Consider the following 115343-nt stretch of genomic DNA (forward strand, 5'->3'; position numbering starts at 1 on the left):
ACAGCATCCCAGTTGGGTGCGTGGCGAAAGTTACCAATACTAATGAAGTGTTCACGTTCTTCAAATGCATTCAGTGAGTTTAAATTGGTTGGTGCATCCAGCATAAATGGTAAATGTAAAATATGTGTTTCTGGTACGTGAAACTCATTTTGTAGTAGTTGCGCTTCTGTCTCTGAAATCATCAAGGTGAGGTCGCAGCGATGAATCGATGCAATTTCTCGAATGCCTTGGTCGCTGTATAAGTCTTCAGTTTTGAACTCGATATTTTTTTTGATTGCTGTGTGTCTTGCTTGTCTTAAAGAGTGAAGGTCTTCTGTGTTTAATACTCGTAGAGAATCTGGACTGAATTTTTCTACTCGCCAACCAAACTGTTCTTCCATCATGAAGCGATCAAATATGACAATGTCGGCTTTTTTTTCGGCAATGTAGTGATCGAAGGAAGCATCGTTCAGTTCTATGCTTTCTGGTGTTATGCCTAATATAGATAAATCTGCCATGTGTTCGGTTTGTTGAGCAGGACTGGCAAATGAAATAGTCCATTGGTTTTTATGGAAGCAGTGTAGTAATTGCATCATACGGCTGCCAGCAGCAGAAGAGTTTGGTTCTGGCCAGACGTAGCCAATAATAAGTATGTGCACAATGCTCTCTATTTAAAGGAAAACGATTAAAGGGAAAGTTTTTTGGGTTAAAAAAACTCATTATACCACTAGGGATAGATCGATTGGCATGAAATGCCGTCTCTCTGTTCATAAAACTATACGACGGCATGGAAATTTTTGGAAATTCTCAATGAGAATATTGAAACGAATAGGGTAACCGCCAAACCAAAATCAGTCACTCGACGTTACTTTTTAGATGGCCGTTTGACCTCGCTCATCGACTTTGCCTTATCTCAGATGACGGACTTTGTCTCTATGATTTATATTTTTTTAATAAAAAGGGCAGGTTTTAACGGCAATCAAAATGTTTTTAACATGGTCAAAAAAATATTAGCTGGAATGTTATTTTTTAATTTATCTATATTGTGCCCGTTTACACATTTTAAATAACTCGATTTTGCGCGTTTGTACTGGAAGAAAATAAAAAAGCCTACTAATATCAATGATTAATAATTCTACGCATTCAGATAATGCGCAAAGAAGGAACGTGATAACGCGCACGCTCGTTTAGCCAGTTTTGGGTTTCATAAATAACTTTATAAAACACTTAAAATTCGGTGGTTTATAGAAAAATTAAAAGGTTTTTAAACATGTGTAAACGCGCATGCGCATTATTAAGTTGTTAGGCATACAAAGGAGTTTGTACCAATTATGAATCTTTATGGTGCGCTGATTACTCAATTAGCAAGATCTTTAACCGGTGCTTTATACACTGATGAAGATATAAAAAGAATTACTAGCGGTGCAACTGGAAAATATCTAAAAGAGTTTTTTCCTGCTACTCAAGATGAGCAAGATGCTCACAATAGAATTTCTTCGGCAAGGAACCATATAGAAGCTGCAGGAACTATAATTCGAGATATGCAAGACGACCTAGAGGCACAAGATCGTCAGCTTAATGAACTACTCAATACGATTGATGAGAAAAAGAAACTTGCAGATCGATATCAAGCATTAGCAGAAACCAATAAAGAAGCCTTTGAGGCATTTAGACAGGAAATGGAAGAAGCTTTGCGTAGAGAACTAACAGAGCAAGCAAATCAGGGGAAAACGCTTAGACAAATAGCTTCGGGGATAATTTGGTTGGTCACTTTAATAGCTGGTGCTGCACTAGGAACTTACTTCAAGGATCTTACTGCTTGGTTTGGAACATTAATAGGCTAATGTACGATGTATGCCTAACAAGGGTTTTCAAGTCGGACAAATTACAGTTGGCTTTTTGTTCGTACCTCACTTATTTTAGCCAACTGCAATTTGCCGCTTAAAACGGCGTTGAGGTCGTAGAATTACTCTTTTTTAAGAAAAACAGTCTGTTTTATGGGGTTTAAATGCATTACCTAATGCCTTAAAACCTCTTAGGATGGATCTCAGAGACTCGTTTTTTAGCGGGATTTAGTAGTTTGAGTAATTCTACAGCCTCGTTAGCTGTAAAAGAGGTATGCAATGAGTTGCTATATTATTTACCATTACAATATTATCGATAAAGAAAGAATCGAGTTATTAGGTCCATTATCAGTCCCAATAGTTGAAAAATTTGGCGGTGAATTAGTCATTGCCAATCATGCTGACTGCTTGGAAGGCTCTTCTCCATATTCACATATGGTTGTTTACAAATTTAAAAGTATAGAGTTAGCAAAAAGTTTTTATGAATCGCATGAAAGTCGAGAGCTATCTAAGCTAAGAAACGAAGTTACGGAAGGTTTTGTTGTTCTAATGCCACAATTCGAGATGCCTAAATAAAGCACCTTGTGATCATCAGAATATAGAGCTTACAAGTCAAAAAACTACTTGCCCTTCGGGCGCCGGACGCAACAAGTTGCACCGGATATTGAGGCGTTAATCTGTAGAACCTTACCAAAAAGAACATTTCTATGTTCTTTTTAATGGTCTGTTATCTAAGCTATTTTCCATGTTTTAATCCCTTCTCTTGTTGCTGTGTACAAAGGTCTCTGTAATAAGTAAGCGCATGGCATTCTCTATTGAAGCTCTCTATTAAGGCTTTCTATTAAGGCTTTCTATTAAGGAAAAGGCATTTAAGATTCAGGATTTAAGGGAGAATTAGGACATATTCTTTCAGCTATTGTATTATGGCGAACAGATTTGTGTTGCCTGCCTCATTTGTAGAAGTTGTCAGGCAAGGCGTAAGCAAAACATGACGTTGAGACCATATTATGATCATAAAACCAAAGATTCGCGGATTTATTTGTACAACAACACATCCAGCAGGCTGTGAACAAAATGTAAGAGATCAGATTGCTTTCACTAAAAGTAAGGGACAAATTGAAAATGGCCCGAAAAAAGTATTGGTGATCGGTGCGTCAAGTGGCTATGGCTTGTCTTCTCGAATCGCTGCGGCATTCGGTTCTGGTGCAGCAACAATCGGTGTTTTCTTTGAGAAAGCGGCAACAGAGAAAAAAACCGGTACAGCAGGTTGGTATAATTCTGCGGCGTTTGAAAAAGTTGCAAAAGAAGAAGGTTTGTATGCAAAAAGCATTAATGGAGACGCTTTTTCAAATGAGGCTCGTACACAGGTTATTGATCTTATCAAAGAAGATCTTGGTCAAGTTGATATGGTGGTTTACTCATTGGCTTCTCCTGTTCGTAAGATGCCAGAAACTGGTGAAGTAATCCGTTCTGTGCTTAAGCCTATTGGCGAAACATACAAATCAACGGCGATTGATACAAATAAAGATGTCATCATCGAAGCTGAGATTGAACCTGCGACAGAGGCTGAAGTAGCGGCAACCACAACCGTTATGGGTGGTGAAGATTGGGAGCTTTGGATGACGGCTTTACAAGACGCTGGCGTATTGGCTGATGGTGTACGTACTGTTGCTTATTCTTATATCGGTTCTGATATTACTTGGCCAATTTATTGGCATGGCGCGTTAGGTAAAGCGAAAGAAGATTTAGATCGCGCTGCGGCAGAAATCAATGGTCAATTGACTAAACTAAATGGCGGCGCAAATGTGGCTGTGTTGAAGTCGGTTGTGACGCAAGCTTCTTCTGCGATTCCAGTAATGCCGCTGTATTTGGCTATGGTTTTCAGAGTGATGCGTGAGAAAGGGCTTCACGAAGGTTGTATGGATCAAATTTATCGTTTGTTCTCAGAGCGCCTTTATAACAACCATAACCCTGCTGAACTTACTGATGATAAAAATCGTTTACGTTTGGATGACTGGGAGCTACGTGACGATGTGCAGCAGGCGTGTCGTGACCTTTGGCCGAAAATTACAGACGATAATTTGTTTGCGGAAACAGATTACCAGCTTTACAAAGATGAATTCTTAAAATTGTTTGGCTTTGGTTTGGATGGTGTTGATTACGATGCTGAATCGGACCCATTGGCAGACTTTGAAGTTATTACTCTTTAGGTTTTGTTCTTTGGTTATTTGTTAACCGCGAGTAAAAAGGAGTTCAAGTTTTCTTGAACTCCTTTTTTAATGGCTTTTTATCTCTTATAGTATATAGATTCATACTTGGGGTGATTATGAGACAATTTTGGTTTCTTTGTGCTATGCCTTTAACGGTGGGAGCTCAAACAATTGAGCGCCAACCTATCGATATTATTTATGGCAATCAAATAATACGTACCGAACATCAAGTGGTAGTAAGCTCTCCTGAAGTAGTTTCTGTTATTCCTGTTGAGCGAGTGAAAACGACTCTAGGACCTAATGTTGTTATCGCAGCAGATGGTAGTTCTCTTTCTTCTTTTGAAGAAAATTCGATAGCCTCACGTGAGCAAGCTATTTTTGATGAAGTGAATAAAAGGACAGAAGAGGCTCCTTTTACTGTTTTGTTTACTGGGAATATACCAGAAGAAATTCAAGAGAGGCGTCTTCGTATGATGCCTGAAATTGGTGTTTTTAGAGATCAGGTTGGTGGCGATTCAGCTGATGTTGTGCAGCCAGATGTTGGTGACTTTTCTTCTGTCGGTAAGAGTGGAGCGCCTATTGGGACTTCTTCTAAGGTTGAAGATGAAGCTAAGTTAGAGGCATTAATAGGAGGTTAGTGTTAAAGCTTGTTTGGTTACGCCTGATCCCTTTCTGAGGTAATCAATTGCCCTAGGCGGCTTTCTGTTTTTTGATTCTCTTCTTGTGTGTATTCTTCTGTAGGTAGTGGGTTATGGGGAGATGTCTCTAGCCAATTATCTTGTTCTATCAATTCTATAGGGAAAGGTTTGTTATGAATGATAATTCTAGTACTTTCTATTGATTGTAGTTTTTTTCCTACAAGTGTAATGAAATCCTTTCTTTGTATTTTTTCTACTGTCTTAATCCAATTGTCACGTGATTTAAAATTGGGCTCTTTTTGGGCAATTTGATGCCATTCGTTTAGCGCATTATCGCTTAAATTCTTCGCCTTTTCTTTTAGCTCATTAACTAATGCTGTTTTTGCTTCTTGAAACTCTTGCTCAGAAAGTGTTTCCAAGCGGATTTTTTGAGCTTCTAAAAATTCTTCCATAGCCTCAATTAGTGTTTTTGTGTCTTTGTTGGGGGATTGAACAAGTAGGCCTAAAATAGGTGTGTTTCGAGTGCTCAGGTTTTGCGTGCCTACAATATAGCCGAGTTGTTTATCGGTGCGTAGTTCTTGATAAAATGGAATGTTTACAAGTTTTTTCAAGATCGAGAAACATCCTTTTTCTGTAATAGCGTCATCGGCTAATAGATCTTGTGTGCTGGTGTCTATGAGTGTGTATAGAACAACATTATCATTGCTGGTGGATGTAAATTGGTAATGTGACTTTTGCTGTGCGATTAATTCTTTTGTTTCTATTCGGATTGGCTTTCGTGGAGTTAGCCTCCGCTCAAAGCGCTGATAAAGTGTTTGCGCGAGCTCTGTGGTTTGTTCTTTTGTCAGGTTGCCTGTGCTGTAACCTACCACGTCAAAGCTGTCTCGTGCTTTTTTTGTGAAATCTTGAAGGTCTTGAATAGTTAAAGCTTCAAGTGCACTTTCAAGCTCCTTTGTGGTGAAACTGTTTTTTGTTATTAGAGTATTTAGTGCAGTATTAGCATTGTGATATGCCTGTCTGCTTTTTTGGTTAGATAGGTCTTTTTTTAGTTGCTGTTTTGCTAGATTGAAGTGTTCTAAGCTAGGGCGGAACAAGAATATTTGATCTATCAGCCAAACGATATAGTTGGCTTGTTTATCTGAATAGCCGTTGGTTCGTAATGTGACGCCATTTATATGTGGATAAAAACTAAAGCCTAACCCTGCGATATAAGGTGCGTATGTATGTTCACTTACACTTTCATTAAACAGCCTACTCCATAAGCGATTTAATAATGTGTGTTCTGCCGTGTCTGCTGCGTTATCAAAGCGCATAGCTAAAAAGTTCATAGAGATTGGCTTGTTGAAACTTGAGTCTGACTTATTCCAATAGGTGAAACCTTCCTTTTTAAAGGCGATAAAAGGAGTGTCATCTTGTTGATCAATAAGGCCTAAGGACTCTGGGATGAAATTGTTTTTTTCAGGTAGTTTAACTTGGGTGCTGGTAACCGCGAAGTTAACAAGATTCAAGAATGATTGGCTAAAGTTGTTGTTGCTATATTCGCTTTGATACCAAGGTTCTGTTTTCCATTTCGGCGGTTGGTCGGCCCAGTGGTTTGGTGTCTCTTTATTGCTGGCTATTTGTATTAGTAGATTTTCTGTATTTAGTTGTTGTAATAATTGGCTGATTTTTTTTGTATTTGCTGCTTCATCGATACGGAAGCTGCTAAGTAAATCTTTACTAGGGATTTTGAGTGCTCTTGCTGATAGGCTTCGTGCTAGATTTTGTGGGTCAACATAATTTTGATGGTTAAACATCATTTGGCTAAGTTGCAGGCCTTCTTGTAAATAAAGAGGCTTGATTGGAGTAGATCGTAATAAACTTATGGTTGCAAAAAAACGTTGGGCAATGGCGTCTATTTTTTCCATTCCTTTACTGGTTAGATTTATTTTCACAATGAAAAATGCATTATCACCATAGTCTTCGCTTGTTCTGGCAGAAAGGTTGTTTATAAGTCCCTCGGCTTTTAGTGAAGCGTATAGAGAGTTTTTATTTTCATTGCCGAGAATATAAGACAGGTATCGCGCTGGTTGGGTTTTATAGTTTTTTGTCTGGGCGTCTATTTGATAATAAAAAGAGATTGAGTCGTTATCAATCAATGGGCGCACAAACTGTAAGTGTGGTTGGTTAACAGGAATGAGTGTTGGGTAGTATTTTTTTTCTAAAGGGCTTATTTCGATAGCGTTTTTAGGCTTGCTGTTAATACTGGAAAAATAATCATGAGCCAGTGTCGCCATTTCTTCATAAGGAAGATTTGCGACCATTACTAATGCCATGTTTTCAGCAAAGTAATTGTCTTGGTATAAAGACAGTAATTGTTCTCTTAATGGATTGTCTGGTAAGTCTTTTAACGTATCTAAATTGCCTACAGTGAAACGGTTATAGGGGTGTTCTATGTTGATTAGTGTTTTAAAAGCTTGAGTGTTTCGTCGACTTTCGTCTTTGAATTTAGCTTTATACTCAGAATCAACGGCATTTTTTTCTCTTTGAGTAAGCGATTCATTGAATAGTGGTGTGATAAAAAATTGAGAGAATCTATCGAGTGCATCTTTGTAAGCTGATGGTTTGATATCAAAATAAAAATTAGTAGTATCTGTACTTGTATAAGCGTTATGTGACCCTCCATTTGTGTGAATGAAAGATTGATAATCTCCTGATTCTGGATATTTTTCAGTACCTAAAAAAAGCATGTGTTCTAAAAAATGTGCAAGGCCCTGTTGTTTTTTAGGGTCTTGGGCGTTGCCAACATTGACCGATATAGACGCAGAGAAGCGTTCTGCTTTTGAGTCGCTAACGAGAATAACTTTAAGATTATTTGGGAGTCTAGTGGAGTAGTATTCGTTTGTGTCTGTTTGGCTTTTATGGGGTATTTTGGTGATGGGTTCTTCTTTAGTGCTATCGATGATAGTTTGCATGTTGGCTTTTGTTTTTGCGTTGCTCTGAATAAATGAATCGTTGTCTGCCATTGCCGAAAAAGATGACAGCGACGATAAAAAGACAAAGTAAGGAGTGAGCTTTTTGAAAGAGTTAATCATCTATTGAGACTAACTGAAAGGCGTAGCAAGACGCAATGGCTATTGCTTCTAGTCTTGAGTCACGCCGTGGTATTTTATTGCGCATCAATAGATTGACCGTTAATTGTCAGGCTGTCTTTACCCATTAAATAAAGGTAAACAGGCATTATGTCTTCTGATGTTGGTAGTGTTTGAGGGTCTTCATCTGGGAAGGCTGCCGCTCGCATGTTTGTTCTGGTTGCACCAGGGTTGATCGCGTTTGCTCTAACGTTAGGGGATTCTTTTTCAAGCTCGCTAGAAAATAGCTGCATCATTCCTTCTGTAGCAAACTTGGATATGGCATAAGCCCCCCAGTTGGCTTTAGCCTGTCGGCCAGCTCCAGAGGACGTAAAGATAATGGAAGATTGTTCTGCTTTTTGTAGTAAGGGGAGTAATGCTTGATTTATTAGGAGCTGGCTGGTGACATTGACGCGCATTACTTGTTCAAACAAAACGGGGTCGTATGTGGCTAATGATGTTCTTTGACCTAGTAAACTGGCGTTATGGAGTATTCCATCTAGGCGGCCAAATTCATTTTGAATGGTATTTGCAAGCTCTGAATAGTCATGCTCTGCTGCACCATCTAAGTTGAGTGGGACAATTGCGGCCTGAGGGAATTTAAGTTCTTCTATTAGGTCGTATACTGCTTCGAGCTTTTTCGTGGTGCGGCCTAATAAAATAACCGTTGCGCCATGCTTTGCGTAGGTGATAGCGGCTGTTTTACCAATGCCGTCACCTGCGCCAGTCACTAGGATTATTTTATTTTTCAATAATTGGCTTGGGGCTTGATAATCGAACATATCTCCTCCTTGTACCTTATTTAGGCTTAAGTTTGAATGTACTTACAGTTTTTGAGTGTACATCATATAGTTTACTGACACGTCTTTGTTGTTAAGTTTGTAGACTTTCGTGATTGGATTGTAAGTCATGCCTGTCATGTGACTTACTTCTAGGCCAGCTTGTCGTGCGTAATGACTTAACTCAGCAGGTTGGATGAATTTAGCATAATCATGGGTGCCTTTTGGAAGCATATTAAGTATGTATTCTGCGCCAATAATTGCAAAGAGATATGCTTTAGGGTTTCTGTTTATTGTAGAGAAAAAAACATGGCCACTTGGTTTTACAAGTTGCATGCAGGCCTTTATAACAGATGAAGGATCTGGAACGTGTTCTAGCATTTCAAGGCAAGTAACAACATCGTATTGGCCTGCTTCACGTTGAGCTATTTCCTCTGCAGTGATTTTTTCATAATCTATTTCTAGTTTAGATTCTTCTAAATGCAATTTGGCAACAGCAAGAGGGGCTTCGCCCATATCTATGCCCTTTACATTGGCGCCGAGTTTTGCCATGGCTTCAGATAAAATTCCTCCGCCACAACCAATGTCGATAACGCGTTTGCCTTCTAGACCTTTAGCGTGTTCGTTAATGTAGCCTGTACGTAGCGGATTAATATCATGTAGTGGTTTGAATTCATTTTCCATGTCCCACCAGCGGCTTGCGAGTGCTTCAAACTTCGCAACTTCATTTAAATCTACATTGTTGTGTTGTGGGTTTGTCATCTGTCTCGTTTCCATCTCTGTGTGTTTCTAAAAATATGTATGCAGCTTAGGTATTGGCTCGATGTACTGAGCTATTGATTATGCTTTTAGTATAGCGTCAACTTTTAAAGTGACCAATAGCTAACTTGCTCTATGAATGGGTCTATTTGCCTATTGTACTTGCTCGAAATAATAAAAGCAGAAATAGGGTGTGCACAAATGTAATAATGGGTGACAAAACATGTACCTTGAAGGAGTGTTATTTATTTCCTTATGGTACAATGTAGCGCTTATAAAAAGACATTATGAAGTCCTTTGGACTTCCGTGGTATAAGGATCGATTGTATCTATGGGTGATTTAGCCAAAGAAATTATTCCCGTCAGTATCGAAAACGAACTTAAGGGATCTTACTTGGATTACGCAATGAGCGTAATTGTGGGTCGAGCATTACCTGATGTACGGGACGGATTAAAGCCTGTTCACCGTCGTGTTCTATTTGCGATGAATGAACTTAAAAATGATTGGAATAAACCGTACAAAAAATCGGCGCGTATCGTCGGTGATGTAATCGGTAAATATCACCCACATGGTGATTCTGCTGTATACGATACTATTGTTCGTATGGCGCAGCCTTTCTCTCTGCGTTATACCCTAGTCGATGGACAGGGTAACTTCGGTTCTGTTGATGGAGACAGTGCTGCTGCAATGCGTTATACCGAAATACGTATGGCGAAAATTGCTCATCATTTATTGATAGATCTTGAGAAAGAAACAGTTGATTTCGTGCCTAACTATGATGGCACCGAATATATGCCGGAAGTATTGCCAGCACGAGTGCCTGGTTTGCTAGTAAATGGCTCGGCTGGTATCGCTGTAGGTATGGCGACAAATATTCCTCCTCATAATCTTGGTGAGGTTCTTGATGGCTGTCTTGCAGTTATTGATAATCCTGATATTACCATTGAGGGGTTGATTGAGCATATTCCTGGGCCTGATTTTCCTACTGCCGCCTTTATAAATGGGCGTGCCGGTATTATCGATGCTTACAAAACGGGGCGTGGTCGTATTTATATGCGTGCTCGCCATCATTTTGAAGATATGGAAAAAGGCAATCGCCAAGCTATTGTTTTTACTGAGATTCCTTATCAGCTTAATAAAGCTAGAGTCATTGAGAAAATTGCAGAGCTTGTAAAAGATAAAAAACTTGAAGGTATCAGTGAACTTCGTGACGAGTCTGATAAAGATGGTATGCGTATTGTTATTGAATTACGTCGTGGTGAAAATGCCGATGTAGTCGTTAATAATATATTCACGCAAACACAACTGCAGTCTGTATTCGGTATGAATATGGTTGCCTTGGTGGATGGTCGTCCTCAGCTGCTTAACCTTAAACAAATTCTAGAATGTTTCGTTAAACATCGTCGTGAGGTAGTTACTCGTCGTACTATTTTTGAACTTCGTAAGGCGCGTGAGCGCGGACATATACTGGAAGGTCTAGCGGTTGCGCTCGTTAATATTGATGAAATTATTGAATTGATTCGTCAATCACCAACGTCCGCTGAAGCTAAAGAAAAACTGGTTGCTGCTTCTTGGCAGCCGGGTGATGTGATGGCTATGCTTGAGCGAGCTGGAGCAGACGCTTGTCGCCCTGATGACCTTGATGCAGCCTTTGGTTTTGTTGATGGTGCTTATCATTTATCACCAGATCAAGCTCAAGCGATATTGGATTTACGTTTGCATCGTTTGACAGGTTTAGAGCACGATAAGTTATTAACAGAATACAAAAATCTAATTGAGCTTATTGCTGAATTACTAGAAATTCTATCTAACCCAAATCGTTTGATGGAAGTCATCCGTGAAGAGCTAGAAGAAGTTCGCGATATGTTTGGTGATACACGCCGAACTGAAATTTTGACATCACGTCAAGATTTGACCATGGCTGACTTAATTGATGAAGCGCCAATGGTAGTGACTATTTCTAATACAGGTTACGCCAAATCTCAGCCTTTAGAAGAGTATCAGGCTCAACGTCGAGGTGGTCGTGGTAAGTCTTCTGCGAGCATGAAAGACGAAGACCATATTGAGCATCTATTGGTTACTAGTAGTCATGACACCATTATGCTGTTTAGTAATTTTGGTAAAGTTTACTGGATGAGAGTATTTGATATTCCAGTAGCGAGTCGTGGTGCTAAAGGTCGTCCTATTGTTAACTTGTTGCCTTTAAGAGAGGGTGAATCTATTTCGGCCTTGTTGCCTTTGCCGGTCGTTGAGACGGAAGACAAAGTTGAAGGGGATGAGTCGGCTTCAGAAGACGTTATTGAAAGCATGGCTGAAGACGCTATCGTAGAAGCGAGTAGCTATATCTTTATGGCAACGGCTAACGGTACCGTTAAGAAAACCGCGCTGCAGCATTTTGCGCGACCTCGTTCGACTGGATTGATTGCATTAAGCTTAGATGAAACTGATGAGTTGGTTGGTGTGTCTGTTACTAATGGTGAAAACGACATTATGTTGGTTTCTTCTTCAGGCAAAACAATTCGCTTTAAAGAATCAGATGTTCGACCTATGGGTCGTACAGCGGCGGGTGTTCGTGGTATTCGATTGGGAGAAGGTGCGAAAGTAGTGTCTCTTATCGTTCCTCAGAATGACCTTGCTGTCTTGATGGCTTGTGAAAACGGTTTTGGTAAGCGTACTCTGGTTGAAGATTTCCCGACTTACGGTCGTGGTGGTCAAGGTGTTATTGGTATTCAAGTTTCTGATCGTAATGGTCCCGTAGTTGGGGCTGTTCAGGTTGAAGAAACAGATGAAATTATTTTGATTACTGATCAAGGAACCTTAGTTCGTACTCGTGTGACAGAAGTGTCATGCCAAGGGCGAAATACACAAGGTGTAACCTTGATTCGTTTGACCAATGATGAACACCTTGTCGGTATTGAACGTGTTGTTGAGCATGATGAAGGAGATATTGATCCTGAGGTGGATGATTCAGTTAATGATCAGGCTCCAAGTGATGGTGATGAGTCTCCTGATATCGCAGATGCTGATGTAGAGTAAAAAAATAAGCGACGCACCTAGGTGCGTCGCTTCTGTTGTGGGTTGCTTTTATATAATAATGTCTGAAAATATTTAGAGGAAATAGGCGGGATGAGCCGAGTATATAATTTTTGTTCTGGTCCAGCAGCGCTTCCGGAAGCGGTTTTAGAAAAAGCACAGTCTGAAATGTTAGATTGGCATGGTGCTGGTGTTTCTGTCATGGAAATGAGTCATCGTAGTTCTGAATTTATGTCAATTTTAGCATCTGCTAAAGCTCGTTTGATTCGTTTGCTAGATATTAATGATGATTATGAAATATTGTTTGTTCAAGGTGGTGCGTCTACTTTATTCTCGCAAATACCAGCGAATTTAATCGCTGACTTTGAATCTGCGTGTTATCTAGATACGGGGGTTTGGTCTACTAAAGCGATCAAGGAAGCGAAAAAGTATACCAATGTCAAAATAGCGGGCTCTTCTAAAGCTCAAAATTACACAACGGTACCTGATCTTTCATCTTTAGCATTGGATGAAAAGGCGGCTTATCTTCATATATGTCCTAATGAAACCATCGGTGGTTTGGAGTTTTCTGATTTGCCAGAAACCGATTTACCTATCATTGCTGATTTGTCTTCTACTATTTTGTCTCGGAAAATAGACGTGAGTAAATACGGCATGATTTACGCTGGCGCGCAAAAGAATGTAGGTCCTGCTGGTGTAGTTATTTGTATCATACGCAAAGATTTGTTGGCGCGTTGTGATGATAGTTTGCCAACTGTTTGGAATTTTTCTACAGTGGCTGCAAACGACTCGATGATAAACACACCACCTACGTACGCAATTTACTTAGCGGATCTGGTTTTTGAGTGGTTGGAAGCGCAAGGTGGTGTTGATGCTATTGAGGCTATTAATATCCGTAAAGCTTCTGCTTTGTATGATTTCATCGATTCAAGTTCGTTTTATTCCAATCCAATTGATCCTGCTTATAGATCTCGTATGAATGTGCCTTTCACTTTGGCGAATGATTCATTGGATGCGTTGTTTATTGAAGAGTCAGAAGCAGCTGGGCTGCGTACATTAGCTGGACATCGTTCAGTTGGTGGAATGCGGGCGAGTATTTATAATGCGATGCCAATGGAAGGTATTGTTGCTTTGATTGATTTTATGCGTGCTTTCGAACAGCGTCACGGATAATAGATCTTTACGAATAATAAAAATCACACGGATACTAAAAAGCATGTCAAATTCTAAACGAGCAGTGCCAGATACTTTACCGCTACTTCGTGATCGTATTGATTCAATTGACTCGCAAATTCAACTTCTGATAAATGAACGTGCAAGTTGTGCGCAGAAAGTGGCTGAAGTTAAATTGGCTGAGCAAGGTGATGACTCTGTTGTGTTTTATCGCCCTGAGCGTGAAGCGCAAGTGTTGCGTCGAGTGATGGAGCGCAACGAAGGCCCGCTAGGGAATGAAGAGATGGCGAAAATATTTCGTCAGGTTATGTCTTCTTGTCTTGCACTTGAAAAGCCGATGCGAATTGCGTTTTTAGGGCCTGAAGGTACTTTTACACAGCAAGCGGCCTTAAAGCATTTTGGTAAATCTATTGTGAGTGCGCCTATGGCGGCAATTGATGAGGTGTTTCGTGAAGTTGAATCTGGTGCGGCCAATTATGGTGTTGTGCCTGTTGAAAATTCAACCGAAGGTGTTGTTAATCATACCTTAGACAGCTTTCGTGATTCCCAATTGAAAATATGTGGTGAAGTGGAAGAGCGAATCCATCATCATTTATTGATGAGTCCTAATATTAATTCTGATGATGTAACGCATATTTACTCTCACCAACAGTCTTTGGCTCAATGTCGTGCCTGGTTGGATCGTTATTGGCCTCATGCAGAGCGTGTTGCAGTTAGTTCTAATGCAGAGGCTGCTCGTCTTGCTGCTGACGCAGGACGAAATGGTCGCGCTGTGGCAGCAATAGCTGGCGAAATTGCTTGTGAGCTTTATGGCCTTCTTAAAGTGTCTGCAAATATTGAAGATCGTCCTGATAATACAACACGTTTTCTGATTGTTGGTAACCAAGAGGTACCAGCGAGTGGAAAAGATAAAACTTCTCTACTGATTAGTGCGAAAAACGAACCAGGTGCTTTGTACCATTTATTAGCCGCATTTGAGCGTCACGGGGTTGATATGACTCGATTGGAAACTCGTCCTTCGTTGATGAGTCGTTGGGGTTATATTTTCTATATCGATTTCGTAGGGCACCATTCTGATGATGCTTGCTCTACAGTGATTGAAGAGTTGCGTGAGCGAGCATCAGAAGTGAAAGTGCTGGGTTCTTATCCTGTGGCTGTACTTTAAGTAATTTGATAAGAGTGTAGTGCTTTGACTAGTGAGAGTGATTTTCAAATGTCTCTTGATGTTGTGTCTCAAGAGATAGAGTTTCAAGATAAAAAACAATTCGGCAATGTCATGATTATTGGTCTTGGCATGATTGGTGGTTCTTTTGCTAAGGCCTTAAAAGACAAAGGCTTGGCGACGCTTTATGGTGCTGATCGTAGAGAAGGCGAACTGGCGTTAGGGGTTTCTACCGGTGTTATCGATTTTCCAGCTCAATTGACTGAAGAATATGTTTCTAAGATGGATGTGATTATCTTAGCGACACCGGTTAGGGCAATGGAATCGGTCTTGCTTCAAATAAAACCTTTTTTGTTAGGTACGACTTTAATCACTGATGTAGGTTCAACGAAAGGTAGTGTTGTTGAGTCGGCTCGTCGTGCTTTTGGTAATGTGCCAGAGAATTTCATTCCTAGTCATCCAATTGCTGGTGCAGAGAAAAGTGGTGTATTAGCATCGAATTCTTTGTTGTTTGAAAAACACATGGCGATAGTAACGCCTTTACCTGACAGTAACCCTATATTACTTGATCGCTTACACCGTATTTGGCGATCGGTTGGTGCGGATGTGGTGAGTATGGATGTTGAACATCATGATCATGTTTTAGCATCTTCTAGCCATTTGCCGCATTTACTTGCTTATACCTTAGTAGATGCTCTTGCTAATGGTGAACGTAGTCAGGATGTTTTTAAGTTTGCTGCTGGTGGCTTTCGCGATTTTACGCGTATTGCGTCTAGTGACCCTGTTATGTGGCGAGATGTTTTTATGGCCAATAAAGACGCTACTTTAGCAACATTGGATCATTTTACAGATCGCCTTGCTGATATGCGTGTGGCAATAGAGCAAGGTGATGGTGCGAGTATGTTTGGCGTGTTTACCCGGGCAAAGTCTGCGCGAGATCATTTTCTTCGAGTTTTGGAGCAGCGTACAATTGGATCAACAAAAGAAGTGCGTCCAGTCTCGTTATCTGTTTTACCTGCTTCTGCATTGAAAGGAAGTATTTCTTTGCTGGGTGACAAGTCTTTGTCACATAAAGCAATTACTATAGCCTCGCTATCTGCAGGCGTTAGTGAGTTAAAGAACATTGATTTAAGTGGTGACGTCCGTATCACTATGCAAGCGTTTAGAGATATGGGGGTTGTCATTGAGGAAATGGCGGTCGATCATCTTCGAATTCATGGTGTTGGCCTTAAAGGTTTAAAAGCACCTATTGCCCCTATTAATGTTCATGCGTCCAGGGAAAGTCTGTATTTATTATTGCCGGTTTTGGCAGGGCAGTCTTTTGTTACCTCTGTTGTTGCGGAAGGTGTGTTGTTGAATCAGTCATTGAGTGACTTGTTCTCTTTAGTGCGGCAGATGGGGTGTACGGTTACTTCAGAAGTGAAGGATTGCTTACCTACTGTTTTGTCACCGGGTGTATGCGCTAAAATTTCTATATCTTTAAAAAGTGGCTCAGAGCGTCTTAGGGCTGCTGCGTTTTTGGCGACATTATATTCACCTGATAATAGTGATGTGACACCTTTAGTACTTGGCTTGTCCCATTGTGAGGTTTTATTACGTCGTTTTGGTATGGCAATAATCGAGAAAGGTGCAGGTTTTGAAATTACGCCTTCTGTTCCAGTTGGAGCAGATATTGTTTTGTCTGGTGACGAGCATGAGACGGCTTGGTTAGTTCTATTGGCAAGTTTGCTACCTGGTTCTGAGTTAATAATAGAAAATGCGGGGTTGGATTCGGTATCATTTGATTTTTTGTCTTTTTTACAATCTATTGGTGCGGATGTCTCAATGCCTAAAGCTGGCTTAGCAGGGCTTTATGAAGGCGCTCTAAGAGTTGGTTTTTCTGAACTGAAGGCCTTTTCTTTAAGTTCTGAGCAAAGCTATCAGTTTAGAGAGGAGTTACCTTTATTGTGTGTGGTTGCCGCTTATGCGAACGGAGACAGCCATATAAAAGGCATCAAAAATCTACCTTATTATTATGAAGATAGGATATTGGCTTTAGTGGATGCACTTAAGCAAATGAAGATTGTTAGCATTTATCGCAATGGTGAGTTAATTATTAAGGGTGGCTTACCGCAAGGTGGGGAGCTCGATTGTGCAGGCGATGATCGACTTGCACTTGCCATGATTGCGTTAGGCGCTAGAAGTAAAGCGGTCACAAAAGTTAATGACTGTCAGAAATTGTTAGAAGAATTTAGCGAATTAGAGAGTGTTGCTATGCAGTTAGGTTTTCATTGCTTAGTAGCGCAATAGTTTTAAAAGAGGAATAGTTATGATCAACCAAGGCCCAGTTATTACGATTGATGGTCCAAGTGGTGCTGGTAAAGGCACTGTAAGTCAATTAATCGCAGAAAAGCTGGGGTGGCACATGCTAGATAGCGGTGCTTTATATCGTCTTCTTGCCCTTGCTGTCTCTCATCACGGTATGTCTGCAGATGATGTTGATACGCTTAAAGTATTGGCTGAACATCTTGATATCCAGTTTGAGCAGTCAGACGAAGGTAAGGTCGAAATTATTCTAGAAGGCGAGAAGGTTACGCAAGCCATTCGTACCGAAGAAGTAGGGAATAATGCGTCTAAACTTGCTGCAATTCCTGAAGTTCGTGAAGGCTTGTTGTTACGTCAGCGTGCTTTTTCTCAGCAGCCTGGATTGGTTGCAGACGGTCGTGACATGGGGACTGTTGTTTTTCCTTCTGCTCAAATTAAAGTGTTTTTAACGGCATCAGCGGAAGAGCGAGCGCAGAGACGTTTCCAGCAATTGCAGCAAAAGGGTGAAACTGTTAATCTCGAAGAATTGATAACAACCATTAAAGAGAGAGATGAGCGAGATGCGAATAGAAGCATTGCGCCTCTTGTGCCTGCTGCAGGCGCTTTAGTAATAGATAGTACAGATTTGACTATAGAGCAGGTTGTCGAGAGGGTTTTTGCTGAAACAGTGAAAGCGGGTCTCGCATAGCCTGTTCTTTTTCGTGTCTACTTTTTTGCATCTAGAATGTGCTAGAATAGATCGAATGTAATTCAAGTCGATAAAGGGCCAGCAAACCTTTATCGCATCATCCAAAAAAATTGACCCACATTTGCTGGCAATGTGGATAGGGCTTAGTTTACTAAGCCAACCTATATAGGAAATACAATGACTCAAAGCTTCGCAGAACTGTTTGAAGAAAGCCTGTTAACCGTCGAAATGGCGCCAGGCTCAATTGTTACTGGTCTTGTTGTTGATATTGACAGCGAATGGGTAACTGTTCATGCAGGTCTTAAATCTGAAGGCGTAATTCCTCGTTCTCAGTTTCTAACGGAAAGTGGTGAGTTCAGCTTAAACATCGGCGACGAAGTTAAAGTTGCACTTGAAGCTGTTGAAGATGGTTTCGGTGAGACTAAATTGTCTCGTGAAAAAGCTAAGCGTGCAGAGACTTGGTCTGTGCTTGAAAAAGCTTATGAAGAAAATGCCATTATTCACGGTGTAATTAACGGTAAGGTCAAAGGTGGCTTTACAGTTGATATCGCAAATATCCGTGCTTTCCTACCTGGTTCTTTGGTAGATGTTCGCCCAATCCGCGATACATCTCATTTGGAAGGTGTTGATCTAGAGTTCAAACTTATTAAGCTTGATCAAAAACGTAACAACGTTGTTGTATCTCGTCGTGCCGTTATGGAAGCGACAAACAGCGCTGAACGTGAAACATTACTTGCTTCTCTTGAAGAAGGCCAAGAAGTTAAAGGTATCGTTAAGAACCTTACTGACTACGGTGCTTTCGTTGATCTTGGTGGCGTTGATGGTCTTCTGCATATTACTGATATGGCTTGGAAGCGCATTAAACACCCAAGTGAAATCATTGCTGTTGGCGATGAAATCGACGTTAAAGTCCTTAAGTTTGACCGCGAGCGTAACCGTGTGTCTCTAGGTCTGAAACAATTGGGTGAAGATCCATGGGTAGCTATTAAAGCTCGTTACCCAGAGAATACTAAAGTAACGGCTAAAGTTACTAACCTAACTGACTACGGTTGCTTCGCTGAACTTGAAGAAGGTGTTGAAGGTCTAGTTCACGTATCTGAAATGGATTGGACTAACAAAAACATTCACCCATCTAAAGTTGTTCAGATTGGTGATGAAGTTGAAGTTATGGTTCTTGATATTGACGAAGAACGTCGTCGTATCTCTTTAGGTATCAAACAGTGCACCATGAACCCATGGGAAGAGTTTGCTACTTCTTTCAACAAAGGCGACAAAATCTCTGGCGCAATCAAGTCTATTACTGACTTCGGTGTGTTCATTGGTCTTGACGGCGGTATTGACGGACTTGTTCACCTATCTGACCTATCTTGGGAAGAAACAGGTGAAGATGCAGTTCGTAAATACAAGAAAGGCGATATGCTAGAAACAGTTGTATTGTCTATCGACGCTGAGCGCGAGCGTATTTCTCTAGGTGTTAAACAGCTTGAAGAAGATCCGTTCCTTGCTTTCGTAGCAGAAAATGACAAAGGCACTATCGTTAATGGTACTGTCTCTGAAGTTGATGCGAAAGGTGCTGTAATTGTTCTTGCTGAAGGCGTTGAAGCTTCTTTGAAAGTTTCAGAACTTAGCCGTGAGCGTGTTGAAGATGCAACAACTGTATTGAAAGAAGGCGATAAAGTAGAAGCGGCGATCATCAATGTTGATCGTAAAGCTCGTACTATTACTCTTTCTATCAAGCAGAAAGATGCAACTGAAGAGAAAACAGCGTTGAAAGCTCATACTGAGAAACAACAAACTGAAGCGAATGGTCCTACCACTATCGGTGATTTGATCAAAGCTCAACTAGAAAACCAAAACTAAGTTTTGATTTTTAGCTGTTAAAAAAAGCGGGCCTAGGCCCGCTTTTTTTATGTCTTATTTTCGTGAATTTATTGACAAGAAAACTATACACAGAACATGTGGATAACTATGGGTATAGGTTTTGTGTATGTTTTTTTAACGTAAAGATTCCAAAAGTTTCTCTGTATCTTTTTCGTCCCAATCTTCTTTTTCTAACAAGTCTTTTAGCGCTTCGCTCTGCTGTGCGTTATTAAGATTTTTTTGAAACTTAGCGTAATGAAAGTCTTTTATGAGACGTTCGTCTTGCTCTGAGCGGTAAATAGGCCTTTTTTCGGTATTTTTTGATTTTTTGTCATCCATCGAATCTATTTTTTTGTAAGTATTTAAGAACTGTTTTTTGTTCATGTTCTACTCTCTTACTTGTGCTCTATTTGAAGAATTTCAAAATGGTCACTTCTTGCACACCATTTTATATTGATATCCCATAATGTAATGCCATGCTCTCTATCAATTTGATCTGATAGATAAGATGGTCTCGGATCTTGTTCGATTATTTGTTTTATTAAAGTGGTTATTTCTCTTTTGTGCAAATTTTCATATTCTTCACATTGGTGTTTTGCTAACTCTGAAAATTTGACAAAGTAGGTTGTTGATTGTGAGTGTGCAAACCCTCCTTTTGCGTCTGTGATGTTGTCTGCATAAGGCAGGTAGGGCTTGATATCAAGAACAGGGGTGCCATCTAATAAGTCTGCACCATGTAAATCGATAAAGATTTTTTTCCCTTCTTGATAAATACGACCTATTTTTACAACGGATAAGCCTATTGGGTTGGGTCTATGTGTTGCTCGGGTTGCAAATACGCCAAGCTTTTCTTTTCCACCTAAACGTGGAGGGCGTACTTTGGCTTTCCATCCTTCTTGTGATATTGCGTGAAAAATAAATTGAATCCAAATATGTGAAAAATCATTTAACCCTTCTAGAGTATCAAGGCGGTTATAAGGGGGTAATAGCTCTAAGCGTCCAGTTATCTCTGTGACTAGCCCTGGTTGTCTAGGTATGCCGAATTTTTCTTTATAGCAGGAGTGTATGGTGCCTATTGGCGATAGTGTATATGAATTAGAGGAGGGCACTGAGCTGTCCTTTTCGTGAGAATCTGCACTAAATGAATGAAAATATTATGCTAGTATACTGGCTTGGTTAAAGGGGTCGGGATTTTTTTCGATGCCTATTTGTTTTTCTACTTTTATTAGAGATTAAAAATGTCTTTAGAATCTTATATGAATCAAATTGGTCAGCAAGCTAGAGCGGCTTCTCGTCTACTTGCTAAAGCATCTACAAAGCAAAAGAACTCAGCTTTATTCGCTATGGCGAACGCTTTGGAAACTGCTCGACCTCGATTGATCGAAGAAAATCTTAAAGACATGGATAATGGTCGAGCAAAAGGTCTTGATGATGCACTGTTAGATCGATTGTTATTAAATGATGCTCGTATTGATGGAATGATAGAAGGTTTGAAGCAAGTTGCCGCTTTACCAGATCCGATTGGTGAGATATCGAATATGGTATATCTCCCTTCTGGTATTCAGCGAGGCCAAATGAGAGTTCCGCTTGGTGTCATCGGTATCATTTATGAGTCCCGCCCTAACGTAACCATTGACGCTGCAAGTTTATGTTTGAAGTCGGGTAATGCGACTGTTTTACGTGGTGGTTCTGAAGCTTTTTATTCTAATCAAGCTATTGCTGAGGCAATCGTAAAAGGGTTGAGTGAATCTGGTTTACCTGAGCATGCTGTTCAAGTCTTGAATACAACGAATAGAGAAGCAGTAGGTAAGTTAATTACTATGCCAGATTATGTGGATGTTATTGTTCCTCGTGGCGGTAAAGGGTTAATTAAGCGTATTAGTCAGGATGCACGAGTGCCGGTGATTAAACATCTTGATGGTAATTGTCATGTCTATATTGATAATGAAGCCGATTTGGATAAAGCATTTAATATTGCATTAAATGCAAAAACACGTCGCTATGGAGTGTGTGGAGCAATGGAATCTTTACTTATACATGAAAATGTAGCTAAAGAATTTTTACCTAGGATTGTTTCTGCATATCAAGAAAAAAATGTTGAGTTGGTTGGTTGTGTTGCGTCTCAGACTATTTCATCTGTTATTGGTGAGGCTAGTGAAGATGATTGGCATACAGAATACTTAGCGCCTAAACTTTCGGTGAAAATAGTGAACGATATCGACGAAGCTATGCATCATATTAATAAATATGGTTCCCATCATACGGATGCTATTGTTTCTCAAAACTACTCAAAGATTCGTATTTTCATGGCTGGAGTCGACTCTTCATCGGTTATGGTAAATGCCTCGACACAATTTGCCGATGGTTTTGAATATGGCCTAGGTGCTGAAATTGGAATTTCAACAGATAAAATACATGTGCGTGGTCCAGTTGGTTTGGTTGGTTTGACTAGTCAAAAATATATAGTATTAGGCGACGGACATACTCGTGACAACTAAAATCGACAATGTCGTTAAGCGGTCTGGAACAGCGGTTATGGGTGGTACATTTGATCCTGTTCACAATGGCCACCTACGTACCGCTGTAGAAGTATTAGATCGTTATAAATATTCTTCTTTAACGCTTGTGCCTTGCTTTCAACCTGTCCATAAAAATCAGCCTAGAGTGACACCTTCTCAGCGTTTGGCTATGGTGAAATTAGCTATTTCTAGTCATTCATTATTGAGTGTAGACTCTCGGGAGATAGATCGAGAAGGACCAAGTTATACGGTGGATACTCTACGAGATATTCGTGCTGAAATAGGGCCTAATGAACCCCTTGTTATGGTATTGGGTATGGATAGTTTTTTATCGCTTCCTACATGGCATCGTTGGCAAGAGTTGACTCAATATGCACATCTCTTGGTAGTTTCTCGTCCAGGTTGGGAGCCTGATTTTATTTCGGAGTTAAGCTCTTTTTGCGAAAACTATCGTGCCTCTTCTCCGCATGAGTTACAATGCGCGCCTTCTGGATTGGTCTGGTTTGAGACATTGACGCCTTTGGGGATATCTTCAAGTATGATTAGAGTCTTGGCACGTAAGTGCGAATCAATTGCTTATTTGTTGCCAGAACCGGTCCAAAAATACATAGAACAACATCAATTATATCGATAGGATAACGTAATTATATGAGTCAGCTTAATCTCACAGCAGATCAAATTTTAGCCCTTGCCGTTGAAGCATTGGAAGACGTGAAGGGTGATAGGATCACTGTGTTGAATGTAGGAAGTCATACAGACATGATGGATTACATGGTCATTTGTACTGGTACTTCTAAGCGTCATGTTAATGGCTTGGGACAAAATGTAATTGAGCACCTTAAGTCTAAAGGGCTTCAGCCATTAGGTTTTGAAGGTCGAGGAACAGGAAGTGATTGGGTTTTGGTAGATTTACATGATGTTGTTGTTCATGTGATGACAGAAGAAGCTCGGGCGTTTTATGATCTTGAAAAATTGTGGGATATTAAACCAGAAGCTTTATAAAGGTTCGTTTTAATGCGCGTTCGTTTGATTGCAGTTGGTAATAAAATGCCAAAGTGGGTGACTCAGGGTTACGATGATTATGCAAAACGTCTTCCGAAAGATTTTGCATTAGAACTTGTTGAAATCCCTATGTCGCCACGTGGAAAGAATACTGATATACCAAAAGCAATTCGCAAGGAAGGAGATTCAATGCTTGATGCAATCCCTTCAGGTGATAAAGTGATTGCTATGGAAGTTCTTGGAAGGGAGTGGTCTACCGAACAGCTTTCCGAACAAACAGGTCAGTGGCGTATGGACGGCTACAACGTAAGCTTGTTAGTTGGAGGCCCTGATGGCCTTGACCCAAGATGTACGGCACGCGCAGATCAAGTATGGTCTTTATCGCGGCTAACATTGCCACATCCTATGGTGAGAGTTATTTTAGCGGAGCAAATTTATCGTGCTTGGACTTTAATGAACAATCATCCATATCATAGATAGTATAAGGTTAGGTGAGTGAGCCGTAGTCATCAAAATTTTCGTAACTACCGACAAGAAAAACGATTAACTCAGCGGCGACTAATCGCAGCGGCTGCTTTTGTGTTGGTGTTGGTGATCATTTTGATAGCGCGTTTATTTTATCTACAAGTAATTGAATACGAACTTTATCAAACTAAAGCCAATGATAATCGTGTTATGTTGGTTACTGATGCTCCTCCACGGGGCTTGATTTATGATCGCAATGGCGTTGTGCTTGCTGATAATCGTCCTATTCACAGTTTAACTGTTATCCCTGAGCGTATAGATAACTTCCCCGAATTAAAACTGATTTTATCAGGCATTATCGATATTGATGATAGTGAGTGGGAGGATTTCGATGACCGACTTAAAGAATATCGCCGCCCTTATCAGTCTATTACTCTCAAATCACAATTAACGGATGAGCAATGGGCAAAAGTCGCAGTTGATTTATATAAATTAGATGGCGTTCAAGTGGAAGCTCAGTTAACTCGTTACTACCCATTTGGTGAGGCATTTGTACATGCTATAGGGTATGTTGGGCGAATTACTTCTAAAGACTTAGAGCGGGTTGATAGACAGGCTTATCAAGGGGCTTTATTCATAGGTAAGACGGGGATTGAAGGTTTTTATGAAGACACCTTATTTGGCAAAACAGGTCTTAGCAAAGTAGAAGTGAATGCCCGTGGTCGAATTATGTCTGAACTGGATAGCCAAAACCCAGTACCAGGAAAAGATTTACATTTATATTTAGATGCACGACTACAGCAATACGCTTATGATTTACTTGGTGATTATACTGGTTCTGTTGTAGCAATAGATCCGACAACCGGAGGTATATTAGCGTTAGTTTCCAAGCCTGGCTTTGATCCGAATCTTTTTGTAAGAGGGATTTCAGTGAAAGACTACTCCTCCCTACGAGAATCAAAACAACTACCTCTTTTTAATCGAGCTTTGCGTGGTGGCTACCCTCCAGCCTCAACGATTAAGCCTTTTATGGCTTTAGCTGGTCTGGAGTATGGTTTTGCTTCGTGGACAGAGCGCTATTTTGCAAAAGGTTATTACCAAATTAACCCAGACGGTCGCCGTTACCGAGACTGGAAGCGAACAGGTCATGGTTGGATTAATTTAGAGCGTTCTATTATTGAATCTGTTGATACTTATTATTACCAGCTCGCAAATAAAATGGGTATTACACCAATACATAACTTTCTGTCACGATTTGGCTTTGGGAAAAGCACATTACTGGATGTGCGTGGTGACAGTGTTGGTTTGTTACCGTCAAATGAATGGAAAAAAGCTAAGTATAATGAGCCTTGGTATTCAGGAGATTCTGTTAATGTTGGTATAGGGCAAGGCTTTATGGTGGCTACACCAGTACAAATAGCCGCAGCAACATCTGCACTGGCCAGTAGAGGCCATTATTACTACCCTAGGATGACACAAAGTATAGGTGATACACCTGCAGAATTTGAAGGCGAATTAGGTGAGGAGCAAGAGATTGTTCTTAAGGATCAGCGTAACTGGGAACGTACAGTGAATGCTATGCGAAAAGTTATTACTGACTCGAAAGGCACAGCAAGACGTTTGCAGGGTACGGATTACGATATAGCTGGAAAGACAGGAACAGGGCAGGTCTTTAGTTTGCAAGAAGACGAGGAGTATGACTCTGATAAACTTGCGAAGCGATTGCATGATCATGCGCTATTTATTGGCTTTGCCCCAGCTAAAGAACCGAAAATTTCAGTATTTGCAATTTTTGAAAATGGTGGCAGTAGCTCTAAACCTGCAGATTTAAGTAAAAAACTTTTTGATGCTTATTTGTATAACGATTATCCCGCTCGTTACAATAATTTGAAAGGTCTCCAGAATGACTGAAGGTTTTTATCGTAGAGCACTATCATTTACTAATGCTCGTTTATGGAAGCTAGTGCACATTGATATTCTATTGATAGGCTCTTTATTGCTATTAATTAGTGGCGGGTTATTTATTTTATATTCTGCTTCAGGCCAAAATGTCGCTATGGTTGAGCGTCAAGTATTTCGGTTGGTCATAGGGTTATGCGTATGTTTGACTCTAGCACAACTACCTCCAAAATACATGCTGAGGGCATCTCCTGCCTTATTTATTTTCCTTGTTGCTTTGCTTGTTTGCGTTCTGTTATTTGGTGTGGGAGCAAAGGGAGCTCAGCGCTGGTTAGCTTTACCTGGTGGGGTGCGCTTTCAGCCTTCTGAAATTATGAAGATTGTGATGCCTATGATGATCGCTTGGTATTTTGCTAATAAACAGCTACCGCCAAGTTTTAAACAAATTTTTGTTGTACTAGGTTTGATTGTATTGCCTGTTCTTTTAATCGCAAAGCAGCCTGATTTAGGGACATCGCTGTTAGTTGCTGTTTCGGGCATATTCGTTTTGTTTTTAGCCGGACTTGGCTGGCGCTATATTCTTAGTGCGGCTGCGCTTGCCCCTATTGCTGGCTACACCTTGTGGCAGGTAATGCATGACTATCAGCGACAGCGTGTTTTGACTTTTTTGAATCCAGAAAGTGATCCACTAGGGTCTGGCTGGAATATTATTCAATCAAAGACAGCTATTGGTTCTGGTGGTATTTACGGTAAAGGTTGGTTGGAAGGTACTCAGGCTCAATTGGATTTTTTGCCAGAAAGTCATACGGATTTTATTATTGCTGTATTAGCTGAAGAGTTCGGTATGTTAGGTTGCAGCTTGTTGATTATGGCTTATTTACTTGTCATTGCTCGTGGTTTGTATATCGCAGCTAATGCTGAAGATAACTATGCTCGTCTATTGGCTGGAAGTCTTACTTTAACTTTTTTTGTATACATGTTTGTAAATATTGGGATGGTGTCAGGTATTCTCCCTGTAGTTGGGGTACCCTTACCTTTAGTCAGTTACGGTGGAACGTCAATCATTACTATTATGGCCACATTTGGTATTTTAATGTCGATACAAACACATAAAAGAGCGAGATGATGATTAAAAAAATTGCATTCGTATTTTTTGCACTTGGTTTAACGGCGTGTAGTGGTAACGGTAATTCTACTTTACCTCAAAACTCAGGCGTGAGTAATTCTCTTTTGGAAGATATGCCTCAAGAACTTTCCGATTCTTATGCTGTCAATCCAGAGGTTCAGATTTTTATAAATCGAATGGCAAAAGAGTATAATTATGATGAAGAGCGTCTACAGCTAGCTTTTTCTCATATTAAGGTCCGGCCAAAGGTGATTGAAAAATCTAATAATCAACCAGAAGCTTTGATTCCTTACTATAAATATAAAACGCGCTTTGTTAATGAAGATCGAGCTGAGACTGGTCGTCAGTTTGCAAAGCGTAATGCTCAATGGCTTAAGAAAGCTGAGTTAGAATTTGGTGTTGAACCTAGTGTAATTGTGGCTTTAATTGGCGTTGAAACTTATTACGGACGGATTACTGGTTCTAAGGATGTCTTTACATCATTGACAACACTTGCTTTTGATTATCCGAGACGTAAAGAATATTTTCAAAGTGAGTTAGAGGCTTACTTATTACTGGCTCGTGAAGAGGGCTGGGATATTGGTGACACCAAAGGTTCTTATAGTGGTGCGATGGGGATGGTTCAGTTTATGCCTAGCAACTATCGAACATTGGCAATAGATTATGATAAGAATGGCCATATTGATTTATGGAACTCTGAGGTTGATGCCATAGGCAGTGTTGCTAATTACCTTAAGCACCACGGCTGGGAGACAGGTCAACCATGGGTTGTAAAAGCTCAGGTTACCAGTCCAGATAATGTAACTAATGTAATAAACCTCGGCCGAAAAGCAAGTACGGAGATGAAGGACTGGTCTGCACTCGGAGTATTACCAACACAGAACTTTTCTTCTCAACAAACAGGGCTTATTGCCTTAAGTAGTGGACCTGAAAAAATATCTTACTGGTTAGCTTATGAGAATTTTTTTACTATCATGGATTACAACCCTAGTAGACGATATGCGATGTCTGTATTGGAACTTGCTGAGAGCATAGGAAGTTATGAAAGTCATTAATATGCTATTTGTAGCGGGCACTAGTTTGCTGCTATTAAATGGATGTATGAGCTCAGAGCATGTATTAGGTAAAAAAGATGTAGATTATGATAAAGCCTCAGGTGGCGGCCGGTATTCCATTTTACAAGATCATGCGCCAACGGGTGATATTAAAGTAGATCACCTTCCTGATTTGGTACCCAAATGGGAGCCTAAGAGTCGAGGTGGTAATAAAAGCTCTTATGAGGTCTGGGGGAAAAAGTATTGGGTGATGGATTCTGCGAAAGGGTATACCGCTGAAGGTACAGCTTCCTGGTATGGCAATAAATTTCATGGTCATAAAACCTCAAATGGGGAAATATATGACATGTACAATTTTTCTGCTGCTCATAAGTCTTTGCCATTACCGACATATTTGAAGGTAACTAACTTAGATAACCAACAGTCAGTTATTGTTAGGGTAAATGATCGAGGTCCGTTCCATGGTGATCGTTTGATTGATCTTTCTTATGCTGCAGCAGCGCGTTTAGATTATCATAAAAAAGGATTGGCTCGAGTCCGCATAGAGGCTATTACGCCTGCACAAGGCGAGTCCTATAATGCTAGTTCAGCGATATCTAATAGTGTTGCTAGTGCTCCTGAACCCTTGCCTATCAAGGTTATACCTTTAAAAATAGAAGGCAGTGTGAGTACGTCATCTGATGTGGTGTTTACGCATCTTCAGTTAGGTGCCTTTAGTGCTAGCGAATCTGCAGATAGATTGAAACAACGGCTTTTTGAGGCGTTTGATACAAGTATTAAGGTTTTAATTAATAGACAAAATGACGGCTTATATAAAGTATTGGTTGGACCTTATGGTGATGCAAATACTTTGAATAACTGGCAAGAAAAATTACAGCAAGAAGGTTTTGGAAAACCTGTACGGGTCGTTTTAATTCCTTAGCTGCTTTTTGTTTTACTAGAGATATATTGAGTGCTCTAGTATTATTTACCCACACTTTTTAAGAAGATGATATTTTTTAGTATGAAACAACTTCTCGTTACCTTGTCCTTTATGTTTAGCCTTATTAGCAGCTTTGTTTTTGCTGCGCCTTCCCTTATTCCAGCCGCACCGCAATTATCTGCAAGCAGTTATATATTAATGGATGCTTATACTGGGGATGTGTTGGTAGAGCACAATGCAGATGAAGCCTTACCTCCTGCCAGTCTTACTAAATTAATGACGGCTTATATTATTGAATATGAATTAGCTCGAGGGAACTTACGCTTTGACGATAAAGTTAGCATAAGTGAAAAAGCTTGGAGAATGGAAGGATCACGGATGTTTATTCGTGAAGGGACACAGGTTTCACTAGAAGATCTGATGCGAGGTATCATCATTCAGTCAGGTAATGATGCAAGTATCGCAGCGGCTGAACACATTGCGGGTAGTGAATCAGCATTTGCTGACTTGATGAATCAACATGCACAACTTCTTGGTATGACAAACAGCCGTTTTGTTAACTCCACAGGTTTTCCAGCAGAAAATCACTATTCTACTGCCCACGACCTTGCAAAATTATCTCGTGCAACTATTTTACAATTTCCAGAAAACTACAAAATGTATTCTGAGAAATATTTTACTTACAATGATATCCGTCAACCTAACCGTAATAAATTATTATGGCGTGATAAAACCGTAGACGGTTTAAAAACAGGTCATACAAATGCTGCAGGGTATTGTTTAGCTGCTTCGGCTGTAAGAAATGGCACACGTTTAATTACGGTTGTTATGGGAACAAAGTCAGATGAAGCGCGTGCTGCAGAAGCTCAAAAATTATTAGACTACGGTTTTAGATATTATGAAACACGCAAGTTGTATAGTCGTGGTCAAGTTGTAAATAACGCCCATGTTTGGGGGGGGAGTCAATCTACTGTGAAAGTCGGCTTTGCCAACGATGTTTTAGTTACTATGCCTCGCCAACAAGGTGCTTCTCTTCCTGCTACATTGGATATGCAAAGTGACATTGTTGCACCGGTTGCAGTAGGTGACGTATTAGGCAAAATAATTGTTGGAACTGAAGGTGGTGTTTTATTAGAGCGCTCTGTTGTTGCGTTAGAAACCGTTGAAGAAGGTGGTTTCTTTAAGCGTATGTTTGACAAAATAAAACGTTTTTTCTCAAATTTATTTTAAGCATTGAATAGGCAAGTGGTAGGTTAATGGCATTAATTACAAAAGATGGTGATCAAGCTGAGCAAGTTGTTGATGCGCCGAAGATTGAGTTTCCTTGTGAAAACTATGTCATCAAAGTGGTATCGCTTGATGTAGATGGTATACATGCTGAAATTTCAGGTCGTCTTAAAGTACATGCTCCAGAGATGGATGCTGATGCGGCAGGTGTTAACCGTTCCAGTAAGGGCCGCTTTGTTAGTTATAGCTTTCGAATCGTAGCTCAAAACGAATCGCAGTTATCTGCGTTGCATACTGATTTGATGTCGATTGACGCTGTTAAGATGGTTATGTAATGGAACTTGGTTTAATTTGCCGAGACTTAGGTGTCGTTGAGTATTCTGAAACATGGGAGAGGATGAAAGATTTTACTCAGACTAGATCAAAAGATGATGCTGATGAAATTTGGTTGTTAGAACACCCACCTCTGTTTACTCAAGGTCAAGCGGGTAAAGTAGAACATCTTCTGGCTCCGGGTGATATTCCTGTTATACAGGTCGACCGTGGTGGTCAGGTCACGTATCATGGCCCCGGTCAATTAGTTGCTTATGTATTGGTTGATTTAAAACGCCTTGGAATAGGTGTTCGTGATTTAGTTAATGCTTTGGAAAACTCCATTGTTGGTACTTTGGCATTGAATGCCATTGATGCTTATGCAAAAGCAGACGCACCTGGTGTCTATGTTAATGAGCAAAAAATTGCTTCACTAGGGTTAAGGGTGCGTAGAGGTTGTTCATTTCATGGGCTTGCTTTAAATGTCGATATGGATCTCACACCATTTAATCGTATTAATCCATGTGGCTATCAAGGCTTACAAATGGTAGATATGAAGCGCCTAAGTACGGATGTACTTTTTTCAAATGTTAAGGTTCAGTTAGCGTGTTTGCTTGCTGAGCAGCTAGGATATACCAATCCAGCTATCCAAAAAGGGTGGAAATAGAATGTCAGCAGAACGCAAACGCGTTGTTCAAGGGGAAAAACTACGCGGGGCCGATAAAATGGCGCGTATCCCTATTAAAGTTATTCCAACGGAAGAGATTCCACGAAAGCCCGATTGGCTTCGTGTTCGTATGCCAGCGTCTCCTGAAATCGCGCGTATTAAAAGTACGCTTCGCGAGCATAAATTAGCTTCTGTATGTGAAGAAGCTAATTGCCCTAATTTAGGCGAGTGTTTCAGTAATGGAACAGCAACCTTTATGATTATGGGTGAGATTTGTACACGCCGTTGCCCTTTTTGTGATGTTGCTCACGGCCGTCCAAATCCTCTAAAAGAAGACGAACCAAAAGAACTGGCTGCTGCTATTCGTGATATGAAACTTAAATATGTAGTGATTACCTCTGTAGATCGTGATGATCTTCGTGACGGTGGTGCACAGCATTTTGTTGAGTGTATTACTGAGACACGGGCTGCAAGTCCAAATATCGAAATTGAAACATTAGTACCTGATTTCCGTGGTCGTATGGAAGTGGCAGTTGATACACTTTCTATCGCACCACCAGATGTCTTTAATCATAATTTAGAGTCAATTCCACGCCTATATCGCCAAGTAAGACCTGGGTCTGATTATCAATGGTCATTGGATCTATTGAAAAACTTTAAAGATCGATGTCCAGATGTTCCAACCAAATCCGGTTTGATGGTTGGTATGGGAGAAACGTTTGAGGAAATCGTTGAAGTACTCAAAGACTTAAGAGCTCACAAAGTAGATATGTTGACTATTGGTCAGTATTTACAGCCTTCTAAGCATCACTTTCCAATGGATCGTTTTGTTCACCCAGAAGAGTTTGCTCGTTATGAGCAAGTAGCTAAAGAGTTAGGTTTCAAACATGCGGCATGTGGGCCTTTAGTTCGCTCGTCTTACCATGCAGATAAGCAAGCACATGGTGAGCGTGTTTCTTAAGTTTTTAATGCATGAATTTTTTATGCGTGATAATTAAAAAAACGGAGTTGGGATTATTTCCTCGCTCCGTTTTTTTTGTATAAAAAATGCCCGCAAAATAGCGGGCAAAAAGCTTTTGTACCCTTAATTGATTTAGGGGGGAATCAATAAGGAAGATTGACCTATTTGAACTCTATTGTTTAAATCAAACTCAGTATAAAAAGAGCGCAACTTTACATTTGGCGGTAACCTAAAGAGTCTTGTATGCTTCGGATTACAGGTTTTGCTTAATAAATATTCTCACCAATTTAGATCGGTCTTAAAAAACTTGTATATTAACTATAGTCTTAGATTTGAATAAATGTAGACATAATTTGAATTATATTCGAAAGTATCAAAACAATAACGCCACAATATTAGATAGAGGTCTAATGACAGTATTTAGTTCCCCTGAGAAGCCACCTTACTTTGCCATAATCTTATCCAGTCGATTGATATTAGATGATATTACTCATCGTATTATGACAGACAAATTATTAGGTTTAGCTAAAGGCGAACCTGGTTATCTTGGTTTTGAGCAAAGCAGCGGTGAGGTTGAATTCTTAGTGACTTATTGGCAAACCCAGCAAACGGCAGAAGCATGGATGAAACATAGTATGCAGTGCAGAGTATTGTCGATAGGTGAAAGCTTTTGGTATGAAGAGTATTCATTAAAACTATGTGAAATACTAAGTAATACTGAATTTAAAACACCTAGTTTGAGTATATATACTGCTCGTTTTCCTAGAATAGTGACACCGCGGGGTATTTTGACGGTATTGCATGAATCGCAAGCACGACTTCTTCATGACTATGTAAATCAAGAAAAAGTGTTTCTAGCTCCCTGGGAGCCTTTAAGGGATGAAGGTTATTACACTTTCGACACTTGTTTGTTACGAGTGCGAGAAATGCGGCGAGACTTTTTAGAAGGCAGTGGTGTTGTCTTGTGCCTACTCTCTCCAAATGAAGATAAAATGCTAGCTTACAGTAATTACTCCAATATCATTCGTGGCGTGTTTCAAGCTTGTAACCTTGGTTATAGTTTACGTGAGAATGAGCAGGGGAAAGGCATAATGCAAGAGGCGTTGAGTGCGGGCATAGAATACCTAAAGACAGAACTGGATATTGAGAGAATTCAAGCGAGTTACATGCCAAGAAATGCCAAAAGCGCAGCGGTTTTAAATAATCTTGGCTTTGAAAAAGAAGGCCTCGCACGAAAATATTTAAAAATCAACGGCGTTTGGGAAGACCATATATTAACTGCTCGTATAATGCGTTGATGGGAGTTAGCTTAATGATGGCTCTGTTTTTTTAAGTAGTAGCACACGCCCTTTGGTTTTGTGTGATGTTGTGACAGATAAAACAATGATGCTTTCTGAACTTGGGTTTAAAATAGCCCTTGGTACTTTGTGAGGAATAACTTTTCCTAAATTATCACATTTCTTAGAGTGTTTCTCACGATCAGATATAAGCGCCATACCGTCTAGTGAAAGAATGTACTGTGTTGCCGCCTTCTGGTAGTAGAGTGTTTCTATATAGCGAGGCGGGTATAATTCCAAAGATATGCTCCCCGAACTACTCTGCCATAAAGGCCATGTTTTAATGTGATTACGACCTAACCCAGATTCAACTGTACCCGATGATACTTTTTTGATTGGACTAATTGGTGTGCTGTTGTCTGATATTTTAAAACGGATTAAACAAAGTTCTACGATAGGTGATAGTAGCGTAGCTGTATTTACTATATGGGCATTTAGCCAAATACCTTGGTGTTTTTTTAATATTGTTTCTTCTTGTTTTTGTTGTAAATACAACTCCCCCTTTAATACAAAACAAAAGGTATTGGCTTGTTGTTGATAGAAACGAGTGGGTGTCGCATCTTGATAAAGATGCTCATGAGTAATGCAAAGGTCATCTTGTTGGTGGATGATGACTCGTTCGCTAGATTCACCCAGACTATAATGTATCGGATATAGGGTGTTTTGATTAGATAGGTTCACCATTGTCGCCCTTTTTAGTTATCTTATGTATTGAAACATGAGAACTCAGTGCTTTCCATGATAATCTTACGTTGGGTGTTGCAGTATATTCAGGTGTTTCTTTATAGTTAGGATCATCATATTCATTTATGAAATACACACATGCCAATAGTTTTCACATGTAAACGATTTTAGAAGGAAAGATTCCTTGAGTGAGTTGTCAAATTTCGAGTCGAATGAAACCCTTTCATTAAAAGACTATACCGAAAAAGCGTATTTGAATTATTCCATGTACGTTATCTTAGATCGTGCATTACCTCATATTGGTGATGGTCTAAAGCCTGTTCAGCGACGTATTGTTTATGCGATGAGCGAACTAGGATTAAAGGCCAGTGCCAAATATAAAAAGTCTGCTCGTACCGTTGGTGATGTGTTGGGTAAATTTCACCCGCATGGTGACAGCGCATGTTATGAAGCCATGGTGCTAATGGCTCAGCCTTTTTCTTATCGTTATCCGTTAGTCGATGGACAAGGTAACTGGGGAGCGCCCGATGACCCTAAGTCCTTTGCTGCAATGCGTTACACTGAATCTCGGTTATCAAAGTATGCAGATGTATTGCTTAGAGAGGTGGGTCAAGGGACAGTAGATTGGACACCGAATTTTGATGGCACTTTACAAGAGCCTACTGTTTTACCTTCTCGTCTTCCGAATTTATTACTGAATGGCACTACAGGTATTGCTGTTGGTATGGCCACAGATATCCCGCCTCATAACTTGCGTGAAATTGGCGGAGCTTGTATTCATCTTTTAAATAACCCTAATGCAGATTTAGAAGATTTGCTGAACTTTGTTCAGGGGCCAGACTTTCCTACTGGTGGTGAAATAATCACCCCGAAAGAAGACATCGTTAGATTGTACGAAACTGGTAAAGGACAGATTAAAGCTAGAGCCAGATTCACAATAGAAGAAGGTGAAATTGTTGTTAATGAGCTACCTCATCAAGTGTCAGGTAGCAAAATATTGGAACAGATAGCCGCACAAATGCAGGCTAAGAAATTACCAATGGTAGTGGATTTACGTGATGAGTCTGATCATGTAAATCCAACACGTCTAGTCATCGTACCAAAATCCAATCGAGTTGATATTGATTCGGTAATGACTCATTTGTTTGCGACAACAGATTTAGAAAAATCCTATCGTGTCAATATGAATGTGATTGGCTTGGACGGGTTACCACAGGTCAAAACACTTAAAAACTTTTTGTCAGAATGGTTACGCTTTCGGATTGACGTTGTTCGTCGTCGTTTGCAGTTCCGTCTGGATAAGGTTTTGAATCGATTACATATCTTGGAAGGTTTATTGATTGCTTACCTTAACATTGATGAAGTAATTGATATTATTCGTACAGAAGAAAAGCCAAAACTAGAGCTTATTGCCCGTTTTGGTTTAAGTGATATGCAAGCTGAGTCGATTCTTGAATTGAAATTGCGCCACCTCGCAAAACTAGAAGAAATGCGTATCAAAGGTGAGCAAGATGAACTTGAGAAAGAGCGTAAAAAACTAGAAGGTTTATTGTCTTCAGATAGTAAATTGAAAAAGCTAATTACAGCAGAGCTTCAAGAAGATATTGATATGTTTGGTGACGAGCGTCGTACTCCGATTGTTGCTCGTAAAGAGTCTCAAGCATTCACAGAAGAAGATTTATTGTCTAATGACCCAATTACTGTGGTTATTTCTAAGCAAGGCTGGATTCGAGCTGCGAAAGGCCATGATATAGATGTACATGGCTTAAGCTATAAGTCTGGTGATGAATTTTTAATTAGCACTAAGGGACGTTCTAACCAAACATTGGTATTACTAGCATCTAATGGCCGAACTTACTCAATTAAAGCTCATACGCTACCTTCCGCACGAGGGCAGGGTGAACCAGTAACTGGTCGTATTTCTTTAGAGAAAGATGCCACTATTGTATTTGCTGTATTAGATAATGAAGAGTCTCATTATCTCATTGCTAGTGATGCCGGTTATGGTTTTGTTGCACAGCTTAAAGAGCTGTATGCCAAGAATAAGGCAGGTAAAGCTACATTGAGTCTACCCAAAGGTGCGCAAGTAATGTCACCTGTGTTTGTTCAAAACCCAGAGCAGGGCCGAGTAATAGCGATATCTAATGAAGGGCGAATGCTGGCTTTTGATGTGGCTTCTTTGCCGCAGATGGCAAAAGGCAAAGGCAACAAAATGATTAGTATACCTACTTCGAGAGCCGCCGATAGGGAAGAATTGGTTACTGCCATTGCGTGCGTGCAGCCAAATGATCTTTTGACGGCTTATGCCGGAAAACGCTTTATGTCTTTCGTTGAGAAAGATTTAGAGGAATATCTTGGGGAGCGAGGTCGAAGAGGCTTGAAATTACCAAGAGGTTTTCAAAGGATAGACAGCCTTGAAGTGAAAATTGGTGAAGGTAAAGTCGCTAAAATTGACGACTCAACGAAACAAGATTTATTTTAATAATGGATAAATGGTTATTGTGGTCATAGACTTATTGATGAAACCACAATAATCGTTTAGATGGGATTCTGAGTGCAAAGCTCTTTGCTAAGAGCAAATTCGCTACCAATAATGAGGAAACGAAAATGAAAGGCAGTCAAAAAGTAATAGACAGTTTAAATGCATTGTTAGCAAATGAGTTGGCGGCAATCGATCAGTATTTCATACATTCACGTATGTATGATGATTGGGGGCTGAATAAACTGTACGAACGTCTTAATCATGAAATGGAAGAAGAGACTCAGCATTCTGATTGGTTAATCAAGCGTATTTTATTTTTGGAAGGTGTTCCTTGCATGACAAAACGCCGTGATTTACTGGTAGGGTCTGATCTTAAATCTATGATCTCTAATGATTTGACGCTTGAATTAGAAGTCGTTAGCAGTGTTCGGGCAGCCATTGCGGTTTGTGAATCTGAAGCAGATTATCAAACTCGTGAAATGCTTGAGAAGTTATTGTTTGATACAGAAGAAGACCATGTTTATTGGTTAGAGCAGCAACTAGGTTTAATGGAAAAAATTGGTATGCAGAATTATTACCAATCTCAGATGGGTAATTAAGGAGATACTTTATGAAAGGTGATCGTGAGGTTATTGTCGGCCTAAACCAAGTGTTAGCGAATGAGTTAGTAGGGATTAATCAATATTTTCTTCATGCTCGTATGTTTAAAGATTTTGGTTTTTCTGCTTTAGACAAAGCGGATTATAAAACGTCTATTCAAAAAATGAAGAATGCAGATCGCTTGATTGAACGTGTCTTATTTTTAGAAGGCTTACCAAACCTTCAAGATCTTGGTCGCCTGCGCATTGGTGAAAATAGTGAAGAAATGATTTCGGCAAACATGGAGTTTGAGCTGGATACATTAACAGTGTTAAAAGCTGGAATTGATATCTGCGAGAAAAAACAAGATTTCATGAGTCGTGACACATTGGAAAAAATATTAGAAGAGCAGGAAGAGCAAATTGATTGGCTGGAAACTCAGCTGCATTTAATTAGTACTTCTGGAATAGAAAACTATCTTCAGTCCCGAATGTAATGATTAGATTCGTGTGAGTGTCTAAATTAAGCAACCTGAAACTGAGTCTCTGCAATTTTTAGAAGTTCGTTATTCAGAACTTTTTTAGCACACTGACAGCATTTTCCGCATTGACTACCTATGTTGTGCTCTTTATAAAGAGCACGCATAGTTGTAGCGCCTTCCTGAATTGAGGCTTTAATGTCTCTGTCTGATACTTGATTACAAATACAAACGTACATAAATGAAAATCACTCGCACTAATATTTTGATTAGTCGATTCTATTTTTAATGTGAATGATTATCAATAGATAAATATTTATCTATTTTCATACTTTGATAGTTTTTTTAATAAGTGGTGTTTACGGAGGCAAATCAGAATTTAGCTCCGTAAACTAAAGGTGGGCTGTTATTGTTCTTTTTGGGCTATGTCAGTGAGGACTTTTAAGAAAGATTCTGGGTCATGTGCACCTTGAACCATAAACTTATCGTTAATCACATAGGTTGGGGCCGAGTTAATGTCTAAGCTACGAAGGTGTGTTAGTTTTTTCTCTGTCAGCAACTGAGCTTCTTTATTGGTTGCATAATCAATGTCTGTTTTTTGCATTCCTATACTTAGGGCTATTTCTTCCAGAATAGTTTGTTTACCTATGTCTTTACCATTAGTGAAATAGTTATGGAATAAAGCCAGCACAAAAGGTGTTGCCAAGCCTGACTTTGTTGCTGAGAGTACAAATTGATGGGCTAATTTAGTATTCGGGATATGGTCTTTTTCGGAAAAATTGAAACTAATACCGGCCTCAATACCAACTTGCTGGATGGCGTGAGTTGCCTCATTAAGTTTTTCTGGACTGCCAAATCTTTCACCAAGATATGTGTCTCTGTCTGCGCCTTGAATAGGCATGTCTGGATGTAATTCAAACGGCTGCCAACGAATATCGATACGGTAATCATCACCTAATTGTTCAATGGCTTGTTTTAGGCGGGAGTAGCCTAAGTAACACCAAGGGCATATTACATCTGAAATAATGTCGATGCGTAGATCGGCCATGTTCTCTCCTAAATGAGCGTTATTAAGTTATTAGTGTGTATTATAAATGGTTAATTAATGCTTAGTGCGATGCACTGGCTGATTTCTGTATAAGATCGACCACTTTCATCGTGCCAATGATTGAATGCATCTTGCGCTGCTTTTAATGCTGATTGTGTGCCTCTGCCTGTTGATATTATATCATGCAGGCGTAGATAGCCTTCAACGTCTTTAGTTAGCATAAAGGTGTCTTTACCCATAGCGCGTAACGTATAAGGGCCTGTGTTTCCGCCTAATCTAGCACCATTTTTTTTCAGATATTTCCAAAGCCCTACTATGTTGTTGCTGGGCCATTGAGCGACGAAGTTTGAAAATGATCCATGGCTTGCCTGACACTCACTGATCATGAGTGCGTTTTCCCTAATTGTCATGACCTTTCCAAAGTGTCGAATAATGCGCTGATCTTTGGCTTTTTCTTCCCACATTTCATCATGAATCAATAGCATTTTCTCAATATCAAATTTGAAAAACACGTCTTCGAAGTTTGGCCATTTATTGCGGACAACTTGCCAGCTAATACCACATTGAAATACTTTTTGGGAAAATGCAGATAACCACCTATCGTCTTTATACTGAGACAATTCAGATGTTGAAAGAGGGGGTGTTAGCCTTTGCTCAAGCTGATTTTTACCACCATGCCTGAGAGCGGCACGATTAAAAATAGACTCGAAGTGTTCGTATTGCATTTTAAGCTCCTAGTTGATTAAGGCCAGTTTATCATAAGCCATAATTTAGGTGCTTTAATTAAGTGGATATCTTGTAGCGTTGTTTTAATCATAAAGGTGCCGCTGGCTATGGGTTTGTCTTATAATGCAGGGAAATGATCCAATCGAGAGAAGTCACATGACACACTTAAGCGTAAATCTGAATAAAATTGGCTTACTTCGAAATTCCCGCGGCAGAGACTATCCGAATTTAATTAATATGGCTGAGCGAACTCTTAATCTCGGCGCCTTTGGAATTACTATTCACCCAAGACCTGATCAGCGTCATGCAACGTATCAAGATGCATATGATTTAAAAGCTTTATTAAAACGTTTTCCTAATGCTGAATTGAATATAGAAGGCTTCCCAGATGCCCAATTCTTGGATGTAGTGTTAGAAGTAGAACCAGATCAATGTACATTGGTTCCAGATGATCCAAATCAATTGACCTCTGATCATGGTTGGAATGTAGCTCGTGACCAAGATGCATTACGTCCGGTCATTGCCAAACTTAAAGCGAAAGGCATTCGTGTGGTTCTTTTTATGGATCCAGATGCAGAGAATATGGCGTTAGCAAAAGAAGTAGGTGCTGACCGTGTTGAACTGTATACCGAAGCGTATGCTAATGCTTATGGAGAAGAAGGATTTGATACTGTTCTTGAGTCCTATCAGAACGCTGCACAAGCGGCTTTGGATGCTGGGTTGGAAGTCAATGCAGGACATGATTTAGATTTAGAGAATGTTCAGGCGTTGTGTGAACAAGGTCGAATAATTGAAGTCTCTATCGGTCATGCTTTGACGGCGGAAGCATTAGATCTTGGCTGGAATCATGTAGTGAAAGCGTATTTAGAAAAATTGGCCTGATTAATGAGCGCTATAAAAAGAGCATGCTGTGATCATTGTCATTTTCTTGTAGAACAGTGTGTTTGCCAATGGATACCAGAATTGGCTGCTAATTTAGAAATCTTGATCTTACAAGATTCTAAAGAAGCGAAGCATGCTAAGAATACTGTGCCACTTTTATGCTTGGGCTTACCGAAAGTGAGATGCGTTTCTACACAAGACCAAGTGGCTTTACAAAAAGTATTATCTCAACTAGATACAAGTGAATGGTATTTGATTTTTCCCTGTGATGACGCGATTGCTATAGAATCAGTTGCTAATTCTCCAGTATCTCGCATAAAAGGTATTATTTTACTGGATGCAACGTGGAGGAAAGCAAAAAAAATGTATTGGATTGAGTCTTTGTTACATGCTTTTACTGCGGTTCGTTTTACACAGCCCCCTGCCGGTAAATATGTGATTCGTAAATCTCCTAATTCAGAATCTCTATCAACATTAGAAGCGTGTGCTTATGCAATTGAGCAGATATCGGGAGAAAATATGCAACCTTTACGTGAATTTATGATTAAAGCGCAAGAGTGGCAGTGGAGGCTTCAGCCTTCTAGCCATCGTCATTACAACTGATTCTTTTTTTGCCTAGGCGAACAGTTGAATGCATAACAAAACTATATATTACTGAATACACAGCGACATAAGTAAAGAGATAAGGCAACATTATGAATAAACAAATAGAAATTGAAGCGGCTGTATTACGTCGCCTTTTGAAGCATCTAGACGATAATAAATCTGTGCAAAATATAGACCTTATGAATTTGGCTGGATTTTGTCGTAACTGCTTAAGTAAATGGTACATGGTAGAAGCCGAACAGTTTGGTGTCGATGTCAATTATGATAAGGCTAGAGAGTATGTTTATGGCGAACCTTATGATACGTGGAAAGGCAAATATCAACCGAAAGCAACATCTGAACAGTTAGATGCTTTTAATGCCAAGTTTAAATCTGAATAGTAAATTGTAGATGAGGAAGCGATTTAGTTCGTTGTTGCCTTTTTTAAATAGTGCCAAACGATATGTTTGTGTACTTTTTATGGTGCTCCTTATTCCTCAATGGTTACTCTATGCAGATGTATCAGATAAATATAGAAAACTAGCAAAACAAGCTGCTATTACTTATGGCGTAGGTGCTGATAAGCGAATTTTGACTTGGCGTAAATTAATTGAAGATGCAAAGCCTCTGACTGTTATTGATCAACTTACTCAGGTGAATGATTTTTTTAATCAAATGGAATTTGTTGATGATATTGATCTATGGCATAAGGAAGATTATTGGGCGACACCCATTGAGTTTTTAGGTATGCAAGCTGGCGATTGTGAGGATTTTACGATTGCGAAATATTTTGCGCTTAGAGAGCTTGGTGTTCCTGATGAAAAACTGCGCTTAGTGTACGTTAAATCATTGACTTTGAATCAACATCATATGGTCGTGGCTTATTATCATAAGCCGACATCTATTCCTGTCTTGTTAGATAATATTGATAAAGAGCTGAAACCGGCATCAAAACGAAATGATCTACTGCCTATTTATTCTTTTAATGCTGAAAATTTATGGCTGTCTAAAGAGAAAGGTCGCGGTGTCCTTGTTGGAGGCTCATCGAGATTGAGCCTATGGACAGACTTAAATGATCGACTTAATACAATTACAAATTAGGAGAATATAGATGACGCTGTTCCGCCAGTTAATGATGACGATTATAGCCATCTTTTCATTGATGCTCGCCGTTGTTATGGGAATTAACTTTAACACGACAAAGGGCTATTTAATTGGTCAGCTACAATCAACAACGCAGGATTCAGCGACATCATTGAGTATGTCCGTGTCAGACTTTATGGCATTTGAAGATTACGTTTCTGTTGAGAGTAGTATTAATGCTGTGTTTGATAGTGGTTATTTTTCTGAAGTCCGTATTCATGTTTACAGCAATGATCAACAAATTAGTCGATCGATTGAAACCAAAATTGAAGGTGTGCCTTCATGGTTTGTCCGTTGGGTTGATTTTGATGTTCCTGTTGCTAAAGCCATCATATCAAATGGTTGGAATGAGTTAGGTCAAGTCTATGTCACAGGTAGTGCTGGTTATGCTTGTCGACAATTATGGTTGGCCTCACGCGATTTATTGATTTCATTCTTCATCATCGGTGTTATTACATTAATTTTGGGCAGTATTGCCTTGCGTTATTTATTTAAACCATTAGTAGAGCTAGAAAAACAGGCAGAGGCGATACAGCAAAGACGTTTTATTAAAATGGTCAATATTCCTAAAACACGAGAACTGAGATCGGTTGTGTTATCGATGAATAGGATGGCTGAAAAACTAGAAACAGAGTTCGCCTCTGAGGTAGAGACTGCTCAATGGTTACAAACTAAAGCTTTTAAAGACCCTGTTAGTGGTCTGGGTAATCGATATTTTTTTGAAAGCCAGATGAAATCACATTTTTCAGAACGAGAGCGAGGGCTTGATGGTTTAGTACTGGTTAGTTTAACGGACCTTGCTAAATTGAATAATGAGCAAGGTTATGAATCTGCAGATTTATTTATTCAATCAGCAGCAGATATATTAACTAAAAAAGTCACTTCAATATCTTCATTTTCTACATTGGCGCGTTTGTCTGGGGCTGATTTTGTTTTATTGATTCCTAATTTTGGCCGTAATCAGCTTGAGTTGATAGTTAATGAAATTATGCATGATTTGGTGGAGTTAAATACAGCTAGTATTAGTTACTCTGCGTCAGTGGCTAATATTGGAGCCGTTATTATAAATAGTTCTGTTGAGCGTTCTAGTGCTATGTCTCAAGTCGATGAGGCGTTGCGTGAGGCAAAAAGAGAGGGTGCTAATACCGTTAAAGTATTCGATCTTCAAGGAGGGCAGAATGTTTCAATCAGCAGAACTGAATGGAAAGGGATTTTAGAGCAGGCCATAAAAAACCGTTCTTTTAATTTAAAAAAACAAAGTGTTATGTCATTGAACTCTTTAGAGGGAGAGAGTTCCGAAGTAATGCTTCATGAAGAAGTATTTATGGGGCTAGAGCACGCAGGTAAAAAATATCATGCAGGTTACTTTATTGGATTGGCAGGGCAATTTGATTTGTGTGGCCAAATAGATAGAGTAATTATAGAGCTTGTTATTGAGTATATTAAATCAAAGAATCCAGAAGCTTCTTTAGCTATAAATTTATCAGCATCGTCTTATGCTAAGCCAGACTTTATTGCATGGCTTGATAAACTATTAGGCCAACTTGAGCTTAGGGTGAAAAGTAAACTTATTTTTGAGATTTCAGAACAAAGTGTTTTGGCAGAAGCGTCTCAAACGAAAGAGCTCATAGATGTATTTAAAGGGCAAAATATACAATTCGGAATTGATAATGTTGGTAAGCAAATATCAGCGTTCCAGTACTTGCAAGTACTAGTGCCAGATTATGTGAAAATTGATTCTTCTTACACCCGTATGGCAGCTGGTAAGGAATCTCAGTCTTTCTTTATGCAAACCCTTTGTAAAATATTTAATAGTTTGAATATTGAAGTAATTGCAACCGGTGTAGAAAATGAGAAACAATTGAAGGCTCTTTCTCGGTTCGATATAGCTGGCGGCCAAGGTTATCGTATTGGTCGTGCGCAAGATATATAGGGAGACACTACTATCTTGCCTCGAATTAAATCAGAGAATCATTATCGTCTAATGTGCCCTGAGTGTCTAACATTAGACTGTCATCGTGACCATGGTGAATGCCACGAACCCATTTTCTGCCAAGCAGCTTTTTCTGTGCTGGAAGTGGTAGTTCTGTAAATTGTATTAGGCGTTTTGCTGTTAGAAGGTCGACTAAATCTTCTAAAATTCGCATCATATCCCCATCAGAAACTGTCAGCATCTCTTGGGTATTTGCATTTGATGATGTGAATTTTTTTTCTAGTATACCAGCAACCGTAGGCTCATTTGGAGCGACTAATAAATTGTATTCATCAGATTGAGAAGAGGATACATCTATAATGTCACCTTCTTTATTGACTTTCGCATATAGCATGTTGATCTCCTTCTATGTGTAAATTTGTATAGCAAGCCACCGCTAAGCTTCCTATCTTACTTAATAAACACTATCCTGTACCAGCGCCATTATACTATTGGTTTGAAAATAAGATATTCGGTAGATTAGGAGAATATAGAGTATGTCTAATTCTGATACTCATTCAGAACAAAACTCTTCGTCACCTGTAGAAAGTGATACGCATGAACAAGATGATATTATTAATGGGACTGGCGATAGAATGGCCAAGCCGCAAGCTGAAGAAAACAATCAAAAAGAACTTCCTGAAGAGCTCACAGAAGAATGGGACACACAGGGAGCATCCTTGGAATATCCTAACCCTCTTCTAGACTGTTTAGTGTTGCTGAGTAAGTATTTTTACAATCCTTACACTGCTGATGGTATTGCGTCAGGATTACCTATTACTGATAACGCGATGACTCCAGAGCTTTTTCAGCGAGCAGCTCAGCGTATAGGTATCAGCTCACGTTTTGTTAAAAGAGATTTAGATAATATTCCGGATATGGTTTTACCTGCTGTACTACTTTTAAAAGACAAGCAGGCATGTATTTTACTAGAAATAGATAGAAAGAAAAAAGTAGCGAAAGTACTTCGACCTGAATCAGGTGAGGGTGAAATTTCACTGTCAATTGATGAGTTATCCGCTTCACTGACGGGATACTGTTTCTTTGTCCGACCTCTTTATCAGTTCGATAAAAGATCTGAAAAAAGTGATGAAAAAGAAACCAAAAAAGGGCACTGGTTTTGGGGGACTATTTCTGGTTCGTGGCGTATTTATCGAGATGTATTTATTGCTTCATTACTGATTAATATTTTTGCTGTTGCTAGCCCTTTATTTGTTATGAATGTATATGACCGAGTCGTACCTAATAATGCTTTTGATACACTTTGGGTATTAGCAATAGGAGCTGCAGTCGTCTATTTATTTGATTTTTTGCTACGTACTTTGCGAGCTTACTTTATAGATATTGCAGGGAAGAAATCTGACATTCTTATTTCTGCAGCTATTTTTTCTAAGGTGAATAACATCACTATGGCAGCGAGACCAAAATCTGTTGGTGCATTCGCTAAAAATCTTCAAGAATTCGAAAGCATTCGAGATTTCATTACTTCGGCATCGATTACTACTCTGGTTGATATTCCATTTATGTTTTTAATCATTGGTGTGATATGGCTAATTGGTGGTCCGGTAGGTTATATACCTATTGTTACAATTTTTTTGATTATTCTTTATAGCGTGATTATACAAATTCCACTTCGCCGTTCGATAGAAGAAAGTCAAAAGACAGCCTCGCAAAAAAATGCAGTACTCATAGAAAGTCTATATAACGCCGAGAGTGTGAAGCTTAATAATGCAGAAGGTGTGTTTCAGAAACAATGGGAAAACGCAGTCGGTAATATTGCAGATTGGGGAGTAAAAACACGCCAGCTATCTCAGTCATGTTCTTCTTTTGCTATGGTTGCTCAACAGTTAACAACAGTCATTATTGTTATTGTTGGTGTATATCAAATATCCGAAGGTCTTATGAGTATGGGAGCTTTGGTAGCTACCGTTATGTTGACTGGGCGAGCACTAGGCCCAATGGCACAAGTTGCCAGTTTAGCGACACGTTATAATCAAGCTAAATCTGCTTTTACTTCATTAAATGAAATTATGTCGTCACCGGTAGAAAAGCCTGACAATGTTAAGTTTGTGCATCGGCCTGTTTTTAAAGGTAATTTTCAATTTGAAGCAATTAACTTCTCTTACCCTGACCAAGAACAAGATGCTGTTAGCGATATTAATATTAATATTAAGCAAGGTGAAAAAGTTGCCATTATTGGACGAATTGGCTCGGGCAAGTCTACTTTAGGTAAGTTGATGACCGGTCTTTATACTCCAAGTGGTGGCGCGATACGTATTGATGGTGTTGATATTCGACAGGTTAATCCAACGGATTTACGTCGTAATGTTGGCTCTGTATCCCAGGATGTTAATTTATTTTATGGCTCTATTAAGGACAACATCGTCATGGGGGTTCCTTATATGGAAGATGAGGCTATTATTCGAGCGGCTGATCTATCAGGGGTCTCGGAGTTTGCTAATCGCAAGCCTAGTGGATTAGACAGTCTTGTGGGTGAAAGAGGGGCTTTATTATCTGGTGGGCAACGCCAAAGTATTGCGATCGCAAGGGCGTTATTATTCGATCCACCTATTCTAATATTGGATGAGCCAACAGCTTCAATGGACAATACGACAGAATCTAGAATGAAGCGTCGACTAATCAGCGCGGTAAAAGATAAAACCCTTATTTTGATTACACATAAGGCTTCTATGCTAGATATGGTTGATCGTATTATTGTTATGGATAATGGTCGTTTAATTGCTGATGGTCCAAAAGCGCAAGTACATGAAGCTCTTCGTCAAGGTAAGTTGAAGGTCAGTTAATTATGAGTAATAAAAACACGATTTCTCAACACGATTTAGAATACCTGACAGACCGTAATGCCGCTTTAATGCTAAAAACACCACGTGGTGGCAGAATTATTTTATGGGTTATCTTTATTTTTATCGCAGCTGCTTTGGTATGGGCTAACTATACATCCTTAGATGAAGTGACCGTTGGTGAAGGTAAGGTCATTCCGTCTAGTCAAGTTCAGCAAATCCAAAATTTAGAAGGCGGTATTCTAAAAGAAATTAATGTTCAGGTTGGGCAGGTAGTGGATAGTGGTCAGATATTGATGACCATTGAAAATACTGAAGCTTTGTCTTCATTGCGTGAACAGCAAGCTGAATTTATAAACTTACAAGTTAGAGCAACTCGTTTGCAGGCAGAGGCTTCAGGTACTACGCCTGAATTTGATAATGATGCGAAGGAAGAGTATCCCTTAGTTGTTAGTCGAGAATTGGATTTGTATAACAACAAATTAGAGTCATTGCGTACTAATCAAGTTAGTTTTCAACAGCAAATAGAGCAAAAAAAACAAGAAATTGTTGAACTTCAAGCCAAGTTAAAGAACTTAAAACAAAGTTACGAATACTCAAAAGAAGAGTTAGATTTAACTCGTCCTGCATATGATCAAGGTGCTATATCAAGAGTTGAATTGTTACAACTTGAGCGCGAAGTCAACCAATTACAAGGTGATTTAGAGGCAACGCAACTTGCTATACCACGCGCAGGATCGGCACTGAAAGAAGCGCAGAGTAAGCTAGAAGAAAGTGAGGCTCAGTTTAGAACCGATGCACAAGAAGATTTGACTGGTGTACGTAGTAAGTTGGACCAACTTAGAGAAGCGACAGTGTCGCTTAAAGATAAAGTGTCTAGAACACAGGTTAGATCGCCGGTAAAAGGAATAGTGAAGCAGATTCAAACCAATACCGTTGGTGGTGTGATTAAGCCTGGCGTCAATATGATGGAGATAGTTCCTATTGAAGACTCTCTACTAATTGAAGCCAAAGTTCGTCCAGAAAATATAGGCTTTATACAGCCAGGTTTTAATGCGGTCGTAAAATTGTCTGCTTATGATTTTGCTATTTTTGGAGGTCTACGTGGCACTGTAGAAAACATTAGCGCAGATACTATTCTGGATGAAGAAGGTAATAGTTTTTACTTAGTTAGGGTTAGAACCGATAAAAATTATATAGGAACAGAAGACGCACCATTATCAATTATCCCTGGTATGCAATCGACTGTAGATATTATTACGGGTAAGAAGACTCTATTAGACTATTTGTTAAAACCTATCTTAAAAGCAAAACAAAATGCACTACGTGAAAGGTGATTACAAAAAAGTAGTTAACAAATGATAAAGATTAACAAATGTTAACATTCATCATTTTTTAACTGGTTAAAATAGCTCTGTTGTACTTCATAGGATGAGGCTGATTTTGAAAATTTTGTGTTTGAATACAGATGACGCCGTATGGAAACATTGGAATCAAGTCATCTCTACGGACGCTTTGTTAGTCCGTGTTGAAAAGATCAATAGTGTTTATGAAGCGTTGGAAAATACAGGTTCCGATTTTAAATATTGTTTTATATATTTAAGTGATAAATCATTTTCGACGCATGTTGATGATGTTGTGGCACTGCGATCTAAGTTCCCTAATCAGAAAATAATCGTTTTTCCTAATCATTCAAATCAGTCAGTCTCACTCAAACTTTTTTCTGTTGGTGTGAGTGGGCAATGTGCTCCTTACATTGGTCGAGAGCAGTTGTCTTTGGTCTTGACTGTTGTCGATTCAGGTGAGATCTGGGGCGGTAAAGCTTTTATTCAACAACTTATCCAGCAGTCGGCGGGTAATGCGCCTGCTGGTTATAATAATGGGTTGGAAAATTTGTCTGAGCGTGAATTAAGTGTTGCCCGGTTTATAGCGAAAGGTTTAACAAATAAGCACATTGCTATTGAGATGGATATTACAGAGCGTACTGTAAAGGCGCACTTAACGTCTATTTTCAAAAAAACGAATACCAAGGACCGATTATCACTAGCGCTGTTGGCTCAAAATAATGACGCGACACTCTAATTTGGTGCGTTTATAAATTACCTCATGCACATAATTTGCTCATCTTCGCTATATTTAATTTCTCACCTTCTAATTATCCCTAGTAAAGCCTTGTAATAAGGCTTTTACACTGGAATTTTCGTACAAAAAAATAATGTGTCGAAATGGCGCATATATTGCTTGCTCTTATATGTTTTAACGCTTTTTAAGAGAATGCACTATGCCAGCAGCACCAGAAAAAGAGTTAACTGTCATGCTGGTCGATAATGAGCCTGCAAGAGCTGCAATTGTTGAGCAAGCGATGACTGATAGTGGTTACCGTGTTATTAGGCGACTTGAAAATGCTAAAAATCTAACGGAAGCCGTTAACCAATATCAACCTGATATGGTCATTATTGATATTGAATCTCCTGATCGTGATATGTTGGAAAACATGTCGCGTCTTACCCAAGATAACCCTCGTCCTATTGTTATGTTTGCTGAAGAAGATGACTCTCGACATGTTGAAGCTGCGATTCGAGCAGGGGTTAGCGCGTATGTAGTCGATGGCGTGAATAGTGGGAGTGTAAAGGCTTTGTTACAAGTCGCCATTGCGCGATTCCGTGAATTCCAAGCGCTTAGATCTGAATTAGAGTCGGTAAAAAGCCAACTGGAAGATAGAAAGCTGATAGATAAAGCGAAAGGTTTAATTATGAAGCATCAGCAATGTGATGAGCCAGCAGCCTATAAAGCATTAAGAAAACTGGCTATGGATCGTAGTCAACGTATGACAGATGTCGCTCGAAATATCATATCGGTAATGGAACTAATGGGAGATGCGAAGTGAATTTGATGAAAGTAAACGCAACTCTTTTGCACAATGAGCCTGTTCGCATTGGTTTCATTCCTTTAATAGATTGTGCCCCTTTTGTTATTGCACAAGAAAAAGGTTTTTTTGAAGATGAAGGTGTCAATGTAATACTTTCTAAAGAGGCATCTTGGGCCAGTATTCGAGATAAGGTAGCATTTAATGTGCTTGACGGCGCACATATGCTGGCATCAATGCCTATTGCGGCGAGTTTAGGTATAGGCACGATAAAAACAGCTATCCAAACGAGTTTTACTGTTAGCCATAATGGTAACGGAATTACAGTTGGTAATGTTTTATATGATCAATTACAAAAGTATTCTAAATCCTCTGAAGATGTTAGGAATGGTGTCGCTTTAAAGCGGCTTATCGATAATCGAGAAAAAGGGGAGCCAGCCCTACGATTTGCAATTGTTTACCCCTACTCCTCGCATAATTATCAATTACGAGATTGGATGAGTCGAGCGGGAATAGACTCGGATACTGATGTAAATATTGTAGTGATTCCCCCTGTTAAAATGGTTGATGCATTAAAGTCTGGTGAAATTGATGGTTACTGCGTTGGTGAACCATGGAATAGCCTTGCTGTTGAGCAAGGTGTTGGTCATATGCTGGTTACCGGGTATGAAATTTGGGGGAGTACTCCAGAAAAAGTCTTTGGGGTAAATTCGTCCTGGGCTGAGCAAAATGAACCAGCACACCTTGCTGTGATTAGGGCTCTTGAAACCGCCTGTGTTTGGGTTGATGACAAAAGAAATCAAACGGAACTACTGAATATATTAAGTCATCCAGATTATTTGAATTGCACAGTTGGGCAGTTAGTTTATGGGTTTGGTGCTATTAAGCCTAAAGGTCAGTTTGATTGGCCCATGAACGCATATCAACGCTTTTCAGGTCGTGAAGTGAATCAGCCATTACCAAGTTATGCGTTATGGGTAATGGGGCAAATGCGCCGCTGGCAACAACTTGGTGAGGTTCAATCGTTAAATGAGGTAGCAGAGCAGGTTTATCGTCAAGATCTTTACTTTAAAGCGTTTGGTGTAGATGTTGAGATAAATCATGGATGGCGCTTAAATAAAGATGAAGAGTCTGCCTGGTTAAACAAAGTAGCAAATGGTGTTATTCGTTTACATCCAGATGGAATACTGAAAGGATTTGATGAATAGCGTGTGTTTTTATGGTGCGCAATGCGTAAGAAATGGGCAAAAGTAATCATGATGACCATGCTTTTTTTATTTAGCTTCTTATGTGTTGCTTATAAAACAAGGATTTGAGTGTTTTGGCATACTACGTGCTTGTAAGTATATATAGATATATGCATTAGCATTTATTCTGAATAAACATATTAGTGAAGTTAGCAACGATGCTTAACTGTCACACTCTTTATAGTAGTTCGATGTAGAACTATTGATAAATGGCAAAGGTGCCTGCGAATACATAATTGTAATTCGCATGCGCCTTTTTTTGTTTTTGTACTTTCTTTAATCGGAGTGTAGTTATGAACATGAGATCTTTGAAAACTGTTTTACCTTTTCCTAAGCTGACGTATTCGGCTAAGAAAATAGGTGTTTCTTTATTGGTTGGTTCTGCACTTCTTTCGGGGGTTGCTCAAGCAGAGCTTGGTTACCCAGAAAAAGAAGAACTTAAGTTTGGTTTCATTAAGTTAACAGACATGGCGCCATTGGCAATTGCTTATGAGAAAGGCTATTTCGAAGATGAAGGTTTATATGTCACGTTAGAAGCGCAGGCAAACTGGAAAGTATTGTTAGACCGAGTAATTGATGGTCAGCTTGATGGTGCGCATATGTTAGCTGGACAGCCTTTAGGTGCAACCATTGGGTACGGAACAAAAGCACACATAGTGACGGCTTTTAGCATGGATTTAAACGGTAATGGTATTACTGTTTCTAATGATGTTTGGGCTGAAATGAAAAAGAATATTCCGCATAGTGCAGATGGCAAACCGATTCATCCCATCAGTGCAAGTGCTTTAAAACCTGTTGTTGATGGTTATAAAGCAGAGGGTAAGCCTTTCAAAATGGGGATGGTTTTCCCCGTCTCTACTCATAACTATGAATTGCGTTACTGGCTAGCGGCTGGTGGTATTCACCCTGGCTACTATGCGCCAGCGAAAGGAGATACGAGTGGACAAATTGATGCTGATGCGTTGCTTTCTGTGACGCCACCACCACAAATGCCAGCGACAATGGAAGCCGGAACGATCCACGGTTACTGTGTAGGTGAACCTTGGAATCAGCAAGCTGTGTTTAAAGGCATTGGTGTTCCAGTGATCACTGATTATGAAATCTGGAAAAACAATCCAGAAAAAGTTTTCGGCGTTAGCAGTGGTTGGGCAGAAAAAAATCCAAATACACACATTCGAGTTGTTAAAGCCATGATTCGTGCGGCGAAGTGGTTGGATGAAAACAACAATGCTAACCGTCCAGAAGCCGTTGAAATACTATCTCGTAGTGATTATGTCGGCGCTGATTACGATGTTATCGCAAACAGTATGACAGGAACATTTGAATATGAGAAAGGCGATAAACGTGAAGTTCCTGACTTCAACGTATTCTTCCGTCATAACGCAACTTATCCTTATTACAGTGATGCGATTTGGTATTTAACGCAAATGCGTCGTTGGGGACAAATTGCTGAACCTAAGTCCGATGAATGGTTCATGAAAATTGCAAAAGATGTCTATCGTCCAGATATCTATGCACAAGCGGCGAATGCTTTGATCGAAGATGGATTGATGAAAGCAAATGAATTTCCAGACTTCGGCGTTGAAGACGGCTTTAAGCCTGTTCAAAGTGACTTTATTGATGGCGTTAGCTATGACGGTAAGCGTCCAAATGATTACTTAAAAAGTTTTAAAATTGGTTTGAAAGGCGATGACCAAATATAAATAGAGTGAATGATAAGGCAGTCATTTGACTGCCTTATTTTGTTGAATGAAGCGAGAGAGAAATATGAATATACCAAACTTATCCATAGCGTCACTGAAAGAGAAAATAGAAAACTTTTCAATCAAAAGTTTACTATTTCCTCTTTTTGGTATTTTGGCCTTTGTGTTGTTATGGCAGGTTGGTGCAAGCCGAGTTCATACTTCTTTAGGGGAGTTTCCTGGGCCAGCTGTTGTGTATGAACAGTGGGGCGGTCTTGTTGCAGAGCACAGCAACGAACGATTAAAAGAAGAAAAATTTTACGAGCGACAAGAAAAACGTATTGAAGCTCGACAGGCAAAAGACCCTAGTTATGTGGGTAAATTAAGAGCCTATACTGGAAAGCCTACTTTTTTTGATCAAATATTTACTAGCTTATATACAGTACTAGCAGGTTTTGGTTTAGCCAGTTTGATTGCAATACCGCTTGGTATTTTAATTGGTTTAAACAGTTCTGTGTACAGTGCACTTAACCCCGTTATTCAGATATTTAAACCTGTTTCCCCACTTGCTTGGTTACCTTTGGTTACTATGGTTGTTAGTGCGTCTTATGTATCTGATGACCCTATGTTCTCTAAATCCTTCCTGACATCTATGTTCACCGTGACTTTGTGTTGCATGTGGCCAACATTAATTAATACCGCAGTGGGTGTTGCTGCGGTTGAGAAAGACTTACTAAACGTGTCTAAGGTATTGCGCCTTGGTTGGGTTACTCATGTCATGAAAATCGTTATTCCTTCTGCAATTCCTTTGATGTTTACCGGTCTACGTCTGTCACTTGGCATTGCTTGGATGGTATTAATCGCAGCGGAAATGTTGGCGCAAAATCCAGGTTTAGGAAAGTTTGTTTGGGATGAATTTCAAAATGGTAGTTCCAACTCGTTAGGTCGAATTATGGTCGCTGTGTTGATGATAGGTTTTATCGGGTTTTTATTAGATAGAGCCATGCTGACGGTTCAGCGTTTTGTTTCTTGGGATAAAACACAAGTACTGCGTTAATCAGAGAAACGTTAGTAAAAGATACGTGAATTGGAGAGTAGCATGTCAACAACACATTTAGATATTAGTAAAGTTTCTATCGAGTTCCCAACGGCTAAAGGTTTTTTTAAAGCTCTTGATGGTGTGAGCTTAAAAATCGAAAAAGGAGAGTTTGTTTCTCTTATCGGTCATTCTGGTTGTGGTAAATCAACCGTATTGAATATTGTTGCGGGCCTTTATGACGCTACTGAAGGTGGTATTTTGCTGGATGGTAAAGAAGTCAAAGGTCCAGGCCCAGAACGTGCTGTTGTATTTCAGAATCACTCGTTACTACCTTGGTTAACGTCTTACCAAAATGTTGAATTGGCAGTGAAGCAGGTTTTCAAGAAAACCAAATCTAAAAAAGAAATGCATGACTGGATTATGCATAACTTAGAACTTGTTCATATGACGCATGCTGCAGATAAACGTCCAGATGAAATATCAGGTGGTATGAAACAGCGTGTAGGTATTGCTCGCGCACTAGCAATGGAACCCAGTGTTTTATTAATGGATGAGCCGTTCGGTGCCTTAGATGCATTGACTAGAGCGCATCTACAAGACTCGTTAATGGAAATTCAAAAAGATCTTAATAATACAGTCATTATGATCACGCATGATGTTGATGAGGCTGTTTTATTGTCTGATCGTATTGTTATGATGACGAATGGACCAGAAGCGACTATTGGCGAAATCCTTAAAGTAGATTTAGATCGCCCACGAGATCGATTGGCTTTGGCGAATGACCCTAAGTATGTGGATTACCGCGCGCAAGTGTTGACCTTCTTATATGAAAAACAACGCAAAGTAGAGAGTGCGTAAGGTGATAGATTCGTCGGATAGTACTCGCATTGTCATAGTCGGCGCTGGTATGGCGGGCAGCAAGCTAGCGTATGACTTACTACAGGAAAATAATGCGAACTACTTAATTACTTTGATTGGTGAAGAGACTCAAGTTGGTTACAACAGAATCATGTTGTCTTCTTTACTCGCGAACGATATTTCTGCGGTAGATATGCCATTAGTCAACACGAATCAAATGAAAGAAGAGGGCGTTAATATAATCTCTGGTGATTGTGTGGTGATTACAGACCCTATTACAAAGACGTTGTGTTTGGCGAGCGGCCGTACAGTTAAATATGACAAACTCATTATTGCCACTGGCTCTCGTGCCAGAATGTTACCAATTGAAGGTGCTCAGGCATCTAATGTCATGGGGTTTCGTACTTGGCATGATGTGAATGTGATGGCTGATTTAGATGCCAAGCAATCTGTCTGTGTTATCGGTGGTGGATTATTGGGGTTAGAGGCCGCAGTTGGATTAGTGAAACGTGGGCATCTAGTGACGGTATTTCATCGTTCTAACTGGTTGTTGAATAGGCAGCTAGATTCAGAGTCTGCCGAACTGTTATTGAGTCGGCTACAGACAATGGGCATTAATTTTCGATTAGGTGAATCACCTACTTCATTTGTCCAATCTGAAGGCGGATTAGTCACTCATGCCATTTGTTCCGATGGTGAAAGTATGGCCGTAAACTTAGTTGTGATGGCGGCAGGGATTTCTCCTGAAATAGCCTTGGCAAAAGCTGCAGGCTTAAAAACAAATCAAGCCATTTTGGTGGATGAAAAAATGCAAACGTCCCATCCAGATGTTTTTGCTCTGGGTGAATGTTGCGAATTTGAAAATCAAACATTCGGTTTGGTAGCGCCAATTTGGGCTCAAATTAAAGTCTTAATTAATGTACTTAAAGGTGGCGAAGCCTATTTTGCCATTGAGCCTGTGCCGACCAAACTAAAAGTATCTGGTGTCAACCTTTTTTCAGTCGGAAGGGTTGAGCCAATTGAAGGTGATTCCTGCATCTTTTTCAAAGATGTGGGTGCAAACCATTATCGCAAGCTAGTGGTCAATGATGGCTTACTGGTTGGGGCAATTCTTTATGGCAACGTGGCCGATGGAAGCTGGTATTTCCAGCTTATGCAAAATAAAACAGATGTCTCTGACATGCTTGAACTACTTGTATTTGGCGAAGCCTATTGCAGCCCTCAAGTCGCTTAAAGTGGTCTTAGATATTTGAAATATTAAATGAAAGCAGGAAAATACGATGACTTCTATTAAACCTCTGTCAACAAATAAACCACACCTTGTAGTCGTTGGTAATGGCATGGTTGGACACCATTTTGTCGAGCAAATTATTGAACAAGGTGGTCATGAAAACTTTCATATCACTGTATTTGGTGAGGAGCCGAATTTAGCCTATGACCGAGTGCATCTAAGTGAGTACTTTACGGGTAAGGGTGCGGCCGATTTGGCCATGACTGACGGTACTTTATATGATGATAATGGCGTTTGTTATTTTACGAATAGTTTAGTCACTGAAATCAATCGTGATGACAAAACCTTACTTTTACAAGATGGCCGGACGTTATCCTATGACAAGCTTGTGTTGGCTACAGGCTCTTATCCTTTTGTTCCTCCTATTCCTGGTCATAAGCGCGACAATACATTCGTTTATCGTACGTTGGAAGACTTGGATGCTATTCGAAACTGTGCCAAAACAGTGACACGAGGAACGGTTGTTGGTGGTGGTTTACTAGGTCTAGAAGCGGCCAACGCGCTGAAAAATCTTGGATTAGAAACCAGTGTGGTTGAGTTTGCACCGCGTTTAATGCCAGTTCAGCTCGATGAGAAGGGTGGTAGTGTTCTTAAAGGTATGATTGAAGGTATAGATGTAAAGGTTTATACCGATACGGCAACCAAAGAAATTATAGACGGTGAAGATGCATTTCATCGCATGAATTTTGCAGATGGAACCTATCTTGAAACTGATTTGATTTTATTCTCTGCAGGTATACGTCCTCAGGATGCTTTGGCAAAACAATCTGGCTTAGCCATGGGAGAGCGAGGCGGTATTACGATTAACAATCACTGTCAGACGAGTGATGATGCTATTTACTCTATTGGTGAATGTGCCTTATGGAATAATATGATCTTCGGTTTGGTTGCACCAGGTTACACAATGGCAAAAGCCGCTGTGGGTCATTTATTAGATGACGTTACCGTGTCTTTTACCGGTTCAGACATGAGTACAAAACTTAAATTACTAGGTTGTGATGTAGGTTCTGTCGGCGATGCTCATGCTAAAACGCAAGGCTCTAAAGTTTTTGTTTATCAAGATGAGATTAGTCAAAGCTACCGTAAAATGGTGGTCTCTGAAGACGGTAAAAAATTATTAGGTGCTGTACTGGTTGGTGACAATAGTTATTACGATACCTTATTGCAATATTACCTGAACGCAATAGATTTACCTGAGCAAGCGCAGTCATTGATTTTACCTGCAATGGATGGTGCTCCTGTAGGCTTGGGTGTTGACGCTTTGCCAGCCACTGCTTCAATTTGTAGTTGTCATAATGTTTCCAAGCAAGATATTAGCGATGCTGTTTGTAATGGTGCCTTATCGGTTGGTGATGTAAAAGGTGTGACAAAAGCAGGAACTGGCTGTGGTGGTTGTGCTGCTTTGTTAAAGAAAGTTGTTGATAACGAATTACTTGCTTTGGGTGTAGAGGTTAGCACTGATATCTGTGAACATTTCGCTTATACACGCCAAGATTTATACAACCTAGTAAAAATTGAAGAAATTAAAAGCTTTGATGCTTTGTTGAAAAAGCATGGTAAGGGGCACGGTTGTGAAATATGTAAGCCTGCAGTTGGCTCTATCTTGGCCAGTGTATGGAATGATTATGTATTGAAGAAAGAGCACATCAGCCTTCAAGATACTAATGATAGATTTTTAGCAAACATGCAAAAAGACGGAACTTACTCAATTGTCCCTCGCATTCCGGGTGGAGAAATTACAGCAGAAAGGCTGATCGTAATGGGTGAGGTGGCTAAAGAGTATAATCTTTATACCAAGATTACTGGTGGTCAGCGTATTGATTTGTTTGGCGCAACCTTAGCGCAGTTACCAGAAATCTGGGAAAAGTTAATTGCTGCTGGTTTTGAAACGGGTCAGGCTTACGGTAAATCATTACGTACGGTGAAGTCTTGTGTGGGTAGTACTTGGTGTCGTTATGGTGTCAACGATAGTATGAAAATGGCGATTGATCTTGAGAACCGTTACAAGGGGTTACGTTCACCTCATAAAATAAAATTTGCAGTGTCTGGTTGTACTCGTGAGTGTGCTGAAGCGCAAAGTAAAGACATTGGTGTGATTGCAACAGAGGGAGGTTGGAATCTTTATGTTTGTGGCAATGGTGGTATGAAGCCCCGTCATGGTGATTTATTTGCAACAGATCTTGATGATGAAACCTTAGTGAAATATATCGACCGCGTTTTAATGTTTTACACGAAAACAGCAGATCGTTTACAACGTACATCTGTTTGGATGGATGGTTTAGAGGGTGGCTTAGAGTACCTAAAAGATGTAGTGATCAAGGATAAGCTTGGTTTATGTGACGAATTAGAAGAAGGTATGAGTCATATTGTTGATACCTTCCAGTGTGAGTGGAAAACGACGTTAGAAGATCCAGAGGCACTTAAAACCTTCCGCCAATTTGTGAATTATGAAGGTGCTGATAAAAATGTGGTTTTTGTTGAGGAGCGTGATCAAGTGCGTCCAGCAACTGATTTAGAAAAACAGCAACTAATAGCTAAGGTAGGTTAATAAGATGACAACACAATGGACATTGGTTTGTAAACAGGCTGATCTTGTTGCCAACGCTGGCGTTGCTGCTATGGTAAATAACGAACAAGTGGCACTTTTTTATCTGCCAGAATCGGAGAATAAAGTATTCGCAATTGCTAACTGGGATCCTATTGGTAAAGCTAATGTTTTGTCGAGAGGGTTAACTGCCCACCTTCAAGGTGAATGGGTTGTCGCTAGTCCTTTATATAAACAGCATTATATTTTGTCTTCTGGTGAGTGTTTAGAGGAGGATATTTGTCTTCCACATTGGAAAGCAAAGTTAGATGGTGATGACGTTTACATTGCTGAACATTAAACTCCTTGCACTTTTTTAGTGCTTAGGGCTTTTTTTTAGCTATTTTGATGAATGAGTTATATACATTTCTGACTTTAACTTATTGATATATATAAAAAAATAAAATTTACTGATTAGGTTTTGTAATTGGCTCAAATATTGCTTTTTATTATAGAACTGATGCACCGTAGGCCGACGATGGTTTGCACATAAAGCAGTCAGATATTACAAAAGGCAACGAGGCCCAACCGCTTTTCTAGGAAAGTGGTTGGGCCTTTTTTTGTTTTAAAAACAGTTTGAAGGAAAACCCATGACAGCGACCATTACAAAGACTACTTGCCCATATTGTGGTGTAGGGTGTGGCGTAAACGTGACTGTTCCAAATATTGATTCAGGTCTAAGTTTAGACAATATTCCGCCTGTGTCTGGTGATCTTGATCATCCTGCTAATTTTGGTCGTCTTTGTGTCAAAGGAAGCAGTCTTGCTCAAACTCTTCAATCTGATGATAGATTGCTGGTTCCTACAGTAAAAGGAGAGGCTGTTTCATGGGAATCGGCAGTTGATACTGTTAGTGAAAAAATAGCTCAAGTCGTGAAAGATCATGGTCCGGATGCATTTGCCTTTTATCTTTCTGGGCAGATTTTGACAGAAGATTATTATGTGGCCAACAAACTAGCAAAGGGTTTTATAGGTACGGCGAACGTAGATACAAATTCTCGGCTGTGTATGGCGTCTGCAGTTGTTGGTTATAAACGTGCGTTTGGCTCTGATACCGTACCTTGTAATTATGAAGACTTAGAGTTATGTGATTTATTGATTATGGTAGGCTCAAATGCCGCTTGGACACACCCTATCCTATATCAAAGAATTGTAGCTGCAAAAAAACAACGACCAAACATGAAAGTCGTGGTTATTGATCCTAGAGAAACGGCGACTTGTGATATTGCAGATTTGCATTTGGCAATTAGGCCTGGAAGTGATGCTGCTGTTTTTTCTTTTCTATTGCAGCATTCCGTTGATGTCGGTGTGCTTGATAGTGCATTTATCTCTCGTCATACCAATGGGTTTAAAGAGGCTCTAAATCAAGCAACAGAATCGACACCAACTTTGTCTTCTGTGGCAAATTTTTGTGATATTAGTGAGCAAGACTTATTGCTATTAGCGAGCTGGTGGGCAAAAACAGAAAAAACGGTATCTTTTTATTCACAAGGTGTAAATCAGTCTGCGTCTGGTGTCGATAAATGTAATGCGATTATTAACTGTCATTTGGCAACAGGACGAATCGGAAAAGAAGGTGCTGGACCTTTTTCTATTACTGGTCAACCAAATGCAATGGGTGGACGAGAAGTGGGAGGTTTAGCGAATCAATTAGCTGCGCATATGGACTTTGCGACTCCGGGTGCTCAAGAATTGGTTCAGCGTTTTTGGCAAGCACCAAATATGGCTACGGAAAATGGTTTAAAAGCCGTCGACTTATTTCAAGCAATGGAAGAGGGTAAAATTAAAGTTGTTTGGATTATGTCGACCAATCCGATGGTTAGTATGCCAGATACAGCACAAGTTAGACGAGCTCTAGAAAAATGTGAGTTAGTTATTGTGAGTGATTGCAAAGCTCATACGGACACAACGGCAATGGCTGATGTACTTTTTCCTGCAACCGGTTGGAGTGAGAAAGACGGCACAGTCACAAATTCTGAGCGTCGAATATCACGTCAGCGTGGCTTACTGCCAGCACCAGGTGAAGCCAAGCATGATTGGTGGGTAATTTGTAAAGTGGCGAAGTGTTTAGGTTATCAATCAGCGTTTTCTTATCGTAATGTTCATGAGATTTTTGCCGAGCATGCGGGCTTATCTGAATTTGAAAATAGTGGTAAACGAGATTTTGATATTGGACATTTTAGTCGAATCACCAAAGAAGAATACGATGCACTCATACCAGTACAATGGCCGGTTCCTAAAGGTCGACCAGAAGGTACGAAGCGAATGTTTGAAGATGCTCGCTTTTTTACGCCAGATAATCGTGCAAGATTTATTCCAATCACTCCGACTTTGCCTATTCATCAAGCAACACCTGAGTGGCCATTCACCTTAAACACAGGAAGAGTGCGAGACCAATGGCACACAATGACAAGAACAGGTGACGCTGCATTGCTGACGAAGCATACGGATCAGCCTTATGTGGAAGTACATCCAAAAGACGCAAAGCGTCTTGAAATTAGTGACAAATCACTTGTACGTTTAACTTCTCCCTATGGTGAAGCATTATTAAAAGCAAAAATCAGTCGTGCAGTATCTCCGGGTAATGTTTTTACGCCGATACATTGGACACTACAATTTGCAAATGCAGCAGTGGTATCGAATCTTATTCCTCAAGTAGCAGACCCTTTGTCTGGGCAGCCAGAATCCAAGCATGCACAAGTTAAGCTTGAAGCGGTTAAGAATATTGCTTATGGTGTCGTAATTTCTGCAGAACCACTTCAAACCTTAGATTTTACCTATTGGTGTCGCGTACCATCTGAACAAGGTTATCATTATGAAGTTGTGTGGTCAGAGTGCGAGAATGTAGCCTCTATTCAAGCAATGTTGGAAGGCTCAATACAATCACAAGGAGAGTGGTTAGAATATACGAATCCTAAGACGCATCAGATTAGATTGGCTCAGATAGTTAATCAAAGACTTGTATCGGTTTCATATTTACACCCAGCGCCTGAGTCAATTTCTTGTGATTGGTTAGAATCAAAACTCATGAACAAAGAAGCGTTATCTGATTTGGACCGTATGGCAATTCTAGTCGGCTTACCTGCTAACGTTGAAGATAAGGGCGCTATTGTTTGTTCTTGCTTTCAAATAGGTACGAAGCAAATTGAAAAAGCTATTAAAGAAGGCGTTTGTTCAGTTGAGGCATTAGGGAGTCGGTTAAAATGTGGTACCAATTGCGGCTCTTGTCTACCTGAATTAAAACACTTTATACCTATTAAAACGGAGCTTTCAGCATGAGTAATGCTTTTACAAAGTATGTCAAAATATTAGGCCGAGGGAAAAAGGGGTCGCGTACTTTAACGACAGAAGAAGCAGATCATGCTATGTCTCTCATCCTGTCTGGACAGGTTGAGTCTGAGCAATTAGGCGCCTTTTGGATGCTGATTCGTATCCGTGAAGAAACAATTGATGAAACAGTTGGTTTTACAGAGGCAACACGTCAATTTTTATCAGAGAAAGAGGTGTTGGGACTCGAAATCGACCTCGATTGGCCTGCTTACGCTGGTAAGCGTAATGAATTACCTTGGTTTTTATTGGCCGCATTAGCGCTAGCAGATAGTGGTGTTAAAGTTGTTATGCATGGCCATGTATTTAAAGGCGAGGAAAGAATTTTTGTTGAAGAAGCCATTCGTGCTTTGGATTTACCTATCTGCCATTCATGTATGGAAATAAAGGAAAATATCACTCAGAAAAATTTTGCGTATATACCTTTACAAGACATTGACTCCCAATTAAGTGACATGATGGACTTGAAGTACACACTTGGATTGCGCTCACCTGTTAATACTGTAGTTCGTATGATGAATCCATTTGTTGCCTCTCACAGTGTTCATGGCGTGTTTCATACGGGTTACGATATTTTGCATATATCCGCTAGTGAGCAATTGAATGATCCTTCAGTGCTTGTTTTCCGAGGAGGTAATGGCGAGGCTGAAGTAAATCCAGAGAGGGATGTTACCTTATGGAAATGGAAACATGGTGTTGCAAGCTGGACGAGTTGGCCAAAAGCGGAAAAAGAACACAAACGACTGAAACATCATTTAGATCTTTCTAGGCTGTCGGACCATTGGAGTGGTAAGCAAATAGATCAATTTGGTGAGCAAGCAGTACGACAAACTATTGCCTCAGTTGCCGGACTTATTCATGATGTTGTTTCCCATGATGAGTGTTTAGTTTTGGCGGATCAAATTTGGACTAATCGTGATCGAAACTGGCTATCTGAACCCATTGGTTAAGTTTATGTAAGAGGGTTGTTATGGAATTTACCTCTCTATCTGGTGTGGTACTAGCTGGTGGTAAAAGTGAGCGAATGGGGCACCAAGATAAAGGTTTATTGCTATTTAAAAATGAGCCAATGGCACTTCAGGTTAGTCAAGCTTTTAAAAGCGTTACTGATTATGTTTTTATAAATGCCAACAGAAATATTGAACAATATTCTGCATTAGGCTTTGATGTCTTTTCTGATGTTGAGGGGTATTCAGAGAAAGGGCCGCTCTCTGGTTTGTTTGCGAGTCTGAATTATGTCTCTGCATCTCATCTAGTGGTATCACCATGTGACACACCTTGTATTAGTGGGGCGGCTTTTTTAGAACTTCAGATGATGAGTAAAGAGTTTCCAGATAAAATCCATTACCTAAAAAGTACTTCGGGGAGTCATCCTCTGCACGCAATTCTTCCTGTGGCATCTAGTCTATTAGCACTGAAGATGTTTCTTGATCAAACGGGGCGAAATAGTGTGATGGCATTTTATGAGGCTTTTGGGTGTCAAGAGGTGTTGTGGAGTAAAGACTCTGAGCTTTTAAATGTAAATACACCCAATTACCTAAAATAGTAGAACCTAATTTGGCACATTATTATTGTCTGTTATTTAAGAGAATCTATGTCTAGGCGGTAAGACTCACCATCTTCTTTATGTTCAAGTTTGACTAGCAAGTAGTCAAATTTTGGAACAAACCAAAAAGAGGTTCTTTTGCCTTTGTCTAAATTGTCAGTACGAATGACCTTTATAGCGGATACTTTTCCTAGGTTTGTATTAATACTTTCCATGCTCTCGCGTCTGAAACTCCAATTTTTAATGTATCCGCCATCAGCGATTTGATAATTAAAGTCGTTTTTACCTAGTTTTAGGTCCTGTCTAACTTGTAGTTGAAAAGACAACTTGTCGAGTGTGTTTGAATTGATAGCTAGGTTCCATGGTTTGTTTTTTACATCATTACGAACCAGTTTTTTATCCCAATTGAAGGTAAGTGTTGCTGTTTTTTTCTTGCCAAGAACCGTGCTTCTGTAGGTGTATTTGGTGGGGATTATGTGGTTGTTTTCTACGTAAAAGATCGAACGTTCATCAAGTGAAGCGATCATACTGTCTGCTGAAAAAACGAATTCCCAGAGATTATTGTCTTTTTTAGATAGGGTTTGTTTGCCTTCTACCTTTAGACTAATACCTTTTTTCCAAACTGTACTGTATACGGCTGTGTAGGGGGCTAGAAAGGCATCTGATGTAGTTTCTGTTGCGGCATCAGCAGAAAAAGAAAGCATAGATGTTACACCCATTAAAATACCAATTGTTGATATCAAAAAATCACGAGTGCCCATACCTTCTCCTTTTTATACTATTAATTATAAAGAATGCCGCTTTCCGGTAGCGCCTTTCCATTTAAAGTGACGGTTCCATTGCGAAATGTTAACTGCTCTTCACTAAACCACTTTACTGCAAGAGGGTAAATTACATGCTCTAGAGAATGAATTTTTGCGGCCAAAGTATCAACTGTTTCATTGGTTTCTATGTCTGTACTTGCTTGAACAATTACTGCGCCAGAATCTAGTTCTGAACTCACAAAATGCACAGAAACACCGTGTTCTTTTTCACCCGCATCAATAGCCCTTTGGTGGGTATCCAAACCTTTATATTTAGGCAGTAAAGACGGATGAATGTTCAGCATTCTTCCATCATAATGTTTTGTAAAGGCTTCGGTTAAAATTCGCATGAAACCTGCTAGAACAACAAGTTTGGGTTTGTATATATCTATGGTTTCTTGAAGCTTGGCATCAAAGGCTTCACGACCATCAAATGATCTGTGATCAAGGGCGTGGGTCGGTATACCTGCTTTTTTTGCACGTTCCAACCCATAAGCATCTGCTTTGTTACTGATAACTGCGCAGATGTTTATATTGAGCTGTCCTTGCAAGCTTTGATCGATCAAAGCTTGCAAGTTGCTGCCGCTGCCAGATATTAAGACAACGATAGGGAAGCTCATGCTTGCGACTCTAAATCAGAGATAAGTACTTCTTTTCCATTGTTACGGTCGCATACTTCACCGATAACCCAAGCGTTTTCACCTTCTGCTTTTAAAATTGCTAAGGCTTCTTCTGCTTTGTCAGCATCAATTGCTAATACCATACCAACACCACAGTTTAATACGCGGTACATTTCTTCTTGCTCTACGTTACCTTGCTCTTGTAGCCAATCGAAAACAGCAGGGCGTTTCCAACTTGTTGCATCGATACGAGCTGCAGCGCTTTCAGGTAATACACGAGGAATATTTTCAAGTAAACCACCACCTGTAATATGAGAGAGCGCATTAACAGAAATGTTTTCCATCAATTTAAGGATAGATTTGACATAGATGCGTGTAGGTTCCATTAATGCATCTTTTAGCGCAACGCCATCAATAACTTGATTTAGATCGGCTTTGCTTACCTCTAAGATCTTACGGATTAGAGAATAACCATTTGAATGAGGGCCAGATGATCCAAGTGCGATGAGGGTGTCGCCTGCTTTTACATTTGTGCCATCAATTATGTCATCTTCTTCTACAACACCAACGCAGAAACCAGCTAGGTCATAATCGCCGTCGTGATACATGCCTGGCATTTCTGCCGTTTCACCACCAACGAGAGCGCAGCCAGCTTGTAAGCAGCCTTCACCAATACCAGTAACTACATTTGCAGCAACATCTATATCTAGTTTCCCTGTTGCGTAGTAATCAAGGAATAGCAAGGGTTCTGCGCCAGCCACAATAAGGTCATTTACACACATAGCAACAAGATCGATGCCGATTGTGTCGTGTTGATTTAAATCCATAGCGAGACGTAATTTAGTTCCTACACCGTCTGTGCCAGAAACGAGGATGGGTTTTTTATATTTTGTTGGTAGACGTGTCAGAGCTCCAAATCCACCCAATCCCCCCATAACTTCTGGACGGCGAGTTTTTTTGCTTACGCCTTTAATACGCTCAACAAGTTGATTGCCAGCGTTAATATCTACACCTGCGTCTTTATAACTAATTGATGGTTTATCTGACTTGGTCATTGCCTATGCCTTATCATGGTACGAGGAAAAAAAAGCATTTTAGCATAGTGACACATTAGGGCTATGGTTCTTTGTGATTAAGACAGTAGAATAGGCAAATAAACGAAGGAAGGGCTATGAATTCTCGTATATTTTTACTACTTATTAGTGTTTTTTGCATTACATCTGTTAATGCAGCTCCAGTGAAAGGGCTTTACGGCTCAGAAATTAACTTACCTGTTACTCAGTCTGAAGAGAAAATGTTGACAGAGGCATTTTATTTGGCAGCGAAAGAGGTTTTGATAAAGGTCTCGGGCAACAAAAGTGCTATTGATGATGGGGTGTTGAAACAAGTTAGGCAGAAGTCGTCTACTTGGGTTGCCCAGCATTCTATTGATTCATTAAGTGAGCTGTTACCTTTAGAGGGTGAATTGGTTCCTGGTAAAAAAATCAAAGTGACTTTTTATCAAGAATCAATAGATGGTTTCCTCTCAAAAAATAACTTACCTGTGTGGGGTGAAAACCGCCCATCGGTATTGATTTGGTTGGTAAATGAAAGTAATGGGGTTAGATCCTTATCTGGTTCTAAGGCGCCAACTGAAATACTCAATCAATTTGCGGTAGCGGCAAACTCTGTCGGTGTACCAATTTATGCGCCATTATTAGATGATGTAGATAAAAGTAATATTACAACAGGGGATGTGTGGGGTTTTTTTGAAGACAGAATTATAAGTGCTAGTCAGCGTTATCAAACTGATGCTATCGCGGCCTTAAAAGTCAGTAACTACGCTGATGATTTTAGTGGTAATTTATTGGTCTTATTGAAAAATGGTGAAACAGAGAGATTCGCATTAAGTGGTGAAACTCTAAAAGGAGTCATTGATCAAGCCAGTTCGAGTCTAGCTAAAGCGTTTTCTTCAAGGTATGCCTCTGTTCGGAATAATAATTCTGCTAGTAAATTGGATATTCAAATTTCAGGTGTAACTAGTTACAGCATTATGAAAAAAGCCCAGTCTTATCTGGAAAGTATCGGTGTGGTTCGACGGGTTAGCTTGATTCAAGTAGATGGTGAACGAGTCGAGTTTTCGGTTGAAATTGATGGTGATAAACAGAAATTGTTTAATAGTATTTCGTTAAGTCGTTTGCTGGTAAATGCACCATTGAATGCACTAGACCCTGATGCTAATAGGGTGACTTCTTATCAATATAGTGGGGTTCAATAAATGACAGACGAATTAAATGATAAGGTAACTGAGCGTGACTTTTTCGCTCGTTCAGAAGAAGAGCAAAAAGATTTTTTATTACAGACTTGGTGTAATCACTGTATGGAAGTGGATTTAGGCATGAAAAATCCTAAGGAATTCGAAATGCCAGAGCGTGTATGGATTGAAGGTGAGTGTTTAAAATGTGGTCAATCTACTATTACTGAAATAGTAGAAGAAGATGAAGCGTAAGTCCTTATCTTGGCTGTTCTTTATTTGAAGTAGGCTTCATTGCGTCGAAATAGGAGCTTAGGTAAACGCTAAAATATAAAAAAAACCGCACGGCATATTTATTATGCAGTGCGGTTTTTTGTAGCTAAAAGGGTTACTTTACTTGTCTGTAGGGTAATCTCTTTCAGGTTGACCTACATATAACTGACGTGGGCGTCCGATTTTATATGGTCCTGTAATCATTTCATTCCAATGTGAGATCCAACCAATAGTACGAGACATAGCAAAAATCACTGTGAACATACTTGTTGGAATGCCAATGGCTTTCATAATAATGCCTGAGTAGAAGTCTACATTTGGATAAAGCTTGCGCTCTACGAAATAAGGGTCCTCTAAAGCAATTTGTTCAAGGCGCTTAGCTATTTTAAGAAGAGGGTCATTTGACATGCCTAGTTCTTCTAAGACTTGATCGCAAGTCTCTCGCATTACTTTTGCGCGTGGATCAAAGTTTTTGTAAACGCGATGCCCAAAGCCCATTAGACGGAATGGATCATTTTTGTCTTTTGCTTTTGCAATAAACTCATCGATGTTTTTAACATCACCAATCTCTTCCAACATGGTTAACACTGCTTCGTTAGCGCCACCATGAGCCGGTCCCCAAAGTGTTGCTATACCAGCTGCAATACATGCAAATGGATTTGCACCAGAGGAGCCTGCTAAGCGTACTGTGGATGTTGATGCATTTTGTTCGTGATCTGCATGTAATACAAAGATGCGATCCATTGCTTTAGCAAAAACAGGGTTAACTACATAATCTTCACATGGTGTTGCAAACATCATATATAAGAAATTTTCTGCATAAGATAGGTCGTTACGTGGGTACATAACTGGCTGATCTTTCGAATATTTATAGCAAATAGAAGCAAGGGTTGGCATTTTTGAAATTAGGCGAAATGCTGCAATCTCACGATGCTTAGGGTTGTTAATGTCCATATCATCTTGATAAAAAGCTGATAGAGCACCAACTAGGCCACACATGATCGCCATTGGATGGGCATCATTACGGAAACCATCAATGAACTTATGCATAGATTGGTTAACCATGGTGTGCTTGCCAACCATAGCGTCAAATTCTTTTTTCTGCTGTTTGTCTGGAAGCTCACCATAAAGTAATAAGTAGCATGTTTCTAAGTAATCAGAATGTTCCGCTAATTGAGCGATAGGGTAGCCGCGATGCAATAGAATGCCTGCGTCGCCATCTATATAGGTAATGGATGATTCACATGAGCCAGTAGACATAAAGCCTGGGTCATAGGTGAATACACCGTTGGAACCTAGCGTACGGACGTCGATTACGTCTGTACCTAAAGTACCGGTTAGAACAGGAAGTTCGATAATTTTATCGATTCCGTCCACTTTAAGTGTCGCTTTTTTATCAGCCATTTATGATCTCCTTCGTATTCTTTTTCGAGGCTAGAAAGTCTTAAAGTGACTAGCTTGACCCAGAAGGTGCGAGAAAAGTACTGTTTCTACACTATAAAAGTCAATCTTGTTCACTTACACACTGTTTACATTCTGCTAAGTTATTTTGTAATTATCTGACAAAACAACAAGGTAAGGTGATTATGCCTTTAAGTTAGGTTTTACTTAACTTTATGAAATATATGTGTATTTTTGTATTTCTGGCAGTTTTAAGTTATGTAATTAAGTACCATTATTGTTTCCGCTTATGGCAACATTCATTTGCTGAATGGCGACCATTGAAAACCTCTAGTCTAGTCTATTTGTCTTAGTATTTTTCACTGGTCTATAATTGCGCTCTCGATGATCCCATTGTTTTGCTGATGCGTACTAATAAAAGAGAGTCGCTTTTATAAAGTCGTTTGCAAAGTAATGGGATTCTCAAAGTAGGTCTATTGAGTATGTTAATTATCACTAAACTGAACGGTGGTTATTGAACATGTTAATATTAGGTCGTGATTGATCATTCAATCGTTAAGGTGGTGTAAAAATCGTGAATAAAAAAAGACCAGTCAATCTTGATATTTCGACGATATCAATGCCAGTAACAGCTTTAGTGTCTATTCTTCATCGTGTAACGGGAATCATACTCTTTGTTGGTTTGGCTTTCTTGTTTTATGCGTTTGATCTTTCTTTGTCTTCACAGAAGGGGTTTGATCAAGTAGTTAATACACTGCAAACCAATTTTCTAGCGAAATTTGTTATTTGGGGTGTCGTTTCTGCATTGATGTACCATCTTGTTGCAGGTGTTAAGCATTTGCTTATGGATTTGGGGCATTTTGAAGAGTTGGAAAGTGGGCGCATTGCAGCGATAGTCAATATTGTTCTTGCCGCTGTTTTGATTGTGTTAGCAGGGGTGTGGATATGGTAACTCAAATTACAAGTTTCGGTCGTTCAGGTCTTTATGATTGGATGATGCAGCGTATGTCTGCACTTGTATTGTCTTTATACACAGTATTCATTATCGGTTACTTGTTGCTAAATCCTGATCTCACGTATACCCAGTGGAACGCTTTATTTGAAGCGACATGGATGCGTGTGTTTAGTTTGATGGTGCTCTTGTCTATCGGTGTTCATTCTTGGATTGGTTTGTGGTCTATCTCAACAGATTATATTAAAGCAACTGGTCCACGTTTTTTCTTTCAATCTGTATGCGGCCTTGCGATGTTTGTTTATATCGTATGGGGTGTTCAGGTTATTTGGGGGCTATAAGTAATGGCAAATATTCGTACACTTTCTTTTGATGCCATTGTTATTGGTGGTGGCGGCGCTGGTATGCGCGCTGCACTTCAATTAACAGAATCTGGTTTAAATACGGCCTGTGTTACTAAGGTTTTTCCAACACGTTCACATACAGTATCTGCTCAAGGTGGTATTACTTGTGCGATTGCAAGTGATGATCCGAATGATGATTGGCGCTGGCACATGTATGACTCTGTTAAAGGGTCAGATTACATCGGTGACCAAGATGCGATTGAATATATGTGTTCTGTTGGCCCGCAAGCTGTTTTTGAATTAGAGCACATGGGCTTACCATTTTCTCGTACAGAGCAAGGTCGCATATATCAGCGTCCATTTGGTGGCCAATCTAAAGATTTTGGTAAAGGTGGGCAGGCTGCTCGTACTTGTGCTGCAGCGGACAGAACTGGTCATGCGCTTCTACATACACTTTATCAAGGTAACCTTAAAGGTGGTACAACATTCCTTAACGAATGGTACGCGACTGACCTAGTAAAAAATAACGAAGACGAAGTTGTTGGTGTTATTGCAATTTGTATTGAAACTGGCGAAACAGTTTATCTAAAAGCTAAGGCTACAGTTATTGCAACAGGTGGTGCAGGTCGTATTTTCCAATCAACGACGAATGCTCACATTAATACTGGTGACGGTGTTGGTATGGCTTTGCGTGCTGGTTTTCCGATGCAAGATATGGAAATGTGGCAGTTTCATCCAACGGGAATTTACGGTGCAGGTACGCTTGTAACGGAAGGTTGTCGTGGTGAAGGAGGTTATCTAATTAATAAAGACGGTGAGCGCTTCATGGAGCGTTATGCGCCAAACGCAAAAGATCTTGCTGGCCGTGACGTTGTTGCTCGCTCTATGGTTCTTGAAATCCTAGAAGGTCGAGGATGTGGTCCTAAAGGCGATCACGTATTGCTTAAGCTTGATCACTTAGGTGAAGAAACGTTGAATCAGCGCCTTCCAGGAATTCTTGAGTTATCTCGTACTTTTGCTCATGTTGATCCAGTTAAAGAGCCAATTCCTGTTATTCCTACTTGTCATTATATGATGGGTGGTATTCCAACTAATATTGGTGGGCAGGCGCTTAAAACAAATGACGCGGGTGAAGATGTTATTATCGGTGGTCTTTACGCTTGTGGTGAAGCTGCTTGTGTATCTGTTCATGGGGCAAACCGTCTAGGTGGTAATTCATTACTTGATTTGGTTGTGTTTGGCCGAGCTGTTGGTCTTCAAGTTAAAAAATCCTTGGACGAAGGGTTTGAATTGCTGGATGCAGATAACGCCAATGTTGAGAAAGCAATGGTTCGTTTGAATCGACTCAATGGGACTACTGGTGGTGAAAGCGTCGCTCAAGTCCGTGACGATTTGCAAAGTGTTATGCAGCTTTATTTTGGTGTATTCCGCGATGGTGATGCCATGCAGAAAGGTTTGGAGCAGCTTCAAGAAATTCGTAAGCGTGTTGAAAACTTGCATCTTGAAGATAAGAGTCAGGCATTTAACACGGCTCGTATTGAAGCGCTTGAACTTGAAAACCTATTGGAAGTTGCTGAGGCGACTGCTATTCCTGCTGAATTCCGTAAGGAGAGCCGTGGCGCTCATGCTCGTAACGATTTCACTGAACGTGATGATGAAAATTGGTTGAAACACTCGGTGTTCCATCCAGGTGATAAGAAAGTGACTAAGCGTGATGTAAACTTTGCGCCAAAAACTATGGAAGCTTTCCCACCTAAAATTCGTTCATACTAAGGAGTTGTGTCAATGTTAGTTAGTATTTATCGCTACAACCCTGAGAAGGACGATGCTCCTTACATGCAGGATTATCAAATTGAGTTGCCAGAAGGTAAAGACCTGATGGTACTTGATGTGTTGAATTTATTAAAAGCTCAGGATCCAAGTATTTCCTACCGTCGTTCATGCCGTGAAGGTGTGTGTGGTTCAGATGGTATGAATATGTCGGGCAAAAATGGTTTGGCTTGTATTACGCCAGTATCAGAAGCGCTTAAAAATGGTAAGTTAATACTACGTCCGCTTCCTGGTTTGCCAGTAGTGCGTGACCTTGTTATTGATATGGGACAATTTTATAAACAATATGAAAAAATTCGTCCGTATTTGATCAATGATGCACCAGCTCCAGCAATTGAGCGCTTGCAAAGCCCTGAAGAGCGTGAAAAGCTTGACGGATTATATGAATGTATTCTGTGCGCGTGTTGTTCAACGGCTTGTCCTTCGTTCTGGTGGAACCCAGATAAATTCGTTGGACCGTCCGGTTTGTTGCAAGCTTATCGTTTCTTGGCAGACAGTCGAGATACAGCAACACAAGAGCGCCTGAGCGGTTTAGATGACCCATTCAGTGTTTTTCGTTGTCATGGTATAATGAACTGTGTCAACGTTTGTCCTAAGGGTTTAAACCCTACTAAGGCAATTGGTAATATTCGTACTATGCTTTTGCAGAGAGCAACGTAATTATGCTCTGTGTGGTCCTTAATAGTGTTTTAATGTGATCACCAAAAGTTGGCGGCTTGAATAATGATTCAATGCCGCCATTTTGCATGTTCTAGTAGTGGATTATGCAACAAAAAGAATTTAAAATTTGACCTTTGCGAACACGGATGTACTAAGAAAAGCAACTAACTTAGTGATTATGGATTCAGGATCTTTCATTTTTATATGAATTGTTCTTAGTGGCTTAGTATTGAACGTAAAGGGCGAAAGTAGCTGTAAGTAAACAAAATAATCGAGGCTTTATAGTCTTACGGGCCTGATAAAATGATCGATCTGATTATAGATTGATACCGGACCCCGGTAGCTGGCTCGAACATAAGGGTGATCGAGAATGCACGAAAGTTTAATGGAGTTGCTGTGGAGCACTTCTCATTTTTCAGGTGGAAACTTGGAGTATGTTGAAGACTTGTTTGAAAGCTACCTCGTCGATCCGAACTCAGTATCGGAAGAATGGCGAAAATGTTTTGATCAATTGCCTCGCGTAAGTGAAGCACAATCAACTGATGTTCCTCATTCAGTGATTCAAGAACAGTTTCTACAAATTGGTAAAAATAAGTTTCGCTCAATGCCTGTTTCTTCAGGCTCTGTTGCGACTTCTGACCATGAGCAGAAACAAATTAATGTTTTACAACTGATCAATGCTTATCGAGTGCGTGGGCATCAACATGCAACACTTGATCCGCTTGGACTGCAAAAGCGTGAAAAAGTCGCAGATCTAGAGATTGGTTACCATCAATTAACAGGTGCTGATTTAGATACTGAGTTTAATGTTGGTTCTTTATTCTTTAATAAAGAGTCAATGAAGTTAGGTGACATAATATCTGACCTCGAAAAAACTTACTGCAATAGCGTTGGTTATGAATTCATGCACATTGTAGATACGCAAGAAAAAGCGTGGTTACAACAACGTGTTGAGTCGGTTAGATCTCGTCCTGAATATTCTCAAGAAACTCGTGAAAGCCTTTTGGAGCGTTTGACTGCAGCTGAAGGACTAGAGAAATACCTTGCTAGTCGTTACCCAGGTGCGAAACGTTTTGGGCTTGAGGGTGCCGAGAGTTTAATTCCAATGATCAACGAGTTGATACAGCGTTCTGGTTCCCTTGGAGCAAAAGAAGTTGTTATCGGTATGGCTCACCGTGGTCGTCTTAATGTATTGGTTAACACGCTAGGTAAAAACCCTAAAGATTTGTTTGACGAATTTGAAGGTAAGAAGCTTGTTAATACGTCTGGTGATGTTAAATACCACCAAGGTTTTTCTTCTAATGTGATGACGACTGGCGGCGAAGTACATATTGCCTTGTCATTTAACCCATCGCATTTAGAAATTGTATCTCCTGTTGTTGAAGGTTCTGTTCGAGCTCGCCAAGACCGTCGTAAAGACACTTCGGGACACACCGTTGTACCTATTTCCATTCATGGTGATGCTGCTTTTGCTGGTCAAGGTGTAGTGATGGAGACATTCCAGATGTCTCAAACACGCGCTTACCGTACGGGTGGTACTGTTCATATTGTTATCAACAACCAAGTTGGTTTTACAACAAACCGTCAGGAAGACTCACGCTCTAGTGAATATGCAACGGATGTTGCAAAAATCATACAGGCGCCTATCTTCCATGTTAATGGTGATGATCCAGAGGCCGTGTTATTTGTTACACAGCTTGCCTTGGATTACCGTTACGAATTTGGTCGTGATGTTGTTATCGATATGGTTTGTTACCGTCGTCGTGGACACAACGAGACAGATGAGCCTTCTGGTACTCAGCCTTTGATGTACAGCGTTATTAGTAAGCTGAAAACAACGCGTACTTTGTATTCGGAAAGTTTGGTTGCTCAATCTGTTGTCACTCAAGAAGCCGCTGACCAAATGGTAAATGAAAACCGCGAAGATCTAGATAATGCTCGTCATGTATCTAAGAGCTTGGTGCTTGAATCACAATATAAAAGCTTTGTTGATTGGAAACCTTACATTGGGGTTGAATGGACAGATGCAGGTGATACCACTTATCCGTTAGCTGAATTACAACAAGTTGCGAAGAAACTAACGTCGGTTCCTGATGGTGTTGTTATTCAGCGCCAAGTACATAAAATTTATCAAGATCGCGATAAAATGACTGCAGGCGCATTACCTCTAAACTGGGGTTATGCTGAAACATTAGCGTTTGCTACCTTGCTTGAACAGGATTATCCGATTCGTATTACAGGTCAGGATTCTGGTCGTGGTACTTTCTCCCATCGACATGCTGTGATCCATAGTCAAAAAGATGGTAGTACTTATATTCCTTTGAAGCATTTGTCAGAAAACCAACCTACGTTGGATCTTTATGACTCTTACCTTTCAGAAGAAGCAGTACTGGCATTTGAATATGGTTATGCAAGTACATCGCCTAAAGGTCTTGTCATTTGGGAAGCTCAATTTGGTGATTTTGCCAATGGTGCCCAAGTGGTTATTGACCAGTTTATTACGAGTGGCGAGCACAAATGGGGGCGCTTATGCGGTCTTACTATGCTATTGCCACATGGTTATGAAGGTCAGGGTCCTGAGCATTCATCTGCAAGACTAGAACGATTTTTGCAGCTTTGTGCTGAATACAATATTCAAGTTTGTGTTCCAACAACGCCTGCTCAAATTTTCCACATTATACGTCGTCAAGCGATCAGACCTATGCGTCGACCGCTAATCATAATGTCTCCTAAGAGTTTGTTGCGTCATAAACAAGCGATATCGACATTAGAAGATTTGGCAGAAGGAAGCTTTAAAACAGTATTGCCTGAGTCATCTGAGACGATTGCTACAGATAAAGTGAAGCGTATAGTTCTTTGTAGCGGTAAAGTTTATTACGATTTGATTAACCGTCGTGAAGAACTTAAAAATGAAGATGTTGCTGTAATTCGTTTGGAGCAATTATATCCGTTCCCATACGCTGACCTTGAGTCTGTGTTAGAACAATATAAAAATGTTGAGAGTTTGGTTTGGTGTCAAGAAGAACCTAAAAACCAAGGTGCTTGGCATGCCAATCGTCACCGTATGAATCGAGTATTGGAAAAACTGTATCCAGAATTGAAAATCCGTTTTGCGGGTCGAATTTCATCTGCTGCACCAGCAGCTGGTTATATGTCTATCCATGTTGAAGAACAAGAAGCACTGGTCAACGACGCACTAGTTGGTTAGTACCATGGCCTGTCAGAGAGATAAGGGTATAAAATGAGTATTGAAATTAAAGCACCTACTTTTCCAGAATCTGTAGCCGACGGAACCGTTGCTACTTGGCACAAACAACCAGGCGAAGCCTGTGCACGTGATGAGCATATTGTTGACATCGAGACAGATAAAGTTGTCTTAGAAGTTGTTGCACCTGCTGATGGCGTACTTAAAGATATATTGAAAGCAGAAGGCGACATCGTATTAAGCGATGAAGTTTTAGCTATTTTTGAATCTGGTGCTGCTGCAGCCCCAGCTGAGAAATCTGCTCCAGTTGAAAAAACAGCGGCTCCTGTCGCTGCTGCTCCAGCAGCATCTGCGGCGACAGCGTCAGAATCTGTTGAAATTAAAGCACCAGTGTTTCCTGAATCTGTTGCTGATGGTACGGTTGCAACTTGGTACAAACAGCCTGGTGAAGCTTGCTCTCGTGACGAACATATTGTTGATATTGAAACCGACAAAGTAGTTTTAGAAGTGGTTGCTCCAGCTGATGGTGTGATGGGTGATATTCTAAAACCAGAAGGTGAAACTGTATTAAGTAACGAAGTGCTTGCTAGCTTCTTAGTTGGTGCTTCTGCTGGAGGTTCAACTCCTGTTGCTGAAGCGGCACCGGTTGCTGCAACTGAAAGTGATGAAGATGGCGTAGCTGGTCCTGCGGCTCGTAAAGCATTGGCTGAAGCTGGTTTAACCGTTGCTCAAGTTAAAGGTACTGGCAAAGGCGGACGTATTACTAAAGAAGACGTTGATGCTGCAGTTAAAGCGAAACCTGCAGCAGCACCTGTTGCCGCTAAATCGGCTCCAGCTGCGTTACCAGCTCTTGGTGATGATGGTCGTATTGAAAAACGTGTGCCAATGACTCGTTTGCGTGCAACTATTGCCAAACGTCTTGTTGAAGCTCAGCAAACAGCTGCTTTGTTGACAACTTATAACGAAGTTAACATGGGTCCAATCATGGAGCTTCGTAAGAAATACAAAGAAGAGTTCATCAAGGCTCATAACGGTACTAAGCTTGGTTTTATGTCTTTCTTTGTTAAAGCGGCAACAGAAGCGCTTAAACGTTTCCCTGCTGTAAATGCATCAATTGATGGCAATGACATGGTTTACCATGGCTACCAAGATATTGGTGTTGCTGTTTCTACTAGCCGTGGCTTGATGGTTCCTGTATTACGTAATACAGAAGCAATGGGCTTAGCTGATATCGAATCTAACATCATGGACTTCGCTCTTCGTGGCCGTGATGGCAAGTTGGGTATGGAAGATATGCAAGGTGGTACTTTCACTATTACTAATGGTGGTACTTTTGGTTCTTTGCTATCCACTCCAATTATTAATCCACCACAAACAGCTATCTTGGGTATGCATAAAATCCAAGAGCGCCCAATGGCTGTTAATGGTCAGGTTGTTATCCAGCCTATGATGTATCTAGCCTTGTCTTACGACCATCGTATGATTGATGGTAAAGAAGCGGTACAGTTCTTGGTAACAATTAAAGACTTGCTAGAAGATCCAGCTCGTCTATTACTTGAAATCTAAGGCATTAAATTCTCAGCGTTAAGCGCTGAGAAACTTAAAATTTGAGTATTCGTACCAATTTTTAGGTATGAATTGATCCTGTAGCAGCGTTTAGATAAAGCGTTGCTCAGTTTGACTGAAAAATATGGAACCTCTTATGTCTGATAAATTTGATGTTGTTGTAATTGGTGGCGGCCCTGGTGGCTATGTTGCTGCAATTCGTGCCGCTCAGCTAGGTCTGAAAACAGCATGTATTGAAAAATGGTTAGACAAAGACAACAAGCCTCGTTTAGGTGGTACTTGTTTGAATGTTGGTTGTATTCCTTCTAAAGCGTTATTAGATTCTTCTCATAAGTACCATGATGCGAAAGAAGCTTACGGCGTACACGGAATTAGCGTCAGTGACGTTGCTATGAACGTTGATACAATGGTTGATCGAAAAGACAAAATCGTTGATCAATTAACAAGTGGTATTACTGGCCTTTTTAAAGCCAATGGCGTAACAAGCTTTGAAGGTTTTGGTAAAGTTCTAGCCAATAAAAAAGTAGAGTTCACAGCGCATGACGGTACAGTTACTGTTATTGATGCTGACAACGTTATTTTGGCAACAGGCTCTATTCCTGTAAATATCCCACCTGCACCACGTACTGGTGACATCATCGTTGATAACGAAGGTGCATTAGACTTCCGCGCGGTTCCTAAGCGTTTGGGTGTGATCGGTGCTGGTGTAATCGGACTAGAATTGGGCTCTGTATGGGCTCGTCTTGGTTCTGAAGTTGTTGTATTAGAAGCACAAGATTCATTCTTAAGTGTTTGTGACCAAGACCTTGCTAAAGAAGCGGCTAAAATCTTCAAAAAACAAGATCTAGATGTACGTTTAGGCGCTCGTGTTACTGGAAGTCAAATCAACGGTGAAGAAGTTGAAGTAACTTACCTTGATGCAAAAGGCGAAGAGCAGAAACAAACGTTTGATAAACTAATTGTAGCGGTTGGTCGTAAGCCATTCACTCAAGGTTGTTTCTCTGACGATTCAGGTGTGAAATTAGACGAACGTGGTTTCGTTTTTGTTGATGAGCAATGCCGAACTTCTGTTCCGGGTGTTTTTGCCATTGGTGATATTGTTCGCGGTCCAATGCTTGCTCATAAAGCATCTGAAGAAGGTGTTATGGTTGCAGACATTATTGCAGGCCACAAAGCACAAATGAATTACGATTGCATACCTTCTGTTATTTATACTCACCCAGAATTAGCTTGGGTTGGTAAAAATGAGCAAGAACTTAAAGCGGAAGGCGTTAAGTTTAAAGTAGGTAAATTCCCATTCGCGGCATCTGGTCGTGCAATGGCAGCCAACGATACTGATGGCTTCGTTAAAATGATTGCTTGTGAAGAAACAGATCGCATTTTGGGTTGTCATATCATTGGCGGCCATGCAGCGGATTTGATCGCACAAGCGGTTATTGCAATGGAGTTTGGTTCTACGGCAGAAGATATCGCCTTGACTGTATTTGCTCACCCAACAGTAAGTGAAGCAGTGCATGAAGCGGCATTAGCAGTAGATGGCCATGCTATCCACATTGCAAACCGTAAAAAGCGTTAATAGTAATTTAGATTTGCCGGCTTTTTTTAGCCGGCATTTTCTGTTTTAAAAAAACAGAACTTATGTCAACCATTCAGATGAGCGGAAGAATCAAATGAACTTACATGAATATCAGGCTAAACAGCTTTTTGCTGAATACGGTCTGCCAGTATCTACAGGGTACGCAGTAGACACGCCGGAAGCGGCGGTTGAAGCAGCGAAAAAAATTGGCGGTGACAAATGGGTTGTTAAAGCTCAGGTTCATGCCGGTGGTCGCGGTAAAGCAGGCGGTGTAAAACTTGTTGATTCTTATGAAGAAGTTGCTGCGTTTACAAAAAACTGGATCGGTAAGAACCTAGTTACTTACCAAACTGACGAAAAAGGTCAGCCAGTTGCTAAGGTTCTTGTTGAATCTTGCACAGACATAGCTAATGAGTTGTATCTTGGTGCAGTTGTTGACCGTTCAACTCGTAAAGTTGTATTCATGGCCTCTACAGAAGGCGGTGTTGAGATTGAGAAAGTAGCTGAGGAAACACCTGAGCTAATCCACAAAGCGATCATTGATCCTTTGGTTGGCGCTCAACCTTACCAAGCTCGTGAATTAGCATTTAAATTGGGTCTTAATCCAGTTCAAATCAAGCAATTCACTAAAGTATTCCTTGGTTTGTCTCAAATGTTCCACGACTATGATTTCGCATTGCTTGAAATCAACCCGTTGGTAATCACTGACGAAGGTAACCTTCATTGTCTAGATGGCAAAATTGGTATCGACAGCAACGCTGTTTACCGTCAGAAGAAAATGCAAGAGTTCCACGATCCGTCTCAAGAAGACGAGCGTGAAGCTCATGCAGCACAATGGGAACTTAACTACGTTGCCCTAGACGGAAACGTTGGTTGCATGGTTAACGGTGCCGGCCTAGCAATGGGTACAATGGATATCGTAAACCTACATGGCGGCAAACCTGCTAACTTCCTAGACGTAGGTGGCGGCGCGACAAAAGAACGTGTAGCTGAAGCATTCAAAATCATTCTTTCTGATGACAATGTTAAAGCTGTATTGGTTAACATCTTTGGTGGCATTGTACGTTGTGACATGATCGCTGAAGGTATTATCGGTGCCGTTGAACAAGTAGGTGTTACAGTGCCTGTTGTTGTTCGTCTTGAAGGTACAAATGCTGATCTTGGTCGTGAAGTACTAGCGAAATCTGATCTTGATATTATCGCGGCTACAAGTCTTAAAGATGCAGCTATTCAAGTTGTTAAAGCTGCGGAGGGCAAATAATAATGTCTGTATTAATTAATAAAGATACTAAAGTCATCTGTCAGGGTTTCACTGGCGGTCAAGGTACTTTCCATTCCGAGCAAGCAATTGCATACGGTACAAAAATGGTTGGTGGTGTTACTCCTGGTAAAGGTGGTCAAACTCACCTAGGTCTACCAGTTTTCAACACAGTAAAAGAAGCGGTTGAGCAAACTGGTGCTGAAGCATCTGTAATCTATGTACCTGCTCCTTTTTGTAAAGACTCTATTCTTGAAGCGGCTAACTCTGGTATCAAACTAATCGTTTGTATCACTGAGGGTATTCCGACTCTTGATATGCTTGACTGTAAAGTTGCTTGTGATGCATTAGGTGTTCGTCTTATCGGACCTAACTGCCCAGGTGTTATCACTCCTGGCGAATGTAAAATCGGCATCATGCCTGGCCATATCCATATGCCAGGTAAAGTAGGTATTGTATCTCGTTCTGGTACTTTGACTTATGAAGCTGTTAAGCAAACTACTGACGCTGGCTTTGGTCAATCTACTTGTGTAGGTATCGGTGGTGATCCAATTCCAGGTACTAACTTCATCGACGTATTGGAAATGTTCCAAAACGATCCACAGACTGAAGCGATTGTTATGATCGGTGAAATCGGTGGTACTGCTGAAGAAGAAGCGGCTGCTTACATCAAAGCAAACGTTACTAAGCCTGTTGTATCTTACATTGCTGGTGTTACTGCACCTGCTGGTAAGCGTATGGGTCATGCTGGCGCGATCATTTCTGGTGGTAAAGGTACTGCAGATGAGAAATTTGCAGCACTAGAAGACGCTGGTGTTAAAACGGTTCGCTCTTTAGCAGACATCGGTGCTGGCCTTAAAGAAATTACTGGCTGGTAAGCAAGTGCTTCTTAGTGCTCTTTAATGCACGATAGATGATAAAAATCCCTGTCTCGGCAGGGATTTTTTTTGCATGGAAATAATTCTGATTCATGGTGATGACGTATGAATTGTCCATTTTGTCTTACAGATAATCGCTGTGCCATTAATGAAAAGCAGTCTTGTTGGTGTTTTACAATGACCATTCCTGATTGCATGCTTGAGCTTGTTCCTAGTCAGAAAAAAGATAAAGTGTGTATTTGTCGATCTTGTATCGAGCTTTATAACAACGATCCTGAAAACTTCCTAAACATTTTCCGATCAGTTTAGGCGTATTTTTATTTTAGAAAGGAAATAACAACGTGGATAACGTATCAAATAATTCGAAATATGACATCGCTGTTATAGGTGCTGGTATTGTTGGTTTATCAACGGCTTGGCAGTTACTTCAACGTTATCCTGAATACAAAATTGTATTGATTGAAAAAGAAGTCGAAGTTGGTTTACACCAAACTGGTCATAACTCAGGCGTGATACACGCAGGTGTATATTATGCGCCGGGTAGCCTTAAAGCGGATTTTTGTCAAAGAGGGGCTGCTGCAACCAAAGCTTTTTGTCGAGAGCACGATATTGATTTTGACGAATGCGGTAAGTTGTTGGTGGCAACAAACGCCACAGAACATGAACGTATGAATGCGTTGTTTGAACGTTGCCAAGAAAATAAGTTAGAAGTAAACAAACTAGATCAAGCTCAACTAAAGGAAAGAGAGCCGAATGTAAAAGGTCTCGCTGCTTTATTTGTTCCTTCCACAGGTATTGTTAACTACCGTAAAATTTGTCAAAAGCTAGCAGAAATTTTTGTTCAAAAGGGTGGTGAAATTCGTCTTAATAGCCAGGTGAAAAAACTTACAGAAAGCCATGAACAAGTAATTATTACGCTAAACCATGATGTGATTAGTTCCTCTTATTTGGTTAGTTGTAGTGGATTGATGGCAGATAGGTTAACTAAAATGCTAGATATTCCGACAGATTTTCAAATTATTCCTTTTAGAGGCGAATATTACCAATTGCCAGCCAAGCACAACCAGATAGTTAACCATCTTATTTATCCTATTCCTGATCCAGAGTTACCTTTTTTAGGGGTACATTTAACACGCATGATTGACGGTTCTGTAACTGTGGGTCCAAATGCAGTTCAGGGTTGGAAGCGTGAAGGTTACGATCGAATTAACATTAGTCCACGAGACATATTTGAAATGGTGCGCTTTTCAGGTTTTTGGAAGTTACTTAAAAATCATTGGCGAACAGGGTTGATAGAAACCAAAAACTCTTGGTATAAACCAGGTTATCTGGCTCAAGTCAGAAAGTATTGTGATCAAATTAATTTGGGTGATTTACAGGATTACCCAGCTGGAATTCGAGCGCAAGCCGTTCTAAGTGATGGAAGCTTAGTCCATGATTTCTTGTTTGCTCAAAGTCCTCGTACCTTGCATGTATGTAATGCTCCATCACCTGCAGCTACTAGTGCCTTTCCTATTGGTGAGCATATTGTGCAAAAGTTAGAGCGACAAATAGCATCGAAATAGTGTGTGAGATGGCTACTTGAAAAGAAAAAAGGAGTCTAAGAAAGGCTCCTTTTCGGTTACTACTGACAAATTTAAAACAGTGATAGCTCAACAGATGGATATTCAATTGCATAAAGACGTTTATACAAAATAGCTTAGTACACAATTAATGTTATCTCAGCAAAGGGTGCAAACAGCAATGCATTTATCTACGGATAATATTTCTTATACTCTGCGTTAAATACTATTTACCTTTCAAAAGTTTTAATGTCTTTAGTTAGAACGAAAATCAAAATATATTATTTTAATAAGTTCTATCTGATAACATACAAATGTGTATTTTTTGCGACTTAGTTAATCTCTCTAGGTAACCTCTTAGCCATTTCTGTATAATAATATTATTGCTAATAAGTACCGATATTGTATTTTTAGCTTAAATTTAAATTCAAGTATAAAAAATGAAAGTATTTACCGTTAAATATGTCAATATCAACCACATTTAATAAATGGAATAATTATGAATTATAAAAATAAACTTGTTCGTTTTACTCCAAATCGTGTATGGCGTACCTACACAGGTGGCAAAATTCTAGATCAGATGGAGCAAAAATCCATACCTGAAGACACACACTTTCCTGAAGATTGGATTGGTTCAACAACGCAAGCTGTTAACCCAGATAGGGAGCATATCTTTGAAGGTGTCTCTCATGCCACTGTCGGTGAAGAGTCGATTCGTTTTGACGAGTTGATTGCTGCCGACCCTAGCTATTTTCTAGGGGAGGAACATACAAAATCATTCAATTTAAATCCTATGTTGTTGGTTAAATTTTTAGACTCTTCTGTTCGTTTACATTTCCAAGCACATCCTACCGCTGAGTTTGCTCGTGAACACCTCAATAGTAATCACGGTAAAGCAGAAGGTTACTACATTCTTGATGTTCGTGAAGGTACGGATCCTTACGTTTATGTTGGCTTTCAATACCCGCCGTCACGTGCGGATTTTAAGAAGATGATTGAAGATCAAGATATTAATGCAATGGAAGCTTGTTTTGAAAAAGTACCAGTCAAACCTGGGGATTGTTTGTACATTCCGGGTGGTTCACCTCATGCCATTGGTGAAGGCATTTTGATGGTTGAAATCATGGAGCCTTCTGACTGGGCTGTGCGTTTTGAATTTTCAAAAGGAGGTTACACTATGCCAGAAGAGGCTCGATTCATGAAACGAGATCTTGAGTTCTGTATGGATGTGTTTGATTTCACTCAATTATCTGTTGAACAAGCAATCGATAAATTTTATCAATACCCAAAAATTGAACGCCACTATTCAGATAGCTCTTTCCAAGAAAGGTTGATTAATGAAAATGTCACAGATAAATTCCGTGTGAAAAAATCGACCATTACTGGAACTGTGGAAAAAGCTGAGAAAGACTTCTACATTGGCATCGTGGTTACTGGCGAATGCAGTATTAAGATAGGCGAAGAAACTACACAGCTGAAAAAGCTTGATCGATTTTTTTGCCCAGCAGGCGTTGATGCTGTAACTATCTGTGCTGAGTCTGGCGTAGAAATACTTGAATGTTATCCACCTGCAGTTAAATAAAATAATCCCTAGAGAGGCTTTGTCTCTATAACAACATTATTTATTGAGAGGACAGAATGACAAAATTAAAAATTGGATTTATTGGTCTTGGTTTAATGGGTGCAGCTATGGTTGAGCGTCTGCAATCTAAAGGGTACTCGTTAACTGTGATGGGAAATGTATCCCGCCCAAGAATTGATGCCGCTGTTGCTGCTGGTGCAGTAGAAGCATCAACAGCACGTGCTGTGGCGGAAGTCAGTGATATCGTCATGTTATGCATGGATACATCTGCTTCGGTAGAAGGTCGTATGCGTGGTTCAGATGGTGTGATCAGCGGGCTGAAGCCAGGAACTGTTGTGATTGATTTTGGTACATCTTTACCAGCGTCAACTATTGCATTAGGTGAAGAGGTTGCGGCAGCAGGCTGCGCTTATCTTGACGGACCTTTAGGTAGAACTCCAGCGCATGCGGTTGATGGTCTACTTAATATTATGTGTTCTGGCGATGAAGACGCCTTTGAAAAAATCCGACCAGTACTGGAAGATTTAGGTGAAAACGTTTTCCATCTAGGTAAATTAGGCTCAGGTAATACCATTAAACTAATCAACAACTTCTTTGGTATGACGACTGCAAGTGCAATGGCTGAAGCTTTTGCTATGGCAGACCAAGCTGGGGTATCCCGTGAAAGCTTATATGACGTAATGTCTGCTGGGCCTTTACGTTCAGCTATGATGGACTTTGTTAAAGCTTATGGCGTGGATGGCGATGCCAGTAAGCTTGGTTTCTCTATTCGTAACGCTTCAAAAGATGTTGGTTACTATCGTCAAATGTCGACAGATTTGGGCGCAAAATCAATCATGTCAACCAGCACGAGTGAAGCCTTTACGACAGCGGTAGATCAAGGTCGTGGTGATAGCATGGTTTCAGAAATGGTTGATTTTTTCTCTGAGAATCTAACAAAATAAAAACTTTATAAATATCCTAGTTCTTTAAATTAGAAGTAGGGTTATTTAGAATATTAAAAAGGGAGCTATGTATTATCATAAGCTCCCTTTTTTATAGTTATTTTATTTGATATTAAAAAGGGCGAATGTTTTTTATAAATCTTCGCCCTTAAGTTTTTTATTAATTAAATGAATTAGGCATTAATGTTTTTGGTAACCATAAAGATATCTCTGGAAAGATAATAACTAATAGCAAAATAAATAGCATAGGTAAAAGAATAATAATTACTTGCTTTAGTACGCTAATAACATTCATTCCACCAATCGAGGCTGATATAAGAAGACAGAGCCCATAGGGGGGGGTCACCAGTCCAAATGCTAAAGAGATTATTCCTATCATTGCAAACACAATAGGAGAGATATCAGCTTGAATAGCGACAGGTAATAATACAGTACCTAAGATAATGATCGTTGGTATCGCATCAATGAACAAGCCGAAGAACAAGAATAGGAATGCAATAACAAGTGCTGTACCAAAACCACCTAACTGCATATCTGTCATAAAGCCAATGATTAAGCGTGGCACATTATAATAAGCCAGTAACCAACCGAATACAGATGCAGTACCAATCGCAAATAACGAGATTGATGCAAAGCGACCAGTATCATAAAGAATCGTTCCTACTTCTCGTGGTGTTACTGTTCTGTAAACAACCATTCCCAAGAACAAGGAATAACCAGCAGCAATGATTGCACTTTCTGTGGGCGTTACAATACCGGCAACGATACCGAAGATAACAAACACAGGTGTTAACATCGCAAGTGCTGCACCTTTAAAGGCTTGGAAAGTTGATGCTAGAGTTGGTTTCATCGCAATTGGGTAGTTGTACACTTTAGCAAAACCATAAACGGTCGCCATCAAAGCACAACCAATCATTATTCCTGGTATAGCACCCGCTAAGAAGAGAGCACCTACCGAAATCTGCATTACGCCGCCCCAGACAATCATCAAGATGCTAGGTGGGATAATAACCCCCATAACGGATGAACAAGCAGTGATTGCGATTGCAAAGCGTCGGTCATAGCCTTCTTTGATCATGGCTGGGATTAGGATCTTACCGCAACCTGCGGCATCGGCAGTAGATGAACCAGATATACCTGCAAACAACATAGATACAGCGACGTTTACATGTCCTAAGCCACCTGGCATCCAGCCTGTAAGTACTCTGGCTAGATCTATTAATTTATCCGTTATTTTTCCGGAGTTCATTAAGTTAGCTGCTAATAGAAAGAATGGAACAGCTAAAAGAATGAATGAATTATACGACTGAAACATACGGTCGATAATGATAAATGGGTTTAGTCGAACTTCGAGGGCCACTACAGGAATAGTGGCAAGACCTAATGCAAATGCAACAGGAACACGAGCAATAACCAAAAGAAGAAAACCGCCTACTAATAAAGCGCAGGCCAATCCGGTAGTAAGTATCATGAGGCAACCTTTTTAGCAGTAGATCGATATTGTTCAAACGCTTCGAATAGACGGTATAGAGAGAAGACGCACCATAGCAGTCCAGCGAGCGGAACCGTAATATGAATAATTAGCTGGTTTGCATTCATCATTACTGAGTGTTGAATATAGCCAAATTTTGCGTAGTCAATGCCGTACCAAGCGAATAATACGCCGAAAAGTCCGACTAAAATAAGTACAATTGCTTTTTGAATAAACAAAACCAGCGGGTTGGAGCTATCAGGAATCACTTGAACATCAAAATGCATACCGTCCCATACAGCAATCACCGAACCTATCATAACAACCCAAATGAAAATGAATGTAGCTAACTCTTCGGTCCAAAGATAGACAGGGATAACTCCAGTGTAGCGTGCAATAACTTGCATCGCGACAGGGATAATTAACGCTCCGACCAATATCGCTAGCAGTACCCGTAATACGGTACACAGCGATTCCAAACTGCGTTTAATCATAAAAAAACCTTTTAAAGATAGAATGCATTTATCGAAAACAAATATCCCCGTGATCTACATTTAGCTCACGGGGATATCAACGGTAGTAATGCGACTTGTTACTTGGTACGGATAGCTTCAAGTAATTCTGTTGCACCAATGCTTGCTGCAAACTTATCTTGAACAGGCTTAACCATAACTAAAAGTTGTTCGCGGTTAGCGAAATCAGATACTTTAACCTGACCAGCGTCGGCCATTTGTTTAAGCTTGATTGCATCTTCACGAGACTCAAGTTCACGACCAAATGCACCAGCTTCTTTACCTGCTTTCATGATCGCAGCTTGAAGATCCGCTGGTAGTTTACGGAAGCTTTTACCACTGAATACGATTGGACGTACAGTGATTGTGTGAGCTGTTTTTGTAACGTATGGCGCTACTTCATAGAACTTTAAGTTCTGAATACTAGCTGCTTCGTTTTCAAGACCACCAACAACACCAGCTTGAATGGCGTTATATACTTCGTTATAAGCGATAGCTGAAGGTGCAGCACCAATTGCATCGAACACTTGTGCTTGAATAGGCGCGCCCATTACTCGCATTTTGTGACCAGACAATTCTTGTAGGTTACTGATTTTTTTGTTGGAAATAAGGTTACGTGTACCACCACCAGCATAACCAACAATAACGATGTCAGCTTTGTCTGATAATTCTTTTTCAAGTGGAGAAAGAATGTTACTAGATAGTACAGTGTTCCAGTGATCTAAATCACGGAACAAGAAAGGCATATCCATTAATGGGATAGAAGGGGCGAAACGAGCCATATTAGAAGGTGCTAGAATTGTATAATCAATTGCTATACCTTGGTTTAGGTAAGTAACGTAATCTTTTTCAACACCAAGTTCGCCGTTTAAGCGTAAATCGAACTCAACATCGCCTTTGTAATATTGATTAGTTAGTTCGCCGAACTTAACCATTGTTTTAGTGAATGTGTGATTGCCATCAAACATACTTGCGCCACGTAGAGTTGTTGCGCTTGCAGGTGATGCTAATGCTGCGAATGCTGCACCAATTAATGTAGCTTTAACAATTTTTTTTAGGTTTTTATCAAGAGTCATCATTTTTTTATCCTTATTATATGATCCAGTTTTAAAGTGTCTATTTGTAATGCAATAGTACTTAAACAGGTGGTTGAACTATATTTAAAAAAAATCCTTATGTCTAGATGTAGTTTTGTAACTTTTTTTACATTCACTAACTAATTGTTTTAAAAGGTTTTAATTTGTTTTTTTATGAGCGATATAAAAATTTTAAGTAAGTTTAGTATTTAAATCATCACGACCTATTAATTAAGCTGTGTTCTTTTTTAAGTATAGACTGTGATTTTATATGTGTGTTTTTCAAATCTGTACAGGGTTAGAGCTAAATAAATAGCCATCAAAACTTGGGTCTTGATGCTCCGACAACATAAGTAGGGTGTCTTTTACATTCTCTAAATGTCGCCACATTGCCAAACGAGCTGCATCCGGTTTTTTTTGTTGGATGGCTGACAATATTTTTTCATGATCAATTAACCATTTTTTCCTATAAGCTTGATCTGTAATATGTGAGTGGAGTTGTTTCCACATAGGACTATTCTCACGTCGCTCCCATAGATCTTTAACTAAGTCTACCAGAACACTATTCTGAGTTGCTTCTGCGATAGCGAAGTGGAAGAGTTTATCTCCAGCATGCTTATGATCAAGTACATCAATGTTTTGTTTCTCAAGTTCTAAAGCATCACGCATTTTTACAATGTCTTTTTTAGTCGCTTGTGTTGCGGCAAATTCTGCCACATGGCTTTCAAGAAGTTGTCGTGCTTGCATCATCTCAAATGGCCCTGCGTCGTCCGTATCTAATGAAGACTCAAGCTTATTATCAGAAGTGTCTTCTGACGGTTGTTTAATTAAATAGATACCACTGCCTTTACGTATCTCAACCAACTCCATCAGTTCTAACATAATTAATGCTTCGCGAACGACTGCTCGACTCACACCGAGTCGCTCAGCAATGTCGCGCTCGGGTGGTAGTCTATCTCCAACGGCAAAGCGACTCTGTCTAAGTTCTTCATACAATGTGAGTCCAATTTCTTGGTATAGACGTTTAGGTTTGGTTAGTGTGCTTATCATTTATTTTAATTCGCTTAAGGCAGTAAATGATCTTCAATCGTAATCATTATGTAGCTCGCTTTTAACCAGCCTGATTGATTGTGATCTAGGTTTATTTGTGAGATCTAAAAAAGCTCTACTGCAAGAGTATAAATATAAGATTATTTGGTCAACCAATTTATTGTATTGGTTGACCTAAAAAAAACTTTGATTCAGTATATGCATCTTTAGAGTACCTTTAATGATTTATAAAGCGATTCTTAAATAAGAAGAAACCTCATTATTACTGAGATGTCTGTCTTATGGCGGCAGAGCTGAAATACAGTATTTAAAGAGCCAGACCTGCATGGTCGTAGAATGGTGTATAACAAAACTAAGGAACCATCATGGTAACGATAAAAACAACAAAGACCTTGTATAAGCCAGAAAGTGTTGACGTTGGCATAGTTCATATTGGATTAGGTGCTTTTCACCGTGCTCACCAAGCCGTTTACATAGAGAAAAACTTAAACCGTAACCTTGGTGGAAACTGGGGTATTTGCGCTGTGAATATTCGTTCGAACAGCAAGTTGGTTGACCAACTTAAAGTTAATGACTGTCGTTACCATATTGCCGAATACACAGACAGCCACCATGCGAACTTAAGAGAAGTTAGTGCTATAAGAGACGCTTTGTTTGCAGGAGAAGATAAAGAAGCATTGTTTGAAAAGCTGATTTCTTCTAACACTAAAATAGTTACGCTAACAGTGACAGAAAAAGGCTATTACGTAACACCTTCTGATAAAAAGCTTCGTCTAGACGATCCAAGTATTCAACATGATATTCAATCTCCAGACCAGCCTAAAACAGCACCTGGAATATTAGTCGAAGCCTTGTTTAGAAGAAGAGAACTGGGCCTTCCCGCGTTTACCGTTTTATCTTGTGACAATATGCCAAACAACGGTGCTTTAACCCGCACTGCTGTTTGTGAACTTGCTGCTTATCGTTCGACAGAATTTGCGCAATGGGTTCAAAATAATGTGGCATTTCCTAGCTCAATGGTCGATAGAATCGTTCCAGCTATGTCTGAAGAGTCGAAAAATCGCTTACATACAGAACTGAATTGCAATGACCAAAATGCCGTAATGTGTGAAGCCTTTAGTCAATGGGTAGTTGAAGATAATTTTCCATTAGGGCGACCAGATTGGGAATTAGACGGTGTACAAATGGTAGACGATGTTCACCCATTTGAAACCATGAAATTGCGTTTACTTAATGGTAGTCATTCATTACTTGCTTATGTTGGCTCCGCAGCAAAATTAGAAACTGTTGCTGATGCGGTTGCAGACCCAAAATTCATTACATTGATTCGTCACTATATGACCTTTGAAGCATTGCCAACATTAGATATGCCAGACGGAATTAATGTACAAAACTATATAGAAAGCCTTATTAGTCGCTTTGCTAATGACAGCTTGCAACATAAGCTGTCTCAAATCGCCATGGATGGATCTCAAAAAATCCCTCAACGCTGGTTGGCTGGCGCAGCAGAGCTCTTAGCTCAACAAAAAAACATGTCAGCAACCGCTTTAGGTGTTGCCGCTTGGGTTCTCTATGCACGAGGAAAAGATTTAGAAGGCGATTTTCATAAAGTAGATGATCCAATGTCTGACGTATTAAGGGAATTGCATGCTTTGCACAAGAGCCCTGAAGACCTAATTCGAAGTGTGTTGGCAATTAGCGATATTTTTCCTAAGGCATTCAGTGAAGATAAAACCTTTTGCAAATCAGTTTTAAATACTTATTTAGCAATGACATCTAACGGTGTGGCGGCTTGTTTGCAGTTCGACCACCTAAAAACGACTAATCTCGGAGAATAAAATGGAACATACTTGGCGTTGGTTTGGACCAAATGACGATACAACATTGACGGATATTCGTCAGTGTGGCGCAACGGGTGTAGTGACAGCCTTACATGAAATTTCTAATGGTGATGTTTGGCCTGTCGATGTAATTCAATCCCGTAAAGAAATGATTGAGGCTCATGGTTTGCGTTGGTCTGTCGTAGAAAGTGTACCTGTTCATGAAGATATTAAGAAACGTACGGGTAAGTATCTAGAATACATTGAGAACTACAAACAGACACTATTAAATTTGTCTGAATGTGGTATCGACACCGTGTGCTATAACTTCATGCCAGTACTCGATTGGACGCGTACAGATTTAGCGTATGAATTGCCTGATGGCTCACGTGCTCTGCGTTTTGACCAAACCGCGTTTGCAGCATTTGAGTTGTATATTCTAGAACGCAAAGGTGCTGAAGCCGAATACAATGATGAAGAAAAAGCGGCTGCGAAAGTTTTCTTTAATAATTTAAAAGAAGACGAAAAAAATCTTCTTGTTGCGAATATTATTGCTGGCTTACCGGGCGCAGAAGAAAGTTACACTTTAGAGCAGTTCCGTACTAAGTTAGCTGAATACGATCACATTGATAAAGACACATTGCGTAAGCATTTAAAACTTTTCCTAGAAGCCATTGTACCTGCGGCGGAGCAGGGCGGATTGAAATTAGCAATTCACCCAGATGATCCGCCACGTCCAATTCTTGGTTTGCCTCGCGTTGTGTCGGTTAAAGACGATGTGGAATGGTTGTTGAGTTCTGTACCAAGCGATGTGAATGGTTTGACATTGTGTACAGGTTCTTACGGCGTGCGCGCAGACAATGACCTAGTGGATATGATCAAGCAATTTGGCTCTCGTATTTATTTCACGCATTTGCGCTCAACAAAAAGAGAAGAAGTGGCAGGCAGTTTCCATGAAGCCTCTCATTTAGGTGGTGATGTGGATATGGTGGGCGTGGTCAGTGCTTTGATCCAAGAAGAGCAAAAACGCCAAGGCAACACTTCGTTTAAGTTAATTCCGATGCGACCAGACCACGGACATCAAATTTTGGATGACTTAACCAAAAAAACAAACCCAGGTTATTCCACGTTAGGCCGAATGAAAGGCTTAGCAGAAGTACGAGGTTTGGAAGTCGGCTTGAAAAGCGTACTCAAAACGTCAACTTAATCTTGTAGAAAATAGTTTTTATAAAATTATTTTTTAAAGCTACTTTCTAACGTAGAGCAATAAAAAATAAAACGCCTTCAGTTCTTAACTTAATGTTGAAAAGGTTAGAGAAGAAGGCGTTTTTTTAGGCTGTTTTATAGCTGATATTCACATAGTTTTATTTCTTGATCAGAATGGCATCAAAATCAATTTTTGAAAACGCATCATCCACCTTGCCAGACAACTCAAACCCTTCTTTCGGGAAAGTGCCTGCTGCTTGAGGTTTGTAGCCAATCACCAAATCTTCACGCACCCCAAATACTGTATCTTGGTCAAGATAAGGGTCATCATTAGGAAATACTTCAGTAACTAAGGAACGGTAACCTTCCGCTGAGACAATGTAATGCAAATGAGAAGGGCGCCATGGATGACGACCTGTTGCATCAAGAATCTTACCAACAGGGCCATCACTTGGCACAGTGTAGGAAACAGGTCTTATTGTAGTGAAACAATAGTAGCCATTTTCATCTGCAGTGAAGACCCCATGAAAGCTGTTGATATCTTGCTCTTCGTCTTGTGACGAATACAAGCCATTCGGTGCAGTTTGCCAAATATCGACTGTAGCGCCAGGAATGAAATTGCCTTCAGTGTCTTTGATATAGCCTTCAACCAAAATGACTTCGCCGTCATAGTGACGCTTAAAATCTGCACCTAATGCCATTTCTGGTGCATCTGATACATGGAATGGCCCTAATACACTGGAGCTGGTGGCCGCTGGATTTGAGTTGATCATGTCGACCAATGACGACACACCTAATACATCGGACAATAGGACGAATTCATTGCGTTCTGGTGTAGTTATTTCCCCAACCCACTTCAATAGTTCTAGAGACTCTCGCCATTCGTCATGAGTTAACTTGGTATCTTTAACAAAACCATGTAAGTGGTGAGCAAGACTTGCCATGATTTCTTTTACTCTTGGGTCCGTGTCTTTTCCGAAATACCCAAGAAACGTTTCAGTAATATTTTCAGCTGTAACAGAGCGCATAAGCGGTCTCCTTAATGTAAAATTCCAATGCTAAGTACGGGATAATTGATCAATAGAATAAGAACGATCAACATGACAAATGCGAAAGGCAACGCCCCCATAAATACATCTTTTAGACTGATGCGATCATCATCCACACTGGCTTTAATGACAAAACAGCTGATGCCTAATGGCGGAGTTAGCAGGCCTATTTCAGCACCAATTACAGTGATGATGCCGAACCAAACAAGGCTTAGACCCATAGGTTCAATAAGAGGTAAGAAAAGAGGGACAACAATTAAGATAATCGATGCGGTGTCTAGCAAAGTTCCTAAGAACAGCATTAAACAAACGTAAATCACCATGATCATCATAAAACTCATCTGATTTTGCTCTAGTATCACGGCCAATTCGTTTGGTAATCCTGCTAGGCCTAACATACGGCTGTAAATAGAAGCCGCAGTAATAAGGAACAAGATAGACGCAGTAATATGACCTGTTTCGATAAGGGCTTCCCAGAATATCTTTAGGTTTATTTTGCGACGAACGATGGCGATAATAAGACCTACCGCAGCACCTGCGGCACCAGCCTCAACAGGAGTCATCCAACCTGTGTATATTCCTCCTAATACAACCGTAATTAGTGTGACAAGTGGTGCCGTTTTCGAAAAAATTTCCTTAAATGACATCCACTCATATTCAGTTGCAGGCTTACCCCCTACATAATTCGGTGTGAATTTCCCCATTAACCAAATAGCTGCAATGTACGCTATAGCCAATAAAACCCCTGGTACAACGCCTGCTAGAAACATTTCACCTACAGATTGCTCTGCTACAAAAGAGTAGATAATCAGCATTGCAGAAGGAGGGATGATCATACCCAACACAGAAGAACCAGCTACAACACCAACAGCAAAGCGCGGGTTGTAGTCATATTTGAGCATTTCAGGAACCGATACCTTGGCAAAAACAGAGGCAGACGCAATGGAAGAGCCAGTTACAGCCGCAAAAACAGCATTTGCTCCAACGGTTGCCATACCAATTCCGCCTTTGACTTTTTTGAAGCCAGAATTCATTACCTCATAAATATCGGCCCCCATTCCTGCCTTGGAGACTATGAGCCCCATAAAGGTGAATAGAGGCACAGTGGCAAAGGTGTATTCCATCACACTGTCGCCAACAGCGATTTTTAGTAAGTTCATAGAGAGCTCAAAATCGTCACGCATTAGCCAAATAGACACAAACGAGACGACACCAAGCGCAACAGGGATATAAAGACCCAGATACACCAAAACAATAATGGCAATAACCGAGACAACACCAATCTCAATTGGACTCATATTTTTTCTCCTGACGGTACAGCTTTATCTTTCATTTCGTCCATACGAATGAGTTTGATGTTAGTTGCAGCAAGGATGACTTTAAGAATGAAAATCAATGCACACAGGCTGGCGCTTAGAAAGATGACGAGCTTGATTGGCCACCAAGGTGCGACGAAAACGCCGGGTACACCGAAGTAGTCTTTCGTTTCAAACATCTCAACAAATTCAGGCCATATGGCAATGGCAATGAGTGTCATCAATATTGCAGAAACACTATCAATAAAGCGTCTTACCCACATGGCTATATTAGGAAAGCGTGGTTGCATAATGGCTAAAAAACCGTCTGAACGCGTTAGTCTATTTACTCGTACAACATCAGGTAATTGTAAGAAAACAATCAATACCATCGTAAATTGCACAACTTCGACGGCACCGCCGAAGGGCTTATTAAACGCCCCACGAGCAATGACATCATAGTCAACGACAATCACCAGACAAAGTACCATCAGAGTGCCAACAGTGTTGGCAATAATGGCTGTCACATTCGCTATTCTGGATAGTTTATTAGTACCTTGAACAAGTATGTTAGACATAGCATGTACTCCGTGATTATAAGATGAGTGGCTTTATTTCAAGCCAGCAGCCCAATCACGAGCAGGAGTGAAGCCTGCCGCTGTTAGTTTTCCCATATAAGCGCGTAACATTTCTGTTCCTGGTTCACCTTTTTTATCTAAACCTGCAGCCCATTCAGCTGCTAAATTAGGCATGGAATCTGCCCACTCTTTTCTGGCTTCTTGGCTCATGGTAACGACTGTTCCGCCAGCGGCTATGTATGCGTCTAGACTTTCTTGAGCTCGATCCATCGCAATCTCAGCGATATGATCACGGTACTCAACAGCTACTTCTTGTATGACTTGCTTAACTTCGTCAGGAAGCTTTTTCCAGAAACGACTATTTGCTGTAACTGTTTTTGAATTCACTGCGCCTAAATCGGCTTTTAGCATAAAGGGTGCTACTTCGGCGATCTTGAATGTTTTCGCTGCTTCTGGCCAAAGCATGGCGTGATCGACTAAACCTGTAGAAAGCATGTTGTAAAAGTCGGTTAAACCACCTCGAACACCTGCTGCGTTATTAATACCATCTAGATAGCGTAAAATAATGCCAGCGCCAGCGACTTTGCCACCTTCAAGGTCTTTGATAGACTCGATGCGTTCTTTGCTGAATATTTGGTACGTATTCAAGACAACGCCTGTCGCTAGGTAGACTTGCTTTTGTTTGGAAAATTCTTTTTCCATAGTCGGAAATTCTTTGGTAATTTCATCCATTGCTTTGGCAACAACTCTGGCATCCACTGATACAAAGGGAGTCACTGCCGCTAATGACTGGCTTGGTAGTTTTGAATTATGAAAAACCGTTGTTACTATGCCGATATCACCCAGCCCTAGTTTGATTCCATCCAATACACCTTTAGGTTTTACAATGGTGCCACCGTAGGATTCTTGCCAATCAATTTTGTAGTTGTTAGTTTTTGCTAGACGCTCATTTACTTGTGGAATAAAGAAGTTAGAGAACTCATCTACCCACATTGCTTTAGCTGGGTATCCGTCAATGACAACCGCTTTAATGGTTTCGGTCGCCACAGCGGGAAGAGCAATTAATGAAGCCATGGTGATGACGATGGCTTTTTTCTGAAGTAGTTTTTTTATTGTTATTTTCATTGTTATCTACCTATATTGTTTTAGATTAAATTCGTTTATCTATAACCAAATCGCCTCAATTTCTGTGCCCGCTTGTTGAAATAGTTTCGACAGAGGGCAGTACTTTGTGACGTTTTCAGCAATACGATCTCGCTCCGATTTATCAACAGTAGGGTTTGTCTTCACTGTTAAGGTGATTTTCTTAAACGGAACATCAACTTCTTCCTCTAGCAGTACACCTCGGCGGTCAAACTCACAAACCGCTGAAATATGTAAATTACCAATGTTGATATTCAGTTTTTTTGCGCACTTATGAGCGATGACGTTGGTGCAACCAATTAGGGTTGCCACAACAGACTCTGTTGGTGTTGGGCCAATATTGGTTCCACCACGCTCGATAGGTTCATCAATGGTTAGCACCACATCGCGTATTGATACGTCGCTACGAGCATGGGAGCTACATTGCGTTTCTGCTCGTAATAATGCGGTTTTCTCCATTGTGATTTCCATTCAAAACACCTTTCTTTTGTGTCTGTCTTTTGATTAATGGCGATATTCTTATAAGAATGAACACACATCATCAAATGCAAAACGAGGCAGTTTTTGAAATAAGGCACTTTCGTCGGCATAACCTAAATTGCATAAAAAATTTGATCGCAAGGTTGTGCCTGAAAAGAACTCTTTATCAACAATGTCATTGGAAAAACCAGACATAGCACCAACATCAAGGCCCAATGCGCGAGCAGCAATCATTAAATAAGCACCTTGAAGTGTTCCGTTTAAAAAAGCGGTTTTTTCACAGTACTCAGATTTACCTTCGAACAATGGGCGTCGGTCTTCATGAGGGAAAAGGAAAGGGAGTTTGTGCCAGAACTCTAAATCATAAGCAATAATGACAGTGACTGGCGCCGCTCTCATCTTGTCGATGTTTTTTTCTTTTAATGATGTCGCAAGTCGATCTTTGCCTTCTTTTGAAGTGACAAAAAAGAAACGAGCAGGGCAGCAGTTCATGCTTGTCGCACCATTGGCAACAATGTCATAAAGCTCTTCTAGCAACTCTTTTGGAATAGGTTTGTCTTGCCAAGCATAATGCGAACGGGCATCACGCAAAATCATATCTATTGAATCTTTATCTAAGGTTGGCTTTCGTTGACGCAATGTTCTCACATTTTCTTGAGCTTCATCACGAATTTTAGCCAGTGTTGTGCTGTTTAACGCATCCATATTAGAACCACTCATACTCCATCCTTATATTTTTATTATTTAGGTAAGGTCATAGCGAGTAGCGATTATTTATTGATAGATCTATAAAAAACCACATCACTTTAACGGTATGTTGAAAGTATAGCTTGCTTAAGTTTTAGCGATAATTTAGTTTTATGTCAAATAATATCGATATTATTTTAATGGTTCTTTTTTACTTTGGAGAATGAAATGGCAGATTGGAACGAATATAAAGCAGCATCGAAAAAGCGTGGCTCATTGGCAATGGAGGTGTTTATTATTGAAAGCACGCCAGCGGGTGACCCTGAATTAGTAAAACAAACATTACCTGATCATTTGGCGTATCAGGCAGAGCAAGAACAAGCGGGAACGCTTATGTTTGCAGGTCCATTATCTGATGACTCTGGTGAAAATATGAATGGCTCAGGCATGATTATTTATAAAACTGCCAGCTTAGAAAGAGCAAAAAGCATTACTGAAAAAGACCCTATGCATAGTAGTGGCGCGCGAATATATAAGATACGGCGCTGGTTAATTAACGAAGGAAGCTTACAAATCGATATCAAACTGTCTGCGCAATCGGTTTCTTTATCTGAGGATTGATTGTTATTTTTAAATTTCTTTAAGAAGAGTAGAGCTGTTTTGGTAGGACAAAAATATTTTCTGTCCTACCTTTTTTACTCGTCTTCCAAAATGAGGAAACGTACACGAATAATTGTTAATCAGCCAACAAACGAATACCAAACGAAGTCAACAACACACCAGTGACCCTTTCAATCCAAACCTTAAAGACCAGTACCTTCTTTTGCACTCTTTCAGACGTTAACAAACAAGCGACTAAGCCGAACCAAACAAAGTGAGCAAACGCAATATAGAATCCATAACCCAACTCAATCACTAGCGCCGTATTGTCTGAAATGACTTGGCTAAATAAAGAGACAATAAATAACATGGTCTTTGGATTGAGTGCATTACAGGCAAACCCTGTCCAAAAAGACGATTGATTGTTTATGCCTTTTTTGCCTGAATCCAAGTCTTGCTTAATCGTGTCTTCGTGGCTTTTGTTTACTGCTTTTGAAAACATACTTTTGATGTCAGGCCATAAAGCAGAAACACCCAGCCAAATAAGATACATAGCACCAAGATAACGTAACGTATTTAATACCCAAACATTATTGGCAAACACAATGCCTAATCCAAATAAGGTATAAGCAAGATGCACGCTAATTGCCACGCTGATACCTAGAGCACACAAAATACCTTCTCGTCTCCCTTTTAATAATGCCACTTTCGATATCATCGCAAAGTCTGGTCCAGGGCTGATAACAGCCAATAGCGTAATGATGGCGACAGAATACAATTCGAAATGATCTATGTTTAACATAGTAAGCTACTCTTATTTGTGAATAATAAGAGTATAGATTCTTGAAAATATTAATGAAATCGATAATAAATGGTGAATATTGTGAGTAATAGTCACACAAAAAGGCGTTTGCCTCCTTTAGGTGCGCTTACTGCATTCGAGGCGGCGGCTCGTCATCAAAGCTTTTCTCGCGCGGCGGAAGAGTTACATCTGACACATGGCGCAATTAGTCGAGCGGTGTCACAAATAGAAGAGCGTATAGGTGTGAATCTATTTATTCGCCGTAATCGCCGCGTTTATTTAAACGCAGCGGGTCAACGCTTACTAAAAACAGCCACAGAAACCCTAGATGCACTGAGTAATACAGTAGAAGAAATTTATCGTCATGACAGCGCTTCACCTTTCTTGGTCGTGTCTTGTGAGCCTAGCGTAGCGATGCGTTGGTTAATGCCGCGGTTAGGTGATTTTCATGAAAAAAACCCCAACTTAAATATCGATTTAAGAATGGCTGGTGGTCCCATTGACTTGCTTTCACAAGGTTGTGATGTGGCGATTAGACGTACCGATTTTGGCGTCAATGAGGACTACCATATTACCCATTTATGCGAAGAATTTTCTGGTCCAGTTTGTACTCTGGATTACTGGGATAACAGCATAAAAGAAGACTTGAGCAAAGGCGTTTGGCTGCATAGTCGAACTCGTCCAAATGCTTGGGGCGACTGGATAGCAACTTCTGATATAGAGAAAGTAAACCCTAAAAGTGAGCAATACTTTGATCACTTCTTCTACGCTCTACAAGCCGCTCAAGACAGACTTGGAGTCGCTATCGGCTCATTACCTTTGGTTTTGGATGATTTGACGACACGAAGGTTAGTGGCGCCTTTTGGGATGCAGCCGACAGGCTACCATTACGCCATCATTACATTGGACGATCCAAATCAAGACCCAAGAATAAAAGTATTTCGTGATTGGCTGTTAGTGCAGATTAATCTGATGAGTTAGCTAAATTAACAAAAAACATATCTGTTTTTATATTTATCATGAATGTGCTTGAGCTAATACACGCAGCCGGCTCTTGAACTCAGATCGATCAATGTAACAACCATGTAAATGACGTCGACCGCTGGTATTTTCGAACTTGTTTCGTCCATGTAACACTCTTCGATTGTCGAACACCACCATTTGACCCGCTTGTAATTTGAACTCGATTTTAAAACGCTCATCACGGAAGCGAGCCATTAAATTACGATACGCTAAATAATAATCACGCATTAGGTTGGCTGGTAAGTCAAAAACATCGGCGATGTGCGCGTTGTATTTGATTTCAATAATATTTCCAAAATGGTCTACATTAATTACTGTATGGTGTTGACGAATATCATGATCTTGGTCATGAAAGCGAAAAGGTATAGCTTGTTCGGCTAATATTTTAAAATGATCAGGGCGTTGACTACGTAGTTCTTCAGCCACACGCAACCCATCAACAAAAGTCGATTCCCCACCTTCGCTATCATTCGCTAAACAATGTAAAAATTGATAGCCCGGCGGTGTTTCTTGATTGGGTAAATCTGTATGCAATGGCAGAGAAATAGAGGTGTAGGCTAGATTAATAGGGGATTCGACGGACTCTACATTAAAGCTTGTTCCAAAATTGGTTTGGCGTAAATAATCGATGCGAGTCGCGAGGGATATTGTCGACTCTGGTGTATTTTGCATTCCATCTATAACGGTAAGACCAAACTTATCTAGCTCTACCATCCATTGATATAGGGCAGAATCTTGCTGGATGATTTGGTCGTAATTAGCGTGAGGTATATGGCTAATAAAAGACGAATCCCAGCTTTGGTAGCTGCTTATATAATGTGGATCTTCTGTTCGAGAATAGCTGTGTTCTAACAGCCATGACTGTAGAAAAATACTTCTGTGATTACCTTCGGACCATTCAATTTCCAGGGTTTCTTTGCCTAATGTTATTTCGATAGGATGAATGTCTTCACTGACGCTGAGTAAATCAAAATCGCGCTCTTTGGTTGTCTTATGAAAGGCGCTAGGACAATTATCTCTCAACCAAATATGATGAAACTGAGAGGTTGATCCATCACTCCATTCTATTGCAAGGCTGTGTTCATTTTTGTGTACTGAGGTAATGGATTGGTGTGAGCTTGTGATGTCTGAAGCATTTAATGTCATGGAGTAATCCTGAGTACAAAGAAGTATGTATTGAATAGAAGCATGCTAGACAGATTGTATTTTTTATGCAAACGACATATTTTAACTATCGTAATAAGTATTGCTAATGGATGGGTTTTAAAATTGGAACACAAACGATGAAAACAGACATTCCAGCAATGAATTGGGTCAGAACTTTTGAAGCGGCGGCGCGTTTGCTTAATTTCAGTGCAGCCGCTCGTGAATTACACATGACTCAATCTGCAGTAAGCCAACAAATTAAATTGTTAGAGCACCATCTAGGTGATGAGCTATTTATTCGGAAACACAAAAAAGTGACGCTCACAAACAGTGGACTTGCCTATCTTCCTGTTGTGCAAACAACGTTAAATGATTTACAGCGCAAGACGGCTGATATTTTTTCTCCGGTGGGAAAGGGACGTTTGGTTTTACAGGTTAATTACGCGTTTTCATACTTATGGTTATCGAATAACCTTTATAAATTTTGTGCTCGCTACCCGGGAATTAGGCTGCAATTGTTTCACTCTAATTGGGCGAGTGATTTTTCAGAAAGTAGCCATGATCTTGCGATTATAAATGGCAACGGTAAATGGTCTGGTCTTAACTTAGAGCCTTTGATTAAAGCGGAAGTGCAGCCTTTATGTTCCGTCAAAATAGCGCAGCTTATTTCACAACCAAAAGATTTATTGTCTTTATCTTTGATTGAGGTCGTGGGAGCCAGTCATTCCTGGGAGCAATGGTTTGAACAATTTGGAATTAATTTAGACCCGAGTCTGGTTATTTGCCATAAAGTAGACACCATACTGGCTGCAAGTATGATGGCGGAATCAGGGCTTGGTGTCATGTTGTCCTATCCGGACTTATTTGCGAAGCAATACAAGGAAGGGAAGTTGTCAGCACCCTTTGATGAAAAAATGCCAACCAGTGATAATTATTTTTTGGTGTTTCCAGAAGGTCGACCTCTATCTAAATCTGCGACTGTTTTTCGCGATTGGTTACGCGAAGAAATGAGAGTGTTCTTGAGACTAATGACATGAAGCAACTAGCATTTTCGTAGATGTCTAGGTGAGTGACCATAACTGCGTTGGAATGAATGTGTCATGGAGCTCTGATTACTAAATCCTGTTTCTTCGGCAATAATGGAAAGTGGTTTGTTCGTTGTGATAATTAGGTCATAAGCCTTTTCTAAACGTTTTTTTAAGATAAATTGGTAAGGCGTAACAGACGTTTCGTTGGTGAACAGTTCACTGAAATGACCAGAACTTACATGATGCATTTCTGCCAGTTGCGTAACGGAAAGTTTCTGATCAAGGTTTTCATCAATAAAACGGGAGATAGAGCTAATGTTGAGCTTTGAACGGTTCTTGTTGTCTGGCAGATCGCCTAAAATTCGATGATGTAATGACGCCATTAAACCAAGTGTACAGCCATCAAGAGCTTCGGGAAAAAAATTGAAGTTGTTAGACTCTTTGTCTAAATAAGAAATAAGCATCTTCAGATTATCATCGATAGAGAAGTAACGAGGTTGTTCAAATAAGTTTTCTAAACGGCTGTTCAATTGTACATTGGGGATATCGATAATAATGTGATTATTATCGCCAATACCTTCAAAGTAATGGGTTTCACTGGCAGGAGCTAGGCACCCAGTATGACTATTGACGACACCACCTTTCCCGTCAATTTCAAATAATGCATGTCCTTTTACAGCGATAATTAATTGATGATGTCCGTGGTTGTGTTGATCGCACGAGTTCGGCAAAATAATATTTCGAAGATGCATTTCATACCTAACGCTTTATAAAATACTTCTAGTGTTGCATTTCCTTTAAATAAGTCAATTTAATTTGCTCTTTCTTGGTTTTTTTATGGTTTGTTACTGTTCCTTTTATCTATTCATGGGGTCCAACTCAGCAAAGCTGGCTCGGCTGAGTTGGACTATGAATTACCAGTTTGGAGCACCAAGTACTTTTGGTAGCCAAGTAGCAGTTTCTGGATAAATTAGTATGACAAATAGAACAAGTAATTGTATGGCGATGAAAGGTATTACACCGGCATACATATGCTTTAATGTGATACTTGGTGGTGAAATAGCTCTTAAATAGAAAATTGAAGGTGCCAAAGGTGGTGTCAGATAGCTGGTTTGCAATACAACTAAGAATGCGACACAGAACCAAATATCATCAAAGCCCAGTAAGCGAACAATAGGGATGGCAACTGGAATAATGATTAACACAACAGACATCATATCTAATAAAAAGCCTGCAATAAAAGCAATAAACAATATCAAACCGAGCACGGTATGTGGGCTAAAACCAGAGCCAGTGAGTAGTGATTGAACCGTTTGCATGCCACCAGTTGCAAAAAATATTCCTGCAAACATATTACCGGCCATTACGATCAACAAAATCATTGCGGTAATGTTGACTGTTCGCAGCATGGATTCCCACAATACGGTTAGTTTACAGCTTTTATAGCAAATCGATAAAATCACAGCGCCTAAGGCACCGCACGCTGAGGCTTCTGTTGGTGTAGCAAGACCCAGTAAAATAGTTCCCAATACTGTAAATATCAACGCGGCTGCTGGTACTATTGCCGTGGCCGTGATTTTCAACCTTTCACTAAGTGGTATTCCTACTTCACCTTGTTCGCGTGGTGCCATGTTAGGTTTAAAATACGCCAGAGCAATGACATAAATAATAAACAAGGCTGCCATTAATAAACCTGGAATAAGCAAACCATTAAATAGCTGACCAACTGAGATTCCTGCAACCGGCCCTAATACAATAACGGTGATAGACGGTGGTATCGCTGTACCTAATGAACCACTTGCGCAGATCACACCGGATAGTAAACGTTTGTCATATTGGTGTTTGAGCATGATAGGAATGGTAAGCAAACCAATGACGGCTTCGGTTGCGCCAACAACGCCACTTGATGCTGCGAATATAGCGCCAAGTAAAATTGTCCCTACACCGATTCCACCTGGAAGGCGTTTTGTCCATAGATGAATAGCATGAAAGAGTCGCTCTGCTATACCAGATTTTTCTAACATAGCCCCCATAAAGATAAACAGGGGAACCGCTGCCAATATGGAATTAGAAGCCGTTTCTTCAATTTTTGTTAATAGTTGATACGCTGTTACGTCACCGAACATCATTAAGCCAAAAATAGTGGCTGTCAGTATCATCGCAAAGGCAATTTGTACACCTAGAAAAATAAATAGGATGAGTACAGGAAACATAAAAATAGACAGGAAATCACTCATGCAAAGTCATCCTCTTTTCCACTAATTACGGTAATGATGGCTTTAAGAAGCTCAGCAATAAGTTGCATAACCAGCAATAAGAAACCTAAGAACCAAGTGAAATAAATAGGCCAAATAATGGGGTTCCATGCAGAGCGTCCAGAGCGTTCACCACTGTCATAGGCTTCATAGAAATAATGAGCGAGTTCCCATGTTAGCCAGATAATGATTGGTAATAACATTATGTAAAAAATGGCACGAATAGTCGCGGCCACTCTTTTTGACATTTTCATAGTGAGTAAATCTACGCTTACATGCTGCTTAAGGCGTAAAGCATTCGCCATTCCAAGAACAAAAAGCGTCCCCATGACCATATAGCTGATTTCAAATGCCCAAGCGGTTGGTGTACCTAAAACATGACGACTAAAGACTTCGACAATCAATGCGCCAATAAGCGGCAGTATTAATAATGCGGCAATGCCACCGAAGAAACGTGTTGGCATTTCTAATAGTTTAATAAGAATCATTGTGTTCCTGATAAGACAGATCTGAATAGGAGGAAAACAAAAGAGAAGAAGCGAAGTTATTGCCTCTTCTCTCATTTATTAAAGTTCAGATTCACCAATGGTTAGGCGATATTCTGACCAGTTTGTCATTTCTGCTTTAAATTGACGTTGAGAAGTCAGCACTTTTGAAAACCACGTGTTTTTCGCAGCGTTTTCATCTTCCCATGCAACCGTTTCTTCAAGAACTTTAGTGATAAAACTCGGATCTAATTTAACGATTTCGTTTTTACCATTTTTTAATTCTTCATAAGCCGCTAGATCGGCATAAGAAGAGGCAAGCCATGAATCAAACACAGAGAGTTTAGCAGCATTACGCAACATATTTTGCTCTTGATCTGTTAATTTATCCCATACACGTTTGTTTACCTGACACTCAAGAACACCACCTGATTGATGTACACCAGGAACCATGACGTATTTAGCAACTTCTTGAAAACCAGTTGGTTTGTTTAACTCTGGGCTACCCCATTCCGCCGCGTCAATTACACCACGCTCAAGTGCGCTGTAAATTTCACTACCGGCCATAACAACAGTAGATGCACCAAGGCGAGAGGCAATTTCAGCCCATGCTCCAGATGTTCTTAAACGCAAGCCTTGAAAATCTTCAAAGGTTTGTACTTTTTTGTTTGAGTGAAGAAAAATCTCAGTGCCCAAAATAGAGCAAGGGAAGGCAACAACTTTGGATTTTTCTAGGCGAAATTGTTCGTATAATTCAATGCCGCCACCTTGATACATCCACAACATAAACTCTTCAGGAGTAAGACCACTGGAGTGTCCTGCTAGCAACGCGGCAGTAGGATCAACACCATAGTCATAGTTAATGTAATTGTGACTTACTTGCGCTACGCCAGATTTAACCGTTTCAGTGACTTTAAATGCACTACCTAGCGTGCCACCTGGAAATACTTTGATATCAAAGTCGCCATTACTCATTGCTTTAACGTGGTCTGCAAAATTTTGCGCGTCACGTTCTAGCCAAGGGCCGCCTGACCATGGTGTTGCCATGCGCCAGTCTTTTTCAGCTGCACTAATGTTTACGCTAGCCGACATAACAGCCGTGGCGATTAAGGTTGTTGATAATATTTTTTTAAGTGATTTCATGTTCGTTCCTTTGTGTCTTGTTATTTCAGTTGTTTACTGAAGTTAGAGCAAAGTCCCTGCTAATAATTGATATCGTCCTTGATTATATTATTGTTTTAATTCATAGGCTTAGATGCTGAATTGTTAGTATCTATTAACCTGTTTATATGGGGCCTGAGTTACATAGAATGTGTTGCTATTCTTATAAATGAATCTTCTTCTCAACTAGAGATACATCGATTGTAGGGGGTTTTTAAGGACGCAACTTGTCGAAAATCTTGGTCTTTTTGTTATAAACACGGTTTTTGTAAGAAAGGAGTAAGAATTTTTTCTGTTTTTGTTTACTTTTAGGTACTGGAAAGAAAGTCGATAGATTACGGAGTGCTTGAATACGATAGGCAATCGACTTTCTTATCTGTGCCAAATGTGTCGGTTATTGTTTAGATCTAATAATGTCTTAAAGAAAAATTGACTAGTAGAAACAATTTTAGGAAATCAAAGTGAAAAATATTTTCGTACAATATAAAGACGGTTGCCTACCTTACAAAAAAGTAATATCAGCACTGGATGATGCTTTTAAACTAGATATTAATTGCCCAATTCGACACCATCATCATTTGGCTGTACCTGGTAAGAAGGATGCTACATTACTTTTAATGCCAGCTTGGTTAGAAGGTCAGTACTTAGGGGTTAAACAAGTTAGTGTTTTTCCTAGTAATAATGAAGTTGGTTTACCTGGGCTAAATAGTATCTACATTCTTAGTTGTGCCAAAACGGGCCAGCCTCTCGCGCAATTTGATGGAAATGTTATTACAGCCAGACGAACTGCATCGGCAGCGGCGTTAGGTGCAAGATACTTATCTCGACCTGATTCTAAGTCTTTACTAATGATTGGTGCCGGGAAGGTTGCTAGCCAAGTTGTACAAGCAATGTGCGAAGTGCGCGATATAGAAGAAATTAAAGTCTTTGATATTTATGAAGCTTCAGCCGTGCGTTTAGTTGAGCAAATTCAAACAGAAATGAAGGTTAAAGCCAGCGTTGTGAGTAAAGACGATTTACCTAGCGCCGTAGCATGGGCGGATATTGTAAGTTGCGCGACACTGAGTGAGGAACCTTTGGTGCTTGGTGAGTGGGTAACACCAGGTACTCATGTGGATTTGATCGGTAGTTTTACTCCTACTATGCGTGAAGCCGACGATACCCTGATGCAGAAGGCGCAAGTGTTTGCAGACTTTAAAGAAGCGGCTTTAACTGAAACAGGTGATTTTATTTCGCCAATCAAAAGTGGTGCGATAACACCGGACCATATAATTGGTGATTTTTTCTCTTTGAGTCGTGGACATCATGCCGGGCGTCAGCAATTTACTGATCCTGAAAATGATATTTCAGTGTTTAAAGCCGTTGGTTCATCCATTGAAGACCTTGCAACGGCAATGCTGTGGTTTGATACTATTTAGATAATAGGTTGCATTAAAGAACGCTATAGAGTGCAAGGTTAGTTTTGACTTTGTGTTTTTTAGAAGGTGCTAAGTTTTTGACAAACTTAGCATTAACCAGCCATTTACAAATTACTCATAAATATTCTAATTATCAGGGCTTGTAACCTTTGTATTGAAGAAACTTTGATAGAGCTATTATTTAATTCATTTTTTTCTTTTTGATGCCCCCTTTTTACTCCTGTTTTCCTGTCGTTTTTAAACCACTGTCGCTAATTGTCATCCGCTGGACGTTCTCAAGCATAAGGCATGAAAACATTGTCTTTATTATCGTTTCAAATACGTAACCTGTGGCGACCTCTGTCATTCTGAAATGTCGCAATTTTTTACCACACCACGATAATCGTTAGAATCGATTGTTTATGTAAAGGAGCTGATTCAATGCAGCATTATTCCGGCTTTGGATTGTTAAAGCACAGTTTGAGTCATCATGAAAACTGGCAGCGGGTGTGGCGTAATCCTACGCCAAAGAAAAAATACGATGTCATCATTATTGGTGGCGGTGGTCACGGTTTGGCGACGGCATATTACTTGGCGAAAGAGCATGGAATCACTAATGTAGCTGTGCTGGAAAAAGGCCATTTAGGAGGAGGTAACGCGTCTCGTAATACCACTATTGTACGTTCTAACTACCTTTGGGATGAGTCTGCGGCGTTGTACGAGCATTCCATGCAGCTATGGGAAGGTCTTGCACAAGAACTAAATTACAACGTGATGTTTTCTCAGCGAGGTGTTTATCATACCTGTCATACATTGCAGGACATGCGAGCGAATGAACGTCTTGTTGCTGCTAATCGCTTGCAGGGCATTGATAATGAAATGGTCGATGCCGAGCAACTACAAAAAGAAATCCCAACGCTAGATTGTTCGAAAAACTCCCGTTACCCAATTATGGGCGCATCGGTTCAGCGCCGTGCGGGTAACGCACGTCACGATGCGGTTGCTTGGGGTTATGCTCGAGCAGCGGATGCATTGGGTGTTGATCTAATACAAAACTGCGAAGTGATTGATATGGAAATCAATGACGGCAAAATCACTGGCGTGAAAACGAAACAATACGGTGTGCTAAAAGCAGATCGTGTTGGCTGCGTGGTCGCAGGTAATAGTGGTGTGTTGGCGAAAATGGCTGGCTTTGAATTACCCGTAGAATCTCACCCTCTACAGGCTCTGGTCTCCGAACCGATCAAACCTTTCCTTGATACCGTAGTGATGTCTAACCATGTACATGGCTATATGAGTCAATCGGATAAAGGCGATTTGGTTATCGGTGCTGGGATTGATGGTTGGGTTGGATATGGGCAACGTGGTTCTTACGGCATTATTGAACAAACCGTTCAGGCCATTGTTGAATTGTTCCCTTGTGCCAGTCGAGTTCGTATGAACCGTCAGTGGGGTGGCATTGTTGATGCGTGCCCAGATGCGAGCCCAATTATTTCAGAAACACCCGTGAAAAACTTATTCTTTAACTGTGGTTGGGGAACGGGTGGATTTAAAGGTACGCCTGGATCTGGAAACCTGTTTGCCCATACGTTAGCCAATGGCAAGCCACATCAGATAGCGGAACCTTTCTCTATGCAGCGTTTTCATACTGGTGCACTAATTGATGAACATGGCGCTGCCGGTGTAGCACACTAATAAGGGGATGAAAATGTTACATATTTACTGCCCGCATTGTGCGGAATACCGTGTAGAAACAGAATTTCACGCCGCAGGACAGGCACACATTGCTCGTCCACTAGACCCAGAAGCGTGCTCTGATCAGGAGTGGGGTGAATATCTATTTTTCCGCAAAAACCCTCGAGGCCTTCATCATGAGTTATGGGTACATGCAGCGGGTTGTCGAAAATTCTTCAACATGACTCGAGACACCCAGAGCTACGAAATTAAAGAAGTCTACAAGGTCGGTGAAAAACCCTCTGTAGTTGATAGCCCTGCTCAGCAAAAAGCTATGTCTATGGAAACGGTGTCTGAAGAAACTGTGTCTGGGGAAAATATGTCAGGAGCGCAATCATGACTCAACAGAATCGCCTCATTAATGGTGGGCGTATTGATCGCTCAGAACCGTTAACGTTTACTTATAACGGCAAAAAATACAAAGGCTATAAAGGAGATACGTTGGCCTCTGCGATGCTCGCAAATGGTATCGATGTGGTTGCACGTAGTTTCAAATACAGTCGTCCACGGGGCATTGTTGCTGCCGGTGCAGAAGAGCCAAATGCCGTATTGCAATTAGGTGCAACGGAAGCGACTCAAGTTCCGAATGTAAGAGCGACACAACAAGAATTATTTAATGGCTTAGTCTCCGCGTCGACCAATGGTTGGCCGAGTGTTGATACAGATGTAATGGGCATGGTCGGTAAAGTCGGCGGTAACATGATGCCACCGGGTTTCTATTACAAAACCTTCATGTTTCCAGAATCGCTTTGGAGCACTTACGAGTCTGTGATTCGTAAAGCCGCAGGCATTGGTCGCGCACCGAAAGAACATGATCCAGACACCTACGATACGATCAATCAGCATTGCGATGTTATGGTTGTTGGCGCAGGCCCTGCTGGTTTGGTTGCGGCGTTAACCGCGGCCCGTGGTGGTGCTCGAGTTATTATTGCGGACGAACAAAATGAGTTTGGTGGAAGCCTACTTAACGGAACAGAGCAACTTGATGGAAAGCCTGCTGATGAGTGGGTTCAAACAATCGTTGAAGAGTTAAATACGTATGACGATGTCATGCTATTACCACGGTCAACGGTTAACGGTTATCACGATCATAACTATCTAACGATACATGAACGTCGTACCGATCATTTGGCAGACAAAGCGCCAGTGAATCAAGTACGTCAGCGTATGCATCGAGTTCGTGCTAAATGGGTTGTACTTGCAACAGGCGCTCATGAGCGTCCTTTAGTCTACTCAAACAATGATGTGCCTGGTTGTATGATTACAGGTGCTGTATCGGCTTATATTAATCGTTATGGTGTTGTACCGGGTAATGATTTAGTGGTCATGACTACCAATGACTACGGTTACCAAGCCGCGTTAGATTGGTCAGATGCTGGCCGAAAAGTGGTCGCAATTGTCGATACACGAGATGTTGCAACAGGAGACCTAATTGAAGAAGCGCGTAAGCGTGGTCTGAATATTATTCCAGGCTCTGCCGTCATTGAAGTGCAGGGTGCTAAACGTGTTACAGGTGTTTCTGTCGCGGATCTGAATGCGGATGGTACAAAAATCGTCGGATCAGTCACGAAATTGAAAGCCGATACGGTGGCCACTTCTGGTGGTTGGAGTCCGGTTATTCATTTGTCTTGTCATACTGGTAGTCGTCCTGTTTGGGATGACACTGTCGTGGGCTTCCTACCGGGGCCTACATTGCAGAAGCAACTGACAGCAGGTGGTGTTAATGGTCAGTATGAAACCGAGATTGTTTTACAGGAAGGTTTAGACGCTGGTCAGAAAGCATTGGCTGAAGTCGGTTTGGCTGCGGTTGATGTCGTTTTACCTACCGTCAAAACGCTCAAAATCACGGCACCAATGAGTCTGTTCCATATCCCTCATTTGAAACCTACTTCCCAAGCACCTAAACAGTTTGTTGATTATCAAACTGACGTTACTGCGGCTGGCATTGAAATAGCGTGTCGTGAAGGCTTTGAAGCAATTGAACATGTGAAGCGTTATACCGCGATGGGTTTTGGTACGGATCAAGGTAAATTGGGCAACATCAATGGCATGGCCGTGGCGGCCAAAGCGCTTAATAAAACGATTCCAGAAACAGGTACGACAGTATTTCGTCCTAATTATACGCCGATTGCATTCGGTGCGATTATTGGACGTAACAGTGGCGCCTTGTTCGAGCCAGAACGTTACACAGCGATGCATAAATGGCACGTTGAACAGGGTGCATTGTTTGAAGATGTTGGCCAGTGGAAGCGTCCATGGTATTACCCTCAAGGCAACGAAACGATGCAACAAACACTTAATCGTGAGTGTTTAGCAGTACGCAACAAAGTCGGCATTCTAGATGCATCCACCTTAGGTAAAATTGATATACAAGGTAAAGATGCTCGCGAATTCCTTGGTCGTGTTTATTCTAATGCTTGGGCGAAATTAGCGATCGGGAAATGTCGTTACGGCTTAATGTGTGGTGAAGACGGCATGGTGTTTGATGACGGTGTAACCGCTTGTCTTGGTGAAAACCACTTCCTAATGACCACCACCAGTGGTGGCGCTGCGCATGTTTATGAGTGGCTGGAAATTTACCATCAAACAGAGTGGCCAGAGCTGGAAGTGTACTTCAATACGGTTACCGATCACTGGTCAACGGCGACGATTACAGGCCCTAACAGCCGTAAATTACTCGAAGAGTTAACCGATTTTGATGTGACGAATGACAATTTCCGTTACATGGATTGGAAACAGATTACGGTAGCGGGTGTTCCTGCACGTGTATTCCGTATTTCCTTCACAGGTGAACTGTCATTTGAGATCAACGTACAGGCAAACTACGGAATGCCAGTATGGGAAAAACTGATCGAAGCAGGAGAAAAACACGGTCTAACGCCTTACGGTACAGAAACCATGCATGTTCTTCGTGCCGAAAAAGGTTTCATCATTACAGGTCAAGATACGGATGGATCGGTTCATCCTTATGATCTTGGTATGGGGTGGTGTGTCTCTAACCAGAAACCATTCAGCTACATTGGTAAACGCGGCATGAATCGTTCAGATTGTGTCCGTAAAAACCGTAAGCAAATGGTTGGTCTAAAAACCAAAGATCCTATGAAGGTGATTCCAGAAGGATCGCAAGCGGTACTCGATCCTAAAGCGCCAATGCCGGTTCCAATGGAAGGACACATTAGCTCAAGTTATTGGAGTGAATCATTAGGTCATTCTATTGCAATGGGCTTTATAAAAGATGGTCTCGAAAAAATGGGTGACACAGTGTATTACCCAATGGCCGATGGTACTGTGATTGAAGCTGAAATTTGCAGCCCGATCTTCTTTGATCCGAAAGGGGAGCGTCAAAATGTCTGATCTGAATACTATGACGGCAGCAGAAAGTGCCGCCACAAAAGCGGCCGTGATGGACCAATTGCCTAGTTCTGAAATAGAAGGTCAGTCACCATTACATCACGCAGACCTACTAAGTCTTGCAACGCAAGGACCCAGTACAGGTGGTATTCACTTTCGTGAGCACAAATTGTTAGGTCATTTGACGCTACGCTGCAATGCAGAAAATGCAGACCAGTTAGCGGCGGTTGAGCGTGTATTGGGTGTCGGATTACCGATACAGCCATTGACGAGCAACGAAAGTGGCGATTATTCGATTCGCTGGTTGTCACCTGATGAATGGCTCATTTTAGTGCCTGGGTTAGAAGCGTTTGAGATCGAAACAAAGTTTCGTGATGAAATGCCAGGACACTATTCACTGGTGAACAGCAGTGGTGGTTCGACCGTATTAGAGTTGTCTGGTGAAAACGTGGTTGAGTTACTGCAGAAGGCGACACCCATTGACCTCCATTTAAAGGCGTTTCCAGTAGGTAAGGTGGTTTCGACCTTGTTTGCTAAAAGCACTACGACCATGCGCCGTACTGGTGAGCAGCGTTTTGAATTAGTCGTTCGACGTTCGTTTTCAGACTATATCTGGCTTTGGATTCAAGATGCTAGTTTAGAGTATGGCCTTGTAATCGAGGCCTAATGTTCTTTCCCCATACCATCAAGGCTGGCCGTTTTTCGGTCAGCCTTTTTAGTGGAAAAAAATCATATTAAGAGACAGTTTATGAAATCTAAAACCTTACCTTGGATCTTTACGGCCAGCTGCCCAAGCGTCATCGGCACAGTAGACGTTGTTACTCGCTACATGGCAGAAGCAGAAAACTACATAGATGAAATACATTCTTTTGATGATAGAGAATCTGGCCTTTTCTTTATCCGTATCGAATTTTTCCCACAAAGCGATGACTTTTCAGAAGAGAGCTTCAGCACGACATTTGGGCCACGTGCTGCAGAATTTGGTATGGGTTGGGAGCTAACTGAGCCCAATCACCGCCCTAAAGTGGCGATCATGGTGTCTAAATATGACCATTGCTTAAACGACTTATTGTACCGTTTTCGCACCAATCAGCTGAACATTGATGTAACCGTTATTATCTCTAATCATCCAGATTTAGAGCCTTTAGCCAAATGGCATGACATCCCTTATTACCATTTACCAATCAGTGCTGAAACCAAGCTAGAGCAAGAGGCAAAAGTGATTGAGCTAATCGAACAATACGACACAGAACTTGTCGTACTTGCCCGTTACATGCAAGTGTTGTCGCCAAGCATGTGCCAATACCTAGATGGCCGAGCGATCAACATACATCACTCCTTGTTACCAGGTTTTAAAGGCGCTCGCCCTTACCACCAAGCGTGGGAAAAAGGCGTGAAAATGGTCGGTGCTACCGCTCACTACGTCAACAATGACCTAGATGAAGGGCCAATTATTTCCCAAGGAATACAAACTGTAAGCCATGCTCTATACCCAGAAGACCTTATTGCGAAAGGGCAAGACGTGGAAAGGGTAACCTTATTCAATGCCGTGAAATGCCACGTAGAGAAACGTGTCTTTTTGAATGGAAAACGCACCGTCATTTTTGGTGGCTAAGGTGTTTTGGTATTGAAAACAAAAAGCCGCTCTTGAAGCGGCTTTTTTGTTCTTTAAAGTGTCCCGTTTAAACTCGTAATATCCATTTTTTAGGCTCGCGTGCGCAATGCATAACAGCAAAAATGATAATGATGTCTTCATGTATTTTATAAAAAATACTATATGGAAATTTGTTCACTAAAGCCCGATGAAGTGTTTTGTGAATGACTGGGTATTGCTTCGGATTATCAGATATTTTTGACAGTGAAGCTTCGATACACTGGATAAAGTCAGTGCCTAATCCAATCTTACATTGTTCGAAATAGGAATAAGCTTCTTTTAGGTCATCCTCGACCTTTGGACGTATCCTTACTTGATATGACATTAGGAACCTAATATTTTAGCTTTCACAGTATTCCAGTCTGAACCAATATTTTGATCTGATTCAAATTGAGCCAATCTAGTGTTCAATTCGTTTTTTTGCGCAGTTGTTAGTTCTATAACGTCCTGTTCATCCGCTACAGAATCCCAAAGCTGTTGAGCTAAGGTTACTTTTTCATTTGTACTTAAATCGTCTAGTTTCATCATAATTACCTAACAATATTTGACGTTTCTTCAGTATAAAACGATTTTAGCTAAATGTAACTGATCATAGATAATACGTCACTGTTCTCATTTCTCACTATGTAATAAGATGTTCGTAATTTAAAAATACACGAGCAACAAGCCGACTCTTGAACAAGCAGAGAACCAGATTATGTCAAACTATGACCAACTTATTTCCCATTACCAAACCATCAATCACTTCAACCACGCTCAATCTATGTTGGGTTGGGACGCTGCTGCGAATATGCCAACAGGTGGTAGTGATGCACGCTCTCAAGCTATGGCGGAATTGTCTGTGCATGTTCACCGTTTATCGACTCAGCCACAACTTGGCGAGTGGTTTAACAATGCTGAAAACGAATTGTTAAACGCAGAACAAACGCCGTTAATCACAGAAAAAAAGGCCAGCTTGCGAGAAATGAAACGCCAGTGGCAACAAGCCACTTTGGTGCCAGAAGACTTGGTACAAGCGCAATCCATCGCGGGCTCCAAATGCGAACACGCTTGGCGATCACAACGTCAAGAAAACGATTGGACAGGCTTCGAGAAAAACTGGAAAGACGTCGTCGCCTTATCTCGTGAAGAAGCCGCCATTCGTGGCGAAGCATTAGGCTTGACGGCTTATGACGCCATGCTCGACAAATTTGAACCAGGCACGACGACGGCGTCCCTTGATACGTTATTTTCAGATGTGAAAACATGGCTACCAGAGCTGATTGAAAAAGCACTCGCAAAGCAACAATCTGAATCTATCATCATGCCATCGGGCACTTACCCAACCGCAGCGCAAAAGTCACTGGGGTTAGAAATTATGAAGCTGCTAAAGTTCGATTTCGACCATGGCCGATTAGATCAAAGTGTTCACCCATTTTGTGGCGGCGTACCATCCGATGTGCGAATCACCACGCGTTATGACGAAAGCGACTTTGTACAAGCGTTAATGGGCATCGTTCACGAAACAGGCCACGCTCGTTACGAACAAGGTTTACCGAAAGCCTTTGCTGGTTTGCCAGTAGGGGAAGCGCGCTCCATGGGAATCCATGAATCCCAATCCCTATTCTTTGAGATGCAAATTGGCCGCAGCAAAGACTTCATCACACACTTGTCACGCCTTTCTGCCGATGCTTTTAACGCATACAAAGACCCAGTATTCACGGAAGAAAATCTCTACAAACTCTACACACGCGTAGACAAAGGCTTTATCCGAGTCGACGCCGACGAACTGACTTACCCAGCGCACGTCATCATGCGTTATG

At 40.4% G+C, this 115343-nt stretch carries 106 protein-coding genes (2 of these 106 only partly in view); 73 read left to right on the forward strand and 33 right to left on the reverse strand.

Annotated elements, in window-relative coordinates; all coding sequences use genetic code 11:
* A protein-coding gene (locus IF202_RS03935; protein ID WP_328797189.1) for a glycosyltransferase family 4 protein crosses the window boundary here: on the reverse strand, positions 1–638 show its 5' portion. The gene continues 598 nt to the left of window position 1, outside the view; 638 of the gene's 1236 nt are visible here — the first part of the coding sequence; its start codon is at positions 636–638; its stop codon lies off the left edge, out of view.
* Positions 639–776: 138 nt separating this feature from the next.
* Here IF202_RS03935 and IF202_RS03940 point away from each other — a divergent pair, with 138 nt between their 5' ends.
* The 5 genes from IF202_RS03940 to IF202_RS03960 all read left to right on the forward strand — a co-directional run bounded on the left by IF202_RS03940 (position 777) and on the right by IF202_RS03960 (position 4671).
* On the forward strand, positions 777–1049 hold the full coding sequence (locus tag IF202_RS03940; RefSeq protein WP_191593549.1) for a hypothetical protein: 273 nt from the start codon (positions 777–779) through the stop codon (positions 1047–1049).
* 261 nt (positions 1050–1310) lie between these two features.
* Positions 1311–1823 carry a hypothetical protein gene (locus IF202_RS03945; protein WP_191593550.1) on the forward strand — a complete coding sequence of 171 codons (513 nt, stop codon included), beginning with the start codon at positions 1311–1313 and terminating at the stop codon, positions 1821–1823.
* A gap of 279 nt (positions 1824–2102) precedes the next feature.
* Positions 2103–2399, forward strand: a complete 297-nt coding sequence (locus IF202_RS03950) for a DUF1330 domain-containing protein (RefSeq protein ID WP_191593551.1) — start codon at positions 2103–2105, stop codon at positions 2397–2399.
* Between the two features lie 431 nt (positions 2400–2830).
* Positions 2831–4033, forward strand: a complete 1203-nt coding sequence (fabV, locus tag IF202_RS03955; protein ID WP_191593552.1) for an enoyl-ACP reductase FabV — start codon at positions 2831–2833, stop codon at positions 4031–4033.
* Positions 4034–4149: 116 nt separating this feature from the next.
* Positions 4150–4671, forward strand: a complete 522-nt coding sequence (locus IF202_RS03960; protein WP_191593553.1) for a hypothetical protein — start codon at positions 4150–4152, stop codon at positions 4669–4671.
* Between the two features lie 17 nt (positions 4672–4688).
* On the opposite strand, the gene IF202_RS03965 is transcribed toward IF202_RS03960, so the two are convergent.
* From IF202_RS03965 to ubiG, 3 genes are all read right to left on the reverse strand, one after another.
* Positions 4689–7745, reverse strand: coding sequence for an insulinase family protein (locus IF202_RS03965; RefSeq protein WP_235963227.1), 3057 nt, complete (start codon positions 7743–7745; stop codon positions 4689–4691).
* A gap of 74 nt (positions 7746–7819) precedes the next feature.
* On the reverse strand, positions 7820–8563 hold the full coding sequence (locus IF202_RS03970) for a YciK family oxidoreductase (protein WP_191593554.1): 744 nt from the start codon (positions 8561–8563) through the stop codon (positions 7820–7822).
* A gap of 42 nt (positions 8564–8605) precedes the next feature.
* Positions 8606–9322, reverse strand: coding sequence for a bifunctional 2-polyprenyl-6-hydroxyphenol methylase/3-demethylubiquinol 3-O-methyltransferase UbiG (ubiG, locus tag IF202_RS03975; protein ID WP_191593555.1), 717 nt, complete (start codon positions 9320–9322; stop codon positions 8606–8608).
* Positions 9323–9650: 328 nt separating this feature from the next.
* Between ubiG and gyrA the strand changes: the two genes are divergently transcribed.
* The 6 genes from gyrA (at position 9651) to rpsA (ending at position 19540) form a co-directional block, all read left to right on the forward strand.
* Positions 9651–12356: a DNA gyrase subunit A gene (gene gyrA / locus IF202_RS03980; RefSeq protein ID WP_191593556.1), complete on the forward strand. Its 2706-nt coding sequence runs from the start codon at positions 9651–9653 to the stop codon at positions 12354–12356.
* A gap of 90 nt (positions 12357–12446) precedes the next feature.
* Positions 12447–13526: a 3-phosphoserine/phosphohydroxythreonine transaminase gene (gene serC / locus IF202_RS03985; protein ID WP_191593557.1), complete on the forward strand. Its 1080-nt coding sequence runs from the start codon at positions 12447–12449 to the stop codon at positions 13524–13526.
* Between the two features lie 43 nt (positions 13527–13569).
* Positions 13570–14691 carry a prephenate dehydratase gene (gene pheA / locus IF202_RS03990; RefSeq protein WP_191593558.1) on the forward strand — a complete coding sequence of 374 codons (1122 nt, stop codon included), beginning with the start codon at positions 13570–13572 and terminating at the stop codon, positions 14689–14691.
* 48 nt (positions 14692–14739) lie between these two features.
* Positions 14740–16977: a prephenate dehydrogenase/arogenate dehydrogenase family protein gene (locus IF202_RS03995; protein WP_191593559.1), complete on the forward strand. Its 2238-nt coding sequence runs from the start codon at positions 14740–14742 to the stop codon at positions 16975–16977.
* A gap of 19 nt (positions 16978–16996) precedes the next feature.
* A complete protein-coding gene (gene cmk, locus IF202_RS04000; RefSeq protein WP_191593560.1) occupies positions 16997–17680 on the forward strand; it encodes a (d)CMP kinase in 684 nt (227 codons plus the stop codon).
* Positions 17681–17857: 177 nt separating this feature from the next.
* Positions 17858–19540, forward strand: coding sequence for a 30S ribosomal protein S1 (gene rpsA / locus IF202_RS04005; RefSeq protein WP_191593561.1), 1683 nt, complete (start codon positions 17858–17860; stop codon positions 19538–19540).
* A gap of 135 nt (positions 19541–19675) precedes the next feature.
* On the opposite strand, the gene IF202_RS04010 is transcribed toward rpsA, so the two are convergent.
* The gene (locus tag IF202_RS04010) at positions 19676–19924 is read right to left on the reverse strand and encodes a hypothetical protein (RefSeq protein WP_191593562.1); all 249 of its coding nucleotides are present in this window, start codon (positions 19922–19924) and stop codon (positions 19676–19678) included.
* Between the two features lie 11 nt (positions 19925–19935).
* A complete protein-coding gene (gene tsaA, locus IF202_RS04015) occupies positions 19936–20649 on the reverse strand; it encodes a tRNA (N6-threonylcarbamoyladenosine(37)-N6)-methyltransferase TrmO (RefSeq protein WP_191593563.1) in 714 nt (237 codons plus the stop codon).
* 129 nt (positions 20650–20778) lie between these two features.
* Between tsaA and IF202_RS04020 the strand changes: the two genes are divergently transcribed.
* From IF202_RS04020 to IF202_RS04080, 13 genes are all read left to right on the forward strand, one after another.
* Positions 20779–22038 carry a glutamate-5-semialdehyde dehydrogenase gene (locus tag IF202_RS04020; RefSeq protein WP_191593564.1) on the forward strand — a complete coding sequence of 420 codons (1260 nt, stop codon included), beginning with the start codon at positions 20779–20781 and terminating at the stop codon, positions 22036–22038.
* Positions 22028–22693, forward strand: coding sequence for a nicotinate-nucleotide adenylyltransferase (gene nadD / locus IF202_RS04025; protein WP_191593565.1), 666 nt, complete (start codon positions 22028–22030; stop codon positions 22691–22693). The genes IF202_RS04020 and nadD overlap by 11 nt, the downstream gene beginning before the upstream one ends.
* A 14-nt stretch (positions 22694–22707) precedes the next feature.
* Positions 22708–23061: a ribosome silencing factor gene (rsfS, locus tag IF202_RS04030; RefSeq protein WP_191593566.1), complete on the forward strand. Its 354-nt coding sequence runs from the start codon at positions 22708–22710 to the stop codon at positions 23059–23061.
* A gap of 12 nt (positions 23062–23073) precedes the next feature.
* The gene (gene rlmH / locus IF202_RS04035) at positions 23074–23541 is read left to right on the forward strand and encodes a 23S rRNA (pseudouridine(1915)-N(3))-methyltransferase RlmH (protein WP_191593567.1); all 468 of its coding nucleotides are present in this window, start codon (positions 23074–23076) and stop codon (positions 23539–23541) included.
* Between the two features lie 15 nt (positions 23542–23556).
* Positions 23557–25437, forward strand: coding sequence for a penicillin-binding protein 2 (gene mrdA, locus IF202_RS04040; protein ID WP_191593568.1), 1881 nt, complete (start codon positions 23557–23559; stop codon positions 25435–25437).
* Positions 25430–26551, forward strand: coding sequence for a rod shape-determining protein RodA (gene rodA / locus IF202_RS04045; RefSeq protein ID WP_191593569.1), 1122 nt, complete (start codon positions 25430–25432; stop codon positions 26549–26551). The genes mrdA and rodA overlap by 8 nt, the downstream gene beginning before the upstream one ends.
* Positions 26548–27606 carry a lytic murein transglycosylase B gene (gene mltB, locus IF202_RS04050; RefSeq protein WP_235963236.1) on the forward strand — a complete coding sequence of 353 codons (1059 nt, stop codon included), beginning with the start codon at positions 26548–26550 and terminating at the stop codon, positions 27604–27606. Before rodA ends, mltB begins: the two co-directional genes overlap by 4 nt.
* A complete protein-coding gene (locus IF202_RS04055) occupies positions 27593–28528 on the forward strand; it encodes a septal ring lytic transglycosylase RlpA family protein (protein ID WP_191593571.1) in 936 nt (311 codons plus the stop codon). The genes mltB and IF202_RS04055 overlap by 14 nt, the downstream gene beginning before the upstream one ends.
* A gap of 81 nt (positions 28529–28609) precedes the next feature.
* On the forward strand, positions 28610–29758 hold the full coding sequence (locus IF202_RS04060) for a D-alanyl-D-alanine carboxypeptidase family protein (RefSeq protein WP_191593572.1): 1149 nt from the start codon (positions 28610–28612) through the stop codon (positions 29756–29758).
* A 26-nt stretch (positions 29759–29784) separates the two neighbouring features.
* A complete protein-coding gene (locus IF202_RS04065) occupies positions 29785–30090 on the forward strand; it encodes a YbeD family protein (protein ID WP_191593573.1) in 306 nt (101 codons plus the stop codon).
* Positions 30090–30734: a lipoyl(octanoyl) transferase LipB gene (gene lipB / locus IF202_RS04070; protein WP_191593574.1), complete on the forward strand. Its 645-nt coding sequence runs from the start codon at positions 30090–30092 to the stop codon at positions 30732–30734. Before IF202_RS04065 ends, lipB begins: the two co-directional genes overlap by 1 nt.
* A gap of 1 nt (position 30735) precedes the next feature.
* Positions 30736–31695 (forward strand): lipoyl synthase, encoded by a 960-nt coding sequence (gene lipA, locus IF202_RS04075; RefSeq protein WP_191593575.1) that lies wholly within the window; start codon positions 30736–30738, stop codon positions 31693–31695.
* A gap of 410 nt (positions 31696–32105) precedes the next feature.
* Positions 32106–32993, forward strand: coding sequence for a GNAT family N-acetyltransferase (locus IF202_RS04080; RefSeq protein ID WP_191593576.1), 888 nt, complete (start codon positions 32106–32108; stop codon positions 32991–32993).
* 6 nt (positions 32994–32999) lie between these two features.
* Here IF202_RS04080 and IF202_RS04085 read toward each other — a convergent pair whose 3' ends face one another.
* The gene (locus IF202_RS04085; protein WP_191593577.1) at positions 33000–33716 is read right to left on the reverse strand and encodes a hypothetical protein; all 717 of its coding nucleotides are present in this window, start codon (positions 33714–33716) and stop codon (positions 33000–33002) included.
* A gap of 184 nt (positions 33717–33900) precedes the next feature.
* Here IF202_RS04085 and parC point away from each other — a divergent pair, with 184 nt between their 5' ends.
* From parC to bfr (IF202_RS04100), 3 genes are all read left to right on the forward strand, one after another.
* The gene (parC, locus tag IF202_RS04090) at positions 33901–36198 is read left to right on the forward strand and encodes a DNA topoisomerase IV subunit A (protein ID WP_191593578.1); all 2298 of its coding nucleotides are present in this window, start codon (positions 33901–33903) and stop codon (positions 36196–36198) included.
* A gap of 125 nt (positions 36199–36323) precedes the next feature.
* Positions 36324–36797, forward strand: coding sequence for a bacterioferritin (bfr, locus tag IF202_RS04095; RefSeq protein ID WP_191593579.1), 474 nt, complete (start codon positions 36324–36326; stop codon positions 36795–36797).
* A gap of 11 nt (positions 36798–36808) precedes the next feature.
* Entirely contained in the window at positions 36809–37273 is a 465-nt protein-coding gene (gene bfr, locus IF202_RS04100; protein ID WP_191593580.1) for a bacterioferritin, read from the forward strand.
* 26 nt (positions 37274–37299) lie between these two features.
* Here the strand turns inward: bfr (IF202_RS04100) and IF202_RS04105 are convergent, their stop codons facing one another.
* From IF202_RS04105 to IF202_RS04115, 3 genes are all read right to left on the reverse strand, one after another.
* Positions 37300–37494, reverse strand: a complete 195-nt coding sequence (locus IF202_RS04105) for a (2Fe-2S)-binding protein (RefSeq protein WP_191593581.1) — start codon at positions 37492–37494, stop codon at positions 37300–37302.
* A gap of 167 nt (positions 37495–37661) precedes the next feature.
* Positions 37662–38303 (reverse strand): DsbA family oxidoreductase, encoded by a 642-nt coding sequence (locus tag IF202_RS04110; RefSeq protein WP_191593582.1) that lies wholly within the window; start codon positions 38301–38303, stop codon positions 37662–37664.
* Positions 38304–38353: 50 nt separating this feature from the next.
* Positions 38354–39028, reverse strand: a complete 675-nt coding sequence (locus tag IF202_RS04115; RefSeq protein ID WP_191593583.1) for a DNA-3-methyladenine glycosylase I — start codon at positions 39026–39028, stop codon at positions 38354–38356.
* Between the two features lie 157 nt (positions 39029–39185).
* Between IF202_RS04115 and IF202_RS04120 the strand changes: the two genes are divergently transcribed.
* From IF202_RS04120 to IF202_RS04140, 5 genes are all read left to right on the forward strand, one after another.
* Positions 39186–39911: a pyridoxine 5'-phosphate synthase gene (locus tag IF202_RS04120; RefSeq protein ID WP_191593584.1), complete on the forward strand. Its 726-nt coding sequence runs from the start codon at positions 39186–39188 to the stop codon at positions 39909–39911.
* Positions 39912–39914: 3 nt separating this feature from the next.
* Entirely contained in the window at positions 39915–40514 is a 600-nt protein-coding gene (locus IF202_RS04125; protein ID WP_191593585.1) for a tRNA-uridine aminocarboxypropyltransferase, read from the forward strand.
* Positions 40515–40606: 92 nt separating this feature from the next.
* Positions 40607–40897 (forward strand): DUF1244 domain-containing protein, encoded by a 291-nt coding sequence (locus tag IF202_RS04130; protein ID WP_191593586.1) that lies wholly within the window; start codon positions 40607–40609, stop codon positions 40895–40897.
* Between the two features lie 79 nt (positions 40898–40976).
* Positions 40977–41597 carry a transglutaminase-like cysteine peptidase gene (locus IF202_RS04135; protein ID WP_235963238.1) on the forward strand — a complete coding sequence of 207 codons (621 nt, stop codon included), beginning with the start codon at positions 40977–40979 and terminating at the stop codon, positions 41595–41597.
* 10 nt (positions 41598–41607) lie between these two features.
* Entirely contained in the window at positions 41608–43572 is a 1965-nt protein-coding gene (locus IF202_RS04140) for a bifunctional diguanylate cyclase/phosphodiesterase (protein WP_191593588.1), read from the forward strand.
* A gap of 25 nt (positions 43573–43597) precedes the next feature.
* Here IF202_RS04140 and IF202_RS04145 read toward each other — a convergent pair whose 3' ends face one another.
* Entirely contained in the window at positions 43598–43966 is a 369-nt protein-coding gene (locus tag IF202_RS04145) for a hypothetical protein (RefSeq protein WP_191593589.1), read from the reverse strand.
* 142 nt (positions 43967–44108) lie between these two features.
* Between IF202_RS04145 and IF202_RS04150 the strand changes: the two genes are divergently transcribed.
* The 14 genes from IF202_RS04150 to IF202_RS04215 all read left to right on the forward strand — a co-directional run bounded on the left by IF202_RS04150 (position 44109) and on the right by IF202_RS04215 (position 62851).
* Positions 44109–46415, forward strand: coding sequence for a type I secretion system permease/ATPase (locus IF202_RS04150; protein ID WP_191593590.1), 2307 nt, complete (start codon positions 44109–44111; stop codon positions 46413–46415).
* A gap of 2 nt (positions 46416–46417) precedes the next feature.
* Entirely contained in the window at positions 46418–47749 is a 1332-nt protein-coding gene (locus IF202_RS04155) for an HlyD family type I secretion periplasmic adaptor subunit (protein ID WP_191593591.1), read from the forward strand.
* Between the two features lie 106 nt (positions 47750–47855).
* Positions 47856–48494 (forward strand): response regulator transcription factor, encoded by a 639-nt coding sequence (locus IF202_RS04160; protein WP_191593592.1) that lies wholly within the window; start codon positions 47856–47858, stop codon positions 48492–48494.
* A 199-nt stretch (positions 48495–48693) separates the two neighbouring features.
* Complete coding sequence (locus tag IF202_RS04165; protein WP_191593593.1) at positions 48694–49299, forward strand: ANTAR domain-containing response regulator; 606 nt, start codon at positions 48694–48696, stop codon at positions 49297–49299.
* A 5-nt stretch (positions 49300–49304) separates the two neighbouring features.
* Positions 49305–50486, forward strand: a complete 1182-nt coding sequence (locus IF202_RS04170; RefSeq protein ID WP_191593594.1) for a CmpA/NrtA family ABC transporter substrate-binding protein — start codon at positions 49305–49307, stop codon at positions 50484–50486.
* Between the two features lie 332 nt (positions 50487–50818).
* Positions 50819–52228, forward strand: a complete 1410-nt coding sequence (locus tag IF202_RS04175; protein WP_191593595.1) for a CmpA/NrtA family ABC transporter substrate-binding protein — start codon at positions 50819–50821, stop codon at positions 52226–52228.
* A gap of 64 nt (positions 52229–52292) precedes the next feature.
* Positions 52293–53264, forward strand: coding sequence for an ABC transporter permease (locus tag IF202_RS04180; protein WP_191593596.1), 972 nt, complete (start codon positions 52293–52295; stop codon positions 53262–53264).
* Between the two features lie 42 nt (positions 53265–53306).
* Entirely contained in the window at positions 53307–54104 is a 798-nt protein-coding gene (locus tag IF202_RS04185) for an ABC transporter ATP-binding protein (RefSeq protein WP_191593597.1), read from the forward strand.
* Between the two features lies 1 nt (position 54105).
* Positions 54106–55338, forward strand: a complete 1233-nt coding sequence (locus IF202_RS04190) for an NAD(P)/FAD-dependent oxidoreductase (protein ID WP_328797190.1) — start codon at positions 54106–54108, stop codon at positions 55336–55338.
* Positions 55339–55384: 46 nt separating this feature from the next.
* The gene (gene nirB / locus IF202_RS04195; RefSeq protein ID WP_191593599.1) at positions 55385–57943 is read left to right on the forward strand and encodes a nitrite reductase large subunit NirB; all 2559 of its coding nucleotides are present in this window, start codon (positions 55385–55387) and stop codon (positions 57941–57943) included.
* A gap of 4 nt (positions 57944–57947) precedes the next feature.
* Positions 57948–58280 (forward strand): nitrite reductase small subunit NirD, encoded by a 333-nt coding sequence (nirD, locus tag IF202_RS04200; protein ID WP_191593600.1) that lies wholly within the window; start codon positions 57948–57950, stop codon positions 58278–58280.
* A 289-nt stretch (positions 58281–58569) separates the two neighbouring features.
* A complete protein-coding gene (locus IF202_RS04205) occupies positions 58570–61257 on the forward strand; it encodes a nitrate reductase (RefSeq protein WP_191593601.1) in 2688 nt (895 codons plus the stop codon).
* A complete protein-coding gene (locus IF202_RS04210; protein WP_191593602.1) occupies positions 61254–62255 on the forward strand; it encodes a glycosyl transferase family protein in 1002 nt (333 codons plus the stop codon). Before IF202_RS04205 ends, IF202_RS04210 begins: the two co-directional genes overlap by 4 nt.
* A 20-nt stretch (positions 62256–62275) precedes the next feature.
* Positions 62276–62851 (forward strand): molybdenum cofactor guanylyltransferase, encoded by a 576-nt coding sequence (locus tag IF202_RS04215; protein ID WP_191593603.1) that lies wholly within the window; start codon positions 62276–62278, stop codon positions 62849–62851.
* 32 nt (positions 62852–62883) lie between these two features.
* Here the strand turns inward: IF202_RS04215 and IF202_RS04220 are convergent, their stop codons facing one another.
* Genes IF202_RS04220 through purM form a run of 3 tightly spaced genes read right to left on the reverse strand, consistent with a single transcriptional unit; the run spans position 62884 to position 65329 of the window.
* A complete protein-coding gene (locus IF202_RS04220) occupies positions 62884–63612 on the reverse strand; it encodes a DUF3108 domain-containing protein (RefSeq protein ID WP_191593604.1) in 729 nt (242 codons plus the stop codon).
* 20 nt (positions 63613–63632) lie between these two features.
* Positions 63633–64274, reverse strand: coding sequence for a phosphoribosylglycinamide formyltransferase (purN, locus tag IF202_RS04225; RefSeq protein ID WP_191593605.1), 642 nt, complete (start codon positions 64272–64274; stop codon positions 63633–63635).
* Entirely contained in the window at positions 64271–65329 is a 1059-nt protein-coding gene (gene purM / locus IF202_RS04230; RefSeq protein ID WP_191593606.1) for a phosphoribosylformylglycinamidine cyclo-ligase, read from the reverse strand. The genes purN and purM overlap by 4 nt, the downstream gene beginning before the upstream one ends.
* A 116-nt stretch (positions 65330–65445) precedes the next feature.
* On the opposite strand from purM, the gene IF202_RS04235 reads away from it, so the two are divergent.
* A complete protein-coding gene (locus IF202_RS04235; RefSeq protein ID WP_191593607.1) occupies positions 65446–66531 on the forward strand; it encodes a DUF2066 domain-containing protein in 1086 nt (361 codons plus the stop codon).
* The gene (locus tag IF202_RS04240) at positions 66532–66762 is read left to right on the forward strand and encodes a hypothetical protein (protein WP_191593608.1); all 231 of its coding nucleotides are present in this window, start codon (positions 66532–66534) and stop codon (positions 66760–66762) included.
* A gap of 138 nt (positions 66763–66900) precedes the next feature.
* Here the strand turns inward: IF202_RS04240 and gltA are convergent, their stop codons facing one another.
* On the reverse strand, positions 66901–68184 hold the full coding sequence (gene gltA / locus IF202_RS04245) for a citrate synthase (RefSeq protein ID WP_191593609.1): 1284 nt from the start codon (positions 68182–68184) through the stop codon (positions 66901–66903).
* Positions 68185–68755: 571 nt separating this feature from the next.
* Between gltA and sdhC the strand changes: the two genes are divergently transcribed.
* The 13 genes from sdhC (at position 68756) to IF202_RS04310 (ending at position 84538) form a co-directional block, all read left to right on the forward strand.
* Positions 68756–69133 carry a succinate dehydrogenase, cytochrome b556 subunit gene (gene sdhC, locus IF202_RS04250; RefSeq protein ID WP_191593610.1) on the forward strand — a complete coding sequence of 126 codons (378 nt, stop codon included), beginning with the start codon at positions 68756–68758 and terminating at the stop codon, positions 69131–69133.
* Positions 69127–69474, forward strand: a complete 348-nt coding sequence (sdhD, locus tag IF202_RS04255; protein ID WP_191593611.1) for a succinate dehydrogenase, hydrophobic membrane anchor protein — start codon at positions 69127–69129, stop codon at positions 69472–69474. The genes sdhC and sdhD overlap by 7 nt, the downstream gene beginning before the upstream one ends.
* Before the next feature lie 3 nt (positions 69475–69477).
* Positions 69478–71250, forward strand: a complete 1773-nt coding sequence (sdhA, locus tag IF202_RS04260) for a succinate dehydrogenase flavoprotein subunit (RefSeq protein WP_191593612.1) — start codon at positions 69478–69480, stop codon at positions 71248–71250.
* A gap of 12 nt (positions 71251–71262) precedes the next feature.
* A complete protein-coding gene (locus IF202_RS04265) occupies positions 71263–71967 on the forward strand; it encodes a succinate dehydrogenase iron-sulfur subunit (RefSeq protein ID WP_191593613.1) in 705 nt (234 codons plus the stop codon).
* Between the two features lie 370 nt (positions 71968–72337).
* Complete coding sequence (locus IF202_RS04270; RefSeq protein ID WP_191593614.1) at positions 72338–75175, forward strand: 2-oxoglutarate dehydrogenase E1 component; 2838 nt, start codon at positions 72338–72340, stop codon at positions 75173–75175.
* A gap of 33 nt (positions 75176–75208) precedes the next feature.
* A complete protein-coding gene (gene odhB / locus IF202_RS04275) occupies positions 75209–76738 on the forward strand; it encodes a 2-oxoglutarate dehydrogenase complex dihydrolipoyllysine-residue succinyltransferase (RefSeq protein WP_191593615.1) in 1530 nt (509 codons plus the stop codon).
* Between the two features lie 136 nt (positions 76739–76874).
* Entirely contained in the window at positions 76875–78314 is a 1440-nt protein-coding gene (gene lpdA, locus IF202_RS04280; protein ID WP_191593616.1) for a dihydrolipoyl dehydrogenase, read from the forward strand.
* 94 nt (positions 78315–78408) lie between these two features.
* Positions 78409–79575: an ADP-forming succinate--CoA ligase subunit beta gene (gene sucC / locus IF202_RS04285; RefSeq protein ID WP_191593617.1), complete on the forward strand. Its 1167-nt coding sequence runs from the start codon at positions 78409–78411 to the stop codon at positions 79573–79575.
* A gap of 2 nt (positions 79576–79577) precedes the next feature.
* Positions 79578–80450, forward strand: a complete 873-nt coding sequence (sucD, locus tag IF202_RS04290; protein WP_036162314.1) for a succinate--CoA ligase subunit alpha — start codon at positions 79578–79580, stop codon at positions 80448–80450.
* A 105-nt stretch (positions 80451–80555) separates the two neighbouring features.
* Positions 80556–80759, forward strand: coding sequence for a cysteine-rich CWC family protein (locus IF202_RS04295; protein ID WP_191593618.1), 204 nt, complete (start codon positions 80556–80558; stop codon positions 80757–80759).
* Between the two features lie 32 nt (positions 80760–80791).
* Positions 80792–82015: an L-2-hydroxyglutarate oxidase gene (gene lhgO, locus IF202_RS04300; RefSeq protein WP_191593619.1), complete on the forward strand. Its 1224-nt coding sequence runs from the start codon at positions 80792–80794 to the stop codon at positions 82013–82015.
* Between the two features lie 496 nt (positions 82016–82511).
* Positions 82512–83594 (forward strand): class I mannose-6-phosphate isomerase, encoded by a 1083-nt coding sequence (locus IF202_RS04305; RefSeq protein WP_191593620.1) that lies wholly within the window; start codon positions 82512–82514, stop codon positions 83592–83594.
* A gap of 56 nt (positions 83595–83650) precedes the next feature.
* The gene (locus IF202_RS04310; protein ID WP_191593621.1) at positions 83651–84538 is read left to right on the forward strand and encodes an NAD(P)-dependent oxidoreductase; all 888 of its coding nucleotides are present in this window, start codon (positions 83651–83653) and stop codon (positions 84536–84538) included.
* A 160-nt stretch (positions 84539–84698) separates the two neighbouring features.
* Here IF202_RS04310 and IF202_RS04315 read toward each other — a convergent pair whose 3' ends face one another.
* From IF202_RS04315 to IF202_RS04330, 4 genes are all read right to left on the reverse strand, one after another.
* Positions 84699–86009, reverse strand: coding sequence for a TRAP transporter large permease (locus IF202_RS04315; protein WP_191593622.1), 1311 nt, complete (start codon positions 86007–86009; stop codon positions 84699–84701).
* Complete coding sequence (locus IF202_RS04320) at positions 86006–86503, reverse strand: TRAP transporter small permease (protein ID WP_191593623.1); 498 nt, start codon at positions 86501–86503, stop codon at positions 86006–86008. The genes IF202_RS04315 and IF202_RS04320 overlap by 4 nt, the downstream gene beginning before the upstream one ends.
* Positions 86504–86601: 98 nt before the next feature.
* On the reverse strand, positions 86602–87600 hold the full coding sequence (locus tag IF202_RS04325) for a TRAP transporter substrate-binding protein (protein ID WP_206705353.1): 999 nt from the start codon (positions 87598–87600) through the stop codon (positions 86602–86604).
* A gap of 279 nt (positions 87601–87879) precedes the next feature.
* Entirely contained in the window at positions 87880–88647 is a 768-nt protein-coding gene (locus IF202_RS04330; RefSeq protein WP_191593624.1) for an FCD domain-containing protein, read from the reverse strand.
* 365 nt (positions 88648–89012) lie between these two features.
* Between IF202_RS04330 and IF202_RS04335 the strand changes: the two genes are divergently transcribed.
* Positions 89013–90485, forward strand: a complete 1473-nt coding sequence (locus IF202_RS04335; RefSeq protein ID WP_191593625.1) for a mannitol dehydrogenase family protein — start codon at positions 89013–89015, stop codon at positions 90483–90485.
* A gap of 1 nt (position 90486) precedes the next feature.
* Complete coding sequence (gene uxuA / locus IF202_RS04340; RefSeq protein ID WP_191593626.1) at positions 90487–91674, forward strand: mannonate dehydratase; 1188 nt, start codon at positions 90487–90489, stop codon at positions 91672–91674.
* Positions 91675–91831: 157 nt separating this feature from the next.
* Here uxuA and IF202_RS04345 read toward each other — a convergent pair whose 3' ends face one another.
* The 6 genes from IF202_RS04345 to IF202_RS04370 are packed head-to-tail and all read right to left on the reverse strand — an operon-like array spanning position 91832 to position 96938.
* Positions 91832–92701, reverse strand: a complete 870-nt coding sequence (locus IF202_RS04345) for a dioxygenase family protein (RefSeq protein ID WP_191593627.1) — start codon at positions 92699–92701, stop codon at positions 91832–91834.
* A gap of 11 nt (positions 92702–92712) precedes the next feature.
* Positions 92713–94020: a TRAP transporter large permease gene (locus tag IF202_RS04350; protein ID WP_191593628.1), complete on the reverse strand. Its 1308-nt coding sequence runs from the start codon at positions 94018–94020 to the stop codon at positions 92713–92715.
* Positions 94017–94595, reverse strand: coding sequence for a TRAP transporter small permease subunit (locus IF202_RS04355; protein WP_191593629.1), 579 nt, complete (start codon positions 94593–94595; stop codon positions 94017–94019). The genes IF202_RS04350 and IF202_RS04355 overlap by 4 nt, the downstream gene beginning before the upstream one ends.
* A gap of 33 nt (positions 94596–94628) precedes the next feature.
* Positions 94629–95720 (reverse strand): C4-dicarboxylate TRAP transporter substrate-binding protein, encoded by a 1092-nt coding sequence (locus tag IF202_RS04360; RefSeq protein ID WP_191593630.1) that lies wholly within the window; start codon positions 95718–95720, stop codon positions 94629–94631.
* A gap of 39 nt (positions 95721–95759) precedes the next feature.
* Entirely contained in the window at positions 95760–96209 is a 450-nt protein-coding gene (locus IF202_RS04365; RefSeq protein WP_191593631.1) for an OsmC family protein, read from the reverse strand.
* A 48-nt stretch (positions 96210–96257) separates the two neighbouring features.
* Complete coding sequence (locus IF202_RS04370; RefSeq protein WP_235963246.1) at positions 96258–96938, reverse strand: malonic semialdehyde reductase; 681 nt, start codon at positions 96936–96938, stop codon at positions 96258–96260.
* 195 nt (positions 96939–97133) lie between these two features.
* On the opposite strand from IF202_RS04370, the gene IF202_RS04375 reads away from it, so the two are divergent.
* On the forward strand, positions 97134–97526 hold the full coding sequence (locus IF202_RS04375) for a YciI family protein (RefSeq protein ID WP_191593632.1): 393 nt from the start codon (positions 97134–97136) through the stop codon (positions 97524–97526).
* A 115-nt stretch (positions 97527–97641) separates the two neighbouring features.
* Here IF202_RS04375 and IF202_RS04380 read toward each other — a convergent pair whose 3' ends face one another.
* Entirely contained in the window at positions 97642–98307 is a 666-nt protein-coding gene (locus tag IF202_RS04380) for a LysE family translocator (RefSeq protein WP_191593633.1), read from the reverse strand.
* Positions 98308–98388: 81 nt separating this feature from the next.
* Here IF202_RS04380 and IF202_RS04385 point away from each other — a divergent pair, with 81 nt between their 5' ends.
* Positions 98389–99288, forward strand: a complete 900-nt coding sequence (locus tag IF202_RS04385; RefSeq protein ID WP_191593634.1) for a LysR substrate-binding domain-containing protein — start codon at positions 98389–98391, stop codon at positions 99286–99288.
* A 36-nt stretch (positions 99289–99324) separates the two neighbouring features.
* On the opposite strand, the gene IF202_RS04390 is transcribed toward IF202_RS04385, so the two are convergent.
* Positions 99325–100476 carry a TauD/TfdA family dioxygenase gene (locus tag IF202_RS04390; RefSeq protein WP_191593635.1) on the reverse strand — a complete coding sequence of 384 codons (1152 nt, stop codon included), beginning with the start codon at positions 100474–100476 and terminating at the stop codon, positions 99325–99327.
* Positions 100477–100613: 137 nt separating this feature from the next.
* Here IF202_RS04390 and IF202_RS04395 point away from each other — a divergent pair, with 137 nt between their 5' ends.
* Positions 100614–101513, forward strand: coding sequence for a LysR substrate-binding domain-containing protein (locus tag IF202_RS04395; protein WP_191593636.1), 900 nt, complete (start codon positions 100614–100616; stop codon positions 101511–101513).
* A gap of 5 nt (positions 101514–101518) precedes the next feature.
* On the opposite strand, the gene IF202_RS04400 is transcribed toward IF202_RS04395, so the two are convergent.
* From IF202_RS04400 to dctP, 4 genes are all read right to left on the reverse strand, one after another.
* Positions 101519–102256: an AraC family transcriptional regulator gene (locus IF202_RS04400; protein WP_191593637.1), complete on the reverse strand. Its 738-nt coding sequence runs from the start codon at positions 102254–102256 to the stop codon at positions 101519–101521.
* A gap of 162 nt (positions 102257–102418) precedes the next feature.
* Positions 102419–103741 (reverse strand): TRAP transporter large permease, encoded by a 1323-nt coding sequence (locus IF202_RS04405; RefSeq protein ID WP_191593638.1) that lies wholly within the window; start codon positions 103739–103741, stop codon positions 102419–102421.
* Positions 103738–104247, reverse strand: a complete 510-nt coding sequence (locus IF202_RS04410; protein ID WP_191593639.1) for a TRAP transporter small permease subunit — start codon at positions 104245–104247, stop codon at positions 103738–103740. Before IF202_RS04410 ends, IF202_RS04405 begins: the two co-directional genes overlap by 4 nt.
* Positions 104248–104325: 78 nt before the next feature.
* Entirely contained in the window at positions 104326–105387 is a 1062-nt protein-coding gene (dctP, locus tag IF202_RS04415; protein WP_191593640.1) for a TRAP transporter substrate-binding protein DctP, read from the reverse strand.
* A 479-nt stretch (positions 105388–105866) separates the two neighbouring features.
* Here dctP and lhpI point away from each other — a divergent pair, with 479 nt between their 5' ends.
* The 6 genes from lhpI (at position 105867) to purU (ending at position 113502) form a co-directional block, all read left to right on the forward strand.
* Complete coding sequence (gene lhpI / locus IF202_RS04420; RefSeq protein WP_191593641.1) at positions 105867–106823, forward strand: bifunctional Delta(1)-pyrroline-2-carboxylate/Delta(1)-piperideine-2-carboxylate reductase; 957 nt, start codon at positions 105867–105869, stop codon at positions 106821–106823.
* 420 nt (positions 106824–107243) lie between these two features.
* Complete coding sequence (locus IF202_RS04425; protein ID WP_191593642.1) at positions 107244–108497, forward strand: sarcosine oxidase subunit beta family protein; 1254 nt, start codon at positions 107244–107246, stop codon at positions 108495–108497.
* Positions 108498–108510: 13 nt separating this feature from the next.
* Positions 108511–108876, forward strand: coding sequence for a sarcosine oxidase subunit delta (locus tag IF202_RS04430; RefSeq protein WP_191593643.1), 366 nt, complete (start codon positions 108511–108513; stop codon positions 108874–108876).
* Positions 108873–111890, forward strand: a complete 3018-nt coding sequence (locus IF202_RS04435) for a sarcosine oxidase subunit alpha family protein (protein WP_191593644.1) — start codon at positions 108873–108875, stop codon at positions 111888–111890. Before IF202_RS04430 ends, IF202_RS04435 begins: the two co-directional genes overlap by 4 nt.
* Positions 111883–112554: a sarcosine oxidase subunit gamma gene (locus IF202_RS04440; protein ID WP_191593645.1), complete on the forward strand. Its 672-nt coding sequence runs from the start codon at positions 111883–111885 to the stop codon at positions 112552–112554. The genes IF202_RS04435 and IF202_RS04440 overlap by 8 nt, the downstream gene beginning before the upstream one ends.
* Positions 112555–112635: 81 nt before the next feature.
* Positions 112636–113502, forward strand: coding sequence for a formyltetrahydrofolate deformylase (purU, locus tag IF202_RS04445; RefSeq protein WP_191593646.1), 867 nt, complete (start codon positions 112636–112638; stop codon positions 113500–113502).
* A gap of 67 nt (positions 113503–113569) precedes the next feature.
* Here the strand turns inward: purU and IF202_RS04450 are convergent, their stop codons facing one another.
* Together IF202_RS04450 and IF202_RS04455 are read right to left on the reverse strand one after the other, a co-directional pair.
* Entirely contained in the window at positions 113570–113866 is a 297-nt protein-coding gene (locus IF202_RS04450) for a type II toxin-antitoxin system RelE/ParE family toxin (RefSeq protein ID WP_191593647.1), read from the reverse strand.
* Positions 113866–114066 carry an addiction module protein gene (locus IF202_RS04455; protein ID WP_191593648.1) on the reverse strand — a complete coding sequence of 67 codons (201 nt, stop codon included), beginning with the start codon at positions 114064–114066 and terminating at the stop codon, positions 113866–113868. Before IF202_RS04455 ends, IF202_RS04450 begins: the two co-directional genes overlap by 1 nt.
* 172 nt (positions 114067–114238) lie before the next feature.
* Between IF202_RS04455 and IF202_RS04460 the strand changes: the two genes are divergently transcribed.
* Positions 114239–115343, forward strand: the 5' portion of a protein-coding gene (locus tag IF202_RS04460; protein ID WP_191593649.1) for a carboxypeptidase M32. It continues 398 nt past the right edge of the window; 1105 of the gene's 1503 nt are visible here — the first part of the coding sequence; the start codon lies at positions 114239–114241; its stop codon lies off the right edge, out of view.

Source organism: Marinomonas colpomeniae (assembly GCF_014803385.1).
GTDB lineage: Bacteria > Pseudomonadota > Gammaproteobacteria > Pseudomonadales > Marinomonadaceae > Marinomonas > Marinomonas colpomeniae.

What these genes read in the sequence shown, in the direction of transcription:
- IF202_RS03945 (WP_191593550.1), top strand. Translation starts at nt 1,311, where the DNA reads ATGAATCTTTATGGTGCGCTGATTACTCAATTAGCAAGATCTTTAACC.
- IF202_RS03950 (WP_191593551.1), top strand. Translation starts at nt 2,103, where the DNA reads ATGAGTTGCTATATTATTTACCATTACAATATTATCGATAAAGAAAGA.
- fabV (WP_191593552.1), top strand. Translation starts at nt 2,831, where the DNA reads ATGATCATAAAACCAAAGATTCGCGGATTTATTTGTACAACAACACAT.
- IF202_RS03960 (WP_191593553.1), top strand. Translation starts at nt 4,150, where the DNA reads ATGAGACAATTTTGGTTTCTTTGTGCTATGCCTTTAACGGTGGGAGCT.
- IF202_RS03965 (WP_235963227.1), bottom strand. Translation starts at nt 7,745, where the DNA reads ATGATTAACTCTTTCAAAAAGCTCACTCCTTACTTTGTCTTTTTATCG.
- IF202_RS03970 (WP_191593554.1), bottom strand. Translation starts at nt 8,563, where the DNA reads ATGTTCGATTATCAAGCCCCAAGCCAATTATTGAAAAATAAAATAATC.
- ubiG (WP_191593555.1), bottom strand. Translation starts at nt 9,322, where the DNA reads ATGACAAACCCACAACACAACAATGTAGATTTAAATGAAGTTGCGAAG.
- gyrA (WP_191593556.1), top strand. Translation starts at nt 9,651, where the DNA reads ATGGGTGATTTAGCCAAAGAAATTATTCCCGTCAGTATCGAAAACGAA.
- serC (WP_191593557.1), top strand. Translation starts at nt 12,447, where the DNA reads ATGAGCCGAGTATATAATTTTTGTTCTGGTCCAGCAGCGCTTCCGGAA.
- pheA (WP_191593558.1), top strand. Translation starts at nt 13,570, where the DNA reads ATGTCAAATTCTAAACGAGCAGTGCCAGATACTTTACCGCTACTTCGT.
- IF202_RS03995 (WP_191593559.1), top strand. Translation starts at nt 14,740, where the DNA reads ATGTCTCTTGATGTTGTGTCTCAAGAGATAGAGTTTCAAGATAAAAAA.
- cmk (WP_191593560.1), top strand. Translation starts at nt 16,997, where the DNA reads ATGATCAACCAAGGCCCAGTTATTACGATTGATGGTCCAAGTGGTGCT.
- rpsA (WP_191593561.1), top strand. Translation starts at nt 17,858, where the DNA reads ATGACTCAAAGCTTCGCAGAACTGTTTGAAGAAAGCCTGTTAACCGTC.
- IF202_RS04010 (WP_191593562.1), bottom strand. Translation starts at nt 19,924, where the DNA reads ATGAACAAAAAACAGTTCTTAAATACTTACAAAAAAATAGATTCGATG.
- IF202_RS04020 (WP_191593564.1), top strand. Translation starts at nt 20,779, where the DNA reads ATGTCTTTAGAATCTTATATGAATCAAATTGGTCAGCAAGCTAGAGCG.
- rsfS (WP_191593566.1), top strand. Translation starts at nt 22,708, where the DNA reads ATGAGTCAGCTTAATCTCACAGCAGATCAAATTTTAGCCCTTGCCGTT.
- rlmH (WP_191593567.1), top strand. Translation starts at nt 23,074, where the DNA reads ATGCGCGTTCGTTTGATTGCAGTTGGTAATAAAATGCCAAAGTGGGTG.
- rodA (WP_191593569.1), top strand. Translation starts at nt 25,430, where the DNA reads ATGACTGAAGGTTTTTATCGTAGAGCACTATCATTTACTAATGCTCGT.
- mltB (WP_235963236.1), top strand. Translation starts at nt 26,548, where the DNA reads ATGATGATTAAAAAAATTGCATTCGTATTTTTTGCACTTGGTTTAACG.
- IF202_RS04055 (WP_191593571.1), top strand. Translation starts at nt 27,593, where the DNA reads ATGAAAGTCATTAATATGCTATTTGTAGCGGGCACTAGTTTGCTGCTA.
- IF202_RS04060 (WP_191593572.1), top strand. Translation starts at nt 28,610, where the DNA reads ATGAAACAACTTCTCGTTACCTTGTCCTTTATGTTTAGCCTTATTAGC.
- IF202_RS04065 (WP_191593573.1), top strand. Translation starts at nt 29,785, where the DNA reads ATGGCATTAATTACAAAAGATGGTGATCAAGCTGAGCAAGTTGTTGAT.
- lipB (WP_191593574.1), top strand. Translation starts at nt 30,090, where the DNA reads ATGGAACTTGGTTTAATTTGCCGAGACTTAGGTGTCGTTGAGTATTCT.
- lipA (WP_191593575.1), top strand. Translation starts at nt 30,736, where the DNA reads ATGTCAGCAGAACGCAAACGCGTTGTTCAAGGGGAAAAACTACGCGGG.
- IF202_RS04080 (WP_191593576.1), top strand. Translation starts at nt 32,106, where the DNA reads ATGACAGTATTTAGTTCCCCTGAGAAGCCACCTTACTTTGCCATAATC.
- IF202_RS04085 (WP_191593577.1), bottom strand. Translation starts at nt 33,716, where the DNA reads ATGGTGAACCTATCTAATCAAAACACCCTATATCCGATACATTATAGT.
- bfr (WP_191593579.1), top strand. Translation starts at nt 36,324, where the DNA reads ATGAAAGGCAGTCAAAAAGTAATAGACAGTTTAAATGCATTGTTAGCA.
- bfr (WP_191593580.1), top strand. Translation starts at nt 36,809, where the DNA reads ATGAAAGGTGATCGTGAGGTTATTGTCGGCCTAAACCAAGTGTTAGCG.
- IF202_RS04105 (WP_191593581.1), bottom strand. Translation starts at nt 37,494, where the DNA reads ATGTACGTTTGTATTTGTAATCAAGTATCAGACAGAGACATTAAAGCC.
- IF202_RS04110 (WP_191593582.1), bottom strand. Translation starts at nt 38,303, where the DNA reads ATGGCCGATCTACGCATCGACATTATTTCAGATGTAATATGCCCTTGG.
- IF202_RS04115 (WP_191593583.1), bottom strand. Translation starts at nt 39,028, where the DNA reads ATGCAATACGAACACTTCGAGTCTATTTTTAATCGTGCCGCTCTCAGG.
- IF202_RS04120 (WP_191593584.1), top strand. Translation starts at nt 39,186, where the DNA reads ATGACACACTTAAGCGTAAATCTGAATAAAATTGGCTTACTTCGAAAT.
- IF202_RS04125 (WP_191593585.1), top strand. Translation starts at nt 39,915, where the DNA reads ATGAGCGCTATAAAAAGAGCATGCTGTGATCATTGTCATTTTCTTGTA.
- IF202_RS04130 (WP_191593586.1), top strand. Translation starts at nt 40,607, where the DNA reads ATGAATAAACAAATAGAAATTGAAGCGGCTGTATTACGTCGCCTTTTG.
- IF202_RS04135 (WP_235963238.1), top strand. Translation starts at nt 40,977, where the DNA reads ATGGTGCTCCTTATTCCTCAATGGTTACTCTATGCAGATGTATCAGAT.
- IF202_RS04140 (WP_191593588.1), top strand. Translation starts at nt 41,608, where the DNA reads ATGACGCTGTTCCGCCAGTTAATGATGACGATTATAGCCATCTTTTCA.
- IF202_RS04145 (WP_191593589.1), bottom strand. Translation starts at nt 43,966, where the DNA reads ATGCTATATGCGAAAGTCAATAAAGAAGGTGACATTATAGATGTATCC.
- IF202_RS04150 (WP_191593590.1), top strand. Translation starts at nt 44,109, where the DNA reads ATGTCTAATTCTGATACTCATTCAGAACAAAACTCTTCGTCACCTGTA.
- IF202_RS04155 (WP_191593591.1), top strand. Translation starts at nt 46,418, where the DNA reads ATGAGTAATAAAAACACGATTTCTCAACACGATTTAGAATACCTGACA.
- IF202_RS04165 (WP_191593593.1), top strand. Translation starts at nt 48,694, where the DNA reads ATGCCAGCAGCACCAGAAAAAGAGTTAACTGTCATGCTGGTCGATAAT.
- IF202_RS04170 (WP_191593594.1), top strand. Translation starts at nt 49,305, where the DNA reads ATGAAAGTAAACGCAACTCTTTTGCACAATGAGCCTGTTCGCATTGGT.
- IF202_RS04175 (WP_191593595.1), top strand. Translation starts at nt 50,819, where the DNA reads ATGAACATGAGATCTTTGAAAACTGTTTTACCTTTTCCTAAGCTGACG.
- IF202_RS04180 (WP_191593596.1), top strand. Translation starts at nt 52,293, where the DNA reads ATGAATATACCAAACTTATCCATAGCGTCACTGAAAGAGAAAATAGAA.
- IF202_RS04185 (WP_191593597.1), top strand. Translation starts at nt 53,307, where the DNA reads ATGTCAACAACACATTTAGATATTAGTAAAGTTTCTATCGAGTTCCCA.
- nirB (WP_191593599.1), top strand. Translation starts at nt 55,385, where the DNA reads ATGACTTCTATTAAACCTCTGTCAACAAATAAACCACACCTTGTAGTC.
- nirD (WP_191593600.1), top strand. Translation starts at nt 57,948, where the DNA reads ATGACAACACAATGGACATTGGTTTGTAAACAGGCTGATCTTGTTGCC.
- IF202_RS04205 (WP_191593601.1), top strand. Translation starts at nt 58,570, where the DNA reads ATGACAGCGACCATTACAAAGACTACTTGCCCATATTGTGGTGTAGGG.
- IF202_RS04210 (WP_191593602.1), top strand. Translation starts at nt 61,254, where the DNA reads ATGAGTAATGCTTTTACAAAGTATGTCAAAATATTAGGCCGAGGGAAA.
- IF202_RS04215 (WP_191593603.1), top strand. Translation starts at nt 62,276, where the DNA reads ATGGAATTTACCTCTCTATCTGGTGTGGTACTAGCTGGTGGTAAAAGT.
- IF202_RS04220 (WP_191593604.1), bottom strand. Translation starts at nt 63,612, where the DNA reads ATGGGCACTCGTGATTTTTTGATATCAACAATTGGTATTTTAATGGGT.
- purN (WP_191593605.1), bottom strand. Translation starts at nt 64,274, where the DNA reads ATGAGCTTCCCTATCGTTGTCTTAATATCTGGCAGCGGCAGCAACTTG.
- purM (WP_191593606.1), bottom strand. Translation starts at nt 65,329, where the DNA reads ATGACCAAGTCAGATAAACCATCAATTAGTTATAAAGACGCAGGTGTA.
- IF202_RS04235 (WP_191593607.1), top strand. Translation starts at nt 65,446, where the DNA reads ATGAATTCTCGTATATTTTTACTACTTATTAGTGTTTTTTGCATTACA.
- IF202_RS04240 (WP_191593608.1), top strand. Translation starts at nt 66,532, where the DNA reads ATGACAGACGAATTAAATGATAAGGTAACTGAGCGTGACTTTTTCGCT.
- gltA (WP_191593609.1), bottom strand. Translation starts at nt 68,184, where the DNA reads ATGGCTGATAAAAAAGCGACACTTAAAGTGGACGGAATCGATAAAATT.
- sdhD (WP_191593611.1), top strand. Translation starts at nt 69,127, where the DNA reads ATGGTAACTCAAATTACAAGTTTCGGTCGTTCAGGTCTTTATGATTGG.
- sdhA (WP_191593612.1), top strand. Translation starts at nt 69,478, where the DNA reads ATGGCAAATATTCGTACACTTTCTTTTGATGCCATTGTTATTGGTGGT.
- IF202_RS04265 (WP_191593613.1), top strand. Translation starts at nt 71,263, where the DNA reads ATGTTAGTTAGTATTTATCGCTACAACCCTGAGAAGGACGATGCTCCT.
- IF202_RS04270 (WP_191593614.1), top strand. Translation starts at nt 72,338, where the DNA reads ATGCACGAAAGTTTAATGGAGTTGCTGTGGAGCACTTCTCATTTTTCA.
- odhB (WP_191593615.1), top strand. Translation starts at nt 75,209, where the DNA reads ATGAGTATTGAAATTAAAGCACCTACTTTTCCAGAATCTGTAGCCGAC.
- lpdA (WP_191593616.1), top strand. Translation starts at nt 76,875, where the DNA reads ATGTCTGATAAATTTGATGTTGTTGTAATTGGTGGCGGCCCTGGTGGC.
- sucC (WP_191593617.1), top strand. Translation starts at nt 78,409, where the DNA reads ATGAACTTACATGAATATCAGGCTAAACAGCTTTTTGCTGAATACGGT.
- sucD (WP_036162314.1), top strand. Translation starts at nt 79,578, where the DNA reads ATGTCTGTATTAATTAATAAAGATACTAAAGTCATCTGTCAGGGTTTC.
- IF202_RS04295 (WP_191593618.1), top strand. Translation starts at nt 80,556, where the DNA reads ATGAATTGTCCATTTTGTCTTACAGATAATCGCTGTGCCATTAATGAA.
- IF202_RS04305 (WP_191593620.1), top strand. Translation starts at nt 82,512, where the DNA reads ATGAATTATAAAAATAAACTTGTTCGTTTTACTCCAAATCGTGTATGG.
- IF202_RS04310 (WP_191593621.1), top strand. Translation starts at nt 83,651, where the DNA reads ATGACAAAATTAAAAATTGGATTTATTGGTCTTGGTTTAATGGGTGCA.
- IF202_RS04315 (WP_191593622.1), bottom strand. Translation starts at nt 86,009, where the DNA reads ATGATACTTACTACCGGATTGGCCTGCGCTTTATTAGTAGGCGGTTTT.
- IF202_RS04320 (WP_191593623.1), bottom strand. Translation starts at nt 86,503, where the DNA reads ATGATTAAACGCAGTTTGGAATCGCTGTGTACCGTATTACGGGTACTG.
- IF202_RS04325 (WP_206705353.1), bottom strand. Translation starts at nt 87,600, where the DNA reads ATGATGACTCTTGATAAAAACCTAAAAAAAATTGTTAAAGCTACATTA.
- IF202_RS04330 (WP_191593624.1), bottom strand. Translation starts at nt 88,647, where the DNA reads ATGATAAGCACACTAACCAAACCTAAACGTCTATACCAAGAAATTGGA.
- IF202_RS04335 (WP_191593625.1), top strand. Translation starts at nt 89,013, where the DNA reads ATGGTAACGATAAAAACAACAAAGACCTTGTATAAGCCAGAAAGTGTT.
- uxuA (WP_191593626.1), top strand. Translation starts at nt 90,487, where the DNA reads ATGGAACATACTTGGCGTTGGTTTGGACCAAATGACGATACAACATTG.
- IF202_RS04345 (WP_191593627.1), bottom strand. Translation starts at nt 92,701, where the DNA reads ATGCGCTCTGTTACAGCTGAAAATATTACTGAAACGTTTCTTGGGTAT.
- IF202_RS04350 (WP_191593628.1), bottom strand. Translation starts at nt 94,020, where the DNA reads ATGAGTCCAATTGAGATTGGTGTTGTCTCGGTTATTGCCATTATTGTT.
- IF202_RS04355 (WP_191593629.1), bottom strand. Translation starts at nt 94,595, where the DNA reads ATGTCTAACATACTTGTTCAAGGTACTAATAAACTATCCAGAATAGCG.
- IF202_RS04360 (WP_191593630.1), bottom strand. Translation starts at nt 95,720, where the DNA reads ATGAAAATAACAATAAAAAAACTACTTCAGAAAAAAGCCATCGTCATC.
- IF202_RS04365 (WP_191593631.1), bottom strand. Translation starts at nt 96,209, where the DNA reads ATGGAAATCACAATGGAGAAAACCGCATTATTACGAGCAGAAACGCAA.
- IF202_RS04370 (WP_235963246.1), bottom strand. Translation starts at nt 96,938, where the DNA reads ATGAGTGGTTCTAATATGGATGCGTTAAACAGCACAACACTGGCTAAA.
- IF202_RS04375 (WP_191593632.1), top strand. Translation starts at nt 97,134, where the DNA reads ATGGCAGATTGGAACGAATATAAAGCAGCATCGAAAAAGCGTGGCTCA.
- IF202_RS04380 (WP_191593633.1), bottom strand. Translation starts at nt 98,307, where the DNA reads ATGTTAAACATAGATCATTTCGAATTGTATTCTGTCGCCATCATTACG.
- IF202_RS04390 (WP_191593635.1), bottom strand. Translation starts at nt 100,476, where the DNA reads ATGACATTAAATGCTTCAGACATCACAAGCTCACACCAATCCATTACC.
- IF202_RS04395 (WP_191593636.1), top strand. Translation starts at nt 100,614, where the DNA reads ATGAAAACAGACATTCCAGCAATGAATTGGGTCAGAACTTTTGAAGCG.
- IF202_RS04400 (WP_191593637.1), bottom strand. Translation starts at nt 102,256, where the DNA reads ATGCATCTTCGAAATATTATTTTGCCGAACTCGTGCGATCAACACAAC.
- IF202_RS04405 (WP_191593638.1), bottom strand. Translation starts at nt 103,741, where the DNA reads ATGAGTGATTTCCTGTCTATTTTTATGTTTCCTGTACTCATCCTATTT.
- IF202_RS04410 (WP_191593639.1), bottom strand. Translation starts at nt 104,247, where the DNA reads ATGATTCTTATTAAACTATTAGAAATGCCAACACGTTTCTTCGGTGGC.
- dctP (WP_191593640.1), bottom strand. Translation starts at nt 105,387, where the DNA reads ATGAAATCACTTAAAAAAATATTATCAACAACCTTAATCGCCACGGCT.
- IF202_RS04425 (WP_191593642.1), top strand. Translation starts at nt 107,244, where the DNA reads ATGCAGCATTATTCCGGCTTTGGATTGTTAAAGCACAGTTTGAGTCAT.
- IF202_RS04430 (WP_191593643.1), top strand. Translation starts at nt 108,511, where the DNA reads ATGTTACATATTTACTGCCCGCATTGTGCGGAATACCGTGTAGAAACA.
- IF202_RS04435 (WP_191593644.1), top strand. Translation starts at nt 108,873, where the DNA reads ATGACTCAACAGAATCGCCTCATTAATGGTGGGCGTATTGATCGCTCA.
- IF202_RS04440 (WP_191593645.1), top strand. Translation starts at nt 111,883, where the DNA reads ATGTCTGATCTGAATACTATGACGGCAGCAGAAAGTGCCGCCACAAAA.
- purU (WP_191593646.1), top strand. Translation starts at nt 112,636, where the DNA reads ATGAAATCTAAAACCTTACCTTGGATCTTTACGGCCAGCTGCCCAAGC.
- IF202_RS04450 (WP_191593647.1), bottom strand. Translation starts at nt 113,866, where the DNA reads ATGTCATATCAAGTAAGGATACGTCCAAAGGTCGAGGATGACCTAAAA.
- IF202_RS04455 (WP_191593648.1), bottom strand. Translation starts at nt 114,066, where the DNA reads ATGAAACTAGACGATTTAAGTACAAATGAAAAAGTAACCTTAGCTCAA.